The 115,343-nt window shown below is 40.1% G+C and carries 77 protein-coding genes, 1 tRNA gene and 1 riboswitch (1 of these 79 running past the window's edge); of the genes, 39 read left to right on the top strand and 39 right to left on the bottom strand.

The window, feature by feature from the left end; all coding sequences use genetic code 11:
* On the top strand, positions 1-476 hold the 3' portion of the coding sequence (locus tag H6G73_RS11345) for a folate/biopterin family MFS transporter (protein ID WP_190604395.1). 874 nt of this gene lie to the left of the window's left edge; 476 of the gene's 1,350 nt are visible here — the last part of the coding sequence; the start codon falls outside the window, past its left edge; the stop codon is at positions 474-476.
* Between the two features lie 20 nt (positions 477-496).
* The gene (locus tag H6G73_RS11340; RefSeq protein ID WP_190604392.1) at positions 497-1,984 is read left to right on the top strand and encodes a carotenoid oxygenase family protein; all 1,488 of its coding nucleotides are present in this window, start codon (positions 497-499) and stop codon (positions 1,982-1,984) included.
* Positions 1,985-2,050: 66 nt separating this feature from the next.
* Here the strand turns inward: H6G73_RS11340 and H6G73_RS11335 are convergent, their stop codons facing one another.
* Positions 2,051-3,409 (bottom strand): cytochrome P450, encoded by a 1,359-nt coding sequence (locus H6G73_RS11335; RefSeq protein ID WP_190604390.1) that lies wholly within the window; start codon positions 3,407-3,409, stop codon positions 2,051-2,053.
* Between the two features lie 267 nt (positions 3,410-3,676).
* Positions 3,677-4,198: a glyoxalase-like domain protein gene (locus H6G73_RS11330; RefSeq protein WP_242034168.1), complete on the bottom strand. Its 522-nt coding sequence runs from the start codon at positions 4,196-4,198 to the stop codon at positions 3,677-3,679.
* Here H6G73_RS11330 and H6G73_RS24400 point away from each other — a divergent pair.
* On the top strand, positions 4,170-4,328 hold the full coding sequence (locus H6G73_RS24400; protein WP_242034171.1) for a hypothetical protein: 159 nt from the start codon (positions 4,170-4,172) through the stop codon (positions 4,326-4,328). The genes H6G73_RS11330 and H6G73_RS24400 overlap by 29 nt on opposite strands.
* Positions 4,329-4,484: 156 nt before the next feature.
* Here H6G73_RS24400 and H6G73_RS11325 read toward each other — a convergent pair whose 3' ends face one another.
* The 5 genes from H6G73_RS11325 to H6G73_RS11305 all read right to left on the bottom strand — a co-directional run bounded on the left by H6G73_RS11325 (position 4,485) and on the right by H6G73_RS11305 (position 11,455).
* A complete protein-coding gene (locus tag H6G73_RS11325) occupies positions 4,485-4,979 on the bottom strand; it encodes a hypothetical protein (protein WP_190604387.1) in 495 nt (164 codons plus the stop codon).
* 161 nt (positions 4,980-5,140) lie between these two features.
* Positions 5,141-5,290: a hypothetical protein gene (locus H6G73_RS11320; protein ID WP_190604386.1), complete on the bottom strand. Its 150-nt coding sequence runs from the start codon at positions 5,288-5,290 to the stop codon at positions 5,141-5,143.
* 137 nt (positions 5,291-5,427) lie between these two features.
* Positions 5,428-9,777 carry a hypothetical protein gene (locus H6G73_RS11315; protein ID WP_190604384.1) on the bottom strand — a complete coding sequence of 1,450 codons (4,350 nt, stop codon included), beginning with the start codon at positions 9,775-9,777 and terminating at the stop codon, positions 5,428-5,430.
* A 455-nt stretch (positions 9,778-10,232) separates the two neighbouring features.
* Positions 10,233-10,305, bottom strand: a tRNA-Arg gene (locus tag H6G73_RS11310).
* Positions 10,306-10,351: 46 nt separating this feature from the next.
* Positions 10,352-11,455 carry a murein hydrolase activator EnvC family protein gene (locus H6G73_RS11305; RefSeq protein WP_190604418.1) on the bottom strand — a complete coding sequence of 368 codons (1,104 nt, stop codon included), beginning with the start codon at positions 11,453-11,455 and terminating at the stop codon, positions 10,352-10,354.
* A gap of 238 nt (positions 11,456-11,693) precedes the next feature.
* On the opposite strand from H6G73_RS11305, the gene H6G73_RS11300 reads away from it, so the two are divergent.
* Positions 11,694-11,990 carry a hypothetical protein gene (locus tag H6G73_RS11300; RefSeq protein WP_190604382.1) on the top strand — a complete coding sequence of 99 codons (297 nt, stop codon included), beginning with the start codon at positions 11,694-11,696 and terminating at the stop codon, positions 11,988-11,990.
* A gap of 31 nt (positions 11,991-12,021) precedes the next feature.
* On the opposite strand, the gene trmFO is transcribed toward H6G73_RS11300, so the two are convergent.
* From trmFO to H6G73_RS11275, 5 genes are all read right to left on the bottom strand, one after another.
* On the bottom strand, positions 12,022-13,335 hold the full coding sequence (trmFO, locus tag H6G73_RS11295) for an FADH(2)-oxidizing methylenetetrahydrofolate--tRNA-(uracil(54)-C(5))-methyltransferase TrmFO (protein WP_190604380.1): 1,314 nt from the start codon (positions 13,333-13,335) through the stop codon (positions 12,022-12,024).
* Positions 13,336-13,654: 319 nt separating this feature from the next.
* On the bottom strand, positions 13,655-16,357 hold the full coding sequence (locus H6G73_RS11290) for a non-ribosomal peptide synthetase (protein WP_242034167.1): 2,703 nt from the start codon (positions 16,355-16,357) through the stop codon (positions 13,655-13,657).
* 8 nt (positions 16,358-16,365) lie between these two features.
* A complete protein-coding gene (locus tag H6G73_RS11285; protein WP_190604378.1) occupies positions 16,366-17,046 on the bottom strand; it encodes a DUF6875 domain-containing protein in 681 nt (226 codons plus the stop codon).
* A 634-nt stretch (positions 17,047-17,680) separates the two neighbouring features.
* Complete coding sequence (locus H6G73_RS11280) at positions 17,681-18,520, bottom strand: SWIM zinc finger family protein (RefSeq protein ID WP_190604376.1); 840 nt, start codon at positions 18,518-18,520, stop codon at positions 17,681-17,683.
* Between the two features lie 47 nt (positions 18,521-18,567).
* Positions 18,568-23,190, bottom strand: a complete 4,623-nt coding sequence (locus H6G73_RS11275) for an SNF2-related protein (protein WP_190604374.1) — start codon at positions 23,188-23,190, stop codon at positions 18,568-18,570.
* A gap of 403 nt (positions 23,191-23,593) precedes the next feature.
* On the opposite strand from H6G73_RS11275, the gene H6G73_RS11270 reads away from it, so the two are divergent.
* The 5 genes from H6G73_RS11270 (at position 23,594) to purF (ending at position 33,870) form a co-directional block, all read left to right on the top strand.
* Positions 23,594-25,750 (top strand): polyribonucleotide nucleotidyltransferase, encoded by a 2,157-nt coding sequence (locus H6G73_RS11270; RefSeq protein WP_190604372.1) that lies wholly within the window; start codon positions 23,594-23,596, stop codon positions 25,748-25,750.
* A 372-nt stretch (positions 25,751-26,122) separates the two neighbouring features.
* Positions 26,123-27,907 (top strand): ShlB/FhaC/HecB family hemolysin secretion/activation protein, encoded by a 1,785-nt coding sequence (locus H6G73_RS11265; RefSeq protein WP_190604370.1) that lies wholly within the window; start codon positions 26,123-26,125, stop codon positions 27,905-27,907.
* Positions 27,908-28,508: 601 nt separating this feature from the next.
* Positions 28,509-28,994: an allophycocyanin subunit alpha-B gene (locus H6G73_RS11260; protein WP_190604368.1), complete on the top strand. Its 486-nt coding sequence runs from the start codon at positions 28,509-28,511 to the stop codon at positions 28,992-28,994.
* Between the two features lie 655 nt (positions 28,995-29,649).
* Positions 29,650-32,016 (top strand): phosphoribosylformylglycinamidine synthase subunit PurL, encoded by a 2,367-nt coding sequence (gene purL, locus H6G73_RS11255; protein ID WP_190604366.1) that lies wholly within the window; start codon positions 29,650-29,652, stop codon positions 32,014-32,016.
* Positions 32,017-32,370: 354 nt separating this feature from the next.
* Positions 32,371-33,870 (top strand): amidophosphoribosyltransferase, encoded by a 1,500-nt coding sequence (gene purF / locus H6G73_RS11250; protein WP_190604364.1) that lies wholly within the window; start codon positions 32,371-32,373, stop codon positions 33,868-33,870.
* 42 nt (positions 33,871-33,912) lie between these two features.
* On the opposite strand, the gene H6G73_RS11245 is transcribed toward purF, so the two are convergent.
* On the bottom strand, positions 33,913-36,987 hold the full coding sequence (locus H6G73_RS11245) for a pentapeptide repeat-containing protein (RefSeq protein WP_190604362.1): 3,075 nt from the start codon (positions 36,985-36,987) through the stop codon (positions 33,913-33,915).
* A 136-nt stretch (positions 36,988-37,123) separates the two neighbouring features.
* Between H6G73_RS11245 and H6G73_RS11240 the strand changes: the two genes are divergently transcribed.
* Positions 37,124-38,857, top strand: coding sequence for a DUF3685 domain-containing protein (locus H6G73_RS11240; RefSeq protein WP_190604360.1), 1,734 nt, complete (start codon positions 37,124-37,126; stop codon positions 38,855-38,857).
* A gap of 27 nt (positions 38,858-38,884) precedes the next feature.
* Here the strand turns inward: H6G73_RS11240 and H6G73_RS11235 are convergent, their stop codons facing one another.
* The 8 genes from H6G73_RS11235 to H6G73_RS11200 all read right to left on the bottom strand — a co-directional run bounded on the left by H6G73_RS11235 (position 38,885) and on the right by H6G73_RS11200 (position 50,068).
* The gene (locus H6G73_RS11235; protein WP_190604358.1) at positions 38,885-40,333 is read right to left on the bottom strand and encodes a dihydrolipoyl dehydrogenase family protein; all 1,449 of its coding nucleotides are present in this window, start codon (positions 40,331-40,333) and stop codon (positions 38,885-38,887) included.
* Between the two features lie 47 nt (positions 40,334-40,380).
* Positions 40,381-41,508, bottom strand: a complete 1,128-nt coding sequence (cobD, locus tag H6G73_RS11230; RefSeq protein WP_190604356.1) for a threonine-phosphate decarboxylase CobD — start codon at positions 41,506-41,508, stop codon at positions 40,381-40,383.
* Positions 41,509-41,534: 26 nt separating this feature from the next.
* Positions 41,535-41,819 (bottom strand): HU family DNA-binding protein, encoded by a 285-nt coding sequence (locus H6G73_RS11225; RefSeq protein WP_015111786.1) that lies wholly within the window; start codon positions 41,817-41,819, stop codon positions 41,535-41,537.
* A gap of 374 nt (positions 41,820-42,193) precedes the next feature.
* Positions 42,194-44,035: a serine/threonine-protein kinase gene (locus tag H6G73_RS11220; RefSeq protein ID WP_190604354.1), complete on the bottom strand. Its 1,842-nt coding sequence runs from the start codon at positions 44,033-44,035 to the stop codon at positions 42,194-42,196.
* A gap of 93 nt (positions 44,036-44,128) precedes the next feature.
* Positions 44,129-44,593, bottom strand: a complete 465-nt coding sequence (locus H6G73_RS11215) for an SRPBCC family protein (protein WP_190604352.1) — start codon at positions 44,591-44,593, stop codon at positions 44,129-44,131.
* Positions 44,594-44,602: 9 nt separating this feature from the next.
* On the bottom strand, positions 44,603-46,093 hold the full coding sequence (locus H6G73_RS11210) for a protein kinase domain-containing protein (RefSeq protein ID WP_190604350.1): 1,491 nt from the start codon (positions 46,091-46,093) through the stop codon (positions 44,603-44,605).
* A gap of 88 nt (positions 46,094-46,181) precedes the next feature.
* A complete protein-coding gene (locus tag H6G73_RS11205; protein ID WP_190604348.1) occupies positions 46,182-46,727 on the bottom strand; it encodes a GIY-YIG nuclease family protein in 546 nt (181 codons plus the stop codon).
* Positions 46,728-46,774: 47 nt separating this feature from the next.
* Positions 46,775-50,068: an ATP-binding protein gene (locus H6G73_RS11200; RefSeq protein WP_190604346.1), complete on the bottom strand. Its 3,294-nt coding sequence runs from the start codon at positions 50,066-50,068 to the stop codon at positions 46,775-46,777.
* Between the two features lie 635 nt (positions 50,069-50,703).
* Between H6G73_RS11200 and H6G73_RS11195 the strand changes: the two genes are divergently transcribed.
* The 8 genes from H6G73_RS11195 (at position 50,704) to H6G73_RS11160 (ending at position 58,136) form a co-directional block, all read left to right on the top strand.
* Positions 50,704-51,291 carry a KaiA family protein gene (locus H6G73_RS11195; RefSeq protein WP_190604344.1) on the top strand — a complete coding sequence of 196 codons (588 nt, stop codon included), beginning with the start codon at positions 50,704-50,706 and terminating at the stop codon, positions 51,289-51,291.
* Between the two features lie 257 nt (positions 51,292-51,548).
* On the top strand, positions 51,549-51,866 hold the full coding sequence (gene kaiB / locus H6G73_RS11190; RefSeq protein WP_190604342.1) for a circadian clock protein KaiB: 318 nt from the start codon (positions 51,549-51,551) through the stop codon (positions 51,864-51,866).
* Positions 51,867-52,037: 171 nt separating this feature from the next.
* Positions 52,038-53,597, top strand: a complete 1,560-nt coding sequence (gene kaiC / locus H6G73_RS11185) for a circadian clock protein KaiC (RefSeq protein WP_190604341.1) — start codon at positions 52,038-52,040, stop codon at positions 53,595-53,597.
* A 104-nt stretch (positions 53,598-53,701) separates the two neighbouring features.
* A complete protein-coding gene (locus tag H6G73_RS11180) occupies positions 53,702-55,393 on the top strand; it encodes a TolC family protein (RefSeq protein ID WP_190604339.1) in 1,692 nt (563 codons plus the stop codon).
* A gap of 314 nt (positions 55,394-55,707) precedes the next feature.
* Entirely contained in the window at positions 55,708-56,091 is a 384-nt protein-coding gene (locus tag H6G73_RS11175; protein ID WP_190604414.1) for a hypothetical protein, read from the top strand.
* A gap of 159 nt (positions 56,092-56,250) precedes the next feature.
* The gene (locus H6G73_RS11170) at positions 56,251-56,757 is read left to right on the top strand and encodes a hypothetical protein (protein ID WP_190604337.1); all 507 of its coding nucleotides are present in this window, start codon (positions 56,251-56,253) and stop codon (positions 56,755-56,757) included.
* A gap of 3 nt (positions 56,758-56,760) precedes the next feature.
* Positions 56,761-57,324 carry a GNAT family N-acetyltransferase gene (locus H6G73_RS11165; protein WP_190604335.1) on the top strand — a complete coding sequence of 188 codons (564 nt, stop codon included), beginning with the start codon at positions 56,761-56,763 and terminating at the stop codon, positions 57,322-57,324.
* A gap of 32 nt (positions 57,325-57,356) precedes the next feature.
* Positions 57,357-58,136 carry a photosystem II S4 domain protein gene (locus H6G73_RS11160; protein WP_190604333.1) on the top strand — a complete coding sequence of 260 codons (780 nt, stop codon included), beginning with the start codon at positions 57,357-57,359 and terminating at the stop codon, positions 58,134-58,136.
* Position 58,137: 1 nt separating this feature from the next.
* Here H6G73_RS11160 and H6G73_RS11155 read toward each other — a convergent pair whose 3' ends face one another.
* On the bottom strand, positions 58,138-58,926 hold the full coding sequence (locus H6G73_RS11155; protein ID WP_190604331.1) for an SDR family NAD(P)-dependent oxidoreductase: 789 nt from the start codon (positions 58,924-58,926) through the stop codon (positions 58,138-58,140).
* 166 nt (positions 58,927-59,092) lie between these two features.
* Here H6G73_RS11155 and H6G73_RS11150 point away from each other — a divergent pair, with 166 nt between their 5' ends.
* The 4 genes from H6G73_RS11150 (at position 59,093) to dusB (ending at position 63,034) form a co-directional block, all read left to right on the top strand.
* The gene (locus H6G73_RS11150) at positions 59,093-60,196 is read left to right on the top strand and encodes a hypothetical protein (protein ID WP_190604329.1); all 1,104 of its coding nucleotides are present in this window, start codon (positions 59,093-59,095) and stop codon (positions 60,194-60,196) included.
* Between the two features lie 124 nt (positions 60,197-60,320).
* A riboswitch (cobalamin riboswitch) is annotated at positions 60,321-60,465 on the top strand.
* Positions 60,466-60,484: 19 nt separating this feature from the next.
* Positions 60,485-60,898: a DUF1636 domain-containing protein gene (locus H6G73_RS11145; protein ID WP_190604412.1), complete on the top strand. Its 414-nt coding sequence runs from the start codon at positions 60,485-60,487 to the stop codon at positions 60,896-60,898.
* A gap of 28 nt (positions 60,899-60,926) precedes the next feature.
* Complete coding sequence (locus tag H6G73_RS11140; protein WP_190604410.1) at positions 60,927-61,667, top strand: cobalt-precorrin-6A reductase; 741 nt, start codon at positions 60,927-60,929, stop codon at positions 61,665-61,667.
* Between the two features lie 311 nt (positions 61,668-61,978).
* Entirely contained in the window at positions 61,979-63,034 is a 1,056-nt protein-coding gene (dusB, locus tag H6G73_RS11135) for a tRNA dihydrouridine synthase DusB (protein WP_190604327.1), read from the top strand.
* A 73-nt stretch (positions 63,035-63,107) separates the two neighbouring features.
* Here dusB and H6G73_RS11130 read toward each other — a convergent pair whose 3' ends face one another.
* Positions 63,108-63,881 (bottom strand): phosphate ABC transporter ATP-binding protein, encoded by a 774-nt coding sequence (locus H6G73_RS11130; protein WP_190604325.1) that lies wholly within the window; start codon positions 63,879-63,881, stop codon positions 63,108-63,110.
* Between the two features lie 584 nt (positions 63,882-64,465).
* Between H6G73_RS11130 and H6G73_RS11125 the strand changes: the two genes are divergently transcribed.
* Positions 64,466-65,689 (top strand): tetratricopeptide repeat protein, encoded by a 1,224-nt coding sequence (locus H6G73_RS11125; RefSeq protein ID WP_190604408.1) that lies wholly within the window; start codon positions 64,466-64,468, stop codon positions 65,687-65,689.
* 346 nt (positions 65,690-66,035) lie between these two features.
* Entirely contained in the window at positions 66,036-68,156 is a 2,121-nt protein-coding gene (locus H6G73_RS11120) for a hybrid sensor histidine kinase/response regulator (RefSeq protein WP_190604322.1), read from the top strand.
* A gap of 137 nt (positions 68,157-68,293) precedes the next feature.
* Here the strand turns inward: H6G73_RS11120 and H6G73_RS11115 are convergent, their stop codons facing one another.
* Positions 68,294-70,900 (bottom strand): chloride channel protein, encoded by a 2,607-nt coding sequence (locus tag H6G73_RS11115; protein WP_190604320.1) that lies wholly within the window; start codon positions 70,898-70,900, stop codon positions 68,294-68,296.
* A 63-nt stretch (positions 70,901-70,963) separates the two neighbouring features.
* On the opposite strand from H6G73_RS11115, the gene H6G73_RS11110 reads away from it, so the two are divergent.
* Positions 70,964-72,547 (top strand): B12-binding domain-containing radical SAM protein, encoded by a 1,584-nt coding sequence (locus H6G73_RS11110; RefSeq protein ID WP_190604319.1) that lies wholly within the window; start codon positions 70,964-70,966, stop codon positions 72,545-72,547.
* Between the two features lie 178 nt (positions 72,548-72,725).
* Here H6G73_RS11110 and H6G73_RS11105 read toward each other — a convergent pair whose 3' ends face one another.
* Both H6G73_RS11105 and hemE read right to left on the bottom strand, forming a co-directional pair.
* The gene (locus H6G73_RS11105; RefSeq protein ID WP_190604316.1) at positions 72,726-73,685 is read right to left on the bottom strand and encodes an NAD-dependent epimerase/dehydratase family protein; all 960 of its coding nucleotides are present in this window, start codon (positions 73,683-73,685) and stop codon (positions 72,726-72,728) included.
* Between the two features lie 172 nt (positions 73,686-73,857).
* A complete protein-coding gene (gene hemE / locus H6G73_RS11100) occupies positions 73,858-74,910 on the bottom strand; it encodes a uroporphyrinogen decarboxylase (protein ID WP_190604314.1) in 1,053 nt (350 codons plus the stop codon).
* Between the two features lie 116 nt (positions 74,911-75,026).
* On the opposite strand from hemE, the gene H6G73_RS11095 reads away from it, so the two are divergent.
* The 4 genes from H6G73_RS11095 to H6G73_RS11080 all read left to right on the top strand — a co-directional run bounded on the left by H6G73_RS11095 (position 75,027) and on the right by H6G73_RS11080 (position 80,238).
* Positions 75,027-75,752: a hypothetical protein gene (locus H6G73_RS11095; protein WP_190604312.1), complete on the top strand. Its 726-nt coding sequence runs from the start codon at positions 75,027-75,029 to the stop codon at positions 75,750-75,752.
* An 82-nt stretch (positions 75,753-75,834) separates the two neighbouring features.
* Positions 75,835-76,593 carry a TIGR00297 family protein gene (locus H6G73_RS11090; protein WP_190604310.1) on the top strand — a complete coding sequence of 253 codons (759 nt, stop codon included), beginning with the start codon at positions 75,835-75,837 and terminating at the stop codon, positions 76,591-76,593.
* A gap of 289 nt (positions 76,594-76,882) precedes the next feature.
* On the top strand, positions 76,883-77,641 hold the full coding sequence (locus H6G73_RS11085; RefSeq protein ID WP_190604308.1) for a peptidylprolyl isomerase: 759 nt from the start codon (positions 76,883-76,885) through the stop codon (positions 77,639-77,641).
* A complete protein-coding gene (locus H6G73_RS11080) occupies positions 77,590-80,238 on the top strand; it encodes a type I secretion system permease/ATPase (protein WP_190604306.1) in 2,649 nt (882 codons plus the stop codon). Before H6G73_RS11085 ends, H6G73_RS11080 begins: the two co-directional genes overlap by 52 nt.
* A 73-nt stretch (positions 80,239-80,311) precedes the next feature.
* Here the strand turns inward: H6G73_RS11080 and H6G73_RS11075 are convergent, their stop codons facing one another.
* Positions 80,312-80,575, bottom strand: a complete 264-nt coding sequence (locus tag H6G73_RS11075; protein WP_190604304.1) for a hypothetical protein — start codon at positions 80,573-80,575, stop codon at positions 80,312-80,314.
* A 625-nt stretch (positions 80,576-81,200) separates the two neighbouring features.
* Here H6G73_RS11075 and H6G73_RS11070 point away from each other — a divergent pair.
* Complete coding sequence (locus H6G73_RS11070; RefSeq protein WP_190604302.1) at positions 81,201-82,565, top strand: LLM class flavin-dependent oxidoreductase; 1,365 nt, start codon at positions 81,201-81,203, stop codon at positions 82,563-82,565.
* A gap of 238 nt (positions 82,566-82,803) precedes the next feature.
* Positions 82,804-84,342 (top strand): amidohydrolase family protein, encoded by a 1,539-nt coding sequence (locus tag H6G73_RS11065; RefSeq protein ID WP_190604300.1) that lies wholly within the window; start codon positions 82,804-82,806, stop codon positions 84,340-84,342.
* Positions 84,343-84,551: 209 nt separating this feature from the next.
* On the opposite strand, the gene H6G73_RS11060 is transcribed toward H6G73_RS11065, so the two are convergent.
* Positions 84,552-85,508 (bottom strand): hypothetical protein, encoded by a 957-nt coding sequence (locus H6G73_RS11060; protein WP_190604298.1) that lies wholly within the window; start codon positions 85,506-85,508, stop codon positions 84,552-84,554.
* Between the two features lie 143 nt (positions 85,509-85,651).
* Between H6G73_RS11060 and H6G73_RS11055 the strand changes: the two genes are divergently transcribed.
* The 5 genes from H6G73_RS11055 to H6G73_RS11035 all read left to right on the top strand — a co-directional run bounded on the left by H6G73_RS11055 (position 85,652) and on the right by H6G73_RS11035 (position 88,894).
* Positions 85,652-85,978, top strand: a complete 327-nt coding sequence (locus H6G73_RS11055; RefSeq protein WP_190604296.1) for a hypothetical protein — start codon at positions 85,652-85,654, stop codon at positions 85,976-85,978.
* Between the two features lie 229 nt (positions 85,979-86,207).
* Positions 86,208-86,576, top strand: coding sequence for a YtxH domain-containing protein (locus H6G73_RS11050; RefSeq protein WP_190604294.1), 369 nt, complete (start codon positions 86,208-86,210; stop codon positions 86,574-86,576).
* Positions 86,577-86,598: 22 nt separating this feature from the next.
* Positions 86,599-87,108 (top strand): DUF948 domain-containing protein, encoded by a 510-nt coding sequence (locus H6G73_RS11045; RefSeq protein WP_190604292.1) that lies wholly within the window; start codon positions 86,599-86,601, stop codon positions 87,106-87,108.
* 244 nt (positions 87,109-87,352) lie between these two features.
* Positions 87,353-88,162, top strand: coding sequence for a TPM domain-containing protein (locus tag H6G73_RS11040; protein ID WP_190604289.1), 810 nt, complete (start codon positions 87,353-87,355; stop codon positions 88,160-88,162).
* A gap of 102 nt (positions 88,163-88,264) precedes the next feature.
* The gene (locus H6G73_RS11035; RefSeq protein WP_190604287.1) at positions 88,265-88,894 is read left to right on the top strand and encodes a precorrin-8X methylmutase; all 630 of its coding nucleotides are present in this window, start codon (positions 88,265-88,267) and stop codon (positions 88,892-88,894) included.
* A 124-nt stretch (positions 88,895-89,018) separates the two neighbouring features.
* Here H6G73_RS11035 and H6G73_RS11030 read toward each other — a convergent pair whose 3' ends face one another.
* The 4 genes from H6G73_RS11030 to H6G73_RS11015 all read right to left on the bottom strand — a co-directional run bounded on the left by H6G73_RS11030 (position 89,019) and on the right by H6G73_RS11015 (position 102,041).
* On the bottom strand, positions 89,019-89,723 hold the full coding sequence (locus tag H6G73_RS11030) for a phosphate ABC transporter permease (protein ID WP_190604285.1): 705 nt from the start codon (positions 89,721-89,723) through the stop codon (positions 89,019-89,021).
* Positions 89,724-89,800: 77 nt separating this feature from the next.
* Positions 89,801-90,634: a 4-hydroxy-tetrahydrodipicolinate reductase gene (gene dapB / locus H6G73_RS11025; protein WP_190604283.1), complete on the bottom strand. Its 834-nt coding sequence runs from the start codon at positions 90,632-90,634 to the stop codon at positions 89,801-89,803.
* Positions 90,635-90,692: 58 nt separating this feature from the next.
* On the bottom strand, positions 90,693-94,937 hold the full coding sequence (locus H6G73_RS11020; RefSeq protein WP_190604281.1) for a PAS domain-containing protein: 4,245 nt from the start codon (positions 94,935-94,937) through the stop codon (positions 90,693-90,695).
* A 171-nt stretch (positions 94,938-95,108) separates the two neighbouring features.
* Complete coding sequence (locus tag H6G73_RS11015; RefSeq protein WP_190604280.1) at positions 95,109-102,041, bottom strand: PAS domain S-box protein; 6,933 nt, start codon at positions 102,039-102,041, stop codon at positions 95,109-95,111.
* A 267-nt stretch (positions 102,042-102,308) separates the two neighbouring features.
* Here H6G73_RS11015 and hisC point away from each other — a divergent pair, with 267 nt between their 5' ends.
* Complete coding sequence (gene hisC / locus H6G73_RS11010) at positions 102,309-103,358, top strand: histidinol-phosphate transaminase (protein ID WP_190604277.1); 1,050 nt, start codon at positions 102,309-102,311, stop codon at positions 103,356-103,358.
* Positions 103,359-103,467: 109 nt separating this feature from the next.
* Here hisC and H6G73_RS11005 read toward each other — a convergent pair whose 3' ends face one another.
* Together H6G73_RS11005 and H6G73_RS11000 are read right to left on the bottom strand one after the other, a co-directional pair.
* Positions 103,468-104,823, bottom strand: coding sequence for a (Fe-S)-binding protein (locus H6G73_RS11005; RefSeq protein ID WP_190604275.1), 1,356 nt, complete (start codon positions 104,821-104,823; stop codon positions 103,468-103,470).
* A gap of 39 nt (positions 104,824-104,862) precedes the next feature.
* Positions 104,863-106,149 carry an FAD-binding oxidoreductase gene (locus H6G73_RS11000; protein ID WP_190604272.1) on the bottom strand — a complete coding sequence of 429 codons (1,287 nt, stop codon included), beginning with the start codon at positions 106,147-106,149 and terminating at the stop codon, positions 104,863-104,865.
* A gap of 242 nt (positions 106,150-106,391) precedes the next feature.
* Here H6G73_RS11000 and H6G73_RS10995 point away from each other — a divergent pair, with 242 nt between their 5' ends.
* Entirely contained in the window at positions 106,392-108,074 is a 1,683-nt protein-coding gene (locus H6G73_RS10995; protein ID WP_199317699.1) for an NAD(P)H-quinone oxidoreductase subunit 4, read from the top strand.
* Positions 108,075-108,236: 162 nt separating this feature from the next.
* Here H6G73_RS10995 and H6G73_RS10990 read toward each other — a convergent pair whose 3' ends face one another.
* The 5 genes from H6G73_RS10990 to H6G73_RS10970 form a co-directional block, all read right to left on the bottom strand.
* Positions 108,237-109,109 carry a response regulator gene (locus H6G73_RS10990; protein ID WP_190604270.1) on the bottom strand — a complete coding sequence of 291 codons (873 nt, stop codon included), beginning with the start codon at positions 109,107-109,109 and terminating at the stop codon, positions 108,237-108,239.
* Positions 109,110-109,292: 183 nt separating this feature from the next.
* A complete protein-coding gene (locus tag H6G73_RS10985) occupies positions 109,293-110,450 on the bottom strand; it encodes a sensor histidine kinase (protein WP_190604269.1) in 1,158 nt (385 codons plus the stop codon).
* Between the two features lie 876 nt (positions 110,451-111,326).
* Positions 111,327-111,722 carry a nuclear transport factor 2 family protein gene (locus tag H6G73_RS10980; protein ID WP_190604267.1) on the bottom strand — a complete coding sequence of 132 codons (396 nt, stop codon included), beginning with the start codon at positions 111,720-111,722 and terminating at the stop codon, positions 111,327-111,329.
* 8 nt (positions 111,723-111,730) lie between these two features.
* Positions 111,731-112,741: a zinc-binding dehydrogenase gene (locus H6G73_RS10975; protein ID WP_190604265.1), complete on the bottom strand. Its 1,011-nt coding sequence runs from the start codon at positions 112,739-112,741 to the stop codon at positions 111,731-111,733.
* A 150-nt stretch (positions 112,742-112,891) separates the two neighbouring features.
* Complete coding sequence (locus tag H6G73_RS10970; protein WP_190604263.1) at positions 112,892-113,689, bottom strand: aspartyl/asparaginyl beta-hydroxylase domain-containing protein; 798 nt, start codon at positions 113,687-113,689, stop codon at positions 112,892-112,894.
* A gap of 134 nt (positions 113,690-113,823) precedes the next feature.
* On the opposite strand from H6G73_RS10970, the gene H6G73_RS10965 reads away from it, so the two are divergent.
* Positions 113,824-115,260 (top strand): amidohydrolase family protein, encoded by a 1,437-nt coding sequence (locus H6G73_RS10965; protein ID WP_190604260.1) that lies wholly within the window; start codon positions 113,824-113,826, stop codon positions 115,258-115,260.
* Positions 115,261-115,343: the final 83 nt, after the last annotated feature.

Genomic DNA, 115,343 nt, shown 5'->3' with positions numbered 1-115,343 from the left:
TAATTGGTATTTGGATTTTCCAACGTTTCTTAAAAACCATACCCTTCAGAGTCATTTGCGGCTGGAGTATTCTCATCTCTGCTGCCTTAAGAATGACGATGTTATTGTTAGTAACCCATACCAATAGAACCATAGGTATTGATGACCATTGGTTCATTTTAGGAGATAGTTTAGTCCTGGCAGCAATGGGGCAAATTGCCTTTATGCCCATTATGGTATTAGCGGCTAGAATCTGCCCCTTGGGATTAGAGGCAACCCTATTTGCACTGTTAATGTCCATCTTTAATTTAGGAGGCACAATTTCTAAATTCATCGGTGCATTAATCATGCAAGGGCTGGGTATTACAGAAACTAACTTTGATTATCTGTGGCTTTTAGTTATTATCATTAACATCTGTTCTATACTGCCGATGTTATTCATTACCTGGCTACCAGAGAATGAAGCAGATAATAATCCTGACTTAATCACTAATTAGAATTCCATTTTTTCAAACACATGCAAATATCTCCCAATCCAACAAATATTGATTTAGAAAAATCCTACACTCGTGAAGACTGGCAAAAAGGATACGAATCACTGAAGGAAGAATTTGATTATTGGATTGATGATATAGAAGGCGAAATTCCCTCAGAATTACAAGGTACATTGTTTAGAAACGGGCCTGGTTTATTAGATATCAATGGACAAAGACTACATCATCCCTTTGATGGTGATGGGATGATTAGCCGCATTACTTTTGATAACGGTCGTGCTCATTTCCGTAATCGGTTTGTTCAAACACCCGGCTATTTAGCAGAGAAAAAAGCTGGAAAAATTCTTTATCGTGGGGTTTTTGGGACAGAAAAACCAGGTGGTTGGTTAGCTAATATTTTTGATTTCAAAATTAAACATATTGCCAATACCAACGTTATTTATTGGGGTAAAAAACTATTAGCATTATGGGAAGCATCTGAACCTTATCGTCTTGACCCCCACACCTTAGAAACCACAGGCAACGAATATTTCCATGGAGTTTTAGCAGCAGGTGAAGCTTTTAGTGCCCATCCTCGTCTTGACCCCAGTTGTAACCAAGACAATGGTGCACCATGTCTAGTTAACTTTTCCATCCAACCAGGACTATCGACGAAAATTACAATCTTTGAGTTAAACTCGGCTGGGGAAATCATCAGAAAAAAAATTCATCACGTTCCTGGCTTCTGTTTTATCCACGATTTTGTTATTACCCCCAATTACTGCATCCTTTTCCAAAATCCTGTTAAATTTAACCCCATACCATTTGCTTTAGGCTTGAAAAGTGCAGGACAATGTATTAATTTCCAAAATAATCAACCTACTCGTATTATCGTCATTCCTCGTCATCCAGAATCGAAAGAAATAAAAATTCTGGAAACTCAATCTGGATTTATTTTCCACCACGTCAATGCTTTTGAAGTAGGACATGAAATTATTGTTGATTCTATTTGCTACAAATCACTCACAGATGTAGAACCAGACAGTGATTATCGCCAAACTAACTTTGAAGCTAATGCACCAGGACAACTATGGCGGTTTGACCTGAATTTACAAGAAAATACAGTCCAGCACCAATTAATTAATAGTCGTGCTTGTGAGTTTCCCACAATTCACCCAGACAAAGTAGGTAGAGCATACCGTTATTTATATATCGGTGCGGCTCATCATGAAACAGGGAATGCTCCTTTACAAGCAATTATGAAAGTAGATTTAGACTCTCAAACCACACAAGTTTGGAGTGCTGCACCAAGGGGTTTTGTGGGTGAGCCGATTTTTGTCCCCCGACCCAATTCTCAACAGGAAGATGATGGTTGGTTATTATTTTTAGTTTATGATGCGGCTCATCATCGTTCCGATGTAGTAATTTTAGATGCTAGTGATTTTTCCCAAGGTGCTGTGGCAAAACTACATCTAAAACATCATATTCCCTATGGTCTACATGGGAGTTTTACCCCTGAGAAGTTTGTTTAAAAATTTCGTCCTTTAGGTTGGGTTGATAAACAATGCAACCCAACAAAGTGATTTTTATGAAATTATTCAGATTCTCGATGTTTCCAATTCATTGGGAAGCTGAACTCTGGGACGGAAATAAACCTTTAAACCATCACAGGGATGAGCTAAAGGTATCATTGTTATATCTAAATTTTGTCCTGGGACAAGTTCCCATTCATAACCACGCAATAACAACGCAGCAAATATTTTCATCTCCAATTTAGCAAACTCTTTTCCTAAACATTCTCTCACTCCACCACCAAAGGTAACGTAACTAAAAGGCTTAGATTTATCCTCAGCCCTATCAACACTAAACCTTTGTGGATCAAAAGTTTCAGGATTTTTATATATACTCTGGTCTTGATGGGTTGTAACTACCTGATACATCACAGACCAACCTTGAGGAATGGAATAACCATTAAATTCACAAGTTTGAATTACTGAACGAAATCCACCACCTACTGGAGGAATAAATCGTAAAACTTCCTTGAGAACTTGGTCTAGGTAAGTCATTTTTTGTAGAGTTTCAGATGTTAGTTCACCTTCACAACCTATTTGCTCTTGTTCTTCCCTCGCTGCGGCTAAAATTTCTGGATTTTGCGCTAATAACAAACAAAAAGAAGTTAATGCAGAAGTTAAGGTTTCATGCCCAGCAAATAATAAAGTCAGAAGTTGGTCTTTGAGTTCTTCTATACTTAAATTACTACCGTCTTCATCCTTTGCATTTAACAACAAACCCAAAACATCCTGTCCTGAACTGGGTTGTTGTTGACGTTGCCGAATGATATCTTCAATCTTTGCTAATAATTTTTCCCTGGCTTTTAAAGCCTTACTAAATTTAGTCCCAGGTAAACGAATGGGCAGAGTCAATAGACCATTACACCATTCTTCAAATAATTCAGCAAAATGAGTGTCATTATTAACGTCTGTTCCTACTAGTAGTTTACAGGCTACATCAAAAGTATAGTTTCTTATTTCTGGGTACCATGTTAATTGACCCATTTTTTCCCATCTCTGCAAATAGAGATTACTAATTTCTACCATTGATGGCAAATAACTTGCTAACGCTCGCGGTTGAAAAGCTTGTGATAATAATTTGCGTCTTTTTTGATGAGTAGTACCTGTTTGGGTGACTAAAGATGCAGAACCAAGTAAAACTAAAGCACTATCAATCCATTTAATGACAAAATTCTGATTTTCTTGGCTAAATATAAAGCGATTAGCATCTGCTCCCAACATCATGATGGTTGGCAGTCCAAATAAATTGGTTTTAAATACATTACCGTATTTTTTTTGTCGCTTAGTGACAAAATCTGGATCACGCAAAAACGCAATTGTTTCTCCCAGGAAAGGCAACCCGAAGTTGCCAGGAGGTAAAGGTAACTGATGATTGGTATTTTTCATACAAAATGCGGGTAAAACTGACCAGGTAATTATGTGACCAACAAAATGATGACAGATGAGTTATTCATCAAGGTTCATAAACTTGATGCAACAAGTTACATTTAAACACATAAGGGTGAGCAGCAATGCTCACCCACGCAACTGAAGATATGAGAGTATCTAATAAGCTGATAAACCTTTAATCTACATAACCAGGGTGGGCTGTTCGGCCCACCCCACAAGAGTTGTAATTTTAGAAAATATGCAAGTCCAACACCTTATCTAGCTCTAACCAGTTACTTCTGCCATTTCGATGACACGATCATCGTAGTCTTTAACTAAAAAATTTAAAGGCTTGTGGTTACGAATTTTGAATTTTAAACCTCTAGTTTCCACCCGTAATAAAATTAGTTCTAAGCACTCGTGATCAAAACAGACATGGCGTTGCTGATTTTTATTGCCTAAACTTGCACCAGTGATAATGTGTAATTGAGTATTTTTCTTTAATTGATACCACAGTCCATCATTGGCATTATTCATTGTTCGGTTTGACCAACTGGGACTAGTGGACATATAAAGCGGGTCTATCCCTGTTGCACCTATGGTTTGTTCGTAGTTGTAGTAATAGTGCAAAGGTACTTCTGCTGCGGGCAAGTCTAGCAAGCCTTCATACAGCTGTCTAGCAATTTCTAAGTCTGAAACCATCACAGTATAGACTTTAGGGGCGCTGGTGAGGAACATCCACATTGCACCAGCATAAGCTGCCAGCAAGAGGATCATAATGCCTTGGGTAGAAAAAAGGCTATCCAATGGCAGGGAAGGTAAGAACGAGCCTAAGCTAAGAGGACTGAGCAGGAGAGAGAAAAAATTAGCTGCTATAACCATGAACAAACAAAGATTGTATAAGGGAGCCGCTTTTAGTATTGTCGATAAAGACTAACATAAAGTCTTATTTTCTAGTTTATCAATACTCAAGTGGTATGACTCCTGGTGATTTCCTACCTCAAAGCTAGATATGGCTACAAGAGGCTGAAAACAGTGCTAAATCTGCTTACGATGAGAATATGGAGGATTTAAGCGATAAATTTGGAAATTTTTAGGAAGCTGCTAAATTCAAGCGTTCTTGTTCACGAGATGCAACAACTAGAACTAAACACAGAACAGCAATGGCTTTTTGCCATTCTTGTCTGGTTTGCTCATCTTCAACACCTGCAAACATATCTACTAATCGAGGGATGGATGCTTCTAAAGCTGGACGAGGAACTTGACGGTGTAACTCAACTAAGCGAGTGAGACTTTCCTGATTATTTACAAAACCAATTACCCATTTTGTTGTGTGGTCTGGTGTATCAGGAACGCGCTTGACTCCTAGTTCGTTTTTTAACCAATGGTAAAAAGGTGGTAGTTCTTGAGCTAATACTGCTCCACAAGTTGGTAAGGTTGCTTTGAGTATTTTGATATTGAGACTATTGAGTTCTTGTTGCAATTGCGGTGATTTTAGTAGGTCATTCAGTGATAATGAGAGAATATTTTCTAGCTGAGATGAGGAAATATCTAAATGTTGGATGAAGGTGGATTTTAAGGATGACATTTTACCAAAGCTCCCAAATATTATTGGTTTTTTATCGGTATTGTGCGGAGCTAAAATCCTCATAGATATTTTGATTGAGCAGAAATACGGTATCAGCCTTGTATTTCTACAAATATTGAAAATACTAGCGTGTAAAAGGGAAGATTGTGATGTATCCGACGCTAGAGAATATTTTTTACACTATTTCTTTCGGCTGATAATAGCAGATGAAAGGATTTGCGTTGAGTATCAGCCGAATAAATAGTAACAGCGATAAAAGCATTTGAGTGTCTAATACCAATTCTGGATGATAGCTTGCGTGGCGTAGCCATAGACGCGCCAAATTATATAACGAACCACGAAGGCACGTTCGTCGAAGACGTTCCGAAGGAAAGGACACAAAGAAAGAATGAAAGAAATTAAGCGCCGCTTCATGAAGAAACGGTATAAGTATTAAGATTTCAGACTATTAGTCTATATTTTTATGGATTTTGTAAGCATTAATAATGTTTTGACCATCAAAAATGTATACAGTTCTAAGTTCATGAATATTAGCAGCTCCCGAAAATTGCTTATTAATTACGAATTTTTTTTGAAATCCAATAAAAACTAAAGCCAACGAAGAAGCTTGAAGAAAGTTTTTCAGATAAGCACATTTAATCAAGAGACCAGAACCAATTCCTGTAGATATTTCAGTAATCTGACTAGTTTTAGAATCATCTAACCAACTAGATTGACCATCCCATTTTAAGTTCCCAAGATTGATTAAATCTGGTGCAGGGACATTAATATTTTCAGAATATTCGTCTTGACTACAATCATAATCCCAATCCTGCCCCCTCAAAATCTGAATCATTGTGATTTCCGCCTTTTCTGTACCTGGTACTTCACATTCTAAGTTTATTTCTCTAATTTCAAAACGTTGATTACAAGCGATAGTGTTCGGGTACTCTAATATCAATAATTTGTTGTCACGTCGAATCATTAAATCATCAATAAATTTATTCTTAGATAGTTCGGTCTTAATATTTTTGATGTCTGAATACGGTACAAAAGCCGTATTAATTAAAGTGGTTAAATTTCGATGGGGATATTTTGCATTTTTTTTATTAGAAATAACTTTTTCTAATGAAGAATAAAGTGATAAATGAATCCACTTTTCATTTTTGTTATCAGTGACTTCTACTATGTCTGTTAAATTTGGAAAATCTTTTAATTCTGCCCATTGATCATGACTTAAATTTTCTGTAATATCAAAATCATAATTAACAGGTTGATACCATTCCGTATTAATTTCTATTTGCGGAGAAAAAGCTCTTAAATCAGTTGGATCTATATCCCGTAAGTTTATACCCTCTAATCTGGGAAGAACAGGCTCTCTGTACCATGAATTTATTTTCCTGGGAAAGTGATCTGCTAAAATTCCTGCTAAACGATGCAATAAAATCCAATAATACTTTTCTCCAAGTCTTTCAGCCCAAGTTTCTCTGCTTCTTCCTCTACCATATTTACCTAAAATATAGCGATCATACTTGTAGCACTGTTCATTAAAACCTGGATAACCTAATTCAGAAACAGTTTTAATAAACCAGCGATGGATTTGCTTGTGATTTATTACTACAGGTTCAAGATTATAATAACAAAGAACACTAGGTATGGTATATTTAGCAAAATCAGAAAGAGACTCGTCAAGAGTCATATTCCTTTTAAAAGCATCTTGCTTTATTAAATTAGCAATTTCTTCTTCTGAAGGAATTTGAATAGGTTGACTGTTGTAAGGAGGTCTAAATTTATTGGTATCAATAGTATTATTTAATAGATTACGACTATGAGCTAATTCAATAATTAATCTTAGGCAGTCACGAATAAGGGCATTTTCAGGAATATTACCTATATCAAAAATTTTAGCATAAATTATAGTGGCAATATCTTTAATTAAAGCATTATCATCTATAACCAAGATTGAACTATAAGCAGCTAAACTAACTCTTTCTAAAACATAATCATCGTCAATATCAAAAAATCGAATTAGAGTGATTTTAATAATACTAGGATGACTAATGAAAAGCCTGGTTAAACCTTTAGTTGCTCTATCTCTAATTCTTCTATCTGAAGCAGCACAACACCAACTTAAAAACAATGCCCATAAACCACTACTTTCTTCGCTAAATGAAGATAAATCTGCTTTTAGTGACCATTCAATTAAACGCCAAGCCCCTTTTTGCTTCTCAAAATCTTCGTAAAGCGAAGCACACCAAAATGGATCTCTAGTGGTCAAATCCTGTTTTTCTAGTAAATTATTAATAAATTCAGCATTAAGTGGATGATTTGGAATTACAGCAATTCCAAAAAGAGAATCTAAGATTGTTGGAGAACAATTAGAATTATATAAACCTCCATAAATTAACTCTTCAGTTCTTTCAGAAAGACTTTCAATAGTACGCCATTGCAATCCAGAAGCAATAATTGTCAAAAGTTTATAACGATCTATATCTATATTGGTATTATCATTAATAATATCAATGAGTTCAACGTTAAATTTTTCAGGTAAAATAATCGAAAGTGCTTCTAGTAAACCTTGATTGTCATTTAAGGTTTTATTGCCAAAATTATTGATAATAATATTTCTTAGTTCATCAATTGATTGTATTTCATTAGGATTTGTATTATTAAGTTGATTAACTTCTATTTCTTCTAATAAAAATAACGCTATCAAAAAGTCGGCTACACGCTCGAATGTAAAGCGACAAAACCATTGTTTGGGTGCAAGAGGTCTAGTTTTTTGTTCAATAAGAGCAATTAAACCTTCTTTTTCTAATTGAATAAATAGTGAACGCTCACTATCCTCAACAGAAAATATATCATCAACAATTTTCTGTGCTGTTTCTCTTGAAAGTAGTCTAGTTTTTTCTTCAGCCATTTTTTTGGCTAAAGCATTAACAGCTTTAGTAACATTGTCATCTCTGTTATCATAACGACATACTTCTGATACTCGTTTATTTTTTTCCTCAAGCAATAAACGTAAAACGTCAGTAAATCCAATAGTACCAAGAGGTAATATTTTAGATTCAAGTCCTTCTATGGCTTGACAAACTAAATGTAAAAATAAAGGATTAGCAAACTCTGATTGTAATAATGGCGTAGCTGGTATTTCTAACTCATAAAATTGAAAAAATTGCTTAATTGCATCAAACTCACGTCCAAGAAAACCGTTATGTTCAAACTCAACCCATTCACTTCTATTATTAAATACTTCATCTAAATAAGTATCACGACATGATACACATAATTTCAGTCTTGGAAAGTTAGTAATTTGTTGACGAAGAGGTGCTAACCAAGATGTTTTCCATCTTCGTCTTTCTGGTGATTCATTAAGTGCATCAATATAAATAATTGCGGGTTTTTCTGTTGCTTCGGCTGCGGAATCAATCATTCCCCACAGTTCATCTCTGCTTATATTGCTAGATAAACCCAATTTATTAATAATAATCTTCCAAGGTTCATCTCCAGTAAAATCTTCACCATAAAATACTAAAGATATTTGTCCTGTTTTATTAATATGTAGGGCATGATCCACAATAGCGTGGGTTTTACCAACTCCAGCACAGCCACGAAGCAACATAAATTGACTTCTAGGTAAAATAAATTCTGGACTATTTATCCATTGCTCAATTTTATATAAACACTTCAGTAAATCACGAGATGTATCTAACTTTGCGGCAGGAAAATCACACTGATATTCAGCATGAAATTGTCTAAACAGTGGATTATCTGCATTCTCACCATGTTTTTCTATAAATTCATTAAAAAATATTTTTTCTACTTGTATTATGTTTTCTATTAGATTCACAGCTTGTAATATTACTTTCTTTGAATCATTAGAAGATTGAGGATAAATATCTTGACTTAAAATAGAGTTTAGTGAAATAATCTCTTCTGTAATACTTTCGACTATTTGATGGCTATTTTCTGGTAATTCATTTACATTTTTGACATGACTATGCCATCTTTGAATATTTTCATTAAATTCTTGCAAATACTTATCTACTTGTTCTTTCCACGCATTCTGACGAGCAAAAGCCTCCAAAGCATCAAAAGCAGGAACATTTACCGAAAGTTTTGGAGAATAACGCTTACCTGCTTGAACTTTAGCATCATTTAATCGTTGCTGAAGCCAGTCATTTGTCATCACTTCGTGGTCAAACCAATAGCGACGTAAACCACCTCCTTTATCTACAGAAAGTAAATAATCTCTTAATTCATGTTCTGTCCAAAATTCAATAGAAAGATTAATTTTATTATATTTCAATTTTTGGCATTCTTCATATAACCCACTCTTTATAAGCACAAGGAGAATTATTGTAAAAGCTAAGACATTACCAATACGCAATTTTTCTAGTTGAGCTTCTTTCCATTTTTCAAGTTTTTCGGTTTGACTTTCTCCTAGCTTACCTTCTGCTTTTTTTCCTGTAGGATCAAATGGAATACAGTAAATGTATCGGGTAATTTCAGGATGATTCTTCACTGCCGTTTCCAGTGAATTTCCCATTTGATTAAATTCAGAAGTTTCTAATTTATCTTTTTGAAAATATTTAGATTGAAGTCCCCACTTATCACCATTGGGTAAAATCCAAATTGCCTCAACTCCACCATCACCACCTGCACCACGAAAACGTTGAAATTGGCTTCCTTGTGGTGGTTGAAAGTTTGGAATTGAATTATCAGACAGTCGGTGAAATATTTGACAGCATAATTCTTCAAATGCGTCTGTCAAGCCACCATGATAAGGACGGATATGTTGAAAGTTAATTTCTAGCATCAGCTTTAATTAAAATTTAAAGTGTATTAATTTTATTGATTATAACTAGTTGTTTGGCATATATTTTTCAAATATAGTTATATATTGAAAATTCGATATATAAACTTTAAGCATACATAAATCACAGGGTTTCTGTATTTAAAAATGAGTAGATGCGACTGAATTTTGTGAAGGGTACAACCTTTCAATTGAGACGCTTCCCTGTTTGTGAAAATAAGTTTCTTGCATAAAAGACATCTGATGAAAATAAACTAGAGATATTCCATCGTAACGTCTCTACAAGAGTTTCATTTCATGCACATTTAATGACCACCAAATATCGAAAGAACTATTTTACAGAAAGTAGTTCTCATACAAACATATTGTATTCAACAAATAATTTGATAACGACATCGTTGATAGATGATAAATAATCTGTCAACGGGGACAATAATTTGTTTATCTATATTATTCAACGAGCGCGGAGGGATTTGAACCCCCGACCCACAGAACCGGAATCTGTTGCTCTATCCACTGAGCCACGCGCCCAAATATACACTAGACTAGTATAACACAAATTTTGGTTTATTTTCAATTATAAATAATCGGCTGGGTCAACTGGTGTACCATCGCGGCGAACTTCAAAATGCAGGTGGGGGCCTGTGGATAGGCCTGTGGAACCTACAGCAGCGATCGCTTGTCCTTTTTGTACTGTTTGTCCTTCGGCTACATAGAGTTCGCTGGAATGACCATATAGGGTGGTTATGCCTTGACCATGATCGATAATTACAGCTTTGCCATAACCTCCATACCAGCCGGCAAATATGACTGTCCCTGAGTCGGCAGCGCGGATCATACTACCATAACTAGCAGCAAAGTCTAAGCCCGCATGAAAGCGCCGATAGCCCAGAATGGGATGGATTCGCCAACCAAAGGGACTGCTAGGAGGTGCATCGCTAGGATAAGCTAATAAGCCAGTACCACGAATTAACACGCTATTGGTTTTGCTGTTAGTTTTGGCTTGTTGTTCTGCTATCTTTTGTTGAATTAAGGTCTCTAGGTTTTGGGAGTCTTTTTCTAGTTGGTTTTGGGCTGCTTCTAAGGCCAAGCGATCGCTATTTAGCCGTTGTACTAATTCTGCTTGTAGTTGTGCCTGATTTTGATAATCTGCCTTTTGGGCTAATAATTGTTCTCTAATTAAGGCTATTTCATTTTTTTGGGCTTCTAATGCCGTTTTTTGCTGTATTAGGGCATTTGCTTGGGCTGACAGATTGGCTAATATTTTCTGGTCTGCTTGATAAACTAACTTTAATTGATGGCGACGGCTGATAAAATCGCTGATATTTTGGCTTTGTAATAAAACTGCCCATCCTTGGGATGCTGGAGAACGTTGCAAAAATCGTAATCGGGCTACTACTGCAAATTGCTGTTGCTGATAGGACTGTTCTGCTTTGCTCACATCGGTTGCTAATTTTTGCAGACGTGCGGTAGCAAAGTTTAATCTAGCGTCACTGTCTTGTATTTGACTATTGGTTGTTTGCAGATTTTGGTTTAAACCAGTTAGACGTTGTTGGGCTGCTGTTTGTAAGTTGGTGAGGCGATCGCGTTCATTGACTATATTCTCACGTTCCTGATTTATTTGCTGCTGCTGTTGGCGGAGGTTGTCTACGGTATTAGCAGTTACAAATGAAGCTGTCATTACCCACAAAGTACAGACAGCTATCAGACCCAACCAAACTATTTTTTGACGTGCCCAAAATGCAATGATTATCTTGGCAAATTTACTTAACCAATAGTGCCAAAGAATATCAGAATTTTTGCCAAAATCCGCTTTACCCACTCAACTGTGTTACTAATTAAACTTGTCTGCCAAGTATTTGTAACATAAAGTGGCAACTATGTCAGCATAGAATGACTAGTTTGATGAATAAATGGATATGAAAACACGTCAAGGAATTTTACTACTGACACTAGTTATGCCAGGTTTTATGGTTTTGGCAGTATCGCTGTATTATTTTGGCACAGATTACTCAGCCTTAATCAAAGCGGAATCTTATCTAACACAATTAGTAGAAGCGCCAAAATCCGACCAACGTCAGCTAGACTATACCTATCATCGGGCCTTATTACACCGCATCAATGTATTTGCTGATGGTACCTGGGGCTTGTTGGGATTGTTGATTATGGGCTTAGGGATACATGGGTTAGTGATGATGAAAGAGAAAGATGATTAACAATATCCTTCTCTTTTTCACCTTGATGTGGCTAGATTGCGGCTTTCCAAGTTGCTAAATCAGTCAAAGAGCGATCGCGATACTTGCCATATCTCTCTTGCTTACTTTTAATTTTCACACCTAAATCCGGCAAAATCCCAAAATTCGGTGGCATTGGTTGAAAATGTTTTGGTGAAGCTGAACTGATAAACTCAAACAAAGCACCCATCATCGTTGTATTAGGTAGGGTTAACGGTTCCTTGCCCAAAGCTAACCGCGCGGCATTGGTTCCTGCTAACCAACCACCCGCAGATGCAGCAGTGTAACCTTCTGTCCCTATCAACTGTCCCGCAGCAAGTAAGGTAGGACGTTGTTTAAATTGCAGACTTGCAGACATTAACTGTGGTGCATTAATAAAGGTGTTGCGGTGCATCACTCCCAACCGCACAAACTCGGCTTTTTCCAAACCGGGAATCATTTGAAATACTCGCTTTTGTTCACCCCAACGCAGATTTGTTTGGAATCCCACCATATTCCATAATTGACCAGCTTTATCTTCTTGACGCAACTGTACCACCGCATAGGGACGTTCTCCGGTGCGGCTGTCTGATAAGCCGACGGGTTTCAAGGGTCCGTAGCGCATGGTGTCTTCCCCGCGCTGTGCTAGTTCTTCGATGGGGAGACAAGCTTCAAAAAACTTCGCTGTTTCTCGTTCAAAGTCCTTTAATTCTGTTTGTTCCGCTTGACGCAGTGCTTCCCAAAACCGTAAATACTGTTCCTTGTTCATGGGACAGTTAAGATAAGCTGCTTCTCCTTTGTCATAGCGGGAAGCCATGAAAGCAATATCTTTATTAATAGAGTCTCCGACAATAATCGGACTAGCAGCATCAAAAAAGCTCATGTATTCCATCCCTGTGAAGCGGTGCAAATCTGCTGCTAAGTCGGGACTGGTGAGGGGGCCAGATGCTAAAACGACGATACCATCGGGAATATGGGGTACTTCTCCCCGTCGGAAGTCAATTAAAGGATGATTTTCTAGGGTTTGTGTTAAATCGTGGCTAAATTGTCCCCGGTCTACAGCTAACGCACCACCTGCGGGAACTGCGTGTTCATCAGCTTTGGAAATTACTATAGAACCGAGTTGACGTAATTCTTCATGCAATAATCCAGCTGCGCGATCGCTTGCCATTGCCCCAAAGGAATTACTACATACTAATTCTGCTAAATGCTCCGTATGGTGGGCTGGACTAAAGCGTTTCGGGCGCATTTCATACAGTATCACAGGCACTCCCGCTTGGGCAATTTGCCATGCAGCTTCTGTTCCCGCTAGTCCACCTCCAATTACTTGTATTGGTTCTTGAGTCATAAATGTTTTTATTACCCTAGTTGACGTTCACCGACCTAAAGGTGGGGTGATTCTTGGGCGGAATCTCGCCTCCACCAAGTTTACTTGATTTTTGGTCTGACGTTTCATTTCGCAGGGGTGAGTTCACCAGTATCCTGGTTTTTTGTAAGGGCGGGTTTACAAGTACCCTGGTTGGGTAATTCATGATATTTATCATTTTGTCAGGGCGGGTTTACAAGTACCTTGATTGGGCAATTCATGATATTTATCATTTTGTCAGGGCGGGTTTACAAGTAACCTGGTTGGGCAATTCATGATATTTATCAACCCGCCCCTACTATCAACCCAACACACTACGTAATTTTTCTGCCATGATTTGTACATGAGGTTCTTCAAATAGGGAAAAATGAGAACCAGGGACGTAATGAACGTCTACTCCTCCCATGGCTAAATTTCCCCAACCAAATTGAGGATCGTATTCCATACCTACCACATCATATCGATGCTTATCTTCTGTGCGGAATAAGGTGATGCGACCAGGATATGTTTGGAATTTATAGTCATTTTTTGCCTGGTAATTAGCATCGACAATTTTTAAATACCTCTCTGTTTCTGGCAAGTCTTTAGTAATTGGTAAGTAACGCTTGTATCGGTCTTGAAAATAAGTCTTAACTAATAACCCCCAACTGGTGGTTTTGTGCAGCAGGTAATTAGGGCCCTGTTGGATAGCATTATCTAAGTGTAGGATAATTCGTTTCCAAAAAGGCGATCGCTGACTACAACCAGGAAGACAAGTATCAAATATTACTAATTTTTCTACCTCTTCTCCTTGTTGATGGAGTTGTTGAGCCATTTCTAAAACAACTAGACCGCCAAAGGAAAAACCTCCTAAAAAATAAGGGCCTTGAGGTTGAATGGTACGAATTTCTTGAAGATAGTGAGATGCCATATCTTCAATACGAGTATAGGGAGTTTCTATTGCATCTAAACCTTTTGGTTGTAGTCCGTAAAAAGGTTGATCATCACCTAAACGCAATGCCAAATCACGAAAGCATAATACTTCACCCCCCATACCATGCACACAGAAAAAAGGTGGTCGAGAACCATGAGGTTGAATCGCTACTAATGATCTATTTTTCGGGTAATATTTTTTCGATATAATTGCAGATAAAGCTTCTATTGTTCCTGATTGTAATAGGGTTGCTAGAGGCAAATTGGTACCCAATCTATTTTCAATTTGCCAAAACATTTTAACTGCTAATAAAGAATTACCGCCCAAGTCAAAGAAATTATCTTTTATACCTATGGGCTGAATCCCTAAAATTTCTTCCCAAATCTGGGTTATCTGCCGTTCTATTTCGTTTTGAGGCGCAACAAATTTAGTTTCTAATTCTGGTGTGGATAAATTGGTATCATGTAAAGCTTGCCGGTCTATTTTTCCATTAGGGTTTAAGGGCAGTTGATCTAAAAAAATAAACCGACTGGGAACCATATATTCAGGTAATTTACCCTGAACAAAACGACGTATTTGAATAGAATTAGGAATTTGTTGTTGATGAGGGACAACATAAGCTAGGAGTTGATTGTTACCTATTTTGTCTTTCTTGGCAATTACTACAGATTGGCTGACCCCTGAGTGTTGATTGAGTACAGTTTCTATCTCACCTAATTCTATCCGGAAGCCACGGATTTTAACTTGTTGGTCAACACGTCCTATAAACTCAATATTGCCGTCTGGTAAATAGCGAACTAAATCGCCAGTTTTATATAGTCTTGAACTATTTTTGTGATTAAAAGGGTTAGGAATAAATTTTTGTTGAGTGAGGTCAGGACGGTTGAGATAGCCCCTCGCTAAACTGATGCCACCAATATGTAATTCACCAATTTCGCCAGTAGAGACATGCTGTAAGTTTTCATTTAGTATATAAATTTGTGTATTAGTAATGGGGCGACCAATGGGAGCAGTTGTATATTTTATCTGTCTTTGACAAGTCCAAAAAGTTGCATCAATTGATGCTTCTGTTGGTCCGTAACAATTATGCAAAACATGATTTAAATTCAGACGTTCAAAGAAATATTCTATCAGTTCAATAGGTAAAGGTTCACCACCACAGAAAATATGTCTTAAACATCTACAATTTTTGATGGATGGTTCCTCTAATAAAACCCTTAATAAGGAGGGTACTAAGGCGATAACTGTAATTTTCTGTTTAGCAATTACTTGCACTAAATAACTAGGGTCTTGATGTCCACCAGGACGAGCTAAAATTAATTGGGCACCACAGCATAATGGCCAAAATATCTGCCAAACGGAAGGGTCAAAACTAAAAGAGATTGTTTGTAAAACTTTATCGTTGGCATTGAGTTTAAATGTTTCTTGTCGCCATAATAATTGATTTAAAATTCCCTGATGGGGAATCATCACACCCTTGGGTTTTCCCGTAGAACCGGAAGTATAAATTGTATAAATTAAATTATCAATGGTGGTTGTACAAACTGGATTTTCTTGGCTATTGGCAGCGATTTTTTCCCATTCTGAGTCTAAACAAATAACTTTAGCTTGATGGGGTGGTAGCTGACTCACTAATTTCCCTTGGGTGAGGATAAATGGTGTTTTAGTGTCAGCTAATATGAACGCGAGACGTTCTGAGGGATAATTTGGGTCAAGAGGTACATAAGCACCCCCAGCTTTGAGAATTCCCAAGAGTCCCACCACCATTTCTAGTGAACGTTCTACACAAATACTCACTAATACCTCAGGCCCAACACCTAATTTCCGCAAATGGTGCGCTAGCTGGTTGGCTTTTTGGTTTAATTGGCGATAGGTGAGGTATTGATTTTCTAATTTTACAGCAATAGCGTCAGGCGATCGCTTGACCTGATGCTCGAACATCTGATGAATACAGAGATTTTGAGGCTGAGATGTAGAAATTTCATGCCAAAAATGTAGGCTTTGACCTTCGTGAATGTCAGTTAAACCATCGTTTTGAATATTGGGTTTAATATTTAAATTTTGGCTTAAATTTTGGCAATTATTATTCATCTTTTTCTCTATCTCACTGTCACTAAATTTTCTGCTTGAATTTCTTGTTTTGCCAATTTCAAAATGGCATGAATATTTTTTAACTTGGCTTCATCTTTGATCCGATGACTAAATCTTTGTAAATAACTCTCCAAATAACGAATGCGTAAATGTGGGTTATCTGGACTTTGGAGAAATGGCAAATCAAATTCACTCATAAACCGAATGGCTAATAAGGGAATAGGACTACGCAGTGGTCGAAACTTAGGATTATGCAGTCCCGCACTTTCTGTCCGTTGATGAAATTCTCCAATCATTAAACCTGATTCCACAAAAGAGGGTTTTAATTGACGTTGGATATGATCAATAATTTCTCCCGCTGCATCCTGGTGAATATCAGGAAATATCAATAAAAATGCTTGATATATTTTTAAATCCTGCTCTTTTATTTCTGCTTCTTGGAGAAAAATCTGGCGGTAATGAGTGACAATTTCTGCAATTTCTTGCAAATTATTATTTTGTGTATGAATAACTGCCATTTTAATCCCATCAGATTTGAGGGCATGTGGCACATAAGGACATACTGGGCCTGTTCTCCCCAAATCAACATGGTGTCTAGCTAAAAAGCTTTTAATCCAATTCTGAATTTCAATTAAATAGGTAATATCCTGTTGAATTTTTTCAACTTCATGGCATGTATAGAGTGTCATTATTCAGAAATAAAATATGTGTTTTGTAGTGTTTAGTTCAATCCAGTTCAGTTAAATTCAAAAACATCAATTGTATAGGTTGATTTGAGGCAATAAAACACAACCTAATCCATGCTATTGTCGGGTGGATTTATCCCTTAACACAACCTAATTTATTTGCCGAAATTATTGGCTTTAGGCATCAACAATCTATCTGAATAACTTTGCAGATAAATTATAGTTTATTCAAAATAGTTCTGTGAATTAACCATTTCTGAATAGTGATTAATATCTGCAACCCCATAACCTAAAATTTCATCAGCTTGATAAGCAAGCTTTTCATCCTTTTCTGAGTAAATTTGCCATCTGCTCAATTTTAATAGAGATATACCGCCGAAATACCTCTAAAAAATCTCTTGAGCAAAATCTTACGTAAAATTGGCATTAATAACAATAATAGTCATGCTATTAATTGTTATTCAAATTCAATCTAATAATAGTTTTATCTAACAAATGATAAAGTTTGTGCAAAAGTCTGTATGGGTATGATGAACTTTTAATTATTAATGATGAAAATATATTTATTTTTACCCTACAGAGAAGGCTAAGTTTAAAATTTAACAATATATAAAAAACAGTTAATCAATCAAGTTTTTTACATTTCTCCCACATTCATAGCTGCTAAAACAGCTTTCTGGCTTACATCTTTGTAAACTGTTTGTAAATATTTCATCACTAAATCACTAGCTGGTGAACTACCTGTATTTTCCTCATCTTTAGCTAAAGGAATGTTTCCGAGTACATCTAATACAGTTTCGCTGACCCCTGGTGCAATGACGACTAAGGAAGACTCCAGAGGTTCTTGGTATGTCCAGAATGTATCTATTTTCAAGGGATATGGGTTCTGTTTTGTTGGTGCGGGAACATCAATTAAAGATGGGTTTTCAACCTTGTTACCTGCTTTCCCACTGCGTAACTGACGTAAATCACTGATAATTTGCTCCTTGGTGCGTCCCCGTAGCTGAAACAGGACAAAGGGGTCTTCACTGAAGCGATCACCTAACTGATAATAGATAGCACCAATATGTTTACATGGGTTCGCTTTGTCAGGACAGGAACATTTGCTGTGCACGTCTCCCAAAGTAAAGGGAAATAAAGACAAACCATTACTAGTAAACACCTCTTCTATATTTTGCGGCATTTCTCCAGCCAGTAACTTAGCCGCAAAAATTGCCTTTTGGGACATGGTTTCAATTACATAACCCCATTCTTCATCACTAAAGGAGTCTAGTGACAGAGAAACCTTGTAAGGTTCTGGTTCACTACCTTGAACTTTAGCTAATACCTTCGCACCTTTAAATTCAATACTTAAAACATTTCCCTGTCTCGCATAATTTCTCGCTCTTTCTAAGCGTTTTTTGAAGCGGTATGAATCAAGTAAATCCAACCACCTTTGTGACCACCATTCCCGATTCGTTTGTAAAGTATAAGTCATATCAAAATCCTATTTACATCAGAAGTTAATTAGTTAGCAGTCAATTTCTAACCTTCATCTTCATCAATCACTGCATCCCGGTCAAGTAAAAGTAAATTACGCAATTGGTCTGTATCTAATTCCGTCAACCATTCTTCACCCGCACCTACTACCTGTTCTGCCAATTGTTTTTTACTTTCAATCATGTCATGAATTTTTTCTTCTAAGGTTCCCGTACAGACAAATTTATGCACTTGGACATTGCGAGTTTGACCAATTCTAAATACCCGGTCTGTCGCTTGATTTTCTACTGCTGGATTCCACCATCTATCAAAGTGAAATACATGATTTGCTCTAGTTAAATTTAAACCCACACCACCAGCTTTTAAAGACAAAATCATGATAGGTGGACCTTGGGGGTCGTGTTGGAAACGGTCAATCATTTCCTCTCGTTGTTTTTTGCTGGTACTACCGTATAAAAAGAATATTTCTCGACTTAAATATTGTTCTAAATGGGGTTTAAGCAACTTACCCCACTCAGCAAACTGGGTGAAGATTAAGGCCCGTTCTCCCGTTGTCACCACTTCTTCCAACATTTCTTCTAATCGTTGTAATTTGGCAGAATGATGTTGTGCCAGGTTCGCTAATTTTAAATATTGGGCAGGATGATTACATATTTGTTTGAGTTTAATTAATAATGCTAAAATCATGCCCCGTCTTTGTAAGCCAGTAGCTGATTCAATCTCAGCTAAAGATTCATCAACAGTTTTTTGATATAATTCCGCTTGTTCAGCAGTCAAGCCACAGAAAACAGTCATTTCTTGTTTTTCTGGCAAATCTTGAATAATCTCCTTATCAGTCTTCAAACGTCGGAGAATAAAAGGCTGAACTAATGACCGTAATTGACTTAAAGAAGCAGCATCACCATACTTTTCAATTGGCATAGCAAACCGTCGTTGAAAGAATTGCTTTTTCCCTAAATAACCAGGATTGAGAAAATCAAGAATTGACCACAATTCTTGCAGTCTATTTTCTACTGGTGTCCCAGTTAAAGCAATGCGAAAGGTTGTTTCTAATTGTCGAACAGCTTGTGATTGTTTGGCTTCTGAATTTTTGACATTTTGGGCTTCATCTAAAACCACAATTTGCCAATTAATAGTTTGCAGTAATTTAACATCTCGATGAATTAAAGAATAACTGGTAATAATTAAATCATGTTTTTTCACTACATCTGAAAAACTTTTACCTTTGGGTCTTTTATCACCGTGATATTGTAAAACTTTGAGGGTTGGCGCAAATTTCTTAACTTCTCTTTCCCAATTCCCTAACACTGATGTAGGACAAACTAATAATGTTGGTTTTTCTAAAACCTTCTGTTCTTTGAGATGCAGTAAGAAAGCGATGAATTGAACAGTGTTATGACAGATAATATTGTTAGCGACAAAATTATGATGTTCGCTCACTTCAAAATCGTAAACCCATCCTTCATAATCTACATCTTCTATACTCTTAATTTGACAGTAATATACCTCTTGTTCCAGCAATCTTTGTAGGTATTTTTGTGTTAGCTTTAGATGCTCCATATCTAGATGTTTATAAGCCTCTAGAGTTTGTGCTGTCCATCTAGACGGTTTCAATAATTGATAATCTTGTTGAGATTCACCGCTAATTATCCGATTGATACTGCTTAAAACTTGCTGTAAACTATCTCTAGAAAATTGCTGTGAGCCATTAATATAAACAGTATTGTGCATTCCCAAATGCCGTAATGGTAAACCAGTGGTTTTCACGGTTTGCGCTAGGAATTCAGAAGCAGGAATACCTTCTACATTGGTATTGTTGATTTTTTGACAAATCCAATCTAATTTATGCTGTTTTTGAGCATTGCCAAAACCAATTTCTTCCCAAAATCTGCGTGCAGAATTCCCACCAATAACACCAGTATAATAGATGCGTAAAATGCAAGTACCATTAGTAGCACATTTTCGTTTAGACGATATCCTTAACCAAATTCCAAAGCGTCGCAGTAGAGTAGAAATTTGCTGAATTACTAAAGATGATGCACTAGAAATTTCAATACTCCGCATACTATCAACAACAGAGGATTCTGCATCAAAATAGTTTTGCAAAAATGTCCTCACTGTCATTAAATCAGCTTGCATTATAAAACTAGGAATAGATTTTTCTGCGGATAATTTCCCCCAAGTATATCCCTGAGACTCTAAAAATTTTCGGTATGCTTGACTATCGATTCTGAGAAAATAAACTTGCCGATGTTTAGAAATTGTGGGATTATTAATTTTGAGGTTATATTGTTTACCAATACGTTGAAGTGTTTCTCGTAAATGTTCTAATAAAATTGGGTCTTTTTGGGTAATTGTTACCCTACCCACGTCTTTATGTTCATACCCCTCAGCAATTTGCCAAGCTAGAAACTCGGCTAAATCACGATGTTGCTGTTTCTGGGCTGTTACATGCCAAATTATTTTACTAGGTACACATACATAATCACCGACATTTAAATCATTATTCCAGCCTTGATTAGTCAATAATTTATGCTGACGAGTGATAGTAATACTACTACCATCTACCAAGGTAACTTTTCTTAATTGTTCCCTCACCTGTTGCCGATATAATTTATTAACTGGCGCTTGGATTATCTTGCCAGTTTCTTGATTAATGGAATTGACTAATAATTTTTGATTGGGTTCTGACCAAAAACCTTCCCCATCAAAAACTGAGTTTCCAGCGTAAAACTCCCAAATTTTTTCTGCGGTCAGCAATTGGCCATTTACGTTTACCAATGTATCTGGGGCTACGCATTTGCCGAGTCCCATATCATCTGCTAAACACGCACCCAAACCCCAACGTTCTAAAAAAGCTAACCAACCAGCACCCCGTTGTTGATAAGGACGTAATTGCCCTTGAAAGCTAGCAGGTGTGGATAAAGGTTGAATATCCTGATTATTAGTTAATGCACCAATTAATTCTTGTAATGCACCGTTAGCTGCAAAACTAACGACAGGTAATTTTTCGATTACTTGGGTATCTCCACTACTCAGCCTTAAAGCATCCTCTAGGGATAGAGACATTTGTTCTTTACGCGAAGCAAAGAAATTTTGGGCAGTTTTAATATCTTGGGGACGAAATTCTACCCATTCACCATTAATTTCTACTAAAGGACTATTTAACGCTACTAATTTATCAAATTCAGCTTTAGAAATAGTTTGTCCACCAATGGCTAATTCCCAACGGAAATTTAAGAGACTTTGTAAACTCAATCTTCCTGTTTGTTGTTGGGGAGTTTCGGCAGAAATTTTCAATCCTAATCGATTTGCCCAACCGTCTCGATTCGCTAAACTAGGAGGTAAAATTACACCTAAGCCGCTATCTTCAAACCTCCAAGTAATAGATTTAATGAATTCATAGGCTTGAAGAGGAGTGAGACGGCAAAATATAGGTGATTCAGTTTCTAAACTGGAAGCGATCGCTGGATATAATCGAGAAGCTAGCCCCAAACCGCGCAAAAACGTTTCCTGGGGTTGTTCAATGGTACGATTTTGGTAAACCAATTGTTCTACAGGATTAGCCCAAATCGTCGCCGCATCAACTAAAAAATCAGGATCATCTGTAGCTTGCAGAAAATAGGCTAAAGTCCAGTCAGTTTCTCCTGACTCTGGTGGACGTAGTTGAAAGCAGTTACGAAATAACGTTTTTCCTGCTAATTGATATTCTAAAGGTAGAGTCCAAGCCTTCAATGCTGCTGTGAGACGTTCTAATCCCACCGCATCTACATTCATGGTTTGGGATGTACCTGTTAAAGCTTGTAACCACTGTTGTACCGCTAAAGGTAAGGACATCATCACCCGTGGTTCAATAGGAGATTGCAAACCAAACATCTCCCGCACTTGGGTGTCTATAACACTATTGAGAAATGCCAAAATCATTTCTTGGGGTGCAACAGGTAAATCAATAGCTAATCGACTTTGTGCATTTCCACCTTGTTCTTGATAACAACGACAAATTGACGGCATTTTCGCCGCAAATTTTTCGAGACGAGTGCCATCAACAGCACTATCTAAAAGTACCTGCCATTTTGTTACTACATTCCCATCTGCTTGTTCTTGAATAACTGGTAAGAATTTACAACGAGAAATTAAATCTAAACTCCAGCGTGCTATTTGACTCCAAAACCGTAAATCTCCACCTAAAACAGAATCTTGACCATCGCTGTAACTTAAGGGTAAAGCTGTTAAAAATTTAATCGCTGCGGCTGATTCTAAACAAAAGCCAGAAACTTGCCAAGGATACAACCATTGTTGAGATTGGTTATCCAAATCCAGGCTAGCAGAATGAAGTGGGTAAATCGTTTTTTCTGGGTCTTTTGGATGAGGAAACTTACTAGGCAGGGCAATTATCTGGGAATGCTGAGGTAAATTGGCTTCTTTTTTGCTAGCTTTACTACCTTTAGTAGTACCAACTTTGACTTGATTTTGTTCAATAAAATTAATAATTTTTAAATTATTTACATCCAAGCATTGACTTAATTCTGTTTGCGTCATTGCCAAGGGATTAATTGATATTTCTGCCGCATTGAGAAAATCACTATTATCCTGTACAGAACGCCAAGTTTCTCCCCATATAAATAAAGCATTTTGAAGTGTTAGCCAGCTACCATGTAAAATTGCCATTTGTCAACCTTAGAGGCGAATAATCAATTAAAAATTAACAATTAAAAATTAAAAGCAAGAAGATAAGTTTTTTCGTTGAAAATTTTCGCAACAAGTAGCCAGATTTCTGCCACTTAACTCATTTTACAACCGTAATGAGGGGGTTTGGGTAGAAGAGAAGCAAAGGGGGGTAAGGTGGAAAAATTTATGTTTGACTACCTGAACTCCTGTCAGGGTAGATCCACTTTGCAAGAAGGCGCTACATCTCTAAACTTGGCAAAACACTCCTGATCACCCAGTGTGGCGTAGCCATACTCCTGTAACTCCTTCTTAATCTTTGTATGTAACAGAAGCCGTCTAGAGTTCATAAATGTTAGGATTGCCACAGAGAGAGAATAGCGTGCATAGAAGGAAAAAAAACTGAATGGCAGAAGTTGATAAGTCAATATCCTTTGATGGACGGGATATTCGACTGAAGGTGGGCCTACTAGCCCCCCAAGCTGGTGGGTCGGTTTTGATAGAATCAGGGGACACAGCTGTTTTGGTGACAGCTACGCGTTCAGAGGCCAGAGAAGGCATCGATTTTCTGCCGCTCACGGTAGATTATGAGGAAAGATTGTATGCTGCCGGTAGAATTCCTGGGGGAATTATGCGTCGGGAAGGCCGGCCGCCGGAGAAAGCAATTCTGACTAGTCGTCTAATTGACCGTCCACTCCGTCCTTTATTCCCTTCATGGTTGCGGGATGACTTGCAAGTTGTGGCTTTAACGCTATCAATGGATGAGCAAGTACCGCCTGATGTGTTAGCAGTCACAGGGGCTTCCATTGCGACTCTGATTGCCCAAATTCCCTTTAACGGGCCGATGGCAGCCGTGCGGGTAGGCTTGGTGGGTGATGATTTCATTATTAACCCCACCTACGCTGAGATTGAAGCGGGAGATTTGGATCTGATAGTTGCTGGTTCACCAGATGGTGTAATCATGGTGGAAGCTGGCGCTAATCAATTGCCAGAACGAGATATTATCGAGGCCATTGATTTTGGTTATGAAGCCGTTAGGGATTTAATTAAGGCACAGCAAGATTTAGTAGCAGAATTAGGTCTACAAATCATCCAGCAAGAACCGCCGGCAGTAGACCAAACACTGGAAAACTATATTCGCGATCGCGCTAGTGATGAAATTAAGAAAATCCTGGCCCAATTTGAATTGACCAAAACTGAGCGAGATACAGCTTTAGACGCGGTTAAGGATGCGATCGCTACCGAAATCGAAGCCCTACCAGAAGAAGACCCCATTCGCACCGCCGCCGCAGCCAACAGCAAGGCCCTTGGTAATACCTTCAAGGACATTACCAAATATTTCATGCGTCGCCAAATCGTTGAGGATAACGTGCGGGTTGACGGTCGGACACTTGATCAAGTGCGTCCTGTTTCCTGTCAAGTCAGCGTGTTACCTAAACGAGTGCATGGTAGCGGTTTATTTAACCGGGGACTGACTCAGGTTTTATCTGCCTGTACCTTGGGAACCCCAGGAGATGCCCAAAATCTCAATGATGACTTGCAAATAGACCAATCCAAACGTTATTTGCATCATTACAACTTCCCTCCCTTCTCCGTTGGTGAAACCAAGCCATTACGCGCCCCTGGTAGACGGGAAATCGGTCACGGTGCACTAGCAGAAAGAGCTATTTTGCCTGTGCTACCACCCAAAGAAGTATTCCCCTACGTCATCCGCGTGGTTTCCGAAGTTCTATCTTCCAACGGTTCCACCTCTATGGGTTCCGTTTGTGGTTCTACCCTGGCCCTCATGGATGCAGGTGTACCCATTATTAAACCCGTTAGTGGTGCCGCAATGGGTCTGATTAAGGAAGGAGACGAAGTTCGCGTTCTCACCGATATTCAGGGCATCGAAGACTTTTTAGGCGATATGGACTTCAAAGTCGCTGGGACAGATACTGGTATCACCGCCTTGCAAATGGATATGAAAATATCTGGTTTGTCCTTGGAAGTGATTGCCCAAGCCATCCATCAAGCCAAAGCAGCCCGGTTGCACATTCTGGAAAAAATGCTCCAGACCATTGAAACCCCACGGACAGAAACTTCACCCTTTGCCCCCCGCCTGTTGACCATTAAGATTGATCCAGACATGATCGGTCTTGTCATTGGCCCCGGTGGTAAGACAATTAAAGGGATTACCGAAGAAACTGGCGCGAAAATCGACATTGAAGATGATGGTACAGTGACTATCTCTGCTGTCGATGAAACCAAGGCCAAGCGGGCACGCAATATTATCCAAGGCATGACTCGTAAACTCCATGAAGGTGATGTTTATGTTGGTCGTGTTACCCGGATTATCCCCATCGGCGCTTTTGTGGAATTTTTGCCAGGTAAAGAAGGCATGATTCATATTTCTCAACTGGCTGATTACCGTGTAGGTAAAGTTGAGGATGAAGTGGCTGTAGGTGATGAAGTCATTGTCAAAGTGCGGGAAATCGACAATAAAGGTCGAATCAACCTCACTCGCTTGGGTATTCACCCAGACCAAGCTGCGGCAGCGCGAGAAGCTGCGGCTGTAAATCGTTAAATCGATTTGAGGATTTTAGATTTTTGATTAGGGATAAATCGCAAATCTAAAATCCGCGCTGTTTTTTGTTCTTATTGACGGTAAAACCCCGTGCTTTCTAGCCGGGGACAGCTTTAAAAATTAACAAATCAAGAATATGACAGGTGACAGGTGACAGGTGACAGTGCTAAAAGCCGTTGCCTGTATAAGTTTTAGTGTTAGTGAATGTCCTAACCACTCTGTCCATTGCGATAAAAGGATTTAGGCTGTTCAGGTTTTTGATTTGACATATGTTTTTATGTTGTCAAATTAATGACAAATCAATGAATATGTGATATTCCATACACAGCAGTTGCAACTAGCCAAAGCTCTGAATCAGCTAATTGAGGTGATATGAGAAGAGGAAGAAAAACTGGTGTGAAGTGTGAAGGGAAAAAGCATTCAGGTATTTTATATGTTTTTGCTCAGTTGGGGACGCTGAATTTACACAGATGGCACAGTCAGTGCTATTTGCTGATTCTTAATGTGATTTGTTTGTTGACTATCAATGAAGTAACAGCGATCGCTAATGATCGTCCAGTATTAATTCCTCCAGACTCCTCTACCTCCATCACCCAAACCCCCGATACCACACCTACTCCTGCACCAACCCCACCTCCAGAAAATGACCAAAGATTTTATGTTGGGGCTATTCGCGTCATTGGTAGCACTGTATTTAGCCAATCAGAATTAGATAAGGTCATCAAGCAATATGTTGCCAGAGAATTAACTCAAGAAGAAGTCCGTCAAGTTGCAGATGCAATTACTCAACTTTATTTAAATAACAATTATCTGACCTCCCGTGCTGTTGTTCTAAGTGCACCTTCTCCCACACATAATTTTGCTGTGATTCAGGTGATTGAAGGACAGTTATCAGGGATTGATGTGGAAGGGAATAGGCAAGTTAACCCCGATTACATTCGGAGTCGCATTGCCTTGGGTGCGAGTATTCCCCTCAATACCATTAAGTTAGAAGAACAACTGCGATTACTGCGACTCGACCCTTTATTTAGCAATGTGGAAGCCAGTTTACGTCCCACTGGTAAAGTTGGTCAAAGTCGTCTCGTGGTCAGGGTGCAAGAATTTAACCCTTGGAAACTTACCTTAAGTGTGGATAATTATTCTCCTCCTAGTGTGGGAGGTGAAAGAATGGGGATAGATTTGCGCGATCGCAATTTAACAGGCTTAGGAGATGAACTATCTGCCGCCTATTATCGCTCACTGAATGGAGGGGCTGAGATATTTGATTTTAGCTATCAAATTCCTGTCAATGCCATGAATGGCAAAGTTCAATTACGAGTAGCACCCAATAATAGCAAAATCACTGAATCCCCCTACGATGCACTAGGTATTCGCGCTCATCAAGACCTGTACGAAATTAATTATCGTCAACCAATAGTCAGAACCCCCAGACAAGAATTTGCATTGTCCTTGGGATTTATCCATCAGGATGGACAAAGTTTTATTTTTAATCAACAACCCTATGGATTTGGTCAAGGCCCTGATGCCAATGGTGTTAGCCGCACCAGTGTGATTAAATTTGGTCAAGATTATGTCAAGCGTGATTCCCTTGGGGCCTGGTCAGTGCGATCGCAATTTAATTTTGGCACCAGTTTATTAGATGCCACCACCAATCCTGAACCTATTCCCGATGGCATCTTTTTTAGTTGGTTAGGTCAAGTTGAACGGTGGCAAAAACTTTCAGAAGACCACTTATTACTCATTCAAGCCGATTTACAACTCACACCCGATAGTCTTTTACCATCACAGCAATTTGTCATTGGTGGTGGTCGGTCTGTCCGTGCCTACCGACAAAATGCTCGTTCTGGAGACAATGGTTTTAGGGTAGCGATTGAAGATAGAATCACTGTCCAAAGAGATGTGGCCGGACTACCCACCATTCAATTAGCACCATTTATCAACCTGGGTGCAGTTTGGAATCAAGGTGATAACCCCAACAAATTACCTGATCAAACTTTTTTAGCCAGTGCTGGTTTGGGGTTACTCTGGAATAACGCCTTGGGTATTGAAAAATTGAATATGCGGCTTGATTATGGTCTTCCTTTTATCAACCTAAAAGACCGTGGTAACAATGCTCAAGATGACGGTTTCTCTTTTAGTTTGGTATATCAGCCATAAAAATTGTTATTTACCGTTCACACCATTTATACACAAAGGTTAACTAAATATTTGTAACAAAAGTTTACATAACTATAAACAAATCATCAGGGTCGCCAAAAACCCAAATCTTCTTATTAAAAATCAACAAAAAGCTGAATTTATACATATAGCAGATGGCAGGCTTCGCAGTGGGCTTCAGACGAACTGTGACAGTGGTCAAAGCCTTGGTGTATCTAAGTTTTAGTTAATTTCTTAACCACATTGTCTATGTTTATCTCTTCTATTTTTTGTAAAAAATAGCAACAATTTGTAATATTTTTCAAGTTTCGCTTAAATGCTCAAAATTTTATCTAAATCAATAACATTAGCAGGGGATAAAAACATCAATTTTTGTAAAATTCAGCCACACTCAAGATGTTTCTGTCTTTGTTCATTCTCCCTCTAAAGTTCCTGAAAACTAGTCTACACCAGTATTTTGACTGCTCGCACCCTCATTCTTAATGGCAAATGGAAAATTTTTAATTGCCAGTACCATTACTAGTCATATCTTTCCCTTCACTTCTGTACCTCCAAGTCGTTAAACTAACAAATAATAATATTTCGCGTGATTACAATAATCATGACTGTAATTAGCCAAGTTATTCTCCAAGCCGACGACGAACTGCGTTACCCCAGCAGTGGTGAACTCAAAAGTATCAAAGAATTTTTGCAAACAGGTGAACAGCGTACAAGAATCGCTGCAACCCTGTCCGAAAATGAAAAAAAGATTGTTCAGGAAGCAACCAAAAAGCTATGGCAAAAGCGTCCTGACTTCATTTCCCCAGGCGGCAACGCTTACGGAGAAAAGCAACGTGCTTTATGTATCCGCGATTTTGGCTGGTACTTGCGCTTGATTACCTACGGTGTTTTAGCCGGTGACAAAGAACCAATTGAAAAAATTGGTTTGATTGGTGTACGGGAAATGTACAACTCTTTGGGTGTTCCCGTTCCCGGTATGGTGGAAGCGATCAATTGCCTCAAGCAAGCCTCTTTGGATCTCTTGAGTGCTGATGATGCGTCTGAAGCTGCACCCTACTTTGATTTCATCATTCAATCCATGTCCTAAGCAACCAGCCGAAATGCTTGTTAACAAGGACATAAGCTCTCCAATACCATAACATTCTTGTTTTGATCATATCTTCCCCATACTTGGTAGTAGCTAAGGCATTGTTGTGTCGAGTTATAAACCTGGTGTGGGGATATTTGATCAAGATAGTATTTTGAAAAATGGATAAAGACGACAAAAAGCCAACAGCCATATGGTAGACTGTCAGCAAATAGTGTGTTCCCTATTAAATGACTCGGCTAGAGTTCAGTTGTCTGTAATTATCCCAATGTGTCAATGGATGAGTGTAGATCAAAATCACACTACACTCGTGATATCAGTCACATGCTAGTAGCAAAAAAACTGTATCCGGACAAAAAAACGTTCACTATGGTTATACCTATCATTACCATAATGAAACAGCGGGGTAATTGACAAATTGTCAAACTTTAATGTCAAAATCTAAATGTTGATTTTGATACATATCTTGCTAATCCAGCCATGAACACAACTCTTAACTCACTGTCTTGCTGATCCAACAACGGTTAAGCGGGAAGTGAGTTTTGTGGTTAATAGTAGAAAAATTTTTGATGGTGATACAGTTGACCAGAATTTTGCACTGACACGACAATTAAATCGATAAAATAATCCTCTGTCCCTTTGGTGCATTACTTCCATGACCACCACCTCCCCAAGTCCATTTACTCCCGAACAAATTGCTTCAGAAGGTATCAAACCTGAAGAATATATAGAAATCGTCCGACGGTTAGGTCGTCATCCCAACAAAGCCGAACTAGGAATGTTTGGGGTGATGTGGTCGGAACATTGTTGTTATAAAAATTCTCGGCCATTACTTAAACAATTTCCTACCACCGGCCCCAGTATTCTGGTCGGACCTGGAGAAAACGCAGGTGTTGTCGATTTAGGTGACGGACTACAATTAGCTTTTAAAATAGAATCCCATAACCACCCCTCCGCTGTTGAACCCTTCCAAGGTGCAGCTACGGGCGTAGGTGGAATATTAAGAGATATATTTACAATGGGAGCACGTCCCATTGCCTTATTAAATTCTTTGCGTTTTGGTTCCCTCGATGACCCGAAAACCCAAAGGTTATTTACTGGTGTAGTAGCGGGAATTTCCCACTATGGTAATAGCGTTGGCGTTCCCACGGTCGGTGGCGAGGTCTATTTTGACCCAGCTTATTCTGGTAATCCCCTGGTAAACGTGATGGCACTGGGATTAATGGAAACACCAGAAATTGTCAAATCTGGTGCTTCTGGTATTGGTAATCCTGTGTTGTATGTGGGTTCCACCACTGGACGAGATGGTATGGGTGGGGCCAGTTTTGCCAGTGCAGAATTGAGTGATCAATCAATGGATGACCGTCCTGCTGTGCAGGTAGGCGACCCATTTTTGGAAAAATCCCTGATTGAGGCTTGTTTAGAGGCATTTAAAACTGGGGCGGTGGTTGCTGCCCAAGATATGGGTGCGGCTGGTATTAGCTGTTCTACCTCGGAAATGGCTGCTAAAGGTGGCGTGGGGATTGAATTTGATTTAGATAAGATTCCGGTGCGGGAATTGGGAATGCGTCCCTATGAATATCTGCTGTCGGAATCCCAAGAAAGAATGCTGTTTGTGGCCCACAAGGGACGTGAACAGGAATTAATTGATATTTTCCACCGCTGGGGACTTCATGCTGTGGTTGCAGGTACGGTAATTGCAGAACCGATGGTGAGGATTTTATTTGAAGGGAAGGTAGCAGCGGAAATTCCCGCCGATGCTTTAGCTGAGAATACACCATTGTATGAACGGGAATTGTTAGCAGAACCGCCTGAATATGCTCAAACAGCTTGGCAATGGTCGCCGGATAGTTTACCAGCTTGTACTGTTGCGGGGATTGAAGTGGGGGGTAAGTTGCAAAGTTGGAATGAGGTGTTATTAACTTTGCTAGATACACCAACTATTGCCTCTAAAAGTTGGGTTTATCGTCAATATGACCATCAGGTACAGAATAATACTGTCTTGTTGCCAGGTGGTGCAGATGCGGCGGTGGTGCGGTTGCGTCCTTTAGAATCTAACCCTCATCTCCAATCTCCTATTTCCGAACTCAAGTCTGGTGTAGCAGCAACGGTAGATTGTAATTCTCGTTATGTTTATTTAGACCCCTATGAAGGTGCTAAGGCTGTGGTGGCAGAAGCTGCCCGAAATCTTAGCTGTGTGGGTGCTGAACCTTTGGCTGTGACTGATAACCTCAATTTTGGTAGTCCTGAAAAACCCATTGGTTATTGGCAGTTGGCCTCTGCTTGTCGCGGGTTGAGTGAAGGTTGTCGGGAGTTGGGAACCCCTGTAACAGGAGGAAATGTCTCTCTGTACAACGAAACCCTTGATTCCCAGGGCAATCCTCAGCCCATATATCCCACGCCGGTGGTGGGGATGGTGGGGTTAATTCCTGACTTGACGAAAATTGCTGGACAAGGTTGGCAAAGTCTAGGGGATGTGATTTATCTATTAGGATTACCAACTAAGTCTCCAGTTGAATTAGGGGCATCTGAATATTTAGCGACAATTCACAATACTGTAGCTGGAAAACCACCTAGAGTGGATTTTGATTTAGAACGCAGAGTCCAGAAGACTGTCCGTGAAGGGATTCGTGCTGGTTGGGTACGTTCTGCCCACGATTGTGCTGAGGGTGGTTTAACAGTGGCTGTGGCGGAATGCTGTATTGCTGGTAATTTAGGTGCAACGATTGATGTGGGTATGGCTGCTAGGGATGGGGGACGCTGGGATGAAGTGTTATTTGGTGAAGGTGGAGGCAGAATTTTAGTTTCTGTCAGTGGAGAAAACCAAGAAATTTGGGAATCCTATATACAAGAAAATTTGGGTAAGGAATGGCAAAAATTAGGTGTAGTGGTGGCTGCGGAGGCAGGACTGACCATATCAACTACCGACCAGCAGCAGTTAGTCAGCGTTAGGATCAAGGATATGGGCGATCGCTATTCTCAGGCGATCGCTCAACGTCTTGCCACTTATAGCAATGCTTAAGCAAGACTAAAAATCAAGAAATCAGCATGAAAATTTACACTGACTAATTCATCCTTCACCAAATTACGGTACTGTTTTAATGGATGGTTAAAGATTTATTAAGAACCTGCCACTATCCATATACAGTCTTCCGGTTCCCAAGAAAGTAGTTCAGAGGTGAAAGAGGACAAGAATTACAGACATTTAACCTTTGTCTGCTTGCAAGTCTCCACTGCTTCTAAGTGTAGATATATTCTCGACTCCCATTAGCATCGTGATTGGCGATGCAAAACACTTCTGAACTCCTGATAGCGCAGCGTGGTGCAAGCCACATATCTTCTTCATTGATAGACACCCACCAGGAGCAAAACCAGCATGATTCCCATCCATCCCGTCTCTTTGGATGAATACCCCGACCATTCTCACAACCCAATCGACAGTCATGAAAACCGTTCTGACAAGCCAGAAGAAGCTTGTGGTGTTTTTGGTATTTACGCCCCAGAACAAGACGTAGCCAAACTGACCTACTTTGGATTGTATGCCCTTCAGCATCGGGGTCAAGAATCAGCTGGTATTGCTACCTTTGAGGGTGAGCAAGTACACCAGCACAAGGATATGGGACTGGTATCCCAGGTCTTTAATGAAGCGATATTAGAAAAGTTACCTGGCCACATCGGTGTTGGTCATACTCGTTATTCCACTACCGGTTCTAGCCGCAAAGTTAACGCCCAACCTGCGGTGGTAGATACTCGCTTGGGTAAATTAGCCCTAGCACATAATGGCAACTTGGTCAATACAATTCAGTTGCGAGAAGAACTGCTCAAAAGCAATTTTAACTTAGTGACCACCACAGATTCTGAAATGATTGCTTATGCGATCGCCGAAGAAGTGAACGCTGGTGCAGATTGGTTAGAAGGTTCTATCCGTGCCTTTCACCGTTGTCAAGGTGCATTTAGCCTCGTAATTGGCACCGCTAATGGTGTGATGGGTGTCAGAGACCCCAATGGCATCCGTCCCTTAGTCATTGGTACATTGGGAGAAAATCCAGTCCGTTACGTTCTGGCATCTGAAACCTGTGGCTTAGATATTATTGGTGCTGAATATCTACGAGACGTAGAACCCGGAGAATTAGTTTGGATTACTGACGCAGGTTTATCTTCTTACAGATGGAATCAACAACCCCAGCGCAAGTTGTGCATCTTTGAGATGATCTACTTTGCTCGTCCTGATAGCATTATGCACAACGAAACTTTATATAGCTATCGGATGCGTTTAGGCAGAAGAATTGCTCAAGAGTCTCCCGTTGACGCGGATATAGTCTTTGGAGTACCTGATTCTGGTATACCTGCGGCCATTGGCTTCTCCCAAGTATCTGGTATTGCCTATGGAGAAGGGTTGATTAAAAACCGCTATGTGGGTAGAACTTTTATTCAACCCACCCAAAGTATGCGGGAGTCTGGGTTACGGATGAAACTCAACCCCCTCAAAGATGTATTAGCAGGAAAAAGAGTAATCATTGTCGATGATTCTATTGTGCGCGGTACTACCAGTCGCAAATTGGTCAAAACCTTGCGTGAAGCAGGTGCCATAGAAGTACATATGCGTATTTCTTCTCCTCCAGTGACTCATCCTTGTTTCTACGGCATTGATACAGATACTCAGGATCAGCTAATTGCTGCTACTAAATCAGTTGAAGAAATTTCCAAGCAGCTAGAAGTTGATAGTCTGGCATATTTGAGTTGGGAAGGAATGTTAGAAGCTACTAGAGAAGATACTAATAGTTTCTGTTCTGCTTGTTTTACTGGTGATTATCCTGTGGCTATTCCCGAACAAGTGAAGCGTTCTAAATTGATGCTGGAGAAAGTGGTAGTTTAATTTCGTTTTTTGATTTAATATGCCCACTTTCGTGGGCATATTTCAACTTTTGGCGTAACTGCTAGTATTGTATAAATCTGTTGGCAATAGTGGTACACCTTCTGCCATTTCAATTTTTACGTTGTCTGGGGAATCTACTAGCCAAATCTGTGTTTCTGCGTCTGTAATCACGCTGTCGTCTTCGTATTCTTGGATAGAGGGTTCAGGTTCAGGTGTGGGTTTAGTGGTAGTCGTAGTATTTACTACCTCTTTTGTGGATAAAACTGCACCATTTTGGGCAGCAAATTCTTTATCAGCTTCATCTAAAATTGTGTTAAATAAATAAGCTTGAGAGAGATTAACAGAATTGAGATTAACTCCCATCAAGTTGGCATTACTCAAGTTAGCATTACTAAGATTGGCACCTGTTAAATTAGCTCTTTGCAGATTGGCATTGCTAAGATTGGCACCACTTAAATTAACACCAGTCAAATTGGCTCTTTCTAAATTCACACCACTAAGGTTAGCATCAGTTAAATCAGCATCATAAAAGCTAGTGGCTTGTAAATTCAGGTTACTTAAAATTACTTGTCGCAAACAAGCTTTTGACAGGTTCATCCCTGCGAAAGATAAAAATTTAGTGCGAGAAATAAAGGCATTGGGTTGTAAAACAGTGGTTTTATTGATTAATTCTATTAAAGCTGTAGGATTAAATTCTGATAAATTGGTAGGATTGCCACAGGGTGCAAAAGGAATATCTGCTACTTGATTAATAGCACACAAAAGAATAAAGACATTGAACCCGACAGCAGCGTTAATTTGTTCAACATTGATAGGATTTTTTAAATTTTGAAAATAGGTTAAAGCTTGGTGGGCAATACCTTGATTCAACCAACCACCTTGGCAGTATTCACGCCAAAAAGATTCGAGAATTGCAAATAATGATGTAAAAGAAAAATTCTGTTTGTGGGATTTTTGTAACCCGGCAATGATTAGTCCTTCTAATTCTAGATTGAGAATACCAAAACCAAATAACTGATACATTTTTTGGGCGAAACTGTTAGTAAACTCAGTGTCCTGGTAATTGGGATGTTTCGCAAAATCTCTAGTTAATTCGTACAGTTGATTAACTATAGCTTGAGCGCAAATATATTCTCCTAGTTTGGGGTGAGAAAATTCGATTTTGGTGGATGAGGATTCTTTGCTGCGGTGATAACTAGTACGGAAATAAATAGATGGAAGATTGGGAATTGCAGATGTGTGGGGTAAATGAATATAATGACGATCGCTGTGGAGAATTTGCAGTGCGATCGCTTGCATGTCTTCTAGTAACTCCTGGGGTTGACGACCTGCCAATAAATTCGCGATCGCTTCTGGTCTACGATGGATATGGGCAGTGCCTACCCGCAACAGCATAGTCTTGAATCCTTCGGTGTGGGGATAGCCCAGCATACAGCGACTCAAGCGATGGTGTATTTCCCACCGTAAAGCCGCACCGCTATATAGTTCTTGATTTGCTCCTAGTTGCAGCAGTTTATTATCTAAAAATCCATCTCGATGTAATAGTCCCAAAATGTACAGCATCAAAGGCTGACGAATCAGAGTAGATAACTCTGGTAACTTGGAGGGAACATTAAACAATCCAGCCTGTTTTGAGAAGGTAAAAAAGCTTTGTGCTGTGGATAATGATTGCACTTTTGTCCAATGCTGAAACCATTGTCTCAATTCATCTACTTCTAGTGGTCTAATGACGATGCGTTTGGAATTTGCTAATAATTCAGGAATCATTTCTCCCACGCCATTTAACCGACTTGTTAATATAATTTTATGTCTACCTTCTGTCAATAAATTCAACAATTGTTGGGCAAAAATGCGCTTGGCTTGTTGGCTTTTGCCTCCACTAGGTAACTCATCAAAACCATCAAGAATTAATAGACAACGAGGATAATCTTGGTCTAACCAACTTTGCAAATCAATAGAGAGATTTTCAGCTAAAGCCGAATTCAAGGTTTCTGCTAAAGTTTGACCATAGGTAATATTTCGCAAATTAATCAGGACAGGCATCCAATTAGGATAAAGTTCTCGTGCTACTTGAGCAGCCCAAAGTTCACAAAAAGTGGTTTTTCCATAACCAGATTCAGACTCGATGACTGCAATCGTAGTCAGATTGCCTAACTGTTGCTGTGTCCATGCCATTAAATCCACTGGCATAGGAGTATCATTTGTTCCTTCTGGTTGATTTTCTAACACAGGAAAACCAGTCAATGGCACATAGATATCCTTCAGTGCAAAAGACTCCATGAATAGAGGTGTGCTGAGATGGCAAAGTAAACTAGCACGATAATATTCACGATATAAATCTATGGTGTCACCAACCACGGAAGTATAAGCTGAACCTGACAATGAATATTCTGAGGTCTGAATATTCAGAGGTAAGGAGTTCCCTAACCGCACGAATTTTTGTAACTGGGCCAGGGGAGCAGCATTATTGGCAATCACTAATAATAAGTGACCAGGAAGGGCATTCACCAACCTGTTGGTAATTAATTTTGCTTCCGGTTCCTCTGCACCATTAGCGACTAACCAGGCCCCAGCAGCTTGATTAATTTGTTGAACTAGCAATGAGTCAGCAACTAATGATAATGCTTGTTTAGCTTGGGTATCAGTTAATTTACCAGGACTGAAGTTTTTGAGTATACTTTGTAATTTGCCATCTTTGAGGGTGAGTTTACCTGTTTGCTCATTCACAACTTGAGGAGGAACAGGAATCATGGCCCGGTCTAACCAAGGTCGTTGCAAGGTGGCTTCTTGTTGGAGAATTTGTTCTAAAGCTTGTAAATAAGCAATCTGATAAGCTAGCCATGTCCCTTCGTTACGCTTGAGAGCTTTCCTTTGGCTGAGACTGCGTAACAGATGGGCAGTTAATTGGGTCAAGATGGAGATTTCGTCCCAAACAATACTTAAGGGTAGTTCTAGGACTTCTACTAACGTACAGATTTCAAACGCCATGAAACCTTGGGCTTCCATATCCTGTACGATACAGTAGGCAATGCCCGCTATTTGCCCTGATGACATTTCTTTGATGTGATTGACAGCGACATAGCGATCGCACAACCAACGTCTGATACTCAAGTCCATTTAATTACCAAGGAATGGCTGTTAAAGACAATAATTGTCGATAGATTGCATTAAAACAGGTAACAATGAGTGTAAACCAGCTAGGTAGTCATGCAGTATTTACGATGTGACACTTTCTCTGTATTTTGAGCATAATATGCGTAGTATTCCGTTAAAAATCATTTTAATCGAACCAGATCCCATATTTCGGCTCGGATTAAGGGTAACATTAGAAACAATCCCGCACCTACAAATCCTTGCTGATGTAGCTACAGACACCGCAGCCCTGAAAATTTTGCAGGAAACAGCCATATTTGACTCGAATTCAGTCAATTTGATTGTTTTGGAATTAGGTAACGGACGCACTCAACAGTCCCAACTACAAAGCTTGCAATTTTGTCAGCAATTAAAAAATTTATACCCTAATTTACCAATTTTACTCCTAAGTTCTCTCACTGAATCAAAATTATTATCGGCAGCAAAAGCTACGGGTATAGAAGGTTATTGTCCTAAAGGTATAGACACTGAAGAATTAGTAACAATTATCCAAGAAGTTGCTAATGGCAATCGTGTTTGGTTTGGTGACAATCAAACTGTTAATTCTCCTCTACCTTTTGCTCAACTAAGGCATAACTTACGTTTTTCCAGTGTGGGTTACATTGATACTAAACTCCAGGCTGTCACTCAACAGTTACAAATACCAGGAATACCATTATTAGAAAGGGCAATTTTGGCTGGACAGCAGCGAGAACTGTTAACAGCTAAATGGTTCCTCAATCATATTTTATTAACAGGACAAGAAAGGCAAGCATTACAACCAACTTATCGGATACCTACACCTGTTATGACTGATCAAACAATCGTGAATCAATCAGATTTATCATTGATGTCTGCTAGAGCACCGCAACTGTCTTTGAATAATCTGCAATCCACATTATTGACATCTTGTATACAAAAACTTCAGTTTACTTTACAAAATCTGACTGAAGTACCTTTAGAAATAGATATTTTACGAGAAGATAAAAAGAGAGAGTTATTATATATAATAATTCAAAATTTTGAGCAAGAACTAGATAGACTGAGAATCATGAATTTAGAAATTCAGTCACTAAATAAGCTGATTAATTTGATGTTAATTAATATTTGGAAATTATCTGTAGCCGATTTTTTTGGCAATAGCAACAAAATAAAAATTGGTGGAGAAAACATAGAAATAGCTGATTTTTTATTAAGTAAATTATCTGACCTAGAACTACAAATCATTGAAAAGATACCTTTGGTGGCAGAATTAATTAATTATCTGCTCTTACAACAGGATTTGAATGTAGATAATAATTCCTATAAGGCAGGTAGCAAAGAAGCACAAGACCAGGCATCAGTTATTTTAGAAAACCTAGTAATCCAAATTGGTAACTGTGTAGTTCAACCTCTATTAAACTATTTAGCTGATATAGAAACTATTAAACAAGAATTTTACGACAGGCAAATAATTTCTACTAGAGAAATAGAAAAATTTAGAAATAGTCTGTCTTGGAAATATCGATTAAATAACTCTGTGGCTGAACCACAGGCAATCTTTGAAAGTCGCTATGATTTATTTGTGTTTGCACCCCGTGGTTTAGCAAAAATATCAATTTACGCTCCCAGAAACCAAGAATTAGCCCAGTTGTCAGGAATACCTTTAGGGGTGACATTACTGCTAGAATTTCGGGATGCGATCGCACCTCGTCTCCAATCCCTCTTAGCTTTATTAGGAAATGGCATCGTTTTTATTCTCACCCAAGTGGTAGGTCGGGGTATAGGTTTAATTGGTCGTGGGATTCTGCAAGGTATTGGTAGCGCCTCTTTCACAGATCAGAAATGGCGAAGAGATAATGAGAGAAAACAGTAATATCAAAATATTTACTGTCACCTTTTACTACCAATTCCAATCACGACGAAAATGTAAAAAACTTTGGATTAATTCTTGTAGTAAATGGTTTTGATGTAGTTTTTGTTTGTGCCATTCTCTAGCAGTTTGGGACAAAATTTCTCCAAAGCCAGGATAGGCAGGTGCTAAATTTACTAAATCATTCACTTTCACTTGTTTGGACATTGCCAAAGCAATAATATTAATTAACTCTCCCGCTTCTGCCCCAAAGATAGAACACCCTAAAATTTCACCGCTTTCTAAAACTACTAATTTACAAATGCCCGTAATTTCATTGTGCATCTGGGCTGTAGTTAAAGATTTATAATATTGTTTGCAAATGAAAATTCGACTTTTATCATATCGTTGGTTGGCTTGGGCTGCTGTTAAACCGACTTTTGCCGCCATTGGCTGAGTAGAAATTACCCAAGGAAGACATTGATAATTAATTTTAGTTTGGGGTAAAAATAGGGCATTGTGAATAGCGGTATATGCTTCATAGTTGGCGATATTCGTTAGGCTATAACCACCTATAATGTCTCCACAAGCATAAATTCGCTGGTTGGTGGTTTGTAGATGCTCATTGACAAAAATGCGCCGGGAATTGTATTTTACACCAACTGTGCTTAAATTCAGGGAACTAACATTTGGTTGTTGTCCTGTAGCAATAATAATTTCTTCAGTTTCCATGGCTTTATCTCCAGCTTGGAGCCATTTTTTATCACCAATTTGCCGCACCTGTGTAACTTCTATATCGTTGAGAACTGTGACTCCATCAGCTTCTAACTGAGCAATTAATAGTTGGCTAATTTCTGGCTCAAGATATTTGGAAAGATGAGTTTGATCGCAAATGAGAGTGATTTTATAGCCAAAATATGCCAGGGTTTGGGCAATTTCTAAACTTTGAGGAACACCACCTAAAATCACTAAATTGCCTGGTGGATGTTTTTGACTGAGATATGGCCAAATATTTTCTAGGGTCAGGTAGCCAGTTTTTTCTAGTCCGTCAATGTCTGGAATGGCTGGACGGGAACCACAAGCCAGTAAGTAAATGCGTCCTTGTAATAGCCGTTGATTAACTTTAAAGCCTAATTGGGGAGAGGTCTGAAATTCACCGCTACCCAAAATAATATCTACACCGTGAGCGGCTAAATTAGCTAATGAATGCTGTTCAATCAGATTGGCAGCTACACTCCGGGCATAAAGTATAGTTTCTTGCCAATGGTCAGATAAGTGTGATTTAGCAGCTAATTGTGAGTAGTCTAGCCCTATATTTGCCCCTAGTCGCGAGTAATTGGTGATTTTCCCAACTCCTCGCAGCACGTGATGGTAATTAATCTCATAATGGGCTTGGGGTTCTACTAGAGCTACTTTTGCTCCTAGTTCCGTTGCAGCTAGGGCGGCCTGGTATCCAGCAAGACTACCACCAATAATTACTAAATCATGGTCATTTGGCATTGGTTAGGGAAAATTAAAAATAAAAAATATCTAAATAAACTTGCTAATTATGCGCTCAAAACTGCTTTTAGGGCGGTAATCAGACGTTGATTATCTGATTGGGAACGGACAGCTACCCGGAAAAAGCGATCGCCTAATTCTTTAAAACTGAGACAATCACGAATGAGAATCTGATGTTGTTGTAGTAATTTCTGTTGTAGATCAGAAGTCGGGTGTTGGGATTCCACTAGGAAAAAATTCGCTGCACTTGGTTGGGGTTGTAGTCCAGAAATGCCCGCTAACCCATGAAAAAGGTGATTACGGGCTGTTGGTAGCCATTGCCAAGTTTGAGCCTGAAAATCCTGATCCTGGATGGCTGCTATGGCTGCTGCTGCTGCTAGGTTGTTGACAGGCCAAGGGTCACGCCATGATTGCCATCGAGACAAACGATCTGGATGAGCGATCGCATACCCTAATCTTAAGCCCGGTAGACTATAAAACTTGGTGAGCGATCGTAATATCACCAAATTGGCATATTCTTGCACCAATCCCAGCAAACTTTGTTCCTGTTCAGGAGGCAAAAAGTCCATAAACGCTTCATCTACCACCACCACAGCAAACCTTTCCAGTAAAGGCACAAGAGAGTCCCGTACAAATAATTTGCCCGTAGGATTATGGGGATTATTCAACAATAATCCGCAACCTTCAGGGATAGGAAAATGGAGAAGCGGGAATGGTTGATCTGTGACCGTTTTGATTTCCCCCCTAATCACAGAATCAGCCCCTTCCTCCTGTCTCCTCTCACCTGTTGTTAAATCCAGGGGAAACTCCAGCACTGTAGCATTGTATGCCGCTAAAGTGCGGTAATAATCGCCAAAAGCTGGAGTTAATAAAACTGTTGCGGCTAATGCCGATAAATCTCTACCCACTAGAGTCAATAATTCTGCTGAACCATTACCAGGCAGAATCCACTCCACAGGTAGTTGATGGAAGTGACTGAGAGCAAGTCTCAGTTCACTATAATTTGGGTCTGGATAATTTCTGAGATTGTCAAACTGGGACACAATGGCAGAAATAACACTGCTGGGTGGTCCCAACGGACTAATACTGGCGGAAAAATCCAGAATAGCACTAGGGGAACAGCCAGCCAGTGCTGCTGCCCAAGCTAAATTGCCCCCATGTGCCTGTTGATTCATCGAAAACAGCGTCCTTAGAGCAGAACCTAAGATTTTGGGGGTGCTACTCTTTCTCTAAAAAGTTTCCCAGCGGAGAAAGCAGGAACTTTAGTCGCAGGAATTTCCATTTTTTCATTGGTTTTGGGGTTGCGACCTTCGCGAGCCTTGCGTTCCCGTGACTCAAAGGAGCCAAATCCTACCAAAGTTACTTTATCACCAGAGGAAACTGCCTCGATAATCGTTTCTAGTGCCGCAGTTAAGACTGCATCAGCTTGTTTTTTAGTCACACTAGCCTTTTCAGCCACTGCATCAACTAATTCGCCTTTGTTCATGTCAAACTCCTTGAGATTTATTAGAGATTATTTCAAGATGCACCCAATCGCATCTTTACGTAAATCTCTGTTTGCAGAAATACAAAAATCGATCCTTGGGAGCATTTACACTTAAAATCGCTGTACATCCCATTGGCTCGACTTTTCAATGAATCATTCTAAATTGTTGTAGCCTGAAGTGGATAGATGAAACCATTAATTTATATAGATTTCAGGATTTTTTGTATTTTTTGCTTCATTGTCGCACTCGAAACACCCTATTTTTAGGAATAAATACTCAAAGAAACCAGGTGGGGGAGGGAACAAAGGTGAAAATGGAGGGAAAAAGAAAATTTACCAAAATTTGTAAATCTTAATATTTGATTCGGAATTTTTCAACATTGTTTGGCGCTGGCAGGGTTGACAAAATCATGTAAATCTGATTCCCAAATACTAATATAAATAAAATCACATTCTTGCCGAACAATTTGGCCTTTGACACCACCTTGACGAAAAGTAAAATTGTCGGTTTCCCCTTGTTGGACTCTTTGCAGTCCCTGTTGAATTTCTGCGGTCGCTTGACCATTCAACATGCCATTAAGGGTGTTTTGCATTAGTTGCGGGTTAACTGATTGAGCAAAAGCCGCTTCCGTTTGCCGTAGTCGTCCGGTTTCACGGTCAAATAAATAGCCTACGTCAATTTTGTTGGGGACGATTTTGTAGGTGACTGCACGGGTGCTACCCCATAAACCTCTTAAATCTCGCTTTGGTGCTCCCAGTTTCTCTTCTACGGTACTTCTAGATGTACCTGTAGGAAATGCGGGGACACGTTGGTTAACTTTGTTAATAATGCGATCGCGTATTTTCTGTTTTTTCTGCGGAGGATTTATCTGGACATTCGGTGTTTCTGCACTAGTAGGAGTTTCTGATGTTTGCAGTTCTGGTGTAGCTATAACTGATGGAGTGGGAGTAGGTTCTGTGATGGGTTCTGGAGAGGGAATTGGTGTAGATGCGGCCGAGGAAGTTGATTCTTCCGGTAAAGTAGCTGTATTGACCTGTGTTTGGGGTGCAGTGGACTGTACTGGTGAAGGAATCGGTTCTACAACTTCCGGTGAATTGGTGGGTAAGCTAGTAGCAGGTTCTGACTCCGGTGTGACAGTGGGAGTAGTTGTAATAGATGCACTACGTTGAGGCTGGGGAATAATTTTAGAAATAGCCATTGCACCAATAAAAACCCCAACTAACACGCTACCAATAATCAGAGATGGCTTTTGCCAGGTTTCCAGATATTTAGGTTCTTTGATAACGGCACGAGGTGAGGGGGAAGCTATGGGTTGTGTGGGTGCAACTGTGGGGGTTGGAGGGCTAAAGTTAATGGTGGGAGTAGTAGCAATAGATGGTGGTGCAGTGGCACTAGCTACTTGTAATATTTGCAACATCTTGCTGGCGGTACTGAAGCGATCGCCTGTGCGGGGTTCAATGGCTTGATTAAGTACCTTGACTAATTGAGGTGAAACACCCGCAGCGTATTGTTGCCAGAGAATTTGTCCGGTGTGGGGGTCAGTATCTAATTCCTGGGGATATTTACCCGTAAGTAGATAAATGGCAGTTAATCCTAAACTATAAATATCAGTAGCATAAACTGGGCGGCCTATGGCTTGTTCACTGGGCATATATCCAGGAGTGCCAATGACTAGAGATTGGGTAGGATGGCCGGAAGGATTAACTACGGTGCGGATGGTTTCTTTGACTGCACCAAAATCAATTAATACAGGCTTATTGTCTTGAGAGCGCAGAATAATGTTATCTGGTTTAATATCCCGGTGAATAATGCCTTTGCTGTGAACATAATCTAAAACATGCAGCAAACTTAAGAGAATCGCTCTAACAGTATTTTCATTTAATCTGCCTTGTGATTGAATCACCTTAGTCAGAGTTTGACCGTGAATCCATTCTTGCACCAGATAAAATTGGCCATTCTCCGAAAAATAAGCATAGAGTTTAGGAATTTGGTCACTACTTTCGCCTAAAACCTCTAATGTGGCTGCTTCCCGTTCAAATCTTTGTTGAATGATTTGATAGGTTTGTGGATCATTACTAATCGGTTTAAGTTGCTTAATCACACAGCGACGACGGGAAGGCATGTGGGTATCTTCTGCGAGAAAGGTTTCCCCAAACCCACCTGCACCAAGGACTTGGATAACTTGATAACGATTGTTTAGCAGCTTTGTGGTCATGAAAGGTTAAACGCGATCGCCCTTTCCAACTGTACATCATAATTCTCTGACGGACAGAAGGGCTGAGTATATCCCGTTACTGACAGATTTTGCTCAAAATTTATTTCCAGCTTGTGCAGAAATCAATTTAGCATCCAAAAGTCGTGCTAATGCTTCTCCACCCTCTTGCATAATCACATTATGATTCCATTCCATCAAAGGACGGATCAATAAAGCTAAAATATTCATCCAAAGTTTTGTAGTTTCGACAGTCCAGGTATAGCGTACTAAAGTTCCTGTTTCTACCGACTCCAGTTCCCACAAACCTATGCCGTCTACATCTCCTTTAGCAACTAATTCCATCAACTTTGGTGGTTCAATTCGCGTGATTTGACTATCAAAAGCCAGTTGATACAAAAGAGGTGTTGTCCAGGTAAAGCGGTGTGATTCTTGGACAGGAATTACGCTTTTTACATATTTCCACCAGCTTGGCCAAGTTGGATAGTTAATAATTGCTGACCATACTTTTTCTCTAGGTGCTTCAATAATCCAAGTGGTGATAAAGTTGTATTTAGTCATAATAAAAATTCATTTACTGAAATGTCTTAAATTATATCTATCTTGATATTTGTTAATATAGTCAACATTTACCTGTTCTAAAGCTGAAAGGGCGTTATTGGGAAATTCATCTGGAGAATATTTAGGGATATACCAAGACTGTTGATTAAAATATTCCTGTAACTCGGTAGTTTTAAACTGACGACCATGAATAGCAAAAATTGTATTTCGCATAATATCTAATTCATAGCCAGTTTTTCCAGCCAAATCTGCATCTGTCACTGGTCTCTCTGATAACCAAGAATAATTATTATCACTATTTTGTGTCACTGGTGATGTGACAGAATTAGTAATTGATTCATCAGCAGGAATTTTAATTTGGGCAGGTTTATTGTCTTCTGGATTATTAGTTGAATTGGCATTAATAGTGGGAGAATCAGTAGTATCTACAACTGGAGAACGTTTCACGGAAACAGAAACATCTGTATTTGTGGCGGTTTGTGGTGATTTTGTGAATACTTGATTAATTACTCCCCCGGCAATTAATCCACCAATAGCAATTAATCCACCAATGAGAATACCTTTTTGATTATGATGGGATTTTTGAATATCTACAGGTACAGTGGGACGTGATGGGGTGTTGGGAGTCGGTGGTAGAGTTGGAGGTATGTAGCCTTGTGTAGGGGCTATAGGACTTGCTAGACTTTGTAGAGCTTCTAACATACCTCTAGCGGTGGGAAAGCGATCGCGTGGATGATAGGAAATCGCTTTATCAATAATTTCCACCATGAGAGGATGCAAATTGCGAGCATGGTTGTGCCAAATCACTTCCGCTGTATGGGAATCTGTCGCTAATTCCTGGGGTTGTTTACCAGTCAGCAAATAAATTGCTGTCATCCCTAAACTATATAAATCACTCGAATAAACTGGTCGTCCTGCTGCTTGTTCACTGGACATAAAACCAGGTGTACCAATAACAATAGAACTGGTGGGTAAACCTTGGGAATTGACAATTGTTCCCATGGATTCCCGCACAGCACCAAAATCAATTAATACAGGTTTCTGGTCACGTTTGCGAATAATAATATTATCTGGTTTAATATCCCGGTGAATAATATATTGGGAGTGAACATATTCGAGAATTAGCAATAAATTCACTAATATTTCTTGGACTGCACTTTCTGTAAATATTCCCTGTTTTTGTACTTTCGCTGTTAAGGTATCTCCTTCTATCCACTCTTGCACCAAATAAAATTGTCCTTCAGTGGAAAAGTAAGCATATAAAGAAGGTATTTGGTCTGTTGCGCCTCCAAGTGTTTCTAAAATAGCTGCTTCCCGTTGAAATCTTTCTTGGACAAGCTGATAAATCTGGGTGTTGTTTTGAATTGGTCGTAATTGCTTGACCACACAAAGACGACGGGAAGGCATATAAGTATCTTCCGCGAGAAATGTTTCTCCAAATCCACCAGCACCCAGAGTGCGGATAACTTGATAGCGATCGTTCAACAGGTTTGTTACCATGGAATGTTAAATGCTATACCCTTTTCTTTCCCCATTTATATCAAATATTCTCAGGATGCAAGGATGGGAGTAACACTCTTGACGGACTTTACTTGAGGTCTAATAGACCTTGTTCTTTTAATTTGGGATTAAACCGAATTGGAGTTTTTAAGCCGCGAGTTTCTAGAACTGATAGAGTTTCTGCTTCAATGCGTCGCGCCACGTTTTTCAAAATCTGAATTTGGGTTAACTCATCGTTGCTAGGATTTTCATAGTTTCTCTGTTCTTCGTGTGTCATCAATAATTTCACATCAATTGGGTTAATCCATAGATGCTTATTTTCACCATTACCTAATGGTAAACTCCCATTTTCTACAATCCACGCATTTTCTATACCTTCTAACAGCGTGCGGTTAGGACGGTCAATAGTTTGTACCTTCACCCCATAACATAACTGCGGTTGACGAGTTAAATGTTGTTTGAGACTGAGATAAACATCACGGGAATAACCAACAAATTGCAAGGTTTGGTTTTGGTCAAAGATAGCGTATACGCCTATTTTTTCCATAAACTGTTCTGGTAATTCACCTTGCTCATTAATATAATTGATGTATTCCAAGCTGTTTAAACTGGGTATTTGAGTTTGAGTTGTCATAGCAAATTGCCAAAAAATTAATTTCTTTTATCGAAAATTGGGACTATTTAATATCCAATTACCAAAGCCTGACGGATCTCTTTTAACAAATCTTCCATAGAAATAGAACGGGGTAGGATTTGAGTAGTGATACCAATAGTCATTTTCTTGAGACTAGCGATCGCATTATCTTTCGATGTGGTACTACGTTTCTGGACAGGTTCATTGTTGGCATCAAGCATTGACTGATGTCTGTGGTCAATAATTAAAACAGGGGGCAGTTGTGGTAAAGTTGCCAAAGATTTAATGGCTTTTTGCACATCTTTAGTCACAGCATCATTTCCCAGGCAAATGAGCAATAAGTCTAAGCTTTGATGACTGATTTGTTGTAGAACTTCTGCCCAACATTCTCCCATGGTTGCTTTCATTCCAGCAGTTTGTAAATACTGAATTAAAGCTTGAAACCACTCGGAACCACGTGCAGTAGTCTCATTGTTGGGTGAGTTGCTTTTTGCCACCCTTTCGCTTTTAATTGTCTTCCTACGTGCTGCTGATAAATCCTGTAACATACCCATATCTACTACCATAATATTGGGCGGACAGGCGATACCCGCAGCAATTTGTAATACTGACAATAAAGCATCTGTTTTGTTATTACTTTCTCCTGTTTCTGAATGTAATGGTGTTAAACAAGGAAATACACATAAACCAGGAATTTTTGAAGCTGCTAAAGTAGTATTCACATCACAAGTTACTAGCGGTAACTTAGCCAAACGGGGATGTCGAGGTAACTTTTGTAAATAATTTTGGGCAATGGTATTTTCCACATCTAATAATAGAACATCAAATCGCCACACTCTTGCTAATAATTCAGCTTGATCTAAATCATCAACTTCAATCACCCGATGTTCTCGTAATGAACTGTGGGTATGAACATCATCTAAACTGTGATTAACTAAGCGCAAAATTCGTAACGGTGTTCTGGTGGAAATAATTTCCTGATTTTCTAATCCTAATGATTTGATTTCTAGGTTGCCACATAATCTCTCAAGTAAAGGCTTCAATACCTGCAATTCCACAGGTAAACTTATAAAACCATTAGCTTCATTTGCAAATGCTTGTTCTTTTTCTGCTCCTGTAGCTGTAATAATCACTGGAATATGACGGGTAACTGCATCTGATTTCAATAAAGTCAGTACATCCCAACCAGAAAGTAAAGGCAATAAGGGATTTAAAAAGATAGCTTTTGGTTGTAACCGACGCGCTTTTTCTAAGGCTTCCGTACCGGATCTAGCAATTACGACTTGATAGCCAATGGCTTTTAAATGTTCTGTCAAATCCTCAATATAACAAGCCACAGCTTCAACTACTAACACCAATCTTTGGGAACAACTTGACTGGGGTTGTGGAGTATTTCCAAATCGATAAAGAGGAGAGATAGAACTTTCTCTGTCACTATTATTAATGCTTTCTTCGACAAATTCTCCGACATCTGTTTCCACAAAATTAGTGTTGGGAGGACTAGGAGGTAGTAATAGTGTGAACTGACTACCTTTGCCTTCACTAGATAAAAAGCTCACATCTCCACCATGTAAACGAGCTAATGCTCTAGTTAACACTAATCCTAAACCAGTACCTTCAAATTGTCGGGTTAAAGGATTTTCTAATTGTTGAAATTTTTGAAAAATTAAATGTTGTTGATGTTCAGGAATACCAATTCCTGTATCCCAGACTGTAAAAGCAATCCAGCCTTCCCAGCGACTAACTTTTAAACCTATTTCTCCTGATATTTCTGTAAATTTAAAAGCATTAGACAGTAAATGGACTAACATCTGTCGCAACCGCAATTCATCAGCAACCATTTGCTCTAAGCCAGCTTCAATATCCAAGCTAAATAAATGGGTAGATTGATGTTTATTTTCCTTGGCTTGGCTAGAATTTTTACTATGTTGATTGTAGAAATTTTTAACTTCTGATAAGGCGCGTTCGCACACAGCTTGAATTTTGACTGGAGCTAGGGAAAGTTCCATTTGTCCAGTTTCCATTCTGGTTAAATCTAAGATATCATTAACCACGCTCATTAAGTGTCTGCCACTTTGATGAATCAGGGAAGCATAACGAGCTTGCCGCTCATTTAATTCTCCCATTTGGCGGTCTACTAGTAATCTTGATAAACCTAAAACTGCGGTGAGTGGTGTTTTTAATTCATGACTGATGCAAGCTAAAAATTCATCTTTGAGTCGATTGAGTTGAATTAAATCAGCATTTTTGGCAGCTAATTCTTTATACAGTTGTTGTTTTTCAGTTACATCTGTAGCTAAGACTAACCAAAGTTCGTGAGAACTGAGTGGTTCATCTAGGTCATGTTCAGGACTATGATAAGCACTATGATCTAAAGGAATTTTGGTAAATTGCCACACTCTTTCCTGTCCGTTTTCTGCTTCTAAAATACAGGTACAAGCATTGAGATGTGTGTCTAAAAAGCAATAATTCGGTTTGCTGGGTGCAGGGATGGGAGGTTTTTGGAGTAGGGGTAAAGCTGATAATGAATAAGAACGATGATTACTAAGGGGAGGTAATTTCTTGCCTGAAGTTTTCTCTTCCTGTCCTCTTTTTTGATAATCGAGGGAAATTGCTGTAGAGCTATATTGAGGTAGTTGAGTTAGGCAAGCTGTGAGAGCCATTTCTACTTGTTCTCTTACTGATTCAGCATTTTTTAACACTCCTAACTGCTGTCTCCAGGAGGGATTTTGAGTGATAATCTCACTACTCCCAGTTTGCAGCATCAGAGGCCAAGGCAGTCTAGCAAGTAAATCTATCAGGGGTTGATAAATAATTTTTTGATGTTCTGTTTGTCCTGGGTAGCGAGAAGAATTTTTGACTTCCGGCGCGTCCAGTGACATGATTTTAGTGTTGGTATTATTCAGGGCAATTTTTTCCTTAGCCAGCGATCTCATCAATTTGGTAGTATCCAGTACGCCCAGGAATTTACCTTCATCATCAATTAAAGCCCAGTCAATGTTTTTCTGTTGCTGGGATGGTTGGTAACGTAAAAACAAACTGAATTTTTCGACAGATTCAGCCGCGGGTATGGTCTGAATTGGTTCAATTAAAGTTTGGCCAGCAACAGAGAGAGTTTGCCACAAATTTAAAAATTTTTCACCAGTTGTCCCTGCTAATAATCTAGGAAGGAGTCTAGCAGCGTACAATAATCCTATAGGGTATTGCTGTGAATTGACTACTACCAAGCGATCGCACTGCTCCTTGGTCAAAATCTCCAATACCACTGCCAACGTGGTGGTTTCCAAGCAGCTAGGCACAGTTGATAAAAAGTCGTAAAGCGGATACTGTAACATTGACATAGGCTTCGGGGGTTATACTTCCTCTGTTCACCTCCGGCATTACCATCCATCCAAATACTGATGGTTATTGGTTTTCACGCCTGAAGAAAGATGCGTCACAAATAGTCATATCAGCGATTCTGGTGCCAATTTTCCAGCCAGAGCAACAAAGAATTAACCGAGGTTCTCCATCACTTCCTTAACTTCCCCAATTTCCACAGTGGCAGCATTATCTCAGCCACTTAAGTGAGTTAGCTACTATTCTTACACTACCCCACTGGTATTACCACTCCTCATTGCTAGAGATAGATAAAACAATTATGGCTCCAAAGATTCACTTTAGAACCTTGAGGAATTATAATGATTTAGAATGCGACAATACTTTAACTTCGTTTAAGTATCTTATCAACAAGTCAAATTTCACAATCTCCATCCCCATACACAGAAATATATGAAGACAATTAATTAACTCTTAACTTTAAGCCACTACAGCCTGTATCAATGCTCGAAAACAACAGTAACAATCATTTTTGCCATGTTACTTTTTATGTTTGTATACCCGGCGTTAATAATTTTGAAACATATCTAAAGACAGATTTACCTCCTATCAACTAATTACATCTTGGTCTGACAGATCGAGGATATATAAACAATAAATGTTACTACCTTTATTAATCTTGCAACCAAATATTAAAAAATATTTAGATAGGTTCAATAGCCGCTCTAGTGACTACAGTTTAATAGCAGAGATGCGTGATTTAATTTATATAAGCATATACAAACTATACCAATTACAACTATGGAATACTTTTCCTGTTAACATATATGCCCTTCCACAATGGGCAGAGAACCAAAATCACCAACTGGAAAATAATCTCAAATACTCCGTATTTGCCTGTAGCAAACAGAGAAATCAGCAACTGTTTCAGCACATGAATCCAGAACAGCAGCAGGAATTATTGGAGACACTAAAATCAGATTACCGTCACATTCTGGTCAATTACTTTGTACCAGACAAAACCTTGAAAGAAAAAATTGATAAATTTATCAACTCCCTTTTTTATGCTAATATTCCTGTGCCACAAATTATAGAAATACACATGGAACTCATTGACGAGTTTTCTAAGCAGCTAAGGTTAGAAGGGAGGAGCGACGAAACATTACAAGACTATCGCCTGACACTAATTGATATCCTTGCACATCTGTGTGAAAGTTATCGCTGTTCAATTGCTAAGATAAACTAGAACCAATTCAGTGATTGCTCTCACCAAATAGCTGCACACAACTAGTACCACAGAATAGAATGAAAAATTAACAATTAACAATTAAAAAAGCATTCTGCCAATAGCTTTTCTGTAATTTTTAATGATTAATTAGCTTACGCCATGTTGTACTAGAATCCTGAACTATTACTAGTCCTTTGACTTGTTATCATCTGAAAATATAGGCAAATGTATCAGCCTATTTTGTTTTTATATACTCCAATCTAGCCTGTACATTTATGAATAAATCTACAAAGACCTATGTTCTCAAGCTCTATGTAGCGGGAAATACTCCTAACTCAGTACGGGCATTAAAAACACTCAAAAATATTCTAGACCAGGAATTTCAAGGTGTTTATGCACTGAAAGTCATCGACGTACTGAAAAATCCCCAACTAGCTGAAGAAGATAAAATTTTAGCCACACCCACATTATCGAAAATTCTACCACCGCCAGTTCGCAAAATCATCGGTGACTTATCAGATCGAGAAAGAGTATTAATAGGATTAGACCTACTTTATGAAGAACTAAGTGAAGAAGAAAAAGCCGATAGCTAACACCTCACACCACTGTGTTGTCATGGACATCAGCCAATTTCACCAGGATAAAAAGGTATTTTCGTCCCTTTCTTCGGTAGAATGAAATATTCTTCAATTTATTCATTAAAACTAAATTCTCACGCAACTCAGTTTAAAAAACTAGTTCTATACACTGAAATATAAACAACAATGAGTGAAACAGTCCAGCCAGAGCAAAACAACACACCAACTGGGGGTGTAGAAAAAATTCGCACGATGATTGAGGGCTTTGACGACATCAGTCATGGTGGTTTACCAGTGGGTAGAACAACCCTCGTGAGCGGTACGTCTGGAACCGGAAAAACCTTATTGTCTTTACAGTTTCTCTATAACGGCATCACCTACTTTGATGATCCAGGTGTGTTTGTGACTTTCGAGGAATCACCCAGTGACATTATTAAAAACGCCCACATTTTTGGCTGGAATTTGCAACGTCTCATCCAAGAAGGCAAACTCTTTATTCTTGATGCTTCCCCAGACCCGGAAGGACAGGATATAGTTGGGAATTTTGACTTATCAGCTTTAATTGAACGGTTACAGTATGCCATTCGTAAGTATCAAGCCAAACGAGTAGCCATCGATTCAATCACCGCTATCTTTCAACAATATGAAGCAGTGGGTGTAGTCAGACGGGAAATCTTCCGCTTAGTAGCCAGACTCAAGCAACTCAATGTCACTACAGTAATTACCACAGAAAGAAGTGAAGAATACGGCCCTGTTGCCTCCTTTGGCGTAGAAGAATTTGTATCTGATAACGTGGTGATTGTTCGCAATGTTTTAGAAGGAGAACGCCGCCGCAGGACGATTGAAATTCTCAAATTGCGCGGAACAACTCACATGAAAGGTGAATATCCTTTCACAATTACTAATGAAGGCGTGAACATTTTCCCATTGGGAGCAATGCGATTAACGCAACGTTCTTCCAATGTGCGAGTATCTTCTGGTGTGAAAACACTAGATGAAATGTGCGGTGGTGGATTCTTTAAAGATTCCATTATTTTAGCCACCGGAGCTACAGGTACTGGTAAAACCTTGTTAGTCAGTAAATTTTTGCAAGATGGGTGTGTTACTGGCGAAAGAGCGATATTGTTTGCCTACGAAGAATCCCGCGCCCAACTATCTCGCAATGCCTACTCTTGGGGGATAGACTTTGAGGATTTAGAACGTCAGGGACTATTAAAGATAATTTGTACCTATCCTGAATCCACAGGATTAGAGGATCACCTACAAATTATTAAGTCGGAAATTGCGGATTTTAAGCCCGCCCGTATCGCCATTGATTCCCTTTCTGCCCTAGCTAGAGGAGTAACAAATAATGCCTTTAGACAGTTTGTAATTGGTGTGACAGGTTATGCCAAACAAGAAGAAATAACTGGGTTTTTTACCAATACAACTGACCAGTTTATGGGGTCTCATTCCATTACTGACTCACATATTTCTACTATTACCGACACGATTTTAATGTTGCAGTACGTAGAAATTCGGGGTGAGATGTCGCGGGCCATTAACGTTTTTAAAATGAGAGGATCGTGGCACGATAAAGGCATCCGCGAGTACAATATTACGGCTGACGGGCCCGAAATTAAAGATTCTTTCCGGAATTACGAAAGAATTGTCAGCGGTGCTCCTACCCGCGTTAGCATCGATGAAAAGGCAGAACTGTCTCGAATTGTCAGACGTTTTGAAGACAAACAGAGTACAGATTCCTAAATTTGGTATAGAGCTATATTTTCTGCCAAATTAAGTATCATGCTATATTCTGGGATGAAGACAGGTTTTCTGCCGCTAGATTGATTTTTGTGTGAGGGGATGCGGTGAAAGGACAGCAATTATTTCATAGTTTTTTGCCTAGTGTGACAGCAGCAGTATTAACAACTCAGCCCGCCTGGGCTGGGAATATGAAAGTAAGTGGAATCGAAATCGCTTCTTCTCCTAATGAAGTCACTTCTACCTATCAAGATAGATTGACAAATGCGGCTGATCATAGTTCAGAAGTAGCTTTAAAACAGACCCATCAATGTCCACAAGAAAATCAAAATAGTCAAGCTGCTTTACTTATTTCCAGTGGTTGTGTCCAGAAAAACTCTGGGATTGATATTTTGGCTCAAGCCACTGTGCCAACTGAACCAGAAACTGTAACCCCTACAACGCCTGCACCGACAAATTCAGTGGTTGTTCCTGATAATTTGAGTCCTAGTCCAAATCCTTTGTTATTTCCGACTAAAGCAGAGGAAGTAACTTTCCAGGGCAATCAACCATTGAGTTTAGAACAGGCTTTAGAACTGGCAAAACGAAATAACAATGATTTGCAAGTTTCTATTTTACAGTTAGAGCGAAGTAAGTCGGCATTACGGGAACAACAAGCGGCGTTATTTCCCACTTTAGGAATTAGTGGGAATGTTACTAATAGTCGTACTACTTCTGAGACCCTACAAGCTAACCGACAGAAGAAAGTATTCCCTAATGCAGATGATGCTCCAGCTGATACCAGTTTTACAGGGAGAGCGCAATTTAATTACGACCTTTACACCTCCGGAAGAAGATCAGCTGCGATTAAAGAAGCGGAGGAAAGGGTGCGTGTTCAAGAATTAGATGTAGAAAACAGGGTCGAGGATTTACGGCTGAATGTTGCTAGAGCTTATTATGATTTACAGCAGTCAGATGAGAATGTGCGGATCTCCCAATCAGCGGTGCAGAATGCTCAAGCAAGTTTGCGGGATGCTCAGGCCTTAGAGCAAGCTGGGGTGGGGACTCGTTTTGATGTGTTGCGCTCTCAAGTGAATTTAGCAAATTCTCAACAAGAACTCACGAATGCTCTTTCTCAGCAGCAGGTATCTCGGCGACGGCTAGCAACATTCTTAAACATATCCCAAACTGTTAATATCAGCGCGGCAGATCCTGTAAAACTAGCAGGTCTCTGGAATCAGACTTTGGAAGAAAGTATTGTTTTAGCTCTTCAAAATCGTCCAGAACTGCAACAGAATTTAGCACAGCGCAATATCAGTGAACAACAGCGTAAACAAGCTCTAGCATCTTTGGGGCCTCAAGTGAGTTTGGTGGCTACCTATGATTTGCTGGATGTGTTCAATGATGGTGTGGGTGTGAGTGATGGTTATTCCGTTGGGGTTCAGGCAACGCTAAATTTATTTGACGGTGGTGCAGCCAGAGCAAGAGCGGCCCAGGCTAAATCTAATATAGCGATCGCGGAAACTCAATTTTCTGAACAACGCAACCAAATTCGTTTTCAGGTGGAACAAGCCTTTTCTTCCCAACGCTCCAACTTAGAAAACGTGCAAACAGCCAATGCGGCTCTCGAACAAGCAAGAGAATCCTTACGTTTAGCACGGTTACGCTTCCAAGCAGGTGTGGGTACACAAACTGATGTAATTAACTCAGAAAACGACCTCACCAGAGCCGAAGGTAATCGGATTAAAGCGATTTTGGATTACAACCGCGCTCTAACAGAATTGCAACGGTATGTAACAACCAGGGCATTAAGCAAGTAACAGGTAACAGGAAAAAGGATTTTGCCCAATCCCCAATACCAAATACCCGATAGCTCAACAGCCTCATTTTCAGTAAATTTACTGTGAAATGAGGCTTTTTAGTCATAAATAAAGTTATATTGAGGCAAGCTTGGGCGCTAATTGTGTCAGTTGCTGACAATTATCCCCCTTCCTCCATTTTCCTTTCTGATGATAAAACTGTTGCAGCTACATCAACATCTCTATCGTTAGTAGTGAAGAAAACTATGACGACGCAGATGAGTAATGAACTTGGAAATTTGGCATTAAAAAACTTGAGGGCCTGTCAAAACAACATGACTAAAGTGACATCGCAGGAACTAGCACAATATCGCTCCTTATTAGCTGACGATTCCGAAGCAATGGAAGTCTTGGATTTAATCGAAGATTGTGAGGGAGATTTAGAAGATGCCGCCATGAGTTTAGCCATTCGTGTCGGACAAGAACCACAACAACCTAATTCCGAATGGTTAGAGGCTTTAGCGAAAAAATGGCGGGCTGTCATTTGTGAACAAGATTATCGCCAAAACTTGCTCAATGGCTCAATTGTAGAAATGATGGCTCATCTGAAATCTATGCCTACCTTTCCCAAAATTTTGGCCACACCTGTGTTGATATATGTGCTCAAGCAAGGGGTAAATAACTTTTGCCAGCCTTTGGACTTGCTGAAGCAAGATTAACTCCACATGACATAAGCAATTGCCAATCTTACACCAGACATAGAAATTTTCTTTTTTGGTCAATCTCTTCAGCACTGCCTACTTTGATTTTTCACTTTCGCACTGCGGCTGATACCCTGTTATTGAATACCAAACTTTGATTAGAGCACTAGTAAATCAATGAATTACCTTGTTGCCGTATTGCCAGACCGCATCCAAGCAGAGGCTGCTTACTTGGCTTTAGACAAAGAAAGCATCAAAAGCACCATTTTGGGTAAGGGATATAAAACGGCCGATGAATTTGGCTTAATTGACCCCAAGGAGCAAGCAAAAAAGCAAGCACAGCTAATGACAATATGGCTGGTACCCTTTGGCTTTTTTGCTGGTTTTACCTTCAGTTTGATCACTGGGTTAGATACTTTCGCTTGGGCAGGAGAAATTGGTAATCATGTGATTGGTGGGCTGCTAGGTGCTGCCAGTGGTGCCATGGGTGGTGTGGTTGTTGGCGGTGGTGTTGGTTTAGTGGCTGGTAGTGGAGATGCTTTACCTTACCGTAATCGCTTAGACGCAGGTAAGTATTTAATTGTCGTTCAAGGTTCTGAGTTGTTGACTCGCCAAGCGACAAGGATATTGCGCCAGTTTGAGCCAGAAAATATCCAAGGTTACGCTGATAACACCAACGTTTAGTTCATGAATGAATCTTTGCAAATTACAACACAACGCCTTGAGTTAATTCCATGTTCTTTGGAAGTAGCGCAAGGCGCTGCTATGAAAAATAAGTCACAAATAGAGGATTTATTGGGCGTTAGGGTGCCTGAGGAGTGGTTTACATCTGAGGTGCTGGATTTTTTACCTACCTATTGTCAGATGTTGGAGGATGATCCCTCTCAACTTGGTTGGGGTGTATGGTTGATTATTCACATGGATGATGCCACGTTAATTGGTGATTTAGGTTTTGCGGGCAAGCCTGATGAACTAGGAACCGTGGAAATGGGTTATGAGGTGATATCCAGTTACCGTTACCAAGGATATGCGTTTGAAGCGGTGGAAGCTTTGGTGAATTTCGCTTTTACCCAATCGGAACTCAAAAGAATTATTGCCCATTGTCCCCAGGATAATTTGGGGTCAATGAGGATTTTGGAAAAATTGGGAATGCAATTATTAGAAAACTTTGATTCTCCTGAATATCCAAGGGCACCAATGATGAAATGGGAGATAACGTTAGAATCAAAAAATAGTCAATGGCTAGATTGATTACTAAAAAATATTAGTATTAATTTTTCAGAATGCTACCAAGAGAAGAACTGTTAAAGGGTGTAGAAAATCGCGAGACGATCGCTCGTGTGATTGATCAAGCAGAACAAGCTATCAAGACTTGGGAAGTGGTGTTAACTGATTTCCTCTCTCCCCCAGAGTTGGCAGAAGTGCAACGGGTGTTTAATCGGTTAACAGAGGTACAATTAGTGGCTTGGGGTGGATATCCCCAAGCAGAACGCCAAAGAATAGCGATCGCTCGTGCAGAACTGCCCCTAGATGTGAGTCAAGTTAGTCTTGTGGTTTTAGAAATTGCTGGTAACTTTCTGTTTGATACTGCTACACACCGAGACTTTTTAGGTGCCATGTTGGGGACGGGTATTGTGAGGGAAAAGACCGGGGATATTATCGTTTTGGGAGAACGGGGGGCCCAGGCTATTGTCATCCCAGAATTGGCGGATTTTTTAGCCATGAACCTCAAACAGGTGCGTTCAGTACCTGTCAAAACCCAGCCCATAGAAATCAGCGAGTTAAAAGTTAGGGAACCAAAGAAGAAGGAATTAACCACAGTAGAAGCTTCTTTAAGATTAGATGCGATCGCCTCCGCTGGCTTTGGTATGTCTCGCAGCAAAATGGTAGATTTAATTGACTCTGGTGATGTACGTGTCAATTGGAAAGAAATCACTCAAGCCAGTGCTCAAGTGAAATCAGGTGATTTAATTGCCATTCGCAGCAAAGGACGGTTAGAAGTTGGAGAAATTGCTGTAACGAAAAAAGACCGTTACCGTGTGCAATTAACCAGGTATATGTAGATTAATTAGGACTGGCTTTAAATTGTTTAGCGAGCAAACTCACCAAGGATTCTCTTGGTAAAAATCGGTGCATATTCACAATAATTTGATTTTGTAGACCACCACTAACGACAGTTGATTCGCCCTTTTCTAATGCTTGCAAGGCATCTTTCACTACTGTTTCTGGGGTGGCAATCTTATTGTTATTAGATCCAGCTAATGCCGATGGAAATTGAGCTTCAGTAAAAAATTCAGTTTGAGTTGGACCTGGACAAACTACCAAAATTTTCACACCATAATTCTGATTTTCTGCCCATAATGCTTCACTAAAACTCAGAACAAAGGCTTTAGTTGCTGCATAAACAGATAAATAGGGTATGGGTTGAAAGCCAGCAATGGAAGCAACATTAATAATGCTGCCAGAACGTCTTTGGCGCATGAGAGGGAGAAATTTATGGGTTAAATCCACCAAGGCAGTAATATTTAATTGCACCATTTTTACTTGCCTTTCTCCATCTCTTTCGGCAAAATCTCCATAGTCGCCAAACCCAGCATTATTGATTAATAAATCAATAGTTAATCCCCGATTTTCCACAACATCAAATACAGTTTGTGTGGCTTGAGGTTCCGTCAGGTCTTGAACTATGACATCTACTTGAATTTTAAATTTTTCTGTTAATTCATCAGCAATTTGCTGCAATTTTGCGCCAGAACGTGCTACTAAAACTAAATTTGTTTTCCTTGCTGCTAGTTCCTCTGCAAAAGCTTTGCCAATACCACTAGAAGCACCAGTAATGAGAGCAGTTGACATTTTCCATGGGATATTAGTTATACCATGACATTATAAACATCAGGTTCTGGATATTAGCCAGACTTATAGGGCATTTACTGAGTACCTATACTGAACAAATAATTCCCCATGTATTGTTTGCATCTAAAAGAGGGAATAATAATTGTGGCGAATATTTGGTGTTGCGATGTTCGGTAAAATCAAATGCACAGTTATTCTTCTGGCAGGCATATCTGGGGCTTTATGGGTCGTAAATTTACCCTATCCCATGATTCGTTTACCTATAGCCAAAGCAGCACCAATTTTACTTTTACCGAGTTTTATCAGTATGGATTATCACTACCGAGGGGCAATTGATAGTCTGGAACAAGCTGATCAGTTGGTGAGTAACGCTACAAGCCAAGCTGATATTGAACGAGGTGGAGAAAAAGTCATCACAGCAAAACATCATCTGAACAATTTACCAGTGTGGTTTTTGGGATATTATCCTCAAGCTTATTGTGGTTTGTTTGGTTGTCGGTGGATGTTCACTTTTGATGAATTTGAACAAGCACGTCAGCGAGTGGCAAGGTTAGAGGCTGTAACTTTCCAAAACAAAAATGCTTTAACACCACTGAATAAAGCACAAAAGGCATTAGAGAAGGCAAAGCAGCAATATAAACAGGCTACTAATGCCCAGCAGAAACAGCAAGCCATTACTGCTTGGCGCACCGCACTAAATCAATTAGAGCAAATTCCCAGTGAAACCCTTGCAGGTAAACAAGCTAGCAATCAATTAGCAGCACAAAAAGAAGAATTTGCACAGGTGATTAACGAAGGAGCAGGAAGCGATCGCATTAATGCTGTAATTGAAGCAGCAAAACAATTTTCTTGGCAAGCTGCAAAAATGAGTCAAAAGCCACCACATCCAGTGGAAAAATGGCAACAAATCGAAAATTTATGGGAACAATCAATTGATAGATTGAAACAGGTTTCTACTGAAGATATTACAGGTTATGCTGAAGCTCAGAAACTGATGGCAACCTATGAAGCCAATTTAAGTCAAGTGAAGATTCGCCGTCAAGCTGAAGCTGATTCTATGGCAGCATTAGAGAGGGCACAAAGAGAAATTGAAAATCTTTTAGCTTCTGTTCCCAAAAATCCCCAAGATATAGACCGTAATAGTTTATTGAGTCAATTACAGAGCATTATTAATAATTTGGAAAAAGTGCAGAATGGCACAACAGCTTATCCGAAAGCTCAACAACTATTAGTTTCAGCGAAGAAAAAATTACAAGAGGTACAAAGTTAATATTTCAATTTAGATGTCACTTGAGTTGCATCAGCATAGATTTACTTGTTTTTAGATGTAACTTCTCTACAGGAATTTGATGATGATTCCAAAATATTTGTATAGTTGTTTTTGGGGAATTGATGGTAAAGTGAATAGACTCGGTTCTGGTGGGGATCAGTCACCAGAGGTAAGGGGGAAAGCGCAGTGTAAATCTGCCACTGTCCCGCAACTGTGAGCCAATGACAAATTGTGTAAGTCAGGATGCCCGCCTCAGTAATTCAATTTACTCAATCTGCGATGATTCAGATGACAGATATTCTCCAAATTTCTCAAAACACCAATTCTAGTAAAACTTCCCATACTTTATTTGTATGTAAAACCTGTGCCAGTGTATGGCAAGAAGGTAAACGTGTGGGTGAAAGTGGTGGTCAAAAACTCCTACAAAGATTGCAAGATTTAGCTGAAAAATGGGAATTACGGGATGAATTTCCTATCCAAGCAGTGGAATGTATGAGTGCTTGTAGTCGTGCTTGTGTAGTTGCCTTTGTTGGCAAAGGAAAATTAACTTATCTATTTGGTGATTTACCAGTTGATCACAATGGCGAAGCTGTGCTGGAATGTGCTAGTAAATATTACGCTAAATCAGATGGTTTATTACCTTGGTCAGAGCGTCCAGAACCATTAAAAAATGGTATTTTGGCTAGAATTCCTACCAGTTAATTTCCCTCATCTCAAATCGAAAATTTCTATGTTGCGCGTTTTGATTCTGGGTGGAACAGGTGATGCAGCAGAACTAGCTGCCAAATTAGCAAATATACCAGAAATCGAAGCGATCGCATCCTTAGCCGGTCGTACTCGTCAACCTGTGACTCCTGTAGGAAATTTCCGCATCGGTGGTTTCGGTGGTGTAGAAGGACTGGCTAATTATTTACGGGAAATGGAAATAGACATCTTAGTTGATGCTACACACCCCTTTGCTAATCAAATTTCTTGGAATGCAGCCGCAGCAGCCAAACAAGTCAATCTCCGCCATTTAATGCTCATTCGTCCCCCTTGGTCAAAGGTAGCAGGTGATAGCTGGATAGAGGTAAATAATACCCATGATGCTGCCACAGCTTTAGAAAACCAAGCACAGCGAGTATTTTTAACGGTGGGTAGACAAGAACTAGCTGCATTTGCTCATTTACAGGATATTTGGTTTTTAATGCGAATGATTGACCCACCTGCGCCTGATGCTGTAGTACCATCAGGAGAGATAATATGCGATCGCGGCCCCTTTGCTTTAGAAACAGAAAGAGAGATTTTAAGGCAATATAGTATTGATGCGATCGTCAGCAAAAATAGTGGTGGTGATGCAACCTATCCGAAAATTATTGCTGCTAGGGAAATGGGTATCAAAGTGATGATGATTAACCGTCCCCCTATGCCTCCCGGTGAGCAAGTTTCTCATGTGGATAGTGCAGTTAACTGGCTGTTATCGAAATGCTGAAGTTGAGGAGTCAGTAGGGGCGGGTTTACAGATATCATCAACTATGAACGAGAATTTTGGTAAACCCGCCCGTACAGGAGTTCAGGAGTTCAGGAGTATGCCTCCGGCACGCTGCGCGAACAGAAGTATACCTACGGAAGATGGAGAAGAGGAGTTTAAAAATGCAAGAATTCAGCCGCAATGGCATGAATTATTCTGTAACTCCTGCAACTTCTGTAACTTCTGTATTCTTCTTTCTGCGCTACGCGAACACGAGTATAGGTTTTGTTGCTGAATCAATCGATTAATTATTTTTTATTTGAGAATTGCTCATGGTTACGCTGTCACCCACACTCAAAGCTAAACTTGCTACCCCCTTAAAAATAGGCTCATTTGAGGTTAAAAGCCGCGTTTTACAGTCGCCGTTATCTGGGGTGACAGATATGGTGTTTCGTCGTCTGGTGCGCCGTTATGCCCCAGAATCGATGATGTATACAGAAATGGTCAATGCCACAGGTTTGCACTATGTGAAGCAATTGCCAAAAATTATGGAGGTAGACCCCAACGAACGCCCTATTAGTATTCAATTATTTGATTGTCGTCCTGATTTTCTGGCAGAAGCGGCAATAAAGGCGGTGGAAGAAGGGGCTGATACTGTTGATATTAATATGGGTTGTCCTGTGAATAAAATCACCAAAAATGGTGGTGGTTCGTCTCTGTTGCGTCAACCAGAAGTGGCAGAGGCTATTGTGCGGGAAGTAGTAAAAGCCGTGGATGTGCCTGTAACTGTAAAAACCCGTATTGGCTGGAATGACAAGGAAATAATTATTCTAGATTTTGCCAAACGGATGGAAGATGCTGGCGCACAAATGATTACAGTACATGGACGTACCCGCGCTCAAGGTTACAATGGTAACGCTCGGTGGGAATGGATAGCGAAGGTAAAGGAAATTTTATCTATTCCTGTAATTGGTAACGGGGATATTTTTTCTGTAGAAGCAGCAGTTAAATGTTTAGAACAAACTGGTGCTGATGGGGTGATGTGTTCTCGTGGGACTTTGGGTTATCCATTTTTGGTAGGAGAGGTTGACCATTTCTTAAAAACAGGTGAATTATTAGCACCACCGACTCCTATTCAGCGTTTGGAATGTGCTAGAGACCATTTACAAGCTTTATGGGAATATAAGGGCGATAGGGGTGTGCGTCAATCTCGGAAGCACATGACTTGGTATGCCAAAGGTTTTGTCGGTGCGGCTGAATTACGGGGACAATTGAGTGTCATTGAAACTGTGCAACAAGGCTTAGATTTGTTAGATACAGCTATAGAAAAATTGGCAAATGGTTACGAAGTTGAGGTAGAAACAGAATCCCATTTAGCCATGGTGTGAATTTACTTCATGCAGAGACGTTATCAGCACAAATCAGAATGGGAAAATTAGAAGTTTTACCAGCAGACGAGAATTAAAATCTCATGGCGTAATCTCGGTTACGAGAATTAAAGGCATTGGCTAATACTTTTTTAGTAGAGGCAAATTCCTGTAATTTACCAATATGATTTTCATTGTATTTAAAGGAAGCAGTGAAATCAGAAAGGCGGTAAACTTGTTGTAGGTTGTGGGAAACAAAAATAATAGTCAATTCTGAACTGAGACATTCTATTAATTCTTCTATTTTTCTGCTGGCAATGGGGTCAAGTCCTGCACATAATTCATCCATGAGCAAGACCTGTGGTTTAACTGCTAAAGCGCGGGCAATACACAGCCTTTGTTGTTGTCCACAAGATAGTTCTAGTGCTGATTTGTTGAGTTTGTTTTTTACTTCTTCCCACAGGTCAGCAGATTTAAGTGCTAATTCAATAATTTCATCTAATTCTGCTTTGGGTCTCCAACCAATTAGCTTGACTCCATAGGCAACATTGTCATAGATGCTCATGGGAAAAAGATTAGGTCTAGGATAAATAATACTAATTTGTCGCCGTAATCTATTTAAGTTAATGCGGCGTTCATAGATATTTTGTCCAAAAAATTCAATTCTCCCTTCTACCCGCACTTCTCCTTCTAATTCTGTCATGCGATTGAGGGATTTTAAAAAGGTAGATTTGCCACATCCACTAGGGCCAATAATGGCGATGATTTTGTTTTGAGGTATATCTATGGATACTTCTTCTAAAATTTTTTGTGTGTCATAATAACAACTAAAATTTTTGACACTGATAGCGGGAATTTGTTTAATCATAACTGTATCACCTGTGAAACCAATGGTAATAAAGCACAGTAGGGGAAATCGTGTTTGATTTGACGCTTTATTCTTTTGTATGGAAATTAAAAAAGAGATTACACAGATAAACAGTAACTACCTGCTTAATGGATAGTTATAGAAGGTGACAGGTTACAGGGGACAGAGTACAGTGCTAAGACCCTTTTCGTGTCTCAGTTTGAGCCTTGATTATTGTCTTAACTGTTTTGCCCATTGCTATATAAAATACTGTTACCCTGAGTGGCTCTGTGTCAAAATTGTGATATCCACCTTCTATCATATATCCAGTGACAACCACATGAAGAATAGATAAAGTCAGTGCAGTCAGTGCTGATATTTCTGATATTTCTAATTTTGGTTTTTCACATATAGCCGTAGACAAAACAGTTAGGACATTAACTACAACTAAAACTTAGACACTCAAAGGCTTTTAGCACTGTCACCTGTAACCTGTAACCTGTCCCGTGCTATACGTGGAACAATTAAGCCCTATAAACATCAAAAAGTCTGTCAGTTACCAATATCATTATCAAAGCAATTAATATCATCAAAGCATGTTGCCTATGTTATGGCGGTTGATTCTTATAGTTACTACTGTGATTTTTTGGTCTGGTTATAGTGGCTGGAGTTTAGCAGAATCGAAAAAGTTAGACCAATTAGATAAGTTTCCTCCTAGTCCTCTGGAGATAAACACACCTGACCCTTTGTTACCACCTTTGGCAGATAAACAACAGTTAAGTCTGGAAGATTTGCAAAGATTAGAAACTGCTTTAGATGAGTTAAATCAACAAGCTAGTACCGCACTAACGGAGGGTAATCAAGACCAAGCGTTTGAAATTTGGAATAGAGAATTACGGTTACGTCGTTATTTAGGGACGATCGCAGAATTGGAAGCTCTGTCACGGGTAGGTGCGATCGCTTGGCGAGAAAACAACCGTCCACAAGTACAATATATCACCCAACGATTGCAAGTTATCCAAGGGCAAATGGTGAAGGAGAAAAGCACAGATTTGTCATTATGGCGTTCCCTTGGTCAAGCATATCAAGCCATTCGCTACCCTAAACTAGCACTGACGGTTTACGACCAAATTCTCGTTTTAGTCAGACAGCAACAAGACCAAGGTGGGGAGGTGGAAACTTTAAATACCATTGGTGAGTTGCATCTGGCTTGGTTTGATTATGCCAAAGCTGGGGAAGCCTACGAACAATTGTTGAATTTTGCCACAAATTCAGGCGATCGCTTGAGTCAAGTTACATATCTACAGCAGCTAGGCTTTATTTATACCCAATCTAAACAACCCCAACAAACGATAGATGTTCTGAGCAAGTTAGTAGATATTTATACTAGCGACAATAATTTAACTCTCATTCCCAGTTTAAAACTAGCGATCGCTTCTAATTATGAAACCCTAGCACAAAAAGATAGCAATTTTCGGCAAGAAGCATTTAATAATTATCAAACAGCCTATGTGATGGCTTGGGAATCACAACAGTATGTCAATGCAGGTGCAGCCCTACAGAAATTAATTACCCTTTATCGTGCACAACAGCAAATTGATGAAGCGTTAGAAGCCAGCCAAATTCTGATTGAAACGGAAACTTTAGCTAGAAATTTATATGGTGTAATGCAAGCTTATGACCAAATGGGACAATTGTATTTACAACGTCAAGAAAAACCTCAAGCACTAGCAGCCTTTCAAAAAGGACTAGAAATAGCGCAGCAACTTAAACATGAAGAAACCTACTTCACTCAACAAATAGAAAAATTGTCAACTGCTAGTTTTTAAATCAAAAAATAGGGTTTTGTTTGAATTTATTTGTTTAGGGATGAACCTTACATTTCATCCCTAGTTAATTAGGCAATATAGTGGTATCCAGCCGAGTCAAAAGAAGACACACTGTTACATAGGAGTTTGTTACATACATTAACAGTAGCACTTTGATGCCTCTTTGCCCTCTATAAAAAGACTGATTTATTATTCATCGCATTATAAATCATCTTGGTCTACATGCTTGGTAAATATAGGTGATTCTGTCCAGGCTTGGAGATGAAAAAAAATTTAAAATTAAGAATGGGTTATCAATTAAATTTACTTTATTGATAAACAATTTTATATACACATATCAAAGCTTATGTCAAATGCTTGGTCATTTCTTTTTAGATCAGATGCATTCATACCCCACGGACATTGTTATCTATGGCAAACAAATTTAGTTTTATTACACTTACTATCGGATAGCATCATAGCCTTAGCTTATTACTCTATTCCCATTACCTTGTTTTATTTTGTTTATAAACGCAAAGATTTACCATTTTCTTGGATTTTCTTACTTTTTAGTGCCTTTATTATTGCTTGTGGTACAACTCACTTCATAGCTATTTGGACACTTTGGTATCCCATTTATTGGTTTTCTGGACTCGTAAAAGCTTTTACCGCACTCGTATCTTTTATTACGGCATTAGAACTTGTCCCTTTAGTACCAAAAGCCTTAGCTTTGCCTAGTCCGGATCAATTACACGCAGCAAATCAAGAATTACAAACACAAATAGCAGAAAGATTACGAGTAGAAAATGAATTGAGAACATATCAAAACCACTTGCAAGACTTAGTGTCACTCCGAACTCAAGAACTTACAAATACAAATCAACAATTACAAGCAGAAATAACAGAACGCCAACGCATCTTAGAAGCTTTACATCAAAGTGAAGAACAATATCGGGTTTTGGTGGAAACTATGCCGCAAATAGTATGGACAAGTAATGATCAAGGTGAGTGTGATTTTGTAAATAAAAATTGGATTAAATATACCGGATTAACATTTGCTGCATCCTTAAATAAGGGGTGGTTAGCAGCAGTACATCCTGAGGATACTCCCAAGGTACATACAGTGTGGTTAGAAGCAATGAAATCGGGGACTTTATATGAAGATGAATATCGAGTCAAACGAATTCCTGATAACTCTTATCGTTGGCAACTAGCGAGAGGTTTACCCATTAAGGATGAGCAAGGACGTATAGTCAAATGGTTTGGTACTTGTACAGATATTCATGAACAAAAACAAATTCAACAAGAACGAGATAAGTTACTAGAATTAGAGCAATCTGCCCGAACTAAGGCAGAAACAGCCAACCGGATCAAAGATGAATTTCTCGCTGTACTTTCCCATGAATTACGTACTCCTTTAAACTCGATTTTGGGATGGTCACAACTATTGCAAAATCACCAGCTAGACCAGGATAAAACTAATCAAGCTTTAGCAACAATTGAACGCAATGCTAAATTACAGGTGCAATTAATTGATGATTTGCTAGATGTTTCTAGAATATTAAGAGGCAAATTAGTTTTAAATACTCTACCTATGACTTTAGAATCTATGGTTTTACCTGCTATAGAAACTATCCGTCTAGCAGCAGAATCAAAATCGATTAATTTGCGGACAGTATTAGCAGAAGATTTAGGGCAAGTCATGGGTGATGTGACGCGCTTACAACAAGTGTTTTGGAATTTGTTGTCTAATGCGGTGAAATTTACACCAAACGGAGGAGAAGTATTAGTAGAGCTAGCTAAAAAAGATGGCTATGCTCAAATTTTCATAAGTGATACAGGTCAGGGAATCAGCAAAGACTTTTTACCCTATGTATTTGATTATTTTCGTCAAGCAGACAGTAGTTCAACTAGAAAATTTGGTGGGTTAGGATTAGGTCTGGCAATTGTTAAAAATATTGTGGAAATGCACGGTGGAACGGTGGAGGCAATGAGTCCAGGGGTGAATTTAGGGGCAACTTTTATAGTCAATTTACCCCTAATGAAAGATAAATCTTTGGGTAGTAACTATCAGCCAAAAGAGAGTATATTGTTAAGCTATGATTCCTTACGTCTCCAAAATTTACGAGTTTTATTTGTAGATGATGATGCTGATTCTAGAGACTTTGTAGCCTATGTTTTAGAGCGAGAAGGGGCGAAAGTGATCACCGTAGCATCGGCAGGAGAGACACTACAGGTGCTGGAAAATTCCCAGATAGATGTGTTAATTAGCGATATTAGTATGCCGGAAATGGATGGTTATATGTTGATGCGTCAAATACGGGGTTGGGGAAAAACACAAAATCTCAAAATTCCAGCGATCGCTTTAACTGCCTATGCGGGAGAATATAGTCAGAGTCAAGCTATTGAGGCAGGGTTTCAACTACATCTACCTAAGCCTATTGTGGCAGAAGAATTAGTGAGTGCGATCGCTAGTGTAATTAGGTGAGAGGAGGCAGAAGAAAGAAGTTACAGAAGTTACAGAAGTTCAGGAGTTACAGAAGTTCAGGAGTTACAGAAGTTCAGAAGTATGCCTACGGCACGCTGCGCGAACAGAATCAAGAAGATGAGTGAAATGTTTATCTATCATCCTCTTAAAGCACCTCTGACCAAAATTACTGTACTTTCTACCCCAGCTGCGATGGTTTCGGGGATGTTACCTTGTATTGCCTGTTGTAATAAACCCTCACGGGAAGCACCTAAAACTACTACGTCATAACCTTCTGTTTTCACTAGGTTGATTACACCGTCAGCAACGGAATTAGCTGCGACGGGAATAGCAACAACTGTACTTTGCAGGTTGCGGTGACGCATGAGTTGACGGGTAGATTCTTCTAAAACCGTCATGTCTGGTGTGATTTCTGTGGTGTTAAATATTTGGGTGAGACGAATTTGGGTGTCATTGCCCAAGGTGACTAAAGCAGGAAGTAATTTAATCGCGACTCTGGCATTGGGGCCTCCTGCCATTGGTACTAACCAGCGTTGGAATGGGGGAGGGGGAGAGGAGAGGGGGAGAATATTACCTAATTTAACTAAAACTACGTCACAGGGGGCTTGGCGAATTACTGTATCAACAACGTTACCAAAAATCCTTCCCGGTGTGGATGTGCTACCTTTCCAACCCATGAGAATAATGTCAATGTGGCGTTCACTGATGGTTTCTAAGATGGCTTGGGCTACATCGTGGGCAACGCGAATTTGAGTATGGAGAGGAATTTGCCATTTTTTCGCTAAGGCTTCCGCTTGCCTGAGTAAACGCCGACTTTTGGCGGTTCTGACGGAGGTTTCTGAGGGGGAAGCATGACGAGAGACGAGGATAATTTGTACACACTCTATTTCATAATGGCGATCGCGGGCAATAGCCGCGGCCATCTCTAATAATGTACTGGCAGTTTCTGGGTTAGCGACTGTGACTAATAATCTACCTCTACCAATATTGGGCGAGCGCGTCTGATAAACTACATAGGATGGTTCTGCTTGGGGGCCAGGAAGATTCTGTTCACAGTTGAGATGGTCTGCTTCTGCGCGAATGATATCTGCACGGGTGATAATACCAATGAGTTTATGTCCCTCTACAACTGGTAAACGGCTGAGTTGATAGCGGTCTAACAAATATAGGACATGACTTAAATTTTGTAATGGTTTCACCGTCAGGGGTTGGGGTGTCATAATTTCTCTGACGGGTGTATCCTTGGGTAAGGAGCGATCGCGCATTTTTTGTAAATCTGATTGGGTGACAATGCCAATTAATTTACTTTCTTCGACGATGGGAAAACCCCGATGGTGAGAACGGGAAAAGGCTTGAATTAATTCCTCAATAGTAATGTCTGCATCTAAGGTTTCTACCCGTTGCTGCATTACATCTTTAGCGGTTAATTTAGCTAATATACCCTCGATGGGAGCATCTTTGGTAATGGTGATGCCATTGAGTTTTAAGAGTTTGTCATACAAGGAACCGGGGACGACGGTTTCTGCAACTAAATAGGATGTGACAGACACAATCATTAACGGTAATACTAAATTGAAATCTGTGGTCATCTCAAACACAATGACAATAGCGGTAATAGGGACTTTAGAAACTGCACTAAAAAATCCCCCCATCCCCGCTAAGGCATAGGTTGTAGGAGAACCTACCCCTAACAGATGAGAACCACACACCCCCACCAAATGACCTAAACAGGAACCTAAAATTAAGCTGGGTGCAAATAGTCCCCCTGGTGCTCCGGAACCAAAGGCAATCAAAGTTAAAATAAATTGGGCGATAAAAGCGATCGCTGCCAGGGAAGCATTAGCATCACTAGTAATCATATATTCCCGCAACCCCGCATTATCCCGGAAATAAGCCGGGAGGATAGCCATGATAATGCCCGATACTAACCCAGCTAATCCGACCCGTAGCGGTAAGCTAATATGTAACTGGCGATAGGCTTGAATACTAACTACTAGTCCCCGGTTAAATAAGGCTGCCAGTAAACCAGCCAATACTCCTAAAAGTAGATAAAGAGGGATTTCCGGCAAAGAAAACCGACTAGAATAATTCATCAATTCTAAATTCAGTTGCAGACTGCCACCGCCTAACAACCGAGAAATTACCCCACCAATAAAAGAGGCCACAATTGCTGTGCCTAAGGTCAATCCTGATAAATCTTGCAGTAATTCTTCAATAATAAATAATACACCGGCAATAGGGGCATTGAAGGCAGCCGCTAAACCTGCACCCGCACCCGCTGCAATCATTTGCCGGCGATAATCTGGAGAAGTGGGCACCCAACGACTCATCCCAGCGGCTAAACCTGCACCAACTTGCACTGTTGGGCCTTGTCTACCTAAAGTCATCCCTGAACCCAAGGCAATAATGGCACTAATTAATTTCACCATGGCCACTCGAAAGGATAACCGGATGGGGACATTGGCTAAGGAAGCTTTTACTTGAGGAATACCACTACCCGATGCTTCTGGTGCTAATCTTTGTACTAACCACCCAGCGAGAAACCCAAAACTCAAACCAATTATTGGTAAAGCTAACCAAGCAGGGAAGATATGGGCAGTATGCACTCTCCATGTCCCTAACCATCTCGTACCCTCTTTGAGTAGTACCGCAGAGACAGCCGCTACTATCCCAATAGCCGAAGCTTCTGCGATCGCTAAACCCTTTCTAGATTGCCACAAGTTGCGAAGTCCAGGAAGGAACATAATCAAAAATCCGGTTTCTTTTAGTTAAACTTATATAACAATCAAAGTGTGAGGGGTGATACTATGCGTGTTTTGCTGGTGTATCCGATATTTCCAAAAACTTTTTGGTCTTATGAAAAGATTTTGGCATTAGTTGACCGAAAAGTTTTGTTACCACCCTTGGGTTTAGTAACAGTAGCAGCGATTTTGCCCCAAGAATGGGAATTCAAGCTTGTAGACCGCAATATTCGCCCTGCTACAGAAGCAGAATGGGACTGGGCAGATATCGTCATCTTTTCTGCCATGATTGTCCAAAAACAAGATTTACTTGACCAAATTCGCGAAGCAAAAAGACGTGGTAAGTTAGTGGCACTGGGTGGACCCTACCCAACTTCCACACCCCATGAAGTACAAGCCGCAGGGGCAGATTTTCTGATATTGGATGAAGGGGAAATTACTCTCCCCATGTTTGTGGAAGCAGTCCAAAAAGGTGAAAAATCTGGAATTTTCCGCGCTACAGAAAAACCAGATGTTACCTCCACACCTATTCCCCGATTTGACCTCTTAGAATTTGATGCCTATGACATGATGTCTGTCCAGTTTTCCCGTGGTTGTCCTTTCCAATGCGAATTCTGTGACATCATTGTGTTGTATGGACGCAAACCCCGCACCAAAACCCCAGCCCAACTGTTAGCAGAGTTAGATTATCTCTATGAGTTAGGTTGGCGACGTGGTGTGTTCATGGTGGATGATAACTTTATTGGCAACAAACGCAATGTGAAATTGTTGCTCAAAGAGTTAAAAGTTTGGATGGCAGAACATCAATATCCCTTCCGATTTGATACAGAAGCTTCCGTTGACCTAGCCCAAGACCCAGAGTTGATGGAATTAATGGTGGAATCTGGTTTTGCGGCAGTATTTTTGGGCATTGAAACCCCAGATGAAGATAGCTTACAACTGACCAAAAAATTCCAAAATACTCGCAGTTCTCTGACTGACGCAGTACAAAGCATTATTAAAGCTGGACTGCGACCAATGGCAGGGTTTATCATTGGCTTTGATGGTGAAAAAGCCGGTGCTGGCGATCGCATCGTCAGATTTGCAGAACAAGCCGCTATTCCCTCTACTACCTTTGCCATGTTACAGGCCCTACCCAACACTGCCCTATGGCATCGCTTGACAAAAGAAGGTAGACTGCGAGAAAACCAAGACGGCAACATCAACCAAACAACGTTGATGAACTTCATTCCCACTCGTCCTTTAGAAGATATTGCCAGAGAGTATATTGAAGCTTTCTGTGCTTTATACGACCCCGTTAAATATTTAGACCGCACCTATCGTTGTTTCTTAATGATGGGTTCACCAAAATGGAAAGCACCATTCAAAATGCCAGAATGGGTAGTAGTGAAAGCATTGTTAATTGTGATTTGGCGACAAGGAATCAAACGAGAAACCCGATGGAAGTTCTGGCACCATTTATTTAGTATCATCAAACGCAATCCTAGTGTTGCCGAACATTACCTTTCTGCTTGCGCTCATAACGAACATTTCCTAGAATATCGGCACATTGTCCGTGATCAAATTGAAAGTCAATTAGCAGCTTATCTAGCACAAGGTAAGGAAAAACCCTATGTTCCCATAGCAGAAAAAGAACAAGTAGTTGCTTAATCTGCAAAAAACACCTTCTTTTCAATAAATCAACTACACATCTGAATTTTACCGATTTTGTGGGTGGGCAACATGCTCACCCTTACCTGTTCTATGGCAAAAACAGAAATGCCAAGCCCATTTACGCCGTCATATGGTACGGAGTATTAAGGATACAAATCTATTTTAAGATACGCTATTATTTTTGACCTGCTTTAACACCACTAATTTTTAAGACATCAGTCATGGTGGCACAATAATTAGGTAAGCCGAAACTGCTGGGGTTAACAGCTTGGGCATAGGTAAAGTGACGATAGTTCATACAAAATCTATCCCATGCCGCCATTTGGATATTGAATAAAGCAATAATTACGTTGGCTAAGGATAAAGAAAGAGGAATGCGGAAATAAATCTTTTTACCTAAGTAATTACAAACTTCCTCTATAGCTTGATTGACTGTTAATCGAGATTGACCTAAAACGAAGCGACGTGGTTCGCCGTTTTGAGGAGGAGACTCAATTAAATGCTTAACAACTGTAGCAATATCACGTCCATGAATAAAGTGAAAACTGCCGTCGGCTTGTAAGAAGCGAATAATATTTATATATTTGGTAACTTCAGGAATACCAGATGTGAGGTGAGAATAGGGTTTTGTATTATCACCACCTAAAACTAAGGTAGGAAAAACGGTAGTAATTTTAGGATAAATAGCTAATTTTTCTAGTTTGTGCAAACAGTCATATTTAGAACTAATATAGTCTGTGCCAATTTCTCCTGCTTCTTTCAGGGGTTGATTTTGATGATTTAAAACACTGGCAGTAGAGAAGTAAATTACCTGTTGACATTTATCGGGATTTAACAGATTCATTAATTCTAAGGTTTTGGATACATTGATATCAAAAATACCCTCTCCACCCCAAGAAGTAGCTGTTAAAACTGCAATATCAATAGTTTGTAATAAGTCAGCAAATTGGTGAATAGTTTGCATATCACCTTGCAAAACTGTGATACCTGGACGGAATTGGGTATCAACCTGTAATTTTTGGGGATTTCTCACCAGTAAATACAGTTCATAATTTGTTGCTGTAATTAATGCTTCGCTGATATAGTGACCGATGCAGCCACTAGCACCTGTAACTAAAACCCGTTTTTTGTCCATGAAGTTGAAATTTGTAATTTTTATCTGGGGATGGAAGTTTGAATAGGATAAATATTATTTAATATTGAGAAAATCAAGTAAATAATAAATATGGCAATAATTATTTTTTGATGATGCTGTGATTTGCACTTAGTGAATAAACAGGTGGGCAATGCCCACCCTACCAACGGAACTAAACCAAAGCGTTGAGTTGCTTGGCGGTTTCAAAGAAGAAAGCAACATTTTCTTCTGGTGTTTCCGGCAGTACACCATGACCAAGGTTGAGAATGTGTCCCCAGTTTCCAGCTTTGCGAACGGTGTCGAGAATGCGATCGCGAATAAACTGTTTAGAACCAAATAACACTCCAGGGTCAAGATTTCCTTGTACTTTGACGTGCTTACCTAATCTAGCCCGTGCATCTGCCATATCCACTGACCAGTCGATAGTCAGAATATCTGCACCAGAGGTAGCCATTCTCTCCAAAAGTCCTGCACTACCTGTAACCAATAAAATTAATGGTGTGTCAGGATGGGTTTGTTTAACTTTCTCGAACACCATTTTTTGATAAGGTAAAGCAAAGGTGTCGTAATCTTGGGGACTCAATTGTCCAGCCCAAGAGTCGAACATTTGTACAACTTGAGCGCCGCAGTCAATTTGGTAGCGCACATAGGTAGCAATAGAATCAGCAAATTTCGTCAACAGCTGATGGAGAATTGTCGGGTCTGAGAAGGCCATGTTTTTGATGATGGAATAGGTTTTGGAACCTTTACCTTCCACCGCATAAGCCGCTAATGTCCAAGGTGCGCCCACAAAGCCCAACACTGTTGATTGATTCCCTACTTCCTGCCGTAATGATTGTAAAACGGTTTTGATAAACGGCAGTGATGCTTCTGGGTCGAGGGGATGGAGTTGGTCAACTTGTTGTTGGCTGCGAATGGGCGAATGAATAATTGGGCCTTTCCCTTCCGCGATGTCCATGTCAATACCCAAACCAGGTAAGGGTGTGACAATATCGGAAAATAAAATCACTCCGTCGGGTTGGAAAGCTTTCCAGGGTTGGAGGGAAACTTCAATCGCTACTTCAGGAATTTCTGAGCGATCGCGAAAAGAAGGGTATTTCTCCCGCAAATCCCGATATGCTTTCATATAGCGTCCCGCTTGTCGCATCATCCATACAGGGGGACGATCTACTTGTTCACCACGTGCAGCCCGAAGGAGGAGAGGAGCAGTTGAGGAAACACCCATTTAATACTTCATCCTAAGTCACTTTTTTATGCCACTGTTTAGCTTATCATTCTGAGATTACGCTTTATCAGGAGTCACACCCCAAAAGCGCTAGCCGCAACTTTACTTAACTTTATATGCCAACCGACTCTAACAGTCCTGCTGCTGTTGCTGCTAATCAAAATGAAGCTAACCAAGGCAGGTACTTGATCCCACCCTTTCAACGTCGCAGATTTTGCATTCAGTTTACCTTCATGACCATTCTGGGATGGGTTGGAGGTGGAATTGCCAGCATAGCTTTAGAAAAGGCGATCATCAATAATTTGCCCATGATGATTGCGGAAAATGCGATCGCTGCTAACACCATTACCAAGACGATCAGTAGTATTGGATTTGCAGTGATTTTCGCCCTTGCTCAAGCCTTTGTTTTGCGTAGATACTTCTCTAGTGGTTTGTGGATGTTAGCAACTAGCGTCGGTTGGTTATTAGCCAACAGCGTGTCTACAGCCTGGATTAACTACATTCTATCAACAGCTTCATCAATCAATCAGGGTTTATCTGCTGATGCGGCTTTATTTTGGGGGTTTTTGTCAACATTCTCTTATATTTTGTCTGGCATTTGGCTAGGTATGTGCCAATGGTCAGTCTTAAGGCTGTATGCAGCAGCAGCGTGGCGATGGAATTTTATTCCCTCCATCGCCTTTGTTTGGATTAGTTTTTTAGTGTGGTTATTATCCTTGTTGCCAGATGTGATCCCAGCCTTTAATCAGCAACTTGTTTTGTATATAATTGGACAATTTTTTACGGCTATGATTCTGGGTATTGTCCCAGCCATGGGTTTGTGTAGTTTGCTCAGAAAATAGGTGATAAGTCAGCTAAAGCAAAAAGAGGATAAAATTATTTTATTTACCTAAAAATTTGGCAAATATTCATAATTTATCACCAATGTTATCAGTTCTGAATTCTCTCAATCCTTGGTTAGTGGGAGTAGGACTAAATGCTATTTTATTAGCAATAGTAGGGATTATTCCCAAGAAACTGCTCACACCTGCTGGTATATTTCATGCTTGGTTATTAGGTGTGATTGTTTGGGGAACATTAGGTTGGCAAGGATATTTAGTAGTCGTCTTTTATTTTATTGTCGGTTCTGGGGTAACGCGCATTGGTATGGCTGAAAAGGAAGCACAAGGAATTGCCGAAAAGCGTTCCGGTGCCAGAGGCCCGGAAAATGTCTGGGGTTCAGCCTTAGTTGCGGCTTTGTGCGCGGTGGGAGTGTTGGTTGTCCCTGATTTACGGTGGTTATTATGTTTAGGCTATGTGGCCAGTTTTAGTACCAAGTTGTCTGATACTACTGCCAGTGAAGTGGGCAAGGCTTATGGAAAACGCACCTTTTTGATTACGACCTTGCAACCAGTCGCGAGGGGAACAGAAGGAGCGGTGAGTTTAGAAGGGACTTTAGCCGGTGTGGTAGGATCTGTAGCGATCGCTCTGGTGGGTTGGGGAGTGAATCTCATTACCCCCTTAGGTATTGTTTGGTGTGTATTAGCTGCATTTATCGCCACCAATTTAGAAAGTGTAATTGGCGCAACTTTGCAATCTCGATACAGTTGGTTAACCAATGAGTTAGTCAATATTGCTAATACTTTGATCGGGGCGATTGTTGCTATTGCCGTCGCTACTCTTTGGCAAACTTTACTGGTTTAATCTTTGACTCCATAACTGTTATTTATTTATACAAATAAACTTGATGAAGATAAGCCAGCTATGGAAATTAGCTGGCTTTTGTCTTTGATTTGACAGCAAAAATATCAATCTTTATTTAAACTAACTTTCTGTAAACTACAACCAAAATTTGGCATATTTTGTAACCATTTTTCTGTTGATACATGATTTCATCGAATCTTTATGATTTTCACCAATAATTTCCTACTGTTTTCTTTATGATTTAGTAGAAAAGTCTGATAATTATTAGTGTGTTACTCCCATTTACTTCATGGAATCTTCATCCTTTTTCACTGTCAATGAACAAGCAATTCCCCTGTCCCAAGTAGTTAAGTATTTACAAGTTTCTGGCAAATTGGGTCAATTTGTCAGTGATGTCCTGCGGCAGTATGTTATAGATCAAGAATTAAATACCAGAACAGATATAGACATTGACCCCGCTTTACCAGAACAAGCAATTATTGATTTTCGGCTCAAGAATCAACTCACTGACTCACAAAAGTTTCAGGAATGGTTACAAACAAATGGCACAGATGCTTCCACATTTCATGCCTCAGCCAGTTTGAGTTTTAAATTAGAAAAACTCAAGGTAGTTGTAACCGAATCCCAGCTACCAGAATACTTTATTGAACGCAAAATTTATTTAGATAAGGTTGTATTATCACGAATTTTAGTTGCTAGTCGTGAATTGGCAGAAGAACTACAAACACAAATAGAAGAAGGTAGTAGTTTTGAGCAATTAGCAAAAGAGTATTCCCTGGCAGATGAAAGAGTGTTTAATGGCATGATGGGACCCATTAGTCGCGGTACTTTACCAGATAGTTTAAGGGCAGAAGTAGATGCAGCTAACCTTGGGCAAATATTAGGGCCAATCGAAATAGACAGACGTTTTGCGTTGTTTAGAGTAGAACATTTTCTGCCAGCATCCTTAGAAGATACTCAATTAAAACAAACGCTACAAAATGAGTTGTTTGAGAAATGGCTAGCAGAGAAAATTCAACAACTGACAGTCAAAATACAAGTGAGCTAAAAACTCTGAATAATCAATCATATATAGAAGTGCTAGCTGCGTTACCTTGGAATCAACCGCCGTTATGCTGGCTGACTCCCGAACAACAAACTGAATTAAAATATCAGTCAGAAGTTCGTCGCTACAGTTTGGGAGAAAAAATTTGGTCACAAGCAAGTGGTGGTGGCCAGTTCTTAATTGTGGCAGGTAAAGTTCGTCTCAGAGAAGAAGGTGTCAATAAACCTGTAGCTACTTTACAACCAGGAGATTGGTTTGGCGACTGTCAAAAAATCTTTGCTAATTGTAAGGCTGTTGCTGCTAGTAAAGAAGTAGTTTTAGTCTGTTGGAATGCTGCTATTTGGAGTGAATTTGCTAATGTCCAAATAGATGAGTTTTGGTGTGCATCTCCTGTGGAAGAAAAAACAGCAGAAATTTTTCTATCCTCCCAACAGGAACAACCGTTATTAACTGCTGCTACTGCCGCAGAAACTCCTACTAATGTAATTAGCAATTATCCATTTGTTGCTAGTCATAATAGTGCTGCTGCTTGTTTAACGATGGTAGCGCAGTATTTAGAACATCCTGTGCAATTGGAATGGGTACAGCGTCAACTGCGGGGACAAAAACCGAAACATGTGATGGAAGCCGCAGAAAAATTGGGTTTAGTGTTGCGGAAGTTACAAGTTAATTGGGAAGAATTACGCCATTTGTCCTTTCCAGCCCTGTTGCCATGGCATTCTGAGACTTGGGTTGTGGCTTATGGCATGAAAGGCAATAACTTAATTATTGCTAACCCCTACAGCCCTGATTATACTTGCGAATACTTGCCCCAATCAGTGGTACAAGCTAACTGGAATGGTCAGTTATGGCAAGCTGAACTGGTATCTCAGCAAGAAAAATTTAACCTGGCTTGGTTTACTCCCGCAGTGTGGAAATATCGGGAGTTGTTGGGAGAAGTTTTGCTAGCTTCCTTTACCTTGCAGATGTTGGGGTTAGCTTCTCCCCTCATTACCCAAGTCATCATTGATAAGGTAATGGTGCAGGAGAGTTTAGCAACCTTGGATGTGATGGCGATCGCTCTGTTATTGGTTGCTATATTTGAATCTATCCTGGGTATTCTCCGTCTCTTCATCTTTACCCATACAGCCAGGCGTTTAGATTTGAGTTTATCGGCCCAGCTATTTCGCCATTTACTGCGGTTACCCTTAGCTTATTTTGAGTCGCGACGGGTAGGGGATACGGTAGCTAGGGTACAGGAACTAGAGCAAATTCGCCAATTCCTCACGGGTACAGCTTTAACAGTCATTTTAGACAGTATCTTTGCGGTGGTGTATCTGGCGTTGATGTTTTACTACAACATCCCCCTCACCTTTGTCGCATTGGCGGTATTGCCCTTATTCGCTACCCTGACCATTGTGGCTACACCGATTCTGCGTAACTGGTTAAACGAAACCTTTAACCGCAGTGCTGACAGTCAATCCTTTTTGGTGGAAACAGTCACAGGTATTCACTCTGTTAAAGCTCATGCAGCGGAACCAGTAGCACGCGATCGCTGGGAAGGTTTATTTGCCCGTTTCATCCGTACTGGTTTTAAAGCCTCCACTACATCCAATATTAGCAGTAATATTGGTGACTTTCTTACTAACTTTTCCACATTACTCATCCTCTGGTTTGGGGCAAGATTAGTCATAGATCATCAACTCACTGTTGGTCAATTAATCGCCTTTCAAATGTTGTCTGGTCGAGTCACAGGCCCCTTATTACGCCTAGTGCAACTGTGGCAAAATCTCCAACAGGTACTTCTATCTGTCGATAGAATTGGTGATATTCTCAACGCTGCACCAGAGGCAGAACCAGGAACAGGTTTAGTCTTACCCACATTGAAAGGACAAGTTAGTTTTGAGCAAGTTTTCTTCCGTTATAGTTCCAATACTGAACCTGTCTTAAAAGGCATTTCTTTGGATGTAGAACCAGGTCAATTTGTTGGCATTGTCGGGCGTAGCGGCTCAGGCAAAAGCACCCTTTCTAAACTATTACAACGTCTTTATCAAATCGAATCAGGACGTATTCTCATTGATGGTTTTGATATTAAAAGTGCTGATTTAGCATCTTTAAGACAACAAATTGCCGTAGTTCTCCAAGAAGACTTTTTATTTAACGGTTCCATCTTGGAAAATATCACCTTGGGCAATCCTGATATTACCGCAGAACAAGTTGTTGAAGCCGCAAGACTAGCAGTAGCCCATGACTTCATCAGTCAATTACCTTACGGCTATGAAACTAATGTTGGTGAACGAGGAACCGCTTTATCTGGAGGACAAAGACAACGCATTGCTTTAGCCAGAATGTTTCTATCTTCTGCACCGATTTTAATATTAGATGAAGCGACCAGTGCCTTAGATAGTGAAACAGAACAACAGGTATTACAAAACCTGCAAAAAGTTTCCGATAACCGTACCGTGTTTTTAATTGCTCATCGCTTTGCACCTCTCAAGCGTGCAGATTTAATTTTAGTCATGGAAAAGGGTGTAATTGCTGAACGGGGTACACATTCGGAATTATTGCAACAAAAGGCTTTGTACTGGTCACTTTATCAGCGGCAACAGGCGAATATTTAAGGGTTTATTTGTAGGGAGAGACAATCATGTCTCTCCTTGACAATTTTTGTAGCAATTTCACATTTTAACTAATTCAAAATGCTGCATTAGGTTGATAATCCCAACATTGATTATCGCGCCACACTCTACTGGGTGAGTCACATCTTTCAGCATCTTTAATGCCAGGAACGAAAGTAGGCGTAACAGTAGCGAAACTGGACGTTAAATAAGAAATTATCAATGAACCGGTAGAAAAACCACAAAACATTAAACTCCCAAAAAAAAACGTCAATATTACTAATTTAATGGCAGCGAAAACAGAAAAATTGCGTTTCTCAGTAGAGGAGCGATCGCGCATATATTTCCTCGCGTTGGTGTTGAGTAGCAGATAACACCCTAGAAACTTTCAATCGCTAATTATTTCTCTTGCTACCTTATTTATCCCTGGAATTAGCCATGTTTTCTGTTAGTCGCTAACTTATACGAATTTTCTGTGAAGTTGCAGCCAAGAAATGACGTAGAGGCTGGATAGGTGAGATGTAAATCACATTTTCATACTCTGAAATATAATTTAACGGAATGAAACACTGTTGACTGCAAATAGCTATAATCCTCTCCAGGAAAGCTTTTCACTCCACCGTTTTAGCATCAGAGAATAGTTGCTATCTTTAATATTAGCTAATCTAATTATTAGCTTGTCATAAAATGTGTTAACCAGTACATCTTTTTCTGTGGCCATTGTGTAAACTGTCTCCATTACGTCAGATTGCTAGACAAATTTATGGTAGTCCGACCATCTAAAAATAACCTTGTAGCGCCTATTGCTGCATTCACCTCTAGGATTGAGTGTTTAGCAATTGGGTAAATCTTTAACCAAACCATCTAAGCAATCGTCGAATCATCACTGACGTTGCGTAAAAAGCTATTAGCGACACTCACACCAGAGTTTCGCTAGTTCACTATTCGCATATAGAAATAAACAAATGAGTAAAAAACGTAAGTTTCGATTAGGTGCTTTTATTCAAGCTACTGGGCATCACGTATCAGCATGGCGACATCCCGACGCACAGATAGATGCGGGGTCAAATTTCGAGCATTACAAAGAAATTACCCAAACTGCTGAACGTGGTTTATTTGATGCTGTATTTTTGGCAGATAGTCCGGGTATTTGGGGTGGCTCCCCAGAAACTCAAAAACGTAATGGCAAACTTGTGCATTTTGAGCCTGTGACTCTCTTTTCGGCTTTGTCTGCTGTTACTAAAAATATTGGGTTTATTGCTACCGCTTCGACTACCTACGAAGACCCATACACATTGGCACGTAAATTTGCTTCTTTGGATCATTTGAGTAATGGTCGAGCCGGGTGGAATGTAGTCACCACAGGTAATGAAAACGCTGCTGCTAATTTTGGGCTGGAGCATCATCCAGAGCATAGCCAGCGTTATGAACGGGCTGAAGAGTTTGTAGAAGTGGTAAAAGGACTGTGGGATAGTTGGGATGATGATGCCTTTATTCGTGACAGAGAATCTGGTGTTTATTTCGATCCTGATAAACTCCATGTACTCAACCACAAAGGCAAACATTTTTCCGTCAAAGGGCCTTTGAATGTTGGTCGTCCACCCCAAGGTTATCCGGTAATTGTTCAAGCTGGTGCTTCTGAAGCGGGACGGGATTTAGCAGCGCGTACTGCTGAAGTGATATTCACCGCTAATCAAACTTTAGCTGATGCCCAAGAATTTTATGCAGATTTGAAAGGCAGACTCGCAAAATATGGACGTTCTCCAGACGACTTAAAAATTATGCCTGGAGCCTTCCCTGTGATTGGTCGGACGGAAGCAGAAGCTCAAGAAAAATATGAATTTCTGCAATCTTTAATCCATCCTGATGTGGCTTGGGGTATCTTAAAAACCTATTACCAAGGTGTGGATTTATCACAATATTCTCTCGATGATTTAGCTCCTGAACTACCCAGTGACACTAACAATAATAAGAGTCGTCTAAAACTGGTGAAGGATTTAGCTACTCGCGGAACTTTGACATTACGCCAGTTATATCTCGCTTTGGCTACTGCTAGAGGTCACCGCACTATTATTGGTACTCCTGAAAGCATTGCTGACCAGCTAGAGGAATGGTTTAACAATGGTGCAGCCGATGGTTTTAATATTATGCCCCCGATTCTGCCTACAGGTTTAGATGACTTTGTGAATCTTGTCGTTCCTATTCTTCAGAAACGGGGTTTGTTCCGCACTGAGTATGAGGGTAGGACGTTGCGGGAAAATCTGGGTTTAGGTCGTCCAGCTAATCAATTTGCTGTTCAGCAAGCTGATAAGAAATTGGCGTTGGTTTAAGTTTTTGTCTCACGCAGAGGAGGACACTGCGTTGGGCGGGTTTCCCGACTTGTAGCAAGTGTCCGTCACGCAGAGGCGCAGAGAGATATTAAGAGTTTTGGTTTCAATATGTGGTGAGTTTCGAGTGCTGTAGACGTTTCTGCCATGAGCCAACGTTTAAATTTTAAATATGCTTCGTTGTACTCAGCACTCATAACTCATTTCTCAGCACTATTTTGACAATTTTGTGGAGAAAAATATGACTGAATATAGCAGATTAAAAACTTCTCGTTCTGCCGCTATTAGAGCTACCTTAGATTATCCAGTAATTGATACTGACGTTCATACTAATGATTTCATTCCAGCAATTGAAGATTACATCGCTAATTATGGTGGTGCAAAATTAGTAGATGAGTTACGCAAGGCGGAATCTTCTCGTCTTAACTCTAAGAGCGATGGTAAAGACTGGTATCAACAAACTCCAGAAGAACGTCAATATAACCGCACTATTCGCTCTCCTTGGTGGGCGAGAGTTACCCGTAATACATTAGACTTGGCAACTTATACCCTGCCAGAACTGTTCTATCAGCGTCAAGCAGAGCAAGGCTCTGACTATTCGGTGCTGTTTCCCAATAATGTTCTTGCACCTGCTGGAGCTAGTCCAGAACACCGCCAAGCACTGCAACGGGCAGTAAATCACTATCATGCTGACTTGTACCGCAAGTATAGCGATCGCTTGACTGTGGTAGCTGGGATTCCGATGACTACTCCCCAAGAAGCGGTGGAGGAGTTGGAGTTTGCTGTTAAAACACTGGGTTTGAAAGTTGCAAATATTCCTGGTGGTGTAAAACGTCCAATTAAAGCGATCGCTGATAAGTATCCTGCCGATAAGTTTCCAGAAATCGCTAAATATGCCTCCTATATCGACTTCTTCGGCTTAGATAGTGAATACGACTATGATCCTTTCTGGGCTAAAGCTGTTGAGTTAGGTGTACCCATTACTACCCACTATGGTAGTCAAGGTTGGACTGGACGCTCCTCCATCAGTAACTACATGAACAACCACATCGGCCACTTTGCTGATGGTTCCCAAGCATTTGCTAAGGCGTTGTTCTTTGGTGGTGTAACCAAGCGTTTTCCACAGTTGCGGGTAGGAATGCTGGAAGGTGGCGCAGATTGGGGCGCACACGTTTACATTCATTTGGTAGACCGCTTCTCTAAGCGCAGCCTCAAGGGTCTACAAAACTACAACCCAGACCTGACAAACTCTGATGAGTTGTTAGCATTGTTTGAGCGTTTTGGTAGCGAATTCCTGGAAGCCTATCCTCAAACTAAAGAAGAACTGACCAAGACTGTACTTGGTTCTTCCTTTGCTCGTCATAGCCGTCAACCAGTAGGTAGCGAATTGGAAGATTTTGCAGCTGCGGGAATTGAAAATATTGAAGATATCCGCGATCGCTGGGTGAATAGTTTCTTCTTTGGTTCTGAGTCTGATGACCGCACCATCGCTACCGCATTCAATGACAAAGCCAATCCTTTGAATGTGAAAATCAACGCTATCTATTCCTCAGACGTTGGTCACTGGGATGTACCCGACCTCACAGATCCTCTGGCAGAAAGCTGGGATTTGGTGCAAGAAGGTGTGATTTCCGAAGCTGACTTTAAGGCTTATGTTTTCGGTAATCCTTATAAGTTCTACACCGAAGCTAACCCCAACTTCTTCCAGGGTACAGCGGTCGAATCCAAGGTAGGTAAAATCGAATCTTCACAAGCAGATAAGACTTTGGTAACAGTTTAAATCGCTGAATTAGGTCTAGGAAATAAGGTGAAAATTTAGGGAATTTGACAAGGGGGATTAGATGACTTCTATCTCCCCCATTCTTATTTGAAAAAAGTTACATAAAATCGTAGGGTCGGGTTTACCAAGCTAATCATTATCTGTTGATAATAATTGTAGAACCCGCCCCTACATTGCAATTATCAAAAAATCAGCCTGTCACCTCAACCCTAGACACTTAAAATATTGCTGGCTATCCGCCGTGCAACATCTTTATTTTGCCAATAACTGCCGTGAGCGTTACCACCGTTGACCAAAGCTAAGAATGTTTGACGCAGAGGGGGAGTTTGAGCAATTAACTCCCAAACGCCGGAACCACGAGTAATAACATCTTCTAATTGGACATATTTTTCAGAACCATTAATTAACTTAGTCATAATGGTTTCTAAGGGCCAAGCAATGGGATCTCCTGGATGAATGAAATTGAGCCACGGAAGTTTGCGATCGCCTGCAACGACTCTTTGCAATAATTTTTCCAACCCAGGACTAATATCATGGGTACTTTCGTTGTTAGCATTTTTACCACTGATGGTGATCAGGCTAAACAACGCGATGGGAGAACCCATAGTATGAATACTTGCCAAGCGAATACCTTTTTCTGGGTGTTTGCCTATGCCATAAATTTTGTCGCGAATGGCTTGAACGCTGTCATGTCCAAGAATATCAGGATTATCCCAACGATTAGCAAACAGTAAGTCGAAGAGGATGACCGTTCCCCAACTGTGGGTGACTAAATGCAAGCGATCGCCTCCTTTAGAATCTGCTAATCGCTCAAAAGCTTGTCGTTGCAGTTTTTCCGCCGCCAGTGAACCGATTAAACGACTGATATAAAGTGCAGCATCTCCCACAAATTGCAAAAGTTGAGTTTGTCGAAAATCCTGAAACCATAACTTTTGCCACTGAGAAGAAGCCTGCAATGTTGATAATTGTTTTGCTAAAGCATCTTGATTCACATCTCCCCAGTAAAGCGGGACTTTAATGCAGTTACGTCCCAAATCTTTTTGGTAGACTAAGGTTTTAATCAAGTTAAATAAATCATCCGCATATCCATAAATCTGTCTGGCTTCGTTTTTTTTCGACTCTCGAACATTCACCCCATGCAGAAATAGGACATAATCTTTGATCATTACTACCTTTGCCTTATTTAAGCAAAACCATCTAAATAGACACAGATGATAGGCGATGAATTTTGGTTTCCAGAACCCTCTCACCGAGTCTGTAAAAAATATTTACATGCTTAAGGATATTCGACTGTATATTAAGGACAAAAATGGTCACAATTGTTGTTCTGATTAATTTTGCTCTTTCACTATTACTTGGCTACGTTGCCATTAAACTGTGGCAAGCACAGGAAATATTGAGATTCATCAGCAACAGATTAAATGAATATGAACAAGCTACCCATGGAGCATTATCTCCAGCCCCAGAGAATATATATCTAGGTCAACAAAGCGTTAATCAACTCCGCCAAACACACCAAGGACTAAAATTCAAACTCCAACAAATACAACAAATTATTAATCTGATGATAATAGCTAGACAATTATGGCAAGGGTCTTTTTGGCTACAGTTATCTATCTCTAGACGTAAAAAATAGTCATATCCAGTAGTGCAAAGTAAATATCCTTTTGGATTAACCTCACAAATAAATCTCAAGACCTATATCATCAAGGAAATATCGGGTTAAATAATATAGTGAAGTTTTCCCAACGAAAAGTTTTAATTTTCAGTTTTTAATTTTTAATTTTTAATTATTCCCGTGGTACTAACTCTTGTCAGGTCGCAAAACCCACCTAAAATGGGTGTAAGGAGAGAAACAACTAACAATGTCTAACAACCGTTCTGGAGTATTTTTTGGCGGGTTAATGTTGGGGGCAGCAGTCGGAGCCTTAGCCGGGTTGCTCATCGCTCCTCGCACAGGTCGTGAAACCCGTAAACTTTTGAAAAAATCCGCCGACGCTCTCCCAGAGTTAGCGGAAGATATATCTACCAGTGTGCAGATTCAGGCAGATCGTCTCTCACTTAATGCCCTGCGCAACTGGGATGAGACCTTAGAGAGACTGAAGGAAGCGATCGCTGTTGGTGTAGATGCCACTCAGCGCGAAAGCCAAAATATTCAACGAGAAAAGCCTGTTGATGCTCCTAGCACCACAGAAGATTCCGATATCCTGTCCCAGCATCTAGAACGCTCTTAAATGGCATAACTGTAACCTTACTGTGACTGAACCTTTATTTTGGTTAGGATTGTCCATTCTCCTGGTTGCCGCTAGTTTAACAGCAGTTTTAGTGGCGGCTCTACCTGCCTTGCAAGAACTAGCACGGGCCGCCCGCAGTGCTGAAAAATTCTTTGATACTCTCACTAGGGAGTTACCACCGACCCTCAATGCTATTCGCAACACCAGCTTAGAAATCACTGATTTAACCGATGATGTCAGTGAAGGTGTAAAAAGTGCTGGTCAAGTTGTACAGCAATTTGATCAGAGTATAGACACAGCCAAAAAACAAGCCCAGAATCTTCAAAACGGGACTCGTAGCGTCTTGGTGGGGGTAAAAGCAGCCTGGAAAACCTTTACACGGTCAAAAACTCCACGTAGAACAAGCGATCGCTTACCCATGAATGACAAACCCACTTTATCCTTACGAGAGCGCGACCAACTCAGACCAGAAACCCGACGTACCTCAGCAGAAAACTATCGGAATAATAACGGCAGCAATTTGAATCCTTAAAGGGAATAGGTGACAGGTGACAGGTGACAGATTAAGAGTAAGGGACTCCTGTTCGCGCAGCGTGCCGTAGGCATACTTCTGAACTTCTGAACTTCTGAACTCCTGATAACTGAATCACAGAACCGTTTTGCCTTGAGGACTAAGATTAGAGTAAAGTAAACAAGTGTAAAGTAGTATCACTTTTCTCGTACTCTTTAAAAATCTCTTGTTCACCTTTACTGTTGATACTTGTATAAAAACGTCCATGCAACATTGTTTTTGGCGACGACTTTTAGTAGTGATTGCTGGGTTCTTTTTAGCTGGGTCAATCTTGGCAATACATTCTCCCTCAGCCTTAGCTTACGAAAATCCTGACCTACTACCCTCTACAGTGACACCAGTAGTAGATTTAGCGAAATCTCTACCAGATCCCCAGGAAGAAAGGCTGGTAAAAGAATTAGAACAATTTGAAACTGATACTGGCTGGAAATTGCGAGTATTAACCCAGTATGACCGCACCCCTGGTAGAGCAGTAATTAACTATTGGGGTTTAGATGATAAAAGCATCCTGTTAGTAGCTGATGCCCGTGGTGGTAACATCCTCAGCTTTAGTGTGGGTGACGCAGTTTATGAGCTTTTACCCCGGACATTTTGGATTGAACTTCAAACCCGATTTGGGAACTTGTATTTTGTCCGTGAACAAGGAGAAGACCAAGCCATACTCCAAGCCTTAGAATCAGTAAAAGGCTGTTTACTCAAAGGTGGTTGTAACGTTGTCCCTGGACTACCTAGAGAACAATGGATACTGACCTTGATTACTTCTGCTATTGGTGGAATAATTTGTGGTTTCGCGGCACAACCCCGCAATGATAAACAAATTGTCGCTTGGCAATGGGCATTAATTTTTTCGCCTTTATGGGGAATTTTGTTTATCGCCTTCGGTATTGGGCCAGTGGTGACTCGTACTAGCGACTGGTTGCCTCTAGTTCGCAATATCTCCGCTTTTCTCATTGGTGCTTTGGTAGCATATTTATCACCTGTATTCGGTCGTCCTTCTTCCAGTGCCGAATCATAATTCGTGAAATATCACTTGGAGTAGTAAAAATTAAAATACTCATCCCCTAGTGTTGTCTGAAACTGATAAGCTGAAAGCTGATCTTTGAGAAGCTTAATGGCGATGGAATGGCACGTAACTGATGCTCAAACCTTGGCAATCATTGATAATGAGATTGGCGATCATGTCTTCTCACCCGCAGAGTATGAAATTGTGCGGCGAGTGATTTACGCCACATGCGACTTTGAGTATAAATCCTTAATACATTTTTCGGAACATGCTTTACAAGCTGGTGCCGCTGCCCTAGCAGCACGTACCACGATAGTAGTGGATGTTCCCATGGTGCAGGTAGGTATAGCCTCTGATATTCAAAATACTTTTGCGAATCCAGTTTATTGCAGCATGGAGGCATTGACTCGCCCACAAAAGGAAAAAACTCGCGCGGCTTGGGGCATTGAGACCTTAGCTAGGCGTTATCCAGAGGGCATATTTGTCATTGGTCAATCACAAACTGCTCTCACGGCACTGATTGATTTAATCCAAGCTGAGGAAATTCGCCCTGCTTTAGTAATTGCTACACCTGTAGGATTTATCAATGTAGATATTGCCAAGGAACGTTTACAAGATTCATTAGTGCCGAATATTACTATTCTAGGGCGCAAGGGCAATGCGGTGGTTGGTGCTGCTATTGTGGACGGATTAGTAGATTTGGCTTGGCAAGCCTATGGACAAGACCACAGCGGAGGGGTATAAGAGATTTTTGACATACTCCCCCGAATAGAATTCGGGGGATTCTAGGCTCAAAAGTCTTTGTATATCACCAAGGACTTTTCAAACATCCTCTAAAGTCCCAAATCCCGTATGAGTATGACTGGAATTAATCCTCTTCGTCTCTTTCTCTTTGTCTTTGTGAACGGCGGCGACGAGAATTATCCGGTCTGTTATCCCGTAAACGTTGGCTCACTTCATTGAAAAAATCTTGACGCAAGTAAGGATAGTCACTTATCCAAATATCACGGCTAGGAATATATATGTTAGTAAATTCGTCAATTCGACTCAAATCAGAGCGATTTGACATGACTATCATTTCTGCGACTTGACCGCGAGTAATGGCTTTATGGGCGGGACGCAGTGGTGCATCAAATTCAATGCTAAATCCTGTGTCGTCACCCACTTCTAAGTTAATACGTTTTTCCCGGTTTTCAATAATAACCAACTCACCTTTATTGTTAACGGTTTCTTGCTTGCCAATCAACTTATCTGTGATCCACCAGTTGAGAATGCGTCCACGAAAGAAGCCACTATATTTATAACGGCGACATTTAGCATTGCGGATACTGGCAAGAAAGATGGGATACCAGAGCCAAAACAAAGCCGCAAATACGCCACAAACAAAAATAATAGGGCCAAAGTCAAGTCTAAATAATATTTTGACTAGTAAAAGCACAACTACAGCAACTACAGAAACTAACAGTCGCTGCAAAAAATTGGCGAACTTCCCCCAGTAATATTTGTACTGTGGCCCAGTGGCAATGAGGGGGATAAGTTGTTCAAATTTTTGGCGAGTCAGAGGAACTAACATCTATGCTGGGTTATGGTTGGTGAGTGATGGGAAGGACTAATTATCAGCAGCAAGTAGATAATTAGTGGCCTAGATAATTACAGAATTTTTTCTAATCCATATACTAAAGACTTTAACTGGATTGCTTTACGAATTGCCAGTAGAACTCCGGGCATGTAGCAGGAGCGATCGCTAGTATCATGACGTAAGGTGTAAATTTGTCCTGGTGCGCCAAAAATCACCTCCTGATGGGCAATTAATCCTGGTAGACGCACACTATGAATTCTAATTCCTTCTTCGGCTAAAGAGCCTCTAGCTCCAGGGATTTTTTCTGTTTCTTCTACTTGGGGGGGGTTGAAGGTTTTACCCATTTCTGCCAATAGTTGGGCAGTTTGAATGGCTGTACCACTGGGTGCATCGGCTTTTTGGTTGTGGTGCAGTTCGATAATTTCTACATGGTCAAAATATTGGGAAGCGGTAATTGCAGCTTGTTGCAGCAGTACCATCCCAATGGAGAAGTTAGGGATAATTAAGCAGCCTGTACTAGCTTTTTCGGCAAAATCGGCTAAATCTTTGATTTGTTCAGGGCTTAAACCTGTGGTTCCGACCACTGGACGAATACCGTAAGCGATCGCACTACGAATGTTGTCATAAACTGAATCAGGGTGAGTAAAGTCTACTATTACCCCTGGTGCTAGCTGTCTTTCTCCCGCTACATACCCCAACATTGGCTCTAGTTGATTGGTAATTGGCACTTCCAAAGCTTCACTTAAACCTGCCAACTCCCCTGCATCCTTACCTTGGTGTTCACCAGAGGTGTCAATAGCACCCATTAACATCATATCTGGTGCGCTAGCCACTGCTTTGATTACTTCCCGGCCCATCTTGCCGGCGGCACCATTGATAATCACTGGGATACTTTGATTAGTCATAATTCCCCAACTATGTTTTCAGTCATCAAAGGAATTGTAAGAGACTTTGGGTATTTGCTCATACCATACCCGCTAAAAGCTCTTTGATCAGCATTCCCAATTGCTTGAGTTTGACGGGTTTAGGGAGATATTCATTCGCTCCTACAGCTAAACATTTTTCCTGATCTCCTGGCATAGCTAGGGCTGTGAGGGCAATAATCGGGATCTGGGTGAATTTTGCATCGTCTCTAATTTGCTTGATGGCTTCTAAACCGTCTACTTCCGGCATTTGGATATCCATTAATATCAAGTCTGGCACTTGCTCTTTCACCAGAGCGATCGCTTCTCGGCCGTTTTTCGCTAGGATGATCCGATATCCTATGGCTTCTAAATAACCAGAAATAGTAAAAATATTGGCTGGGTTATCTTCTGCTAGCAAGATGAGTGGAGAACACTTTGCTATTTCTTTCACTGGGGCCTGAATCTTCGATGATAGTGCTTGAGGTACAGCTTCAGGGGAAACATCACAGAGATAGCCACAGGGTAAATCCACAGTAAAGCAGCTACCTACACCTAGTTGACTGCTGACACCAACCTTTCCTCCATGTATTTCCACAATCCGCTTCACCAGAGAAAGCCCCAAACCAGTTCCCTCATACTTACGGTTTAAGGAACTATCAATTTGCACAAAAGGCTGAAATAATTTACGGAGACTTTCCTGGGGAATGCCAATACCTGTATCAATGACAGCAAGGCGAATAAAATCCCGGTAGGATGTGATATTTATTTCTGAAGGAACTTTTTCCTGGCTCACTTCTAAAGTGATTCGACCACCTTCTGGTGTGAACTTGACAGCATTAGTCAGTAAGTTAATCAATACCTGGCGAATCCGCCGTTCATCTAGCAGTAATACTGGTAAATGAGGTGGAATTTTTACCTCCAGCTGGATATGTTTTTGCAAGGCTTGCTGTTTAATAAATGCCAAACTAGATTGACATAGAGGACTGATAGCTGTGGGGGCATAGTTTAATGTCAATTGACCAGCTTCTATTTTCGATAAATCCAGAATGTCGTTAATTAATTCCAACAAATGCTGACCACTACGTTCTATAGTTTGCAAACTCTGTTGTTGTTTGTCATTAATTACCCCAAATGCCTCAGCTTGCAAAGCTTCTGATAGACCGAGAATGGCATTGAGTGGGGTGCGTAGCTCATGGCTCATATTCGCCAGAAACTCATCTTTGAGACGGGTGGCACGAGCTAGTTCTTCATTAGAAATGGCTAATTGCTCATTAGCTTGGCGTAATTCTGACTCCACCTTTTTAGTTTCAGAAATATCCCGATGAGTACCAATCATCCGCAAAGGATTCCCCTGTTGATCACGAACTACAGCCTTACCATAGTTAGAAATCCACCGATATGTACCTGATTTAGTTCTGACTCGATAATTGAGTTTATAGGATTGAGAACCATCTCGAAGGTGAGCATTGAGTCGTTCTAGCACATAGGGCATATCTTCAGGGTGAACTAATTTTTCCCAGGTGCTCACATGTCCTGGTAATTCACCCACCTCAAAATCGAGCATTCCCAGCCATTCAGGGCTGAGATATAGTTCGTTAGTAATTATATTCCAATCCCATAATCCATCTCCAGAAGCTTCCAAGGCTAACAGTAGACGTTCTTCACTTAATCGCAAGGCTGCTTCTGCTATTTCACGTTCCTGTAATGCGGCTTGCTTTTCGGTAATATCGAAAATATAACCAATAATTTCTGTAGGTTTTCCCCTCTCATCTCGCACAACGTGGAACACATCTTCTACCCAACGGTAACTGCCGTCTTGATGCAAAAAACGATATTGGTATTGTTGATATTCTTTTGCTTCTAGTTGGGATAAGTTGTGTAACATCAGGGCTAAATCTTCTGGGTGAATGTGATTAACCCAGAAGTTGGGTTGCATCATGACTTCTGTGGCTGTGTGGCCTAAAATATGATGCACATTTTCACTGATAAAGGTGGGAGTAAAGTTTTCAGATATTGGACTGGTATAAACAATTGCCGGACTGGCTGAGAGGACAAACTCTAAACGTTCTTTGAGTTGTTGATTTTCCAGTTGTTTGAGTCGGCTATCAGTAATATCAAAGTTAATACCAATCATTCTTTGGGGCTGCCCTTGGTAAGTCTGCTGAATGACTCCGTAACCTTTGATGATGCGAATATTGTCATCAGGTAAGATGATTCTGAACTCAATATCTAGTTCTTTTCCCTGGGCAATGACTTCTTGAAAAATTTCGCGCACAGCCACTTTGTCATCGGGATGGATTAATTTTTCAAATTTTTCCCAGACCCCCTGACTGAGGTCAAAGTTGAGGGGAGAAACTCCAAAAAGTTCATACATCCGCTCATCCCAAAGGGAGGAGTTGTTGATTAAATCAAACTCCCAAATCCCCATTTGACCAGAGTTAACGGCTATTTGTAATCGGTCTGACAAATTGCGGAGTTGTGCTTGTGCTTGTTTGAGGGCGGTGATATCTGTCAGAGTACCGATATAACTGATGATATTGCCTTCACTGTCAGTTTCCGGTATGACTTGGCAGTAAAACCAAACCACTGTGCCGTCTGGTTGAAGAAATCTGCCTTCATTTTGATACTCTGTTTTCAGTTTAGATCCTTGTTGCCAATCTTGAAGAATACGTTCCCGATCTTCTGGGTGCAGGGTTTCAATCCAACCTTTTTCTAAGGCTGCTATAGCTTCTCTACCAGTCATTTTTGACCAGTAATGATTGACATAAATACAGTTACTATCTAAGTCGAATCGGAAGATACCTACTGGTGCTGTTGCCGCTAAAGTTGCAAAACGTTGTTCACTCTCACGCAAAGCGGCAGTCCGTTGGCTGACTCTATTTTCTAATTCTTGATTGAGTTGTTGCAGGGCCAATTCTGCTTGCTTACGTTCACTAATATCTCGACCCTCAGGAATAAGCATAACGACTTGTCCAAATTCATCATGGAGGGGACGCAGAGAAAAGTCGATGGTGCTGATTTCATTCCCTGCACCGAATACCTCTACTTCGTAGCGAATAAACTCTCCTTGGGCTGCACGAGCGATCGCTTGCCGTAATTGTTCCTGGGTAGATGGGGAAATTTTCCACCAGCCAGCTTCCCAAAAGGGTCGATTAATGACATCTTCTAGTCGTATACCACCAAAGTTTAAAGCTGTCTGGTTAGCTTCTAGTAAAATTCCCTCTGTGGTCAGTAGTCCAGTAAAGTGAAAGGTCTGATTAAAAATTGCTCGGAATCGCCGCTCGCTGGCTTGTAGTTCCTGCGTCCGTTCTTGTACCTTCTGTTCTAGAGAAGCATTAAGATATTGGAGATTTTCATACAGTTCGGCTTGTTTAATAGCCACAGCCATATGCACAGATAGTTGTTGGAGTAGCTCAGATTCATGGGTTTTCCACTCACAAGTTCTGCTGCATTGGTGGGCAATCAATAAGCCCCAAAGTTGATGGGTAGAATTTTGCTGTTCAGTTGCTTCAATATTCACCAATATCGGTACTACCAAATTGGCTTTGACTGCAAATTTTTCTAGTAATTGGATATGACAATCACTGAGTCCACTCTGATAAATATCGGAGATGGCAAGAACTTTCCCTTGCACATAGGCTGTGCCTTGATGTTCTCGAAAGCAAGTATCCTCAATTTGAAAATTCAGAGATTTAGTCCACTGGGGTAGGACTGACTCAGCCACAATGGTTCCGTTCATTTGAGCATCAAACTGGTAAACTATCACCCGATCTGCCCGCAGAACTTCTCTGACCTCTTGAACGGCTGTTTGCAGGATTTCCTCTAAATTTAAAAATTGCCGGATGCGTAGAGCAATTGCTGTGATGATCTTTTGTTGTTGATCCTGAATCCAGATTTGCTGGGTCAAACAAGCCTTTTCCAAGACCGTGTGTACAGCACGACAAAGGCCAGAAGCTGTGAGTTTACCTTTAATTAAATAGTCCTGAGCACCACTTTTGATGGACTGAGCGGCAATCGCTTCATTTCCTTGTCCAGTTAACATCATGACAGGAGTTTTCATACTGCCAAATCGCAATTCCAACTCCCTCAGAAATTGCAACCCATCCATATCTGGCAATTGATAGTCTACGATTATTAAGTCTGTATGTATTTGCTCTAGTATATTGAGAGCATCTGACCCACACTCTGCTTCAATAATATTGTAGGTAGCTAATATATCTTGCTTTAAATAACGGACGTATAGGGAACGGTCTTCTGGCGAATCCTCCAGAATCAGAACGGAGTAGTGGGAGATTGCCACCATTTTATTTACGCAAATTTAGTATTTTAATTATATCTTATATAAATCAAATATAGTATCAATTAAAACAGCAAATTTTCGCAAAATTTTGGTTAATAAATCAGCAAAAAATAGAATATACGGAAATAAGAAAGATCAGTAATACGTAAAAGAAAATTGCCAACCCAATATAATTTATGATTCAGCTAAAAGCTCTTTAATGAGACTGGCTAATTGCTTAAGTGTGACAGGTTTGGTCAGATAGTCATTGGCACCAGCTTGTAAACATTTTTCCCGGTCTCCTGCCATAGCTAAAGCAGTCAGGGCAATGATAGGAATATGGGTGCAGTTGCTGTCTAATCGAATTTGCTTAATTGCCTCTAGACCATCCACTCCTGGCATTTGAATATCCATTAAAATCAAATCTGGCATTTGGGTTTTAGTGAGAGCGATCGCTGCTTGACCGTCTTTTGCTAAGATAATCCGGTAGCCAATGGCTTCTAAATAGTTAGCAACAGTAAAGATATTCGCTGCATTATCTTCTGCCAGCAAAATTAGAGGTGCTGCTTTTGGAATGGCATCATGAATAAAATTAGCTGTAGATGTTGTTTGATGCCTAAAATCAGTACAGACATCATCAACATGGCTACAGGGTAAATCTATAGTAAAACAACTACCTACACCCAGTTCACTGCTGACACCAACCTTTCCTCCATGGACTTCTACCAGCCGCTTGACGAGAGACAGCCCCAAACCAGTACCAGCATATTGACGATTTAGAGCACTATCAATTTGGATGAATGGTTGAAACAGTTTCTGGAGATTTTCTGACGCAATACCAATACCAGTATCAATCACAGCAATGCGAATATATTCTTGCCCCAATTTCTCCTCTGGTTGAGAAACTAATCGTTGGTGAGAAACTTCTAAAGTGATTTTTCCACCTTCTGGCGTGAATTTCACCGCATTATTGAGTAAATTAATCAACACTTGCCGGATGCGTCTTTCATCTAGCATCAGCTGTGGCAAATGGGGTTGAATATGCACATTAAGTTGGATACGTTTTTGGAAAGCTTGTTGTTTAATAAATGCCAAACTGGATTGACACAGAGGGCCGATTTCTACAGGTACGTAATTTAATTGCAATTGACCAGCTTCTATTTTGGATAAATCCAAGATGTCGTTAATTAATTCCAATAGGTGTTTCCCACTGCGTTCAATGGTTTGTAAACCTTGTCTTTGTTTTTCCGTAATTACCCCAAACACCTCTTCTTGCAAAGCTTCTGATATACCAAGGATGGCATTGAGAGGAGTACGGAGTTCGTGACTCATATTCGCGAGAAATTCATCTTTGAGACGGGTAGCACGGGCCAATTCTTCATTAAATGCTGCCAGTTGTTTATTTGTGGCTTGTAGTTGAGCTTCAGCCAGTTCACGCTCATACAGTGCGGCTTGTTGTTCACTAATATCGACCACATAACCGATAATTTCCGTTGGTCTACCTGCTTCATCCCGCACTAGACGAAATTCATCTTCTATCCACCGATAATTACCATCTTGATGACGGAAGCGATATTGGTAGAGATGATATTCTTTCCCTTCGAGATGGGATAATTCTGCCCAGACACGGTCTACATCTTCCGGGTGGATGCGCTCTAGCCAGAAATTTTGTGTTGCCAACCATTCTGTGGCTGTATATCCTAAGATATCTTGCACATTGTCGCTGATAAAGGTGGCATCAAAGTTTTCATATGCTGGACAGGTATAGATGACAGCAGGACTAGCTGAGAGGACAAATTCTAAACGTTCTTTGAGGCGTTTGTTTTCTAGAGCCTCTTGTTTGCTCTTGGTAATGTCGTAGTTAATACCAATCATCCGTTGGGGCTGACCCTGGGCATTACGTTTGAGCAACCCGTAGGCCTTAATAATGCGAATCGTGCCATCAACTAAAATAATTCTGAATTCTGTATCTAATTCTTCATCTCGGTCTATAGCTGCTTGCAAAGCTCTATGGACAAAGGCTCGGTCTTCAGGATGGAGGAGATTTTCAAATTTCGCCCAAGCTCCGTGACTGGGGTTAAAATGCAGGGGGGAAACACCGAATATTTCATACATCCGCTCATCCCACAACAGAGAATCATTCACTAAATCCAATTCCCAAATGCCTATTTTGGCTGATTTGACTGCCAACTTGAGGCGATCAGATAAATTGCGAAGTTTGATTTCGACTGCCTGTAACTTGGCTTCTGATTGTCTGCTCTCAGTAATGTCAAAGTTAATGCCAATCATCCGTTGGGCTTTGCCTTGATGGTCACGCTGTACGATGGCATAGGCTTTAATAAACTTCACTGTGCCATCAGACCACATCACCCTAAATTCTGGCTCGCAATCCTTTTCCCCAGCAATAGCTTGCTGGATAGTAGCACGGGCAGCTAGAAGGTCTTCGGGATGTAAACTAGCTTCCCATGCTTGGTATGCACCAGGAAAATCGGAGGGATTAGCTCCATAAAGTTCATACATCCGCTCATCCCAGATCAATCGGTCGTTGATAATATCCCAGTCCCAAATGCCAATTTGGCCGGACTTGATCGCCAGATTCAAACGGTCAGATAGATTACGCAGGGCGATTTCTATTTGTTTGCGATCGCTAATATCGAGAATGAGGCCATCCCATAAAATGTCGCCGTTGGCATCTTGTTTTTCTGGTTGGGAAATACCCTGAATCCATTTGAGACGACCGGATGGGGTAATCAATCTTCCTTCCCATGACCAAGGTTGAACAAATTTGGCTGAATAGGCAATAGATTGTTGTAAGGAAGGTAAATCTTCTGGATGGATCAAATCAAAGACGCTATTGATATCCTTTAAGATAATTGCTGGCTCTAGTTCAAAGAGTTCAATACAGCGATCGCTAATATATACAAATTCCTGGGAACCGTCAGGATGAAGGACAAACTGATACATGGTACCAGGGACATTGGCAGCAATGCGCTGAAATCTTGCTTCACTTTGTCTTAAAGCTAGTTCTGAGAGTTTGCGTAAAGTAATATCCCGATCCATGCCACGATAACCGCAAAATTGTTGTTCAGCATCAAAAATGGGAACTCCACTGGTTTCTAAGGTAATTAGTCTGCCATCTTTGTGGCGGTTCATATTTTCTAAGCATTGAAAAGGTGCTTGGTTGACCAGGAATTTCATAAACTCCTGTTGCACTCGTTCTGCTTCTGCCTGTGGCATTAAATCAAAGGGGGTTTTACCTAAAACTTCTTCTGGGGTATATCCCAAAACATTGATAATTTGCGGACTTACATAGGTATAAACTCCAAATTGGTTCACTTCCCATACCCAATCACTGGATGTTTCTACCAGATTGCGGAAACGTTCTTTACTTTCGTGGAGATCGGTTTCTAACTGTTTGATGGCACTAATATCTCGTGAAGTGCCCACTATGGCATAAATTTCACCATCGGCCCTTTTCAAGGGGACTTTAATGGTGTCAAAGGTATAAGTATTACCGGACACATAATAGGTGTTTTGAACTCGCAACCTTTCACCAGATGCAAAGATGATTTGATTTTGCTGATGGCAATTTTCGGCATTTTGTTGTGGTAAAGCCGCAAATATGGTTTTTCCTTCTATTTGTTCACGAGGTTGCTGACAGACTCCTTGGGAAAATGTGGTGTTACAGTAGAGAATTCGCATATCCTGACGGTCGATAACAAATACATAGTCAGGAATGGCATCAATCACATCTCGTAATTCAGCGGTGCGTTGATTTACTTCTGCCTCTAAACTGTGATTTTGTTGTTCTAAAATTTCCAGGAGGCGATCGCGTTCTTGTTCTGTTTGTTTGCGGTCTGTAATATCCTCAGCAATAGCGGCAATGCGGTAAATTTCCCCGGCTGAATTTCTAATGGGGAAACATCGTCCCCCAATCCATCTAATCGAGCCATCAGGCCTAATAATCCGGTACTCTTCGCTGAACAATCCTTGGCCAGCAGCAGCTTCATAGGCTGCATGAATACGTTCGCAATCATCAGGATGAAGATGAGTCATCCAAGAGTCTGGACTGTCATATAAGCTCTGAGTGGGTTGCTGCCAAATTTGCTCATAGGTAGGGTTGACATATAGCAATTCACCAGAGTCAATCTGACGTAGTAACATAACTTGCCGACTATTTTCGGCAAACTGACGAAATTTCTCTTCACTATCTCTCAGTGCATTCTCGGCTTGTTTGCTTTCGGTAATATCTTGAGTCATGAGAATGCCTGCAATCACATTACCATTCTCATCTCGCACCGGGATATGATGGCCTAGGTAGAGGCGATCTCTATAGGGAAGCTCGGCCACCACTGATTCTCCAGCCAGGGCTTGCCGCAACAGGGGAGCGACCATCTCACAAACTGGGGGAGAAAAGATTTCCCAAATGGTTTTCCCTTCCATTGCTGTGATGCTCAAACCAGCACGCTCCAGTCCTAAACCTCCCACCAGTAGGTAGCGCAGGTCATGGTCAAATAGTACAACTACACCATTAGGAAAGTTATCTACCAAGGTGCGATATAGGTGCTCACTCCGTCGTAAAGCTGCTTCAGATTGTTTACGGCTAGTGATGTTAGTAATTGTCCCCACATAACCAATGACATTTCCCTGTGAGTCTTTTTCTGCCACAGCTTGGCCAAATACCCAGATTTCTTCGCCATCTGGTTTCACAAACCGATATTCTGCACTCAAAGGTTCACCTGTTTGGACTAGACGCTGCCATTGAGCTTCTACTATCTCCCTATCTTCTGGATGCAAACTTTTTCTCCATCCCCATTCTGCGGCTTCTTCAGGAGTCAAGCCAGTCTTGTTACACCAACGCTCATTGACATACAAACAATGACCTTGAGCATTAGCCCGGTAAATACCAACAGGGGCTGATGTTGTTAAGGCTGCATAACGTCGCTCACTGGCCTGTAATGCCATTTCTATTTGCTTGCGTTCTGTAATATCCTCGTAGCTACCCAGAACACCAACAATTTCCCCATCAGGGTTACGTAGGGGTACTTTATTAGTGCGTAACCAAATAGTTTGATGATCTCCTTTGGTTAAAGCTTCTTCGATATTAAATTTCATCTCACCTGACTCCATCACCAGGCGATCGTCTGCCTGATAATCTAGAGCCTGTTCCCTCCAAGGCATATCAAAGTCAGTTTTGCCAATAATTTCTGCACTTGACGATAGTCCAGCATCTAACAATAGTTGGCGATTACAACCTAAAAAGCGACTGTTCCGGTCTTTCCAAAAGATGGCCATGGGTAAGCTATCCATGATCACTTGTAAGAGAATTTGGTTTTCCTGAAGTGCTTGTTCAACATTTCTCTGAATGATTTCGCTGCGCTTGGCTGCGGTGATGTCTCTAGCAGCCCAAATCACAGTGGTTGGGGAAATAGGTGAAACGTTAGCATGAAACCACAGTTCTTGATTGGCAATCTGTAAGCTATACTCACACTCACAAGTTTGCTGAGTCGTCAAACTTTGACTAATCGCTCTGCCACAGAGGTCTGCTATCTGACTGGGTAAAACTTCATAAATGGTTTTACCAATCAACTCTGCCGCAGGTCGATAAAGCTTATCTACATTAGTAGGAATAATTTTGAGATAACGCCCCTGTTGGTCAATAATGATCAGCACATCCACCAAGGCATTAAACAACCCACGCAGTTCAGCTTCTGAGGCTTGGAGTGCTTCCACCGCTGCTTGACGCTCACGTTCCAGGCGTTTTTGCTCAGTAATATCTCGACCCTCAGGAATGAGCATGACGACTTGTCCAGATTCATCATGGAGGGGACGCAGAGAAAAGTCGATGGTGGCAATTTGATTTTCCGCACCGAATACCTCTACTTCGTAGCGAATAAACTCTCCTTGGGCTGCACGAGCGATCGCTTGTCGTAATTGCTCCTGGGTAGATGGGGAAATTTTCCACCAGTCAGCTTCCCAAAACGGTCGGTTAATTACATCTTCTAGTTGTATGCCACCAAACTTTAAAGCCGTCTGGTTAACTTCCAGTACAATTCCCTCTGTGGTTAGCAGTCCGGTAAAGTGAAAGGTATGATCAAAAATTGCGCGGTATCGCCGCTCACTGGCTTGTAGTTCCTGTGTCCGTTCCTGTACTTTTTCTTCTAAAGAGGCATTAAAATTTTGGAGATTTTCATATAGCTGTGCCTGCTGAATCGCTACTGCTAAATGGACAGCTAGTTGCTGGAGGAGATTGAGTTCATGGGTTTCCCACTCACGAGTTCTGCTGCACTGATGTACTATCAACAAACCCCAGAGATGCTGGTCAATATTTTCTTCTTGTCTGGCTTCTGGACTCAAAAACATCGGCACAACCAGATGGGCCTTCACTTGAAACTGCTCTAGGAAATCAATATCACAAGCTGTTAACTCAGCATTGTGTATATTAGACATGGCGAAAACTTGATCATCACCATAACCTCTGTGGTCATCTCCCCAGTAAGCACAGGGAATGTGATGTCCTAAAGCAGATGTCCATTCAGGCAAAACAGATTCAGCCACAATAGTGCCATTGACTGCCGATGCAAACTGGTACACCATTACCCGATCTGCTTGGAGAAAATGGCGTACTTCTTGAACAGCAGTGTCTAATATCTCCTGTAATCGCCAGAACTGACGAATATGCAGCAATGTCCTTGCTAATAACTGTGTTTGCTGCTCTTGTATTTGTATTTGTCTCGTCAGGCGGTTTTTTTCCATCACCGCATGAACAGCACAACAGAGTTTACTGGCAGAGAGTTTACTTTTAGTGATGTAGTCTTGGACACCATTTTTCATAGCTTCCACAGCTATGATTTCATTTCCTTGCCCAGTTAACATAATCACTGGAATTTCCACCCTGCCAAATTGCAAACGCAACTTATGGAGAAATTCCAACGCATCTATATCTGGAAGTTGATAGTCGAGAAGAATTAAATCTGGCTGTTTTTGAGTCAGATACGTTAAAGCTTCTAATCCTGTTTCCGCTTCAATAACATCATAGGTGGCAAGTATATCCTGACTTAAGTAACGATGGTATGATAAGCGGTCCTCTGGTGAATCCTCCAGAATCAAAATGGAATAATGGGACATTGCCATAAATTCGTCTAAGTAATTATACAGGAGCAGCGGTAAATTTTAATATCCAATAATTCTAAGGTAACATAAAGATATTTAGTCAGTTGAAAAGTTGTACAATCATCAAGTTTGGGGCTAGTACAGCACCACAGAAGATAAACCAAGTATATTTTGACGAGTTAATTTCTCAATTTGCTCCCTTAAGAACTTGCTTAAATCCATGTATACCCAGTAGAGTATAGTTTTCTACTCTCGCAACGATGAAAGGGTGAAGAGTGAGTCATGAGCAATTACTTCCGTGCTAACGTTGATGCCATGGCGGCTTATGTTCCTGGAGAACAGCCCCAGCCAGGCACACCAATTATTAAGCTGAATAGTAACGAAAATCCCTATCCCCCCACACCAGCAGTGATGGAAGTGCTGGGAAATTTTGACCCTGAGTTGTTAAGACGGTATCCTCACCCATTTGCTCAAGACTTTCGTCACGCGGCTAGTCAAGTTTTAGGAATTCCTAGTAATTGGATCATCGTAGGTAATGGTAGCGACGAGCTATTAAACGTAGTCATGCGAGCCTGTACAGACCTAGAGAGAGAAGTCGTATATCCTACACCAACTTATGTTTTATATAGTACATTAACGCAGATGCAGTCGGCAAGATTGCTAGAAATTCCTTACAGTGAAGACTATCAGCTACCCCTAGAGGAAATCATTGCTGCTAATGGTGCTGTAACATTTATTGCTTCACCCAATAGCCCTTCAGGTCATATAGTACCAAAAGATGATTTACGGAAATTAGCGAGAAATTTAACTGGGGTATTGGTGATAGATGAAGCTTACGTAGACTTTGCTGAAGAAAATGCTCTAGATTTAGTCCAAGAATTTGAGAATGTGTTGGTAATTCGCACCTTATCAAAAGGATACTCCTTAGCAGGAATACGTCTAGGTTTTGGTATTGCCAATCCCCAATTATTGAGCGGATTGTATAAAGTTAAGGATAGTTATAACATTGATGCGATCGCCTGTGCCGTGGGAACAGCTGCTATCAGTGACCAAAATTATAAAAATGCCTGTGTCGCTAAAGTCAAAAAATCCAGAATCAAACTAGCACAAGACTTACAAAAGCTGGGTTTTCAAGTTTGGGAGTCTCACACCAACTTTTTACTTACCCAACCACCACAAAACAATGCCCAAGATATTTATCTTCAGTTAAGAGCCAAAGGAATATTAATTCGTTATTTCCCTCAACCAAGACTAGATGATAAACTGCGGATTACTGTTGGTACTGATGAACAAAATCAAGCTTTAGTAAGTGCATTAAGTCTTATCGTATGATTTAATTTTCAGTCATATAAATGTAGGGTGTGTTGTCGCGTAGCGCAACGCACCATCAATAAAAATGCTACCTTAGCAAACACACCCTACAAGATTAAATAATTTGTGTCTAAATACTCAATTTTTCACCCCGAATAGCATAATCTAACAACTCCATGGGGTGAATAACTGAGATATTCTTCCCTTGCAATTGTAAATGTTTACTAATTTGTAAACTGCATCCAGGATTAGGAGAAGCAATTAAATTTGCACCTGTGTTTACTAAATTTGTAGCCTTTTGTTGCCCTAATTCTTCCGCAATTTCTGGCTGCAACATATTATAAACGCCCGCACTGCCACAACATAAAGCGGCATCAATTGGTTCTCTTAAAGTCACACCAGGAATTTGCTTTAATAATTGCCGGGGTTGAATACTGATCTTTTGTCCATGGAGTAAATGACAAGCATCTTGATAAACTAAATTCACTGGTTTATCAGCTAAGGGAGAGAGTTTAGCGGTCAATCCAACATTAGCTAAAAACTCTTGTGCATCTTTCACTTTTCCTGCGAATTCTTTAGCTTTATCTCTATATTCTGGGTCATCAGCGAGAATATGACCGTATTCTTTTAAAGTATGCCCACAACCAGCAGCATTAATAATAATAAAGTCTACGCCTGTATCAGCAAAACTATCAATCATCTGTCTGGCTAAAGTTTTTGCTTGTTCTGTCTGTCCTTGGTGTTCGGGAAGGGCAGCACAACAACCTTGGGATTTAGGAATAACTACTTCACAACCATTGGCTGTTAATACTCTCACTGTTGCTTCGTTCACAGGTGAGAAAAACAGTCGTTGTACACATCCCAAAATTACACCTACACGATAACGTTTTTTGCCTTGGGCAGGAATGATATCTGCTAAATTATCTTGAAAAGATTGGAGGGTAATTTCTGGCAGAATTGATTCCATTGCTGCCAAACGAGGGGATATTTTCTTAATTAAACCAGTGGCGCGTAATATTTGAGAAATTCCCAATTTTTGATAAATGAATAAGGGAAATAGGAAAATCCTTAATAAGTCAGGATTGGGAAATAACGAGAAGATTAATTTGCGAATAAATTGGTCAGAAAGACTACGGGAATAGTTCCGCTCTACTTGGTGACGAGTGGCAGAAATTAACTTATCATACTGCACTCCAGAAGGACAAGTTGTGACACATGCTAGACACCCTAAACAGGAATCAAAGTGCTGTACTGTGGCTGTATTCAGTGCTATTTCCCCTTCGTTAATCGCATCCATTAAATAAATGCGTCCTCTGGGGGAATCCATTTCTTTACCAATGACTCGATAGCTGGGACAAGTAGAAAGACAAAATCCACAATGGACACAACTATCAATTAGTTTTGGGTCTGGTGGGTGATTGGGGTCAAAGCCCTGTAAATTCTTAATACTAGCAGTATTATTAGTTGCACCTTCAGAAACTTGCATTTAATTTTCTCCCCTCTGCATTTTGGCGGTTTTTGTCAATTAAATCCCATGGACAAACCGACCAGGATTTAAAATATAATTCTTGTCAAACTGTTCTTTAATCCGTCCCATGACATGTAAAGCATTGCCATTGTATCCCCAAATATCAATTTTTTCTTTTACTGATAAAGGTGCTGTTAAAACTGATAAAAAGCCAGCATGAGTTTGACATAATTTCCTCACAGCTAGGGTTTGTTGTTGATTTTCTAAATTAGCTATACCTAAACCACTACCAATATGAATTACACCTAATTCTAATTGATTTAAAATCTCCACTGCGGCTGTGGGTAATACTCCTATTTTGGCAGTAATTCTCTGTTCTAGTCCATAACTATATATTTGTTCTGGTAATCTTTGCCATAAATCGATTTCGTCTTCGCCAGCATAGATTATGCCATTTAAGCCTAATTTTTGCCCTAATTCTAATAGTCTTTGGGATTGTTCTTTGACACTTTCGCTAATACTTTGAAACCGAGCTAATAAAGCTATTTCTGCACCTAAACCCAAGACAGCAGCCAATTTACTAGATACTAAATCTGCTTGGGTAGGTGTTAAGGCAGAAGCTTTGAGGGTAGCAGCAGCTTGAGCTATGGCATCGGGTTGACCTGTTAATACTACTGTTCCCGAACTTTCTGGTTGAGGATAGACCCGAAATGTTACTTGGCTGATCATACCTAATGTACCGTAAGCACCAGTAAATAATTTCATTAAGTCGTAACCAGCTACGTTTTTCACTACCCTTCCCCCGGCTTTGGCAATTTGTCCATCTGCGCGGACAAAGGTAATACCGAGAATTTGGTCACGCACGCTGCCATAGCGTTGTCTGAGGGAACCTGTATCGGCTGTTGCCACGATACCACCGATGGTAGCTGATGCTGGTGCAAAGGGGTCAAGGGCTAATGTTTGTCGAGATTTGGCTAAAATTTCTTGTATCTGGGCAAATTTCATCCCAGCTTCTACAGTAATAGTTAAGTCACCAACGGCATGTTCGATGAGTTGGTTAATATATTCGGTACTAACGATAATATCAATATTTTGAGTGAGACCCCCCCAGTTAAGTTTACTGCCACTACCGCAGCAGAGAACACGCCATTTATTTTGGTTAGCGGTGGTAATCACAGAGGCTAGTTGTGTTTGGGTGCGAGGATAAACGATACAACTAGGCTGGTTTTTAGATACTATTACCTGCTGGAAGGCTTGCTGCTGTGTGGGGGGAAGATTTTCCCATGCTAAAACGGCGTTTTGTTCACTGAGAATAGTTGTCAGGGTAGAGGCGATCGCATTCATTAGTCTATTGTTATATCCTCCTTACTAATGTACTGGTTATTCTTACCAAAAAATCTCATCAGCAAATATCCAAGCCTCACATTGGTGATCAATAATATTTAATCTATTAACAGCATCAGAATTGAGAATCATAGTCTAAATCAGCTTCTTCTATGTCAATCTGCGATAAAGATTTATGACGAAAGTGCTACAAAGTTTAATAAAATATGTGTATTCCAACATAAGTATTTTTGCTCATTGACATGATTGTGGATGAATTTCCTTGGCTGACTGCGATTTTCCTACTACCGCTTGTTGCTTCCATGTTCATACCCCTGCTGCCAGATAAAGATGGCAAACTAGTGCGGTGGTATGCCTTGGGTGTGGGATTCGCAGATTTTCTTTTGATGTGCTACACCTTTTGGAGTCATTACGATGCGAGTAGTGCCGACTTTCAACTAGCAGAGAAGTACACATGGTTACCTCAGTTAGGTTTGAGTTGGGCAGTATCAGTTGATGGAATATCCTTCCCTCTCGTGCTACTAGCAGGTTTTGTCACCACCCTATCTATGTTTGCAGCGTGGCAAGTTAATTTGAAGCCTCGTCTGTTCTACTTCTTAATGTTGGTGCTGTATGCTGCCCAAATTGGGGTATTCATTGCCCAAGACTTGCTGTTATTCTTCATCATGTGGGAAATAGAACTAGTTCCCGTTTACTTGCTAGTCTCTATTTGGGGTGGCCCAAAACGCCGCTATGCTGCTACAAAATTTTTACTTTATACCGCCGCAGCTTCTATCTTTATCTTAGTGGCTGGTTTGGCTATGGCTCTCCACGGCGACAATATGACCTTTGATATTGTTGAACTAGGCGCGAAAAATTACCCCTTAGGTTTAGAACTATTACTGTATGCAGGGTTGTTAATTGCCTTTGGTGTGAAGTTGGCGATTTTCCCCTTACATACTTGGTTGCCAGATGCCCACGGTGAAGCTTCTGCCCCTGTATCCATGATTTTGGCAGGTGTACTGTTGAAAATGGGTGGATACGGTTTAATTAGGTTGAATTTAGATTTATTAGCTGACGCTCATATTTATTTTGCTCCTGTTCTTGCTGCTTTAGGTGTCATCAATATTATTTATGGGGCGTTGAATTCTTTCGCTCAAACTCACATGAAGCGTCGGTTGGCCTACTCATCAGTTTCCCATATGGGATTCGTGTTGTTGGGTATAGCTTCCTTTACTGATGTGGGAGTGAGTGGGGCTATGCTACAAATGCTTTCCCACGGTCTCATTGCTTCGGTTCTCTTCTTCCTGGCTGGTGTTACCTACGATCGCACCCATACAATGGCGATGGATAGTTTAGGTGGTATTGGTCAAGCTATGCCTAAAGTTTTCGCCCTGTTTACAGCTGGGGCAATGGCATCCTTGGCTTTACCTGGCATGAGTGGCTTTGTGAGCGAATTACAGGTGTTTGTTGGTGTCACCACAAGTGATATCTACAATCCTACTTTCTGTACCGTCATGGTCTTCCTAGCAGCAGTAGGAGTTATCCTTACCCCAATTTATTTACTTTCCATGTTGAGACAGGTATTTTACGGTACTGGTTCAGACCTAAGCTGTGATATCAACAATGCAGCCTTGGAAAATCAGGAAGACGAAGGCACAGTTTGTTTTGGTACAGATTGCCTCTTACCTACCGAAGCAGTTTATAGTGATGCTAGACCACGGGAAGTGTTTATTGCAGCTTGTTTTCTGGTCTTAATTATTGGAGTTGGTGTTTATCCCAAAATAGCAACGCAGATGTATGACGTGAAGACAGTTGCTGTCAACACCCATGTGCGTCAATCATATATTCAAATAGCTCAGGAGAATCCCCACATCTTTGCCAAGCAATTGTTTGCACCTCAAATTGCAGAATCTGATTTAGCTGTGGTGGGAATTATTAAGTAGGGGACGGGGGACAGGTGACAGGTGACAGGTGACAGGTGACAGGTGACAGAAAGAGAGGAGGAGTAGAGGAGAGGGTGAGGAAAAAGAAGATATCCCTATTAATCCTTGTCCCCCTTGTCTTCCGTTTCCCCTTTCCACCCCTTGTCCACTGCTACAGCAGTATCAACATGTAGGAACAAATAATTCCTTTTGAGTTTTGAGGAATTGCAGTCTGGGATTTCTGGCCACTTGTGTCAATTGATGTTGTTTTCGCCAACTTGTGGGAGAAATGCCATGATGTTGGCGAAATTGACGGGAGAAATGGCAAGCATGTTGATAACCAAGTTTGGTGGCTATTTCTTCGATAGTTTGATTGGTATTTTGCAATAAAGGGCGTGCTGCGGCCATACGTCGTTTCACTATCCAACCGTTTACAGTTTCTCCAGTTTGTTTAGCTACTTGGTTAGTTAAATAGGCTGGAGAATATCCTACAGCTTCGGCAACATCGGATAAAGTAATTCCCTGGTGATAATAGGCTTCGATAAATTCAAATACTTTCTGGAGATGACCAATAGGAGGGAAGATGGAGTGTGATGTTATATCTTCTTTCCTGTTGGTGAGGGGATAATCTTCAGAGGTAAAATGACTAGTGGCGTACCAATGCCTAAGTATTGCTTGTTTTTCCAGTCGAATAGCGATCGCTTTTAATAGTTCATCTACTGTCGAAGGCTTAGTCAAATAGTCATCAGCCCCCAACTCCATTGCTTTTCTAATAGCAGCTTTATTATGATTAGCAGTTAACACAATTAACGGAATAATTGCAGTTAATGGGTCTTGACGTAATTTAGACAAAACTGAGTAACCATCCATTTCTGGCATCACCAAATCGCAAATTACTAAATCAGGTAAATATTCTTTGGTTAGTTCAACTCCCACATAGCCATTTTCTGCACCAATAGCATTAAATCCCTCCTGCTGCAAGCAGTCTAAAAACAAATTACGAGTCACTGTATCATCTTCAATGACAATAATAGTTTTCAGTGATGTGTAGAGCATATTTTTCTGTCAATTATTTCTAAGAATTAAAAATTAAAAAGTTATTGTTCTCAAACACCTATCTAACTTGCATTTATTAGTGAATTTATCAAAATTGATACTATTCATAGAACTGGAAGATTATTTCATCCTGAATTTTTGACTGGATATTTTTTCAAATCATAAGAATTGCTCACTTCATATTTATTTTTTTTCCCCAGCATTCGACTTGAGTAATGGCAAAATCACAGTAAAGGTACTACCTACACCAACTGTACTGTCTAATATAATTTCACCCTGATATAAATCCACTAAAGTTTTGACAATTGATAAACCCACTCCAGCACCAGGTATATTCTCCACATTTCGTCCTCGATAAAATGGCTCAAATAATCTGGATTTGTCTATTGCAGGAATACCAATACCCCTATCTTGAACTTGAAATATCACTTTTTCTTCACCACAAATCAAAATCAAATCCACTGCCTGATCTAAGGGTGAATATTTAATTGCATTTTCCAGTAAATTCTGTAAAATTGGCTGCAATATCTGTTGATTTATTCGTACTTTTGTGCAGGTGCATTTACTTATAAAGTTAATATTTTTCTCACTATTAATAATTTTCAGTTGTGATAGTAAATTATCACAAAACTCCACCAAGTCAATGATTTGTGAATCAACATAAATTCCTGTTGACTTGATTTTAGCTAAAAGTAATATATCTTCTACCATACTATTCAATTGGTCTACTGCTGTCTGGATATGATCAATTAATGGCTTGATTTTTTCTAGCAATAATCCATCTGTATGATGCTTTAGTAAACTGTTAGAAAAGGAAATAATATTTAGAGGAACCCGCAGTTGATGAAATAAAATAGGCAGAAAATTACTTTGTAAATCACTAAAATTGGTATTTTCCAGGGCAGAATATAATTCTTTTTGGCTAAAACTCGTTAGTTTATCTATATTCTTATGTACAAAAGCACAAATAAAACTTACATCTTGATATTTAATATAAGTCATCATAATTTCTACTTCTAATATCTGACTATTTTTAGTACGATATCGAGATGAAAAAGAAAGCTTTTTTTGCATAAAGAGTAATTGCCATTGTTGCAACCAATTCTTTACAGAAAAATCTACATCTATATTAGCTATTTTCATAGATAGTAGTTCTTCACGGGAAAATTCTGTTAATTTACAAAATGCTTCATTTACATAAACAAAATCAGTATTTTCATTTATACAAAATGCTGCTTCTATAGTCTGATTAATTAAAATTTTAGCTAATTTACACTCTAGCTCTAAATTTGATGTCAATTGAGACTTGGGTTGAATTAGGGCAGATTCATCGAAGTTCATATACCTCCCCATTCCTAACTATTAGCGGCTAATGATAGGTATCTTTCTATCACTAATACAAGAAAAACAATTATTCTTGTTAGAGTGATACAAGCAGCAAGTCAATGTCAATAACTTGTAACTTAACCAAAAACATATTTTGATGATTTGGCTGTTGTGTCGCTCAATATTTCCTTTTACTTATACCATTTAACGAAAATACTGATATATCAGGATTTCTTCTAGGGTTTGAGCAATGCTCAATTCTTAACTAAGTATTTGTATTCTCATCAAATTGGCATCAGTATAAGAGTATTAGCTCAATTTATATCAATAAAATTTTTGCGTAGGAATTAAGAAGAACCGATGGTTATATAGTAGTCCTAAATGGTGGGAGAGATAATTTTGTTGCATATTTAGCTTTTATGATTCTTTGGTGCATACAAATAAAATTTTGTCAAGGTTGTTTAACGTAGATTTGACCTAGTTGATTTGTCCGAAATTGGCAAATTTTTAGTCTTTAACCTCTATTATTTTAATTTGCTGTTTCAGGGATTTAACTATAAAAGAATATGCCTGGTCTTCCTTCTGAGGGATGACCTTAGACATAATTAATTAACCTTTTCGTCTTCAACATCTGACCCAAGAAATAAAAAATATTAAGCTATTATGTGATGCTGTATACATAATGCTTTTCAATTTTCTTAACAAGAGTCCCACAACGTAGGACAAAGCTTAGAAATTTTGGCTTTGGGCTTAATCTTTGGTTACTGGTGAGTAAAATCAAAATTTTTCATCTGCTATCTCAAACCTCATCTCCTCTGGGTCATAACCAAGGGGAAGTCTGAAATTTTGATATCAATTCATATTTTTTTAATCCCCCAAAAGGAATATTTTTTAATAAGATTTACCATCACTACCAAAATATTCCCGATAGCTGCAAATTTTCTCTCCCCGAATCTCGAAACAGACAACAACACGATTTTTATAAGGTTGTCCAAATAGCAGTCCTTCGTCTCGAAACTCAAAAATCACGGTTTTTTCATTACTAGCTACATTGTCTACAGCTACTATTTTGATTCCTGGACTAAAAGCCTCAGAAACATATTGAAAAAATTCTTTTGCGCGTTCTTTCCCTACATTCAAACCATGAAATTTACCCATGGGAAACCAAAAGGTAAAATCATCTGTGAGCATATCGAGAAATGGTTGCCATTCTCCAGTTGCTAAACCATGTGTGAAATGCTCAAATCCTATTTGAGCAACTTTGAGGGTATTTTCTGATATTGTCATTGGTTAATTCATTCAAATCTGACCATTACTTTGCCGCAATTCTGACCATTCAGCAAGTATTGCACTGCATCGGGGATAGACTCTAGTCCTAAAAATTCTTGGGGATCAACAATGACTTTGATTTGATTGCTGTAAAATAGATTTAAAAGACGTTCTCTTGCTGCTGGTACATGTTCTTGATAATGTGGCATCAGAAAACCCCTCACAGAAGCAGCTTTCCAGAAAATTTGTTGATAGATACGAGGTTGATTAACTAGTTCTGGAATTTTGGCATATTCAGAAATAAAACCAACTACCACTAACCGTCCCCGCACTGCTAAATTATCCACGCAGGTGTCGAAAACTTGTTTACCTACACATTCAAAAATCAAATTGATGCCATTGGGATATTCTTGGTGGAGAATTTGGTTCAGGTTTTCTGTACGATAGTTAATAGTGCGATCGCACCCCAACTCTCTCAATAATTGCCCTTTGGTGTCGGAACCACAAACACCAATCACATGATTTCCAGCTAACTTAGCCAGTTGCACCGCAATATGTCCAGTTCCTCCTGCTGCTGCTGTGACTAACACCACTTCATTACTTTTCATCTCTCCCCCTTGTTCTAGGGCCACCAAGGCTGATATACCTGTAGGCATGAGGGCTAGTACCTCTGGTGTTGCTTCCCTGACCTTCACAGCCAATTTGGCATCAATCAGCTGATATTCTCGATAACCCCCTCCCCGCACATTGGTAACAACTGCATCACCTAGTTGAAAATCTTCAACATTCTCCCCCACCGCGACAACTTCCCCCACTGCTTCCACACCTAAATCAAAAGGTGGAGTTAAGTTAACATAGGGAACTTCCCCACGACACAATAAAGTATCAAACCCACCGTTAACACCAGCAAATTTGTTTTTAATTAAAATTTCCTTGCTTCCTGGTTCAGGAATAGGAATTTCAACAATTTCAATAGCAGATTTGAAGTCTTGATGCAGTTGTTTTACTGTTAACTTCCTGTAGGTTTTTGCTGTCATTTAATTCTGATATTAATTCTAGAAAAGCAGGAAACAGATGGGTAAATGGGTTTGAGTAAAACCCAACCAAGATAAGACTTTGAGGTGTTAGCTTGATGGTATAAAATTCACCTCAAAGGCTTTTTAAATACAAGGTTTTAACTCTTTTCTCTAAGATAAAGCTTTATCCCAATCTAATTGATGAGCTAAACCATACTTGATAAAATCTGCTGCTTCCGCTTTGTCGCTTTTCCCGAACACACCTAAGCTGTAAGGATTATCCTGCATACGTTGTGCGACTTGTTCCTGCTCAAAGGCTATCACTTCTGCTCTAGGCATCTCTGGCTTAAAGAAGTCTACAACCAAAACCGTGCGATCGCAATTCGTGTAATTATGGGGGCAGTGGGGATAGCTATGATCTAAAACCATAAATTCCCCCTCATACCAATAAAGCTTGTCATGGCATATTTTCATAGCTATATCACCCTCAGGCACAATTAAGCCTAGATAGCCACGATTCATATGCGGGTTATAGTTGACATGGAGTTTAATATCTAAACCAGGATGGAACGTACCAAAATAGACGTTTCTCAGTAAATTATCTTCAACAAAGTTGACTTCTGTGATCACCTGAGCCAAATTAGGAAAATATTTTTCTCTTAATGCCAGGGCTTTTGCTGATGCTGTTTCTGCCGAATAATCTGGATATTTGATTTGATGTAATTGGATATATTCGTCAATAAATAATCCTTGAAAGAGAATACCAAAGGCACTGTATTTTGAACTTCCTTTCGTTTTTATCGTTTGACTTTTAGGCCCTAGCACATCGTAAGTAAACTTTAATTCCTCCTCCGATGCTTGGTTAAGGAAACTAGTAAACTCATCTCTGATGACTTGCCATTTATCTTGCAAAGTTTTCAAAAACGGAAATGCTCCAGGATTGAGATGATATTCATTAAAATTTGTCATAGCTTTTTATCCTTAATTTATTTGCATAAACAACTGTTACATATTCATGGATATAAGCTTTGTGTTCCGATACTATATTGAAGCTGGATAACCCAGAAATTAGCTGCTTTACCAATTTTAATGTGAGGTCTACTGTGTCGGAACCTCCTCTATTAGATAAAATTATCAAAAATGTCCGAGTAGTTCGTCCCCATACTCACACTGTCGAACTACTAGATATAGGCATTAAAGATGAAAAATTTGCCCAGATTACTCCTTATATTAACCCAGACCAAGGAAAAGAAGTATTTGATGCCAAAAATCTGCTAGGCTTTCCTGGAGTTGTGGATGCTCACATGCACATCGGCATTTATCAACCCCTTGACCAAGATGCAGTAACTGAAAGCAAAGCTGCGGCCATGGGGGGAGTAACTACCAGCCTTAACTATATTCGTACAGGACAATATTATCTAAATAAAGGCGGTTCATACCAAGATTTTTTTCCTGAAGTATTAGCATTATCCACAGGCAATTTTTTTGTTGATTATAGCTATCACATTGCACCTATAGCCAGTCAGCATATCGAGGAAATTCCTTTCTTATTTACAGAATATGGGATAACTTCCTTTAAAATTTTTATGTTTTATGGGGGTTATGGTTTACATGGTTTATCTAACAAACAAAACCTCTTTCTCATGATTAATAAAGAGGAACGCTATGACTTTGCTCACTTTGAGTTTATTATGCGGGGTATCACTCGCTTGATGGTGGAATATCCCCAAGCTAAAGATACTATTAGTTTAAGTTTACACTGCGAAATTGCCGAAATTCTCAACGCCTATACCAAAATAGTCGAAAATGATTCTAACTTGACTGGACTTCATGCTTACAGTGCAGCGCGTCCTCCTCATTCAGAAGGTTTAGCAATTAGTATTGCTTCTTATTTAGCCCATGAAACTAACTGTGTAAATATCAATTTATTACATCTGAGTTCCCGGAAAGCAATAGAGGCAGCTTTGACAATGCAAACTGCTTTCCCTCATATTAATTTTCGACGGGAAGTCACCGTAGGGCATTTATTATTAGATGTTGATACTGCCAATGGTACTTGGGCAAAAGTCAACCCTCCTATTCGTCCCCGTGCTGATGTAGAATATCTATGGCAAGCTGTGATTAATAATCAAATAGATTGGATAGTAAGTGACCATGCTTGCTGTGCTGCGGAACAAAAAATAAGTGCAAAAGACCCAAATAACATTTGGTTAGCAAAATCTGGTTTTGGTGGTACGGAATATTTACTTTCAGGGGTTTTGAGTGAAGGTAGTAAGCGGGGAATGTCTTACAACCACATGGCAAAGCTACTATCTTGGAACCCATCAAGACGTTTTGGTTTATTCACAAAAGGTGATATTGCTATTGGTTATGATGCTGACTTGGTGTTAGTAGACCCCAATGAAAGTTTTGTGGTGCGTGCTGCTGAGTCAGAATCACAGCAAGGTTACACACCTTTTGAAGGAATGGGATTAACAGGAAAGGTGAAGAGTACGTTTTTAAGAGGTAATTTGATTTATAGCTATAGCCATCAAGATTAGGACGTAAACTATAAGAGTTCCCATAGCATCTCCCGATTTCAATGGCTAAACCTTATAGTGATGATTTTCGGCAAAAGGTAATG

This window comes from Richelia sinica FACHB-800 (assembly GCF_014698825.1).
GTDB lineage: Bacteria > Cyanobacteriota > Cyanobacteriia > Cyanobacteriales > Nostocaceae > FACHB-800.
This window is presented reverse-complemented; position numbering and strand designations above follow the sequence as displayed.

Excerpts from the sequence above, each read along its gene's own strand:
- H6G73_RS11300 (WP_190604382.1), top strand. The coding sequence starts at position 11,694 with ATGAAAACACGTCAAGGAATTTTACTACTGACACTAGTTATGCCAGGT.
- H6G73_RS11040 (WP_190604289.1), top strand. The coding sequence starts at position 87,353 with ATGCAACATTGTTTTTGGCGACGACTTTTAGTAGTGATTGCTGGGTTC.
- purL (WP_190604366.1), top strand. The coding sequence starts at position 29,650 with ATGACCACCACCTCCCCAAGTCCATTTACTCCCGAACAAATTGCTTCA.
- H6G73_RS11060 (WP_190604298.1), bottom strand. The coding sequence starts at position 85,508 with ATGATCAAAGATTATGTCCTATTTCTGCATGGGGTGAATGTTCGAGAG.
- H6G73_RS11120 (WP_190604322.1), top strand. The coding sequence starts at position 66,036 with ATGTCAAATGCTTGGTCATTTCTTTTTAGATCAGATGCATTCATACCC.
- H6G73_RS11095 (WP_190604312.1), top strand. The coding sequence starts at position 75,027 with ATGCCAACCGACTCTAACAGTCCTGCTGCTGTTGCTGCTAATCAAAAT.
- H6G73_RS11035 (WP_190604287.1), top strand. The coding sequence starts at position 88,265 with ATGGAATGGCACGTAACTGATGCTCAAACCTTGGCAATCATTGATAAT.
- H6G73_RS11110 (WP_190604319.1), top strand. The coding sequence starts at position 70,964 with ATGCGTGTTTTGCTGGTGTATCCGATATTTCCAAAAACTTTTTGGTCT.
- kaiB (WP_190604342.1), top strand. The coding sequence starts at position 51,549 with ATGAATAAATCTACAAAGACCTATGTTCTCAAGCTCTATGTAGCGGGA.
- H6G73_RS11280 (WP_190604376.1), bottom strand. The coding sequence starts at position 18,520 with ATGACTTATACTTTACAAACGAATCGGGAATGGTGGTCACAAAGGTGG.
- dapB (WP_190604283.1), bottom strand. The coding sequence starts at position 90,634 with ATGACTAATCAAAGTATCCCAGTGATTATCAATGGTGCCGCCGGCAAG.
- hemE (WP_190604314.1), bottom strand. The coding sequence starts at position 74,910 with ATGGGTGTTTCCTCAACTGCTCCTCTCCTCCTTCGGGCTGCACGTGGT.
- H6G73_RS11070 (WP_190604302.1), top strand. The coding sequence starts at position 81,201 with ATGAGTAAAAAACGTAAGTTTCGATTAGGTGCTTTTATTCAAGCTACT.
- H6G73_RS11055 (WP_190604296.1), top strand. The coding sequence starts at position 85,652 with ATGGTCACAATTGTTGTTCTGATTAATTTTGCTCTTTCACTATTACTT.
- H6G73_RS11150 (WP_190604329.1), top strand. The coding sequence starts at position 59,093 with ATGTTCGGTAAAATCAAATGCACAGTTATTCTTCTGGCAGGCATATCT.
- H6G73_RS11170 (WP_190604337.1), top strand. The coding sequence starts at position 56,251 with ATGAATTACCTTGTTGCCGTATTGCCAGACCGCATCCAAGCAGAGGCT.
- H6G73_RS11145 (WP_190604412.1), top strand. The coding sequence starts at position 60,485 with ATGACAGATATTCTCCAAATTTCTCAAAACACCAATTCTAGTAAAACT.
- cobD (WP_190604356.1), bottom strand. The coding sequence starts at position 41,508 with ATGAATCAACAGGCACATGGGGGCAATTTAGCTTGGGCAGCAGCACTG.
- H6G73_RS11305 (WP_190604418.1), bottom strand. The coding sequence starts at position 11,455 with ATGACAGCTTCATTTGTAACTGCTAATACCGTAGACAACCTCCGCCAA.
- H6G73_RS11140 (WP_190604410.1), top strand. The coding sequence starts at position 60,927 with ATGTTGCGCGTTTTGATTCTGGGTGGAACAGGTGATGCAGCAGAACTA.
- H6G73_RS11165 (WP_190604335.1), top strand. The coding sequence starts at position 56,761 with ATGAATGAATCTTTGCAAATTACAACACAACGCCTTGAGTTAATTCCA.
- H6G73_RS11240 (WP_190604360.1), top strand. The coding sequence starts at position 37,124 with ATGCGTAGTATTCCGTTAAAAATCATTTTAATCGAACCAGATCCCATA.
- purF (WP_190604364.1), top strand. The coding sequence starts at position 32,371 with ATGATTCCCATCCATCCCGTCTCTTTGGATGAATACCCCGACCATTCT.
- trmFO (WP_190604380.1), bottom strand. The coding sequence starts at position 13,335 with ATGACTCAAGAACCAATACAAGTAATTGGAGGTGGACTAGCGGGAACA.
- H6G73_RS11015 (WP_190604280.1), bottom strand. The coding sequence starts at position 102,041 with ATGTCCCATTATTCCATTTTGATTCTGGAGGATTCACCAGAGGACCGC.
- H6G73_RS11000 (WP_190604272.1), bottom strand. The coding sequence starts at position 106,149 with ATGAATGCGATCGCCTCTACCCTGACAACTATTCTCAGTGAACAAAAC.
- hisC (WP_190604277.1), top strand. The coding sequence starts at position 102,309 with ATGAGCAATTACTTCCGTGCTAACGTTGATGCCATGGCGGCTTATGTT.
- H6G73_RS11105 (WP_190604316.1), bottom strand. The coding sequence starts at position 73,685 with ATGGACAAAAAACGGGTTTTAGTTACAGGTGCTAGTGGCTGCATCGGT.
- kaiC (WP_190604341.1), top strand. The coding sequence starts at position 52,038 with ATGAGTGAAACAGTCCAGCCAGAGCAAAACAACACACCAACTGGGGGT.
- H6G73_RS11085 (WP_190604308.1), top strand. The coding sequence starts at position 76,883 with ATGGAATCTTCATCCTTTTTCACTGTCAATGAACAAGCAATTCCCCTG.
- H6G73_RS10975 (WP_190604265.1), bottom strand. The coding sequence starts at position 112,741 with ATGACAGCAAAAACCTACAGGAAGTTAACAGTAAAACAACTGCATCAA.
- H6G73_RS11050 (WP_190604294.1), top strand. The coding sequence starts at position 86,208 with ATGTCTAACAACCGTTCTGGAGTATTTTTTGGCGGGTTAATGTTGGGG.
- H6G73_RS11005 (WP_190604275.1), bottom strand. The coding sequence starts at position 104,823 with ATGCAAGTTTCTGAAGGTGCAACTAATAATACTGCTAGTATTAAGAAT.
- H6G73_RS11275 (WP_190604374.1), bottom strand. The coding sequence starts at position 23,190 with ATGGCAATTTTACATGGTAGCTGGCTAACACTTCAAAATGCTTTATTT.
- H6G73_RS11320 (WP_190604386.1), bottom strand. The coding sequence starts at position 5,290 with ATGGCTACGCCACGCAAGCTATCATCCAGAATTGGTATTAGACACTCA.
- H6G73_RS11160 (WP_190604333.1), top strand. The coding sequence starts at position 57,357 with ATGCTACCAAGAGAAGAACTGTTAAAGGGTGTAGAAAATCGCGAGACG.
- H6G73_RS10980 (WP_190604267.1), bottom strand. The coding sequence starts at position 111,722 with ATGACAATATCAGAAAATACCCTCAAAGTTGCTCAAATAGGATTTGAG.
- H6G73_RS11260 (WP_190604368.1), top strand. The coding sequence starts at position 28,509 with ATGACTGTAATTAGCCAAGTTATTCTCCAAGCCGACGACGAACTGCGT.
- H6G73_RS11080 (WP_190604306.1), top strand. The coding sequence starts at position 77,590 with ATGGCTAGCAGAGAAAATTCAACAACTGACAGTCAAAATACAAGTGAG.
- H6G73_RS11340 (WP_190604392.1), top strand. The coding sequence starts at position 497 with ATGCAAATATCTCCCAATCCAACAAATATTGATTTAGAAAAATCCTAC.
- H6G73_RS11155 (WP_190604331.1), bottom strand. The coding sequence starts at position 58,926 with ATGTCAACTGCTCTCATTACTGGTGCTTCTAGTGGTATTGGCAAAGCT.
- H6G73_RS11125 (WP_190604408.1), top strand. The coding sequence starts at position 64,466 with ATGTTATGGCGGTTGATTCTTATAGTTACTACTGTGATTTTTTGGTCT.
- H6G73_RS11225 (WP_015111786.1), bottom strand. The coding sequence starts at position 41,819 with ATGAACAAAGGCGAATTAGTTGATGCAGTGGCTGAAAAGGCTAGTGTG.
- H6G73_RS11205 (WP_190604348.1), bottom strand. The coding sequence starts at position 46,727 with ATGACAACTCAAACTCAAATACCCAGTTTAAACAGCTTGGAATACATC.
- H6G73_RS11290 (WP_242034167.1), bottom strand. The coding sequence starts at position 16,357 with ATGAATAATAATTGCCAAAATTTAAGCCAAAATTTAAATATTAAACCC.
- H6G73_RS11075 (WP_190604304.1), bottom strand. The coding sequence starts at position 80,575 with ATGCGCGATCGCTCCTCTACTGAGAAACGCAATTTTTCTGTTTTCGCT.
- H6G73_RS10995 (WP_199317699.1), top strand. The coding sequence starts at position 106,392 with ATGATTGTGGATGAATTTCCTTGGCTGACTGCGATTTTCCTACTACCG.
- H6G73_RS11285 (WP_190604378.1), bottom strand. The coding sequence starts at position 17,046 with ATGACACTCTATACATGCCATGAAGTTGAAAAAATTCAACAGGATATT.
- H6G73_RS11245 (WP_190604362.1), bottom strand. The coding sequence starts at position 36,987 with ATGGACTTGAGTATCAGACGTTGGTTGTGCGATCGCTATGTCGCTGTC.
- H6G73_RS11270 (WP_190604372.1), top strand. The coding sequence starts at position 23,594 with ATGGCAGAAGTTGATAAGTCAATATCCTTTGATGGACGGGATATTCGA.
- H6G73_RS11325 (WP_190604387.1), bottom strand. The coding sequence starts at position 4,979 with ATGTCATCCTTAAAATCCACCTTCATCCAACATTTAGATATTTCCTCA.
- H6G73_RS11020 (WP_190604281.1), bottom strand. The coding sequence starts at position 94,937 with ATGGTGGCAATCTCCCACTACTCCGTTCTGATTCTGGAGGATTCGCCA.
- H6G73_RS11115 (WP_190604320.1), bottom strand. The coding sequence starts at position 70,900 with ATGTTCCTTCCTGGACTTCGCAACTTGTGGCAATCTAGAAAGGGTTTA.
- H6G73_RS11220 (WP_190604354.1), bottom strand. The coding sequence starts at position 44,035 with ATGACCACAAAGCTGCTAAACAATCGTTATCAAGTTATCCAAGTCCTT.
- H6G73_RS11315 (WP_190604384.1), bottom strand. The coding sequence starts at position 9,777 with ATGCTAGAAATTAACTTTCAACATATCCGTCCTTATCATGGTGGCTTG.
- H6G73_RS10985 (WP_190604269.1), bottom strand. The coding sequence starts at position 110,450 with ATGAACTTCGATGAATCTGCCCTAATTCAACCCAAGTCTCAATTGACA.
- H6G73_RS10970 (WP_190604263.1), bottom strand. The coding sequence starts at position 113,689 with ATGACAAATTTTAATGAATATCATCTCAATCCTGGAGCATTTCCGTTT.
- dusB (WP_190604327.1), top strand. The coding sequence starts at position 61,979 with ATGGTTACGCTGTCACCCACACTCAAAGCTAAACTTGCTACCCCCTTA.
- H6G73_RS11065 (WP_190604300.1), top strand. The coding sequence starts at position 82,804 with ATGACTGAATATAGCAGATTAAAAACTTCTCGTTCTGCCGCTATTAGA.
- H6G73_RS11175 (WP_190604414.1), top strand. The coding sequence starts at position 55,708 with ATGACTAAAGTGACATCGCAGGAACTAGCACAATATCGCTCCTTATTA.
- H6G73_RS11210 (WP_190604350.1), bottom strand. The coding sequence starts at position 46,093 with ATGGTAACAAACCTGTTGAACGATCGCTATCAAGTTATCCGCACTCTG.
- H6G73_RS11130 (WP_190604325.1), bottom strand. The coding sequence starts at position 63,881 with ATGATTAAACAAATTCCCGCTATCAGTGTCAAAAATTTTAGTTGTTAT.
- H6G73_RS11200 (WP_190604346.1), bottom strand. The coding sequence starts at position 50,068 with ATGTCAATGTTACAGTATCCGCTTTACGACTTTTTATCAACTGTGCCT.
- H6G73_RS24400 (WP_242034171.1), top strand. The coding sequence starts at position 4,170 with ATGCCTTGGGTAGAAAAAAGGCTATCCAATGGCAGGGAAGGTAAGAAC.
- H6G73_RS11090 (WP_190604310.1), top strand. The coding sequence starts at position 75,835 with ATGTTATCAGTTCTGAATTCTCTCAATCCTTGGTTAGTGGGAGTAGGA.
- H6G73_RS10990 (WP_190604270.1), bottom strand. The coding sequence starts at position 109,109 with ATGCTCTACACATCACTGAAAACTATTATTGTCATTGAAGATGATACA.
- H6G73_RS11030 (WP_190604285.1), bottom strand. The coding sequence starts at position 89,723 with ATGTTAGTTCCTCTGACTCGCCAAAAATTTGAACAACTTATCCCCCTC.
- H6G73_RS11235 (WP_190604358.1), bottom strand. The coding sequence starts at position 40,333 with ATGCCAAATGACCATGATTTAGTAATTATTGGTGGTAGTCTTGCTGGA.
- H6G73_RS11195 (WP_190604344.1), top strand. The coding sequence starts at position 50,704 with ATGTTACTACCTTTATTAATCTTGCAACCAAATATTAAAAAATATTTA.
- H6G73_RS11265 (WP_190604370.1), top strand. The coding sequence starts at position 26,123 with ATGAGAAGAGGAAGAAAAACTGGTGTGAAGTGTGAAGGGAAAAAGCAT.
- H6G73_RS11335 (WP_190604390.1), bottom strand. The coding sequence starts at position 3,409 with ATGAAAAATACCAATCATCAGTTACCTTTACCTCCTGGCAACTTCGGG.
- H6G73_RS11215 (WP_190604352.1), bottom strand. The coding sequence starts at position 44,593 with ATGACTAAATACAACTTTATCACCACTTGGATTATTGAAGCACCTAGA.